The 111,512-nt window shown below is 59.5% G+C and carries 115 protein-coding genes, 2 tRNA genes and 1 pseudogene (2 of these 118 cut by a window edge); 65 read left to right on the top strand and 53 right to left on the bottom strand.

All coding sequences use genetic code 11. The annotated features are described in order from the left end of the window. Positions 1–192, top strand: the final stretch of a protein-coding gene (locus AO353_RS12105; RefSeq protein ID WP_054595161.1) for a S41 family peptidase. The gene continues 1,128 nt to the left of window position 1, outside the view; only the last 192 of its 1,320 coding nucleotides appear in the window; its start codon lies beyond the left edge, outside the window; its stop codon occupies positions 190–192. Position 193: 1 nt separating this feature from the next. Next, entirely contained in the window at positions 194–973 is a 780-nt protein-coding gene (locus AO353_RS12100; RefSeq protein WP_054595160.1) for a divergent polysaccharide deacetylase family protein, read from the top strand. A 164-nt stretch (positions 974–1,137) separates the two neighbouring features. On the opposite strand, the gene AO353_RS12095 is transcribed toward AO353_RS12100, so the two are convergent. The 7 genes from AO353_RS12095 to AO353_RS12065 form a co-directional block, all read right to left on the bottom strand. Next, positions 1,138–1,893 carry a substrate-binding periplasmic protein gene (locus AO353_RS12095; RefSeq protein ID WP_054595159.1) on the bottom strand — a complete coding sequence of 252 codons (756 nt, stop codon included), beginning with the start codon at positions 1,891–1,893 and terminating at the stop codon, positions 1,138–1,140. Positions 1,894–1,959: 66 nt separating this feature from the next. After that, positions 1,960–2,730: an imidazole glycerol phosphate synthase subunit HisF gene (gene hisF, locus AO353_RS12090; protein ID WP_054595158.1), complete on the bottom strand. Its 771-nt coding sequence runs from the start codon at positions 2,728–2,730 to the stop codon at positions 1,960–1,962. A 9-nt stretch (positions 2,731–2,739) separates the two neighbouring features. After that, entirely contained in the window at positions 2,740–3,477 is a 738-nt protein-coding gene (gene hisA, locus AO353_RS12085) for a 1-(5-phosphoribosyl)-5-[(5-phosphoribosylamino)methylideneamino]imidazole-4-carboxamide isomerase (RefSeq protein WP_054595157.1), read from the bottom strand. 42 nt (positions 3,478–3,519) lie between these two features. After that, on the bottom strand, positions 3,520–3,777 hold the full coding sequence (locus AO353_RS12080) for a DUF2164 domain-containing protein (RefSeq protein ID WP_046815284.1): 258 nt from the start codon (positions 3,775–3,777) through the stop codon (positions 3,520–3,522). Next, positions 3,777–4,415 carry an imidazole glycerol phosphate synthase subunit HisH gene (gene hisH / locus AO353_RS12075; protein WP_054595156.1) on the bottom strand — a complete coding sequence of 213 codons (639 nt, stop codon included), beginning with the start codon at positions 4,413–4,415 and terminating at the stop codon, positions 3,777–3,779. Before hisH ends, AO353_RS12080 begins: the two co-directional genes overlap by 1 nt. Next, positions 4,415–5,008, bottom strand: a complete 594-nt coding sequence (hisB, locus tag AO353_RS12070) for an imidazoleglycerol-phosphate dehydratase HisB (RefSeq protein ID WP_019691294.1) — start codon at positions 5,006–5,008, stop codon at positions 4,415–4,417. The genes hisH and hisB overlap by 1 nt, the downstream gene beginning before the upstream one ends. A 238-nt stretch (positions 5,009–5,246) precedes the next feature. Continuing rightward, on the bottom strand, positions 5,247–6,908 hold the full coding sequence (locus AO353_RS12065) for an OFA family MFS transporter (protein WP_054595155.1): 1,662 nt from the start codon (positions 6,906–6,908) through the stop codon (positions 5,247–5,249). Positions 6,909–7,180: 272 nt separating this feature from the next. Here AO353_RS12065 and AO353_RS12060 point away from each other — a divergent pair, with 272 nt between their 5' ends. The 5 genes from AO353_RS12060 to AO353_RS12040 all read left to right on the top strand — a co-directional run bounded on the left by AO353_RS12060 (position 7,181) and on the right by AO353_RS12040 (position 11,405). After that, entirely contained in the window at positions 7,181–7,579 is a 399-nt protein-coding gene (locus AO353_RS12060; RefSeq protein WP_054595154.1) for an acetyl-CoA sensor PanZ family protein, read from the top strand. Positions 7,580–7,661: 82 nt separating this feature from the next. Then, positions 7,662–9,893: an AsmA family protein gene (locus AO353_RS12055; RefSeq protein WP_054595153.1), complete on the top strand. Its 2,232-nt coding sequence runs from the start codon at positions 7,662–7,664 to the stop codon at positions 9,891–9,893. Further along, positions 9,890–10,957: an A/G-specific adenine glycosylase gene (mutY, locus tag AO353_RS12050; protein WP_054595152.1), complete on the top strand. Its 1,068-nt coding sequence runs from the start codon at positions 9,890–9,892 to the stop codon at positions 10,955–10,957. The genes AO353_RS12055 and mutY overlap by 4 nt, the downstream gene beginning before the upstream one ends. Then, a complete protein-coding gene (locus tag AO353_RS12045; protein ID WP_054595151.1) occupies positions 10,954–11,226 on the top strand; it encodes an oxidative damage protection protein in 273 nt (90 codons plus the stop codon). The genes mutY and AO353_RS12045 overlap by 4 nt, the downstream gene beginning before the upstream one ends. A 103-nt stretch (positions 11,227–11,329) precedes the next feature. Beyond that, positions 11,330–11,405, top strand: a tRNA-Phe gene (locus AO353_RS12040). A gap of 109 nt (positions 11,406–11,514) precedes the next feature. Here AO353_RS12040 and AO353_RS12035 read toward each other — a convergent pair. Then, positions 11,515–11,973, bottom strand: coding sequence for a hypothetical protein (locus tag AO353_RS12035; protein WP_054598216.1), 459 nt, complete (start codon positions 11,971–11,973; stop codon positions 11,515–11,517). A gap of 334 nt (positions 11,974–12,307) precedes the next feature. On the opposite strand from AO353_RS12035, the gene AO353_RS12030 reads away from it, so the two are divergent. The 5 genes from AO353_RS12030 to vapC all read left to right on the top strand — a co-directional run bounded on the left by AO353_RS12030 (position 12,308) and on the right by vapC (position 15,166). Continuing rightward, the gene (locus AO353_RS12030) at positions 12,308–12,712 is read left to right on the top strand and encodes a hypothetical protein (protein WP_054595150.1); all 405 of its coding nucleotides are present in this window, start codon (positions 12,308–12,310) and stop codon (positions 12,710–12,712) included. 146 nt (positions 12,713–12,858) lie between these two features. Continuing rightward, complete coding sequence (locus tag AO353_RS12025; protein ID WP_054595149.1) at positions 12,859–13,851, top strand: alpha/beta fold hydrolase; 993 nt, start codon at positions 12,859–12,861, stop codon at positions 13,849–13,851. A gap of 34 nt (positions 13,852–13,885) precedes the next feature. Further along, positions 13,886–14,338: a hypothetical protein gene (locus AO353_RS12020; protein ID WP_054595148.1), complete on the top strand. Its 453-nt coding sequence runs from the start codon at positions 13,886–13,888 to the stop codon at positions 14,336–14,338. Between the two features lie 190 nt (positions 14,339–14,528). Then, on the top strand, positions 14,529–14,759 hold the full coding sequence (vapB, locus tag AO353_RS12015; RefSeq protein ID WP_054595147.1) for a type II toxin-antitoxin system VapB family antitoxin: 231 nt from the start codon (positions 14,529–14,531) through the stop codon (positions 14,757–14,759). Continuing rightward, positions 14,759–15,166 (top strand): type II toxin-antitoxin system tRNA(fMet)-specific endonuclease VapC, encoded by a 408-nt coding sequence (gene vapC, locus AO353_RS12010; RefSeq protein ID WP_054595146.1) that lies wholly within the window; start codon positions 14,759–14,761, stop codon positions 15,164–15,166. The genes vapB and vapC overlap by 1 nt, the downstream gene beginning before the upstream one ends. Before the next feature lie 69 nt (positions 15,167–15,235). Here vapC and gabP read toward each other — a convergent pair whose 3' ends face one another. Continuing rightward, a complete protein-coding gene (gabP, locus tag AO353_RS12005; RefSeq protein ID WP_054595145.1) occupies positions 15,236–16,627 on the bottom strand; it encodes a GABA permease in 1,392 nt (463 codons plus the stop codon). A gap of 555 nt (positions 16,628–17,182) precedes the next feature. On the opposite strand from gabP, the gene AO353_RS12000 reads away from it, so the two are divergent. The 7 genes from AO353_RS12000 (at position 17,183) to AO353_RS11970 (ending at position 22,698) form a co-directional block, all read left to right on the top strand. Next, a complete protein-coding gene (locus AO353_RS12000; protein ID WP_054595144.1) occupies positions 17,183–17,956 on the top strand; it encodes an ABC transporter ATP-binding protein in 774 nt (257 codons plus the stop codon). A gap of 13 nt (positions 17,957–17,969) precedes the next feature. Then, positions 17,970–18,725 carry an ABC transporter substrate-binding protein gene (locus tag AO353_RS11995; RefSeq protein ID WP_054595143.1) on the top strand — a complete coding sequence of 252 codons (756 nt, stop codon included), beginning with the start codon at positions 17,970–17,972 and terminating at the stop codon, positions 18,723–18,725. Positions 18,726–18,803: 78 nt separating this feature from the next. Beyond that, positions 18,804–19,499, top strand: a complete 696-nt coding sequence (locus AO353_RS11990; protein WP_054595142.1) for an ABC transporter permease — start codon at positions 18,804–18,806, stop codon at positions 19,497–19,499. Further along, complete coding sequence (locus AO353_RS11985) at positions 19,496–20,185, top strand: ABC transporter permease (RefSeq protein ID WP_054595141.1); 690 nt, start codon at positions 19,496–19,498, stop codon at positions 20,183–20,185. The genes AO353_RS11990 and AO353_RS11985 overlap by 4 nt, the downstream gene beginning before the upstream one ends. Next, entirely contained in the window at positions 20,166–21,395 is a 1,230-nt protein-coding gene (locus AO353_RS11980) for a methyltransferase (RefSeq protein WP_054595140.1), read from the top strand. The genes AO353_RS11985 and AO353_RS11980 overlap by 20 nt, the downstream gene beginning before the upstream one ends. A gap of 562 nt (positions 21,396–21,957) precedes the next feature. Beyond that, the gene (locus AO353_RS11975; RefSeq protein WP_054595139.1) at positions 21,958–22,485 is read left to right on the top strand and encodes a serine acetyltransferase; all 528 of its coding nucleotides are present in this window, start codon (positions 21,958–21,960) and stop codon (positions 22,483–22,485) included. A gap of 137 nt (positions 22,486–22,622) precedes the next feature. Beyond that, a tRNA-Thr gene (locus AO353_RS11970) sits at positions 22,623–22,698 on the top strand. Between the two features lie 72 nt (positions 22,699–22,770). Here AO353_RS11970 and AO353_RS11965 read toward each other — a convergent pair. The 5 genes from AO353_RS11965 to AO353_RS11945 all read right to left on the bottom strand — a co-directional run bounded on the left by AO353_RS11965 (position 22,771) and on the right by AO353_RS11945 (position 25,326). After that, entirely contained in the window at positions 22,771–23,016 is a 246-nt protein-coding gene (locus AO353_RS11965; RefSeq protein ID WP_054595138.1) for a hypothetical protein, read from the bottom strand. Positions 23,017–23,059: 43 nt separating this feature from the next. Further along, positions 23,060–23,458, bottom strand: a complete 399-nt coding sequence (locus AO353_RS11960) for a carboxymuconolactone decarboxylase family protein (protein ID WP_054595137.1) — start codon at positions 23,456–23,458, stop codon at positions 23,060–23,062. Between the two features lie 247 nt (positions 23,459–23,705). Then, positions 23,706–24,416 (bottom strand): SDR family NAD(P)-dependent oxidoreductase, encoded by a 711-nt coding sequence (locus tag AO353_RS11955; RefSeq protein WP_054595136.1) that lies wholly within the window; start codon positions 24,414–24,416, stop codon positions 23,706–23,708. A 41-nt stretch (positions 24,417–24,457) separates the two neighbouring features. Continuing rightward, positions 24,458–25,114: a DsbA family oxidoreductase gene (locus AO353_RS11950; protein WP_054595135.1), complete on the bottom strand. Its 657-nt coding sequence runs from the start codon at positions 25,112–25,114 to the stop codon at positions 24,458–24,460. Continuing rightward, positions 25,111–25,326: a tautomerase family protein gene (locus tag AO353_RS11945; RefSeq protein WP_019691259.1), complete on the bottom strand. Its 216-nt coding sequence runs from the start codon at positions 25,324–25,326 to the stop codon at positions 25,111–25,113. The genes AO353_RS11950 and AO353_RS11945 overlap by 4 nt, the downstream gene beginning before the upstream one ends. A 350-nt stretch (positions 25,327–25,676) precedes the next feature. On the opposite strand from AO353_RS11945, the gene AO353_RS11940 reads away from it, so the two are divergent. Continuing rightward, positions 25,677–25,925, top strand: a complete 249-nt coding sequence (locus AO353_RS11940) for a DUF3077 domain-containing protein (protein WP_103318197.1) — start codon at positions 25,677–25,679, stop codon at positions 25,923–25,925. 101 nt (positions 25,926–26,026) lie between these two features. Here the strand turns inward: AO353_RS11940 and AO353_RS11935 are convergent, their stop codons facing one another. From AO353_RS11935 to AO353_RS11905, 7 genes are all read right to left on the bottom strand, one after another. Next, the gene (locus AO353_RS11935) at positions 26,027–27,313 is read right to left on the bottom strand and encodes an OprD family porin (RefSeq protein WP_054595133.1); all 1,287 of its coding nucleotides are present in this window, start codon (positions 27,311–27,313) and stop codon (positions 26,027–26,029) included. A 236-nt stretch (positions 27,314–27,549) separates the two neighbouring features. Beyond that, the gene (locus AO353_RS11930) at positions 27,550–27,945 is read right to left on the bottom strand and encodes a nuclear transport factor 2 family protein (RefSeq protein WP_054595132.1); all 396 of its coding nucleotides are present in this window, start codon (positions 27,943–27,945) and stop codon (positions 27,550–27,552) included. Between the two features lie 25 nt (positions 27,946–27,970). Next, positions 27,971–28,666: a DsbA family protein gene (locus tag AO353_RS11925; RefSeq protein ID WP_054595131.1), complete on the bottom strand. Its 696-nt coding sequence runs from the start codon at positions 28,664–28,666 to the stop codon at positions 27,971–27,973. 211 nt (positions 28,667–28,877) lie between these two features. Next, positions 28,878–29,078 (bottom strand): hypothetical protein, encoded by a 201-nt coding sequence (locus tag AO353_RS11920; protein ID WP_054595130.1) that lies wholly within the window; start codon positions 29,076–29,078, stop codon positions 28,878–28,880. 247 nt (positions 29,079–29,325) lie between these two features. Next, positions 29,326–30,432, bottom strand: a complete 1,107-nt coding sequence (aguA, locus tag AO353_RS11915; RefSeq protein WP_054595129.1) for an agmatine deiminase — start codon at positions 30,430–30,432, stop codon at positions 29,326–29,328. A gap of 5 nt (positions 30,433–30,437) precedes the next feature. Next, positions 30,438–31,316, bottom strand: a complete 879-nt coding sequence (gene aguB / locus AO353_RS11910) for an N-carbamoylputrescine amidase (protein ID WP_054595128.1) — start codon at positions 31,314–31,316, stop codon at positions 30,438–30,440. Between the two features lie 212 nt (positions 31,317–31,528). Next, positions 31,529–34,441, bottom strand: a complete 2,913-nt coding sequence (locus AO353_RS11905; RefSeq protein WP_054595127.1) for an aminotransferase — start codon at positions 34,439–34,441, stop codon at positions 31,529–31,531. Positions 34,442–34,657: 216 nt separating this feature from the next. Between AO353_RS11905 and AO353_RS11900 the strand changes: the two genes are divergently transcribed. The 10 genes from AO353_RS11900 to AO353_RS11855 all read left to right on the top strand — a co-directional run bounded on the left by AO353_RS11900 (position 34,658) and on the right by AO353_RS11855 (position 44,051). Next, the gene (locus AO353_RS11900) at positions 34,658–35,791 is read left to right on the top strand and encodes a colicin E3/pyocin S6 family cytotoxin (protein ID WP_054595126.1); all 1,134 of its coding nucleotides are present in this window, start codon (positions 34,658–34,660) and stop codon (positions 35,789–35,791) included. Next, a complete protein-coding gene (locus AO353_RS11895; protein WP_054595125.1) occupies positions 35,788–36,012 on the top strand; it encodes a DUF7683 domain-containing protein in 225 nt (74 codons plus the stop codon). The genes AO353_RS11900 and AO353_RS11895 overlap by 4 nt, the downstream gene beginning before the upstream one ends. Before the next feature lie 69 nt (positions 36,013–36,081). Next, positions 36,082–36,696, top strand: coding sequence for a DUF3916 domain-containing protein (locus AO353_RS11890; protein ID WP_054595124.1), 615 nt, complete (start codon positions 36,082–36,084; stop codon positions 36,694–36,696). A 229-nt stretch (positions 36,697–36,925) separates the two neighbouring features. Next, positions 36,926–38,008, top strand: a complete 1,083-nt coding sequence (rfbB, locus tag AO353_RS11885; RefSeq protein ID WP_054595123.1) for a dTDP-glucose 4,6-dehydratase — start codon at positions 36,926–36,928, stop codon at positions 38,006–38,008. Next, complete coding sequence (gene rfbA / locus AO353_RS11880) at positions 38,005–38,880, top strand: glucose-1-phosphate thymidylyltransferase RfbA (RefSeq protein WP_054595122.1); 876 nt, start codon at positions 38,005–38,007, stop codon at positions 38,878–38,880. Before rfbB ends, rfbA begins: the two co-directional genes overlap by 4 nt. Continuing rightward, complete coding sequence (rfbC, locus tag AO353_RS11875) at positions 38,877–39,422, top strand: dTDP-4-dehydrorhamnose 3,5-epimerase (protein ID WP_054595121.1); 546 nt, start codon at positions 38,877–38,879, stop codon at positions 39,420–39,422. Before rfbA ends, rfbC begins: the two co-directional genes overlap by 4 nt. Continuing rightward, a complete protein-coding gene (gene rfbD / locus AO353_RS11870) occupies positions 39,419–40,300 on the top strand; it encodes a dTDP-4-dehydrorhamnose reductase (RefSeq protein ID WP_054595120.1) in 882 nt (293 codons plus the stop codon). Before rfbC ends, rfbD begins: the two co-directional genes overlap by 4 nt. Positions 40,301–40,336: 36 nt before the next feature. Then, the gene (locus tag AO353_RS11865; protein ID WP_054595119.1) at positions 40,337–42,145 is read left to right on the top strand and encodes a sensor histidine kinase; all 1,809 of its coding nucleotides are present in this window, start codon (positions 40,337–40,339) and stop codon (positions 42,143–42,145) included. Beyond that, a complete protein-coding gene (locus tag AO353_RS11860; RefSeq protein ID WP_054595118.1) occupies positions 42,142–43,545 on the top strand; it encodes a sigma-54-dependent transcriptional regulator in 1,404 nt (467 codons plus the stop codon). The genes AO353_RS11865 and AO353_RS11860 overlap by 4 nt, the downstream gene beginning before the upstream one ends. Positions 43,546–43,595: 50 nt before the next feature. Continuing rightward, positions 43,596–44,051, top strand: a complete 456-nt coding sequence (locus tag AO353_RS11855) for a YiiD C-terminal domain-containing protein (protein WP_054595117.1) — start codon at positions 43,596–43,598, stop codon at positions 44,049–44,051. 150 nt (positions 44,052–44,201) lie between these two features. On the opposite strand, the gene cysQ is transcribed toward AO353_RS11855, so the two are convergent. After that, positions 44,202–45,038 carry a 3'(2'),5'-bisphosphate nucleotidase CysQ gene (cysQ, locus tag AO353_RS11850; protein ID WP_054595116.1) on the bottom strand — a complete coding sequence of 279 codons (837 nt, stop codon included), beginning with the start codon at positions 45,036–45,038 and terminating at the stop codon, positions 44,202–44,204. Next, positions 45,035–45,601: an ADP compounds hydrolase NudE gene (gene nudE, locus AO353_RS11845; RefSeq protein WP_054595115.1), complete on the bottom strand. Its 567-nt coding sequence runs from the start codon at positions 45,599–45,601 to the stop codon at positions 45,035–45,037. Before nudE ends, cysQ begins: the two co-directional genes overlap by 4 nt. 88 nt (positions 45,602–45,689) lie before the next feature. Here nudE and yrfG point away from each other — a divergent pair, with 88 nt between their 5' ends. From yrfG to AO353_RS11820, 5 genes are all read left to right on the top strand, one after another. Beyond that, positions 45,690–46,352: a GMP/IMP nucleotidase gene (gene yrfG / locus AO353_RS11840; RefSeq protein ID WP_054595114.1), complete on the top strand. Its 663-nt coding sequence runs from the start codon at positions 45,690–45,692 to the stop codon at positions 46,350–46,352. Positions 46,353–46,546: 194 nt separating this feature from the next. After that, positions 46,547–47,434 (top strand): LysR family transcriptional regulator, encoded by an 888-nt coding sequence (locus AO353_RS11835; protein WP_054595113.1) that lies wholly within the window; start codon positions 46,547–46,549, stop codon positions 47,432–47,434. A gap of 94 nt (positions 47,435–47,528) precedes the next feature. Further along, the gene (gene fdhD, locus AO353_RS11830; protein ID WP_054595112.1) at positions 47,529–48,368 is read left to right on the top strand and encodes a formate dehydrogenase accessory sulfurtransferase FdhD; all 840 of its coding nucleotides are present in this window, start codon (positions 47,529–47,531) and stop codon (positions 48,366–48,368) included. Then, the gene (locus AO353_RS11825) at positions 48,365–50,713 is read left to right on the top strand and encodes an FdhF/YdeP family oxidoreductase (protein WP_054595111.1); all 2,349 of its coding nucleotides are present in this window, start codon (positions 48,365–48,367) and stop codon (positions 50,711–50,713) included. The genes fdhD and AO353_RS11825 overlap by 4 nt, the downstream gene beginning before the upstream one ends. A gap of 263 nt (positions 50,714–50,976) precedes the next feature. Next, positions 50,977–51,462: a glycine zipper domain-containing protein gene (locus AO353_RS11820; protein WP_054595110.1), complete on the top strand. Its 486-nt coding sequence runs from the start codon at positions 50,977–50,979 to the stop codon at positions 51,460–51,462. Between the two features lie 65 nt (positions 51,463–51,527). Here the strand turns inward: AO353_RS11820 and AO353_RS11815 are convergent, their stop codons facing one another. From AO353_RS11815 to AO353_RS11800, 4 genes are all read right to left on the bottom strand, one after another. Further along, a complete protein-coding gene (locus AO353_RS11815) occupies positions 51,528–51,959 on the bottom strand; it encodes an acyl-CoA thioesterase (protein WP_054595109.1) in 432 nt (143 codons plus the stop codon). A gap of 74 nt (positions 51,960–52,033) precedes the next feature. Then, positions 52,034–53,968 carry a RecQ family ATP-dependent DNA helicase gene (locus tag AO353_RS11810; protein ID WP_054595108.1) on the bottom strand — a complete coding sequence of 645 codons (1,935 nt, stop codon included), beginning with the start codon at positions 53,966–53,968 and terminating at the stop codon, positions 52,034–52,036. Positions 53,969–54,139: 171 nt separating this feature from the next. Next, positions 54,140–55,270: a polysaccharide deacetylase family protein gene (locus AO353_RS11805; RefSeq protein WP_054595107.1), complete on the bottom strand. Its 1,131-nt coding sequence runs from the start codon at positions 55,268–55,270 to the stop codon at positions 54,140–54,142. A 67-nt stretch (positions 55,271–55,337) separates the two neighbouring features. Further along, complete coding sequence (locus AO353_RS11800; RefSeq protein ID WP_054595106.1) at positions 55,338–56,513, bottom strand: tetratricopeptide repeat protein; 1,176 nt, start codon at positions 56,511–56,513, stop codon at positions 55,338–55,340. A gap of 309 nt (positions 56,514–56,822) precedes the next feature. On the opposite strand from AO353_RS11800, the gene AO353_RS11795 reads away from it, so the two are divergent. The 4 genes and pseudogenes from AO353_RS11795 to AO353_RS11780 all read left to right on the top strand — a co-directional run bounded on the left by AO353_RS11795 (position 56,823) and on the right by AO353_RS11780 (position 58,271). Then, entirely contained in the window at positions 56,823–57,104 is a 282-nt protein-coding gene (locus tag AO353_RS11795) for a hypothetical protein (RefSeq protein ID WP_054595105.1), read from the top strand. Positions 57,105–57,310: 206 nt separating this feature from the next. Beyond that, complete coding sequence (locus AO353_RS11790) at positions 57,311–57,607, top strand: hypothetical protein (RefSeq protein ID WP_054595104.1); 297 nt, start codon at positions 57,311–57,313, stop codon at positions 57,605–57,607. An 89-nt stretch (positions 57,608–57,696) separates the two neighbouring features. Further along, positions 57,697–57,819: pseudogene (locus tag AO353_RS11785) on the top strand (transcriptional regulator); the annotation flags it as partial. Positions 57,820–57,908: 89 nt separating this feature from the next. Further along, positions 57,909–58,271 carry a DUF1493 family protein gene (locus tag AO353_RS11780; RefSeq protein ID WP_054595102.1) on the top strand — a complete coding sequence of 121 codons (363 nt, stop codon included), beginning with the start codon at positions 57,909–57,911 and terminating at the stop codon, positions 58,269–58,271. A gap of 133 nt (positions 58,272–58,404) precedes the next feature. Here the strand turns inward: AO353_RS11780 and AO353_RS11775 are convergent, their stop codons facing one another. The 3 genes from AO353_RS11775 to AO353_RS11765 all read right to left on the bottom strand — a co-directional run bounded on the left by AO353_RS11775 (position 58,405) and on the right by AO353_RS11765 (position 61,767). Continuing rightward, a complete protein-coding gene (locus tag AO353_RS11775) occupies positions 58,405–59,946 on the bottom strand; it encodes a phosphoenolpyruvate carboxykinase (protein ID WP_054595101.1) in 1,542 nt (513 codons plus the stop codon). Between the two features lie 179 nt (positions 59,947–60,125). Further along, complete coding sequence (gene hslO / locus AO353_RS11770; RefSeq protein ID WP_054595100.1) at positions 60,126–61,028, bottom strand: Hsp33 family molecular chaperone HslO; 903 nt, start codon at positions 61,026–61,028, stop codon at positions 60,126–60,128. 331 nt (positions 61,029–61,359) lie between these two features. Further along, positions 61,360–61,767, bottom strand: coding sequence for an RNA-binding S4 domain-containing protein (locus tag AO353_RS11765; RefSeq protein ID WP_054595099.1), 408 nt, complete (start codon positions 61,765–61,767; stop codon positions 61,360–61,362). A gap of 219 nt (positions 61,768–61,986) precedes the next feature. Here AO353_RS11765 and AO353_RS11760 point away from each other — a divergent pair, with 219 nt between their 5' ends. Both AO353_RS11760 and rimK read left to right on the top strand, forming a co-directional pair. After that, positions 61,987–62,469, top strand: a complete 483-nt coding sequence (locus AO353_RS11760) for an ATP-dependent zinc protease (protein WP_054595098.1) — start codon at positions 61,987–61,989, stop codon at positions 62,467–62,469. Next, positions 62,466–63,371: a 30S ribosomal protein S6--L-glutamate ligase gene (gene rimK, locus AO353_RS11755; RefSeq protein ID WP_054595097.1), complete on the top strand. Its 906-nt coding sequence runs from the start codon at positions 62,466–62,468 to the stop codon at positions 63,369–63,371. Before AO353_RS11760 ends, rimK begins: the two co-directional genes overlap by 4 nt. Before the next feature lie 167 nt (positions 63,372–63,538). Here the strand turns inward: rimK and AO353_RS11750 are convergent, their stop codons facing one another. Together AO353_RS11750 and ompR are read right to left on the bottom strand one after the other, a co-directional pair. Further along, on the bottom strand, positions 63,539–64,852 hold the full coding sequence (locus AO353_RS11750; protein ID WP_054595096.1) for an ATP-binding protein: 1,314 nt from the start codon (positions 64,850–64,852) through the stop codon (positions 63,539–63,541). A gap of 108 nt (positions 64,853–64,960) precedes the next feature. Next, positions 64,961–65,701 carry a two-component system response regulator OmpR gene (gene ompR / locus AO353_RS11745; protein ID WP_054595095.1) on the bottom strand — a complete coding sequence of 247 codons (741 nt, stop codon included), beginning with the start codon at positions 65,699–65,701 and terminating at the stop codon, positions 64,961–64,963. A gap of 361 nt (positions 65,702–66,062) precedes the next feature. Between ompR and AO353_RS11740 the strand changes: the two genes are divergently transcribed. From AO353_RS11740 to tauD, 7 genes are all read left to right on the top strand, one after another. After that, positions 66,063–68,387 (top strand): Tex family protein, encoded by a 2,325-nt coding sequence (locus AO353_RS11740; RefSeq protein WP_054595094.1) that lies wholly within the window; start codon positions 66,063–66,065, stop codon positions 68,385–68,387. Further along, positions 68,387–68,770: a PaaI family thioesterase gene (locus AO353_RS11735; RefSeq protein WP_054595093.1), complete on the top strand. Its 384-nt coding sequence runs from the start codon at positions 68,387–68,389 to the stop codon at positions 68,768–68,770. The genes AO353_RS11740 and AO353_RS11735 overlap by 1 nt, the downstream gene beginning before the upstream one ends. A gap of 214 nt (positions 68,771–68,984) precedes the next feature. Beyond that, entirely contained in the window at positions 68,985–70,568 is a 1,584-nt protein-coding gene (gene gshA, locus AO353_RS11730) for a glutamate--cysteine ligase (protein ID WP_054595092.1), read from the top strand. Between the two features lie 275 nt (positions 70,569–70,843). Further along, complete coding sequence (gene tauA, locus AO353_RS11725) at positions 70,844–71,821, top strand: taurine ABC transporter substrate-binding protein (RefSeq protein WP_054598215.1); 978 nt, start codon at positions 70,844–70,846, stop codon at positions 71,819–71,821. Positions 71,822–71,837: 16 nt separating this feature from the next. Further along, positions 71,838–72,632, top strand: coding sequence for a taurine ABC transporter ATP-binding subunit (gene tauB / locus AO353_RS11720; protein ID WP_054595091.1), 795 nt, complete (start codon positions 71,838–71,840; stop codon positions 72,630–72,632). After that, positions 72,629–73,468, top strand: a complete 840-nt coding sequence (tauC, locus tag AO353_RS11715) for a taurine ABC transporter permease TauC (protein ID WP_054595090.1) — start codon at positions 72,629–72,631, stop codon at positions 73,466–73,468. Before tauB ends, tauC begins: the two co-directional genes overlap by 4 nt. A gap of 59 nt (positions 73,469–73,527) precedes the next feature. Continuing rightward, positions 73,528–74,370: a taurine dioxygenase gene (tauD, locus tag AO353_RS11710; protein ID WP_054595089.1), complete on the top strand. Its 843-nt coding sequence runs from the start codon at positions 73,528–73,530 to the stop codon at positions 74,368–74,370. A 43-nt stretch (positions 74,371–74,413) separates the two neighbouring features. Here tauD and mgrA read toward each other — a convergent pair whose 3' ends face one another. The 3 genes from mgrA to AO353_RS31535 all read right to left on the bottom strand — a co-directional run bounded on the left by mgrA (position 74,414) and on the right by AO353_RS31535 (position 76,112). Beyond that, entirely contained in the window at positions 74,414–75,451 is a 1,038-nt protein-coding gene (gene mgrA, locus AO353_RS11705) for an L-glyceraldehyde 3-phosphate reductase (protein WP_054595088.1), read from the bottom strand. Positions 75,452–75,575: 124 nt separating this feature from the next. Next, a complete protein-coding gene (locus tag AO353_RS11700; RefSeq protein ID WP_237142979.1) occupies positions 75,576–75,929 on the bottom strand; it encodes a type II toxin-antitoxin system HicB family antitoxin in 354 nt (117 codons plus the stop codon). 3 nt (positions 75,930–75,932) lie between these two features. Further along, on the bottom strand, positions 75,933–76,112 hold the full coding sequence (locus AO353_RS31535) for a hypothetical protein (RefSeq protein ID WP_237142978.1): 180 nt from the start codon (positions 76,110–76,112) through the stop codon (positions 75,933–75,935). Positions 76,113–76,316: 204 nt separating this feature from the next. Between AO353_RS31535 and AO353_RS11695 the strand changes: the two genes are divergently transcribed. Continuing rightward, positions 76,317–76,574: a hypothetical protein gene (locus AO353_RS11695; RefSeq protein WP_054595087.1), complete on the top strand. Its 258-nt coding sequence runs from the start codon at positions 76,317–76,319 to the stop codon at positions 76,572–76,574. A gap of 16 nt (positions 76,575–76,590) precedes the next feature. Here the strand turns inward: AO353_RS11695 and betT are convergent, their stop codons facing one another. Both betT and epsC read right to left on the bottom strand, forming a co-directional pair. Next, positions 76,591–78,555 carry a choline transporter BetT gene (betT, locus tag AO353_RS11690; RefSeq protein WP_162491283.1) on the bottom strand — a complete coding sequence of 655 codons (1,965 nt, stop codon included), beginning with the start codon at positions 78,553–78,555 and terminating at the stop codon, positions 76,591–76,593. 381 nt (positions 78,556–78,936) lie between these two features. Continuing rightward, a complete protein-coding gene (epsC, locus tag AO353_RS11685) occupies positions 78,937–79,863 on the bottom strand; it encodes a serine O-acetyltransferase EpsC (protein WP_054595085.1) in 927 nt (308 codons plus the stop codon). 194 nt (positions 79,864–80,057) lie between these two features. Between epsC and AO353_RS11680 the strand changes: the two genes are divergently transcribed. The 13 genes from AO353_RS11680 (at position 80,058) to AO353_RS11620 (ending at position 93,759) form a co-directional block, all read left to right on the top strand. Further along, complete coding sequence (locus AO353_RS11680) at positions 80,058–81,050, top strand: D-cysteine desulfhydrase (protein ID WP_054595084.1); 993 nt, start codon at positions 80,058–80,060, stop codon at positions 81,048–81,050. Positions 81,051–81,314: 264 nt separating this feature from the next. Next, positions 81,315–82,115: a cystine ABC transporter substrate-binding protein gene (gene tcyJ, locus AO353_RS11675; protein ID WP_054595083.1), complete on the top strand. Its 801-nt coding sequence runs from the start codon at positions 81,315–81,317 to the stop codon at positions 82,113–82,115. Beyond that, entirely contained in the window at positions 82,115–82,780 is a 666-nt protein-coding gene (tcyL, locus tag AO353_RS11670) for a cystine ABC transporter permease (protein WP_054595082.1), read from the top strand. The genes tcyJ and tcyL overlap by 1 nt, the downstream gene beginning before the upstream one ends. 4 nt (positions 82,781–82,784) lie before the next feature. After that, positions 82,785–83,537, top strand: a complete 753-nt coding sequence (gene tcyN / locus AO353_RS11665) for an L-cystine ABC transporter ATP-binding protein TcyN (RefSeq protein ID WP_054595081.1) — start codon at positions 82,785–82,787, stop codon at positions 83,535–83,537. A gap of 473 nt (positions 83,538–84,010) precedes the next feature. After that, positions 84,011–84,748: a hypothetical protein gene (locus AO353_RS11660; RefSeq protein ID WP_054595080.1), complete on the top strand. Its 738-nt coding sequence runs from the start codon at positions 84,011–84,013 to the stop codon at positions 84,746–84,748. Positions 84,749–85,059: 311 nt separating this feature from the next. Next, on the top strand, positions 85,060–86,301 hold the full coding sequence (locus AO353_RS11655) for an SfnB family sulfur acquisition oxidoreductase (protein WP_054595079.1): 1,242 nt from the start codon (positions 85,060–85,062) through the stop codon (positions 86,299–86,301). Positions 86,302–86,340: 39 nt separating this feature from the next. Further along, on the top strand, positions 86,341–87,534 hold the full coding sequence (locus AO353_RS11650; RefSeq protein WP_054595078.1) for an SfnB family sulfur acquisition oxidoreductase: 1,194 nt from the start codon (positions 86,341–86,343) through the stop codon (positions 87,532–87,534). After that, positions 87,534–88,901: an LLM class flavin-dependent oxidoreductase gene (locus AO353_RS11645; protein WP_054595077.1), complete on the top strand. Its 1,368-nt coding sequence runs from the start codon at positions 87,534–87,536 to the stop codon at positions 88,899–88,901. The genes AO353_RS11650 and AO353_RS11645 overlap by 1 nt, the downstream gene beginning before the upstream one ends. Before the next feature lie 177 nt (positions 88,902–89,078). After that, on the top strand, positions 89,079–89,888 hold the full coding sequence (locus AO353_RS11640; protein WP_054595076.1) for a MetQ/NlpA family ABC transporter substrate-binding protein: 810 nt from the start codon (positions 89,079–89,081) through the stop codon (positions 89,886–89,888). Positions 89,889–89,890: 2 nt separating this feature from the next. Beyond that, the gene (locus tag AO353_RS11635) at positions 89,891–91,015 is read left to right on the top strand and encodes a methionine ABC transporter ATP-binding protein (protein WP_054595075.1); all 1,125 of its coding nucleotides are present in this window, start codon (positions 89,891–89,893) and stop codon (positions 91,013–91,015) included. Continuing rightward, the gene (locus tag AO353_RS11630; protein WP_054595074.1) at positions 91,005–91,649 is read left to right on the top strand and encodes a methionine ABC transporter permease; all 645 of its coding nucleotides are present in this window, start codon (positions 91,005–91,007) and stop codon (positions 91,647–91,649) included. The genes AO353_RS11635 and AO353_RS11630 overlap by 11 nt, the downstream gene beginning before the upstream one ends. Before the next feature lie 74 nt (positions 91,650–91,723). After that, positions 91,724–92,353, top strand: coding sequence for a class I SAM-dependent methyltransferase (locus tag AO353_RS11625; protein ID WP_054595073.1), 630 nt, complete (start codon positions 91,724–91,726; stop codon positions 92,351–92,353). Positions 92,354–92,598: 245 nt separating this feature from the next. Then, on the top strand, positions 92,599–93,759 hold the full coding sequence (locus AO353_RS11620; RefSeq protein ID WP_054595072.1) for an AAA family ATPase: 1,161 nt from the start codon (positions 92,599–92,601) through the stop codon (positions 93,757–93,759). Positions 93,760–93,817: 58 nt separating this feature from the next. On the opposite strand, the gene AO353_RS11615 is transcribed toward AO353_RS11620, so the two are convergent. The 8 genes from AO353_RS11615 to AO353_RS11580 form a co-directional block, all read right to left on the bottom strand. Further along, positions 93,818–94,702 (bottom strand): transporter substrate-binding domain-containing protein, encoded by an 885-nt coding sequence (locus AO353_RS11615; RefSeq protein ID WP_054595071.1) that lies wholly within the window; start codon positions 94,700–94,702, stop codon positions 93,818–93,820. After that, positions 94,699–95,481: an amino acid ABC transporter ATP-binding protein gene (locus AO353_RS11610; RefSeq protein ID WP_054595070.1), complete on the bottom strand. Its 783-nt coding sequence runs from the start codon at positions 95,479–95,481 to the stop codon at positions 94,699–94,701. The genes AO353_RS11615 and AO353_RS11610 overlap by 4 nt, the downstream gene beginning before the upstream one ends. Next, positions 95,478–96,137: an amino acid ABC transporter permease gene (locus AO353_RS11605; RefSeq protein WP_054595069.1), complete on the bottom strand. Its 660-nt coding sequence runs from the start codon at positions 96,135–96,137 to the stop codon at positions 95,478–95,480. Before AO353_RS11605 ends, AO353_RS11610 begins: the two co-directional genes overlap by 4 nt. Further along, positions 96,118–96,783 (bottom strand): amino acid ABC transporter permease, encoded by a 666-nt coding sequence (locus AO353_RS11600; protein WP_054595068.1) that lies wholly within the window; start codon positions 96,781–96,783, stop codon positions 96,118–96,120. The genes AO353_RS11605 and AO353_RS11600 overlap by 20 nt, the downstream gene beginning before the upstream one ends. 603 nt (positions 96,784–97,386) lie before the next feature. Beyond that, the gene (locus tag AO353_RS11595; protein WP_054595067.1) at positions 97,387–98,169 is read right to left on the bottom strand and encodes a MetQ/NlpA family ABC transporter substrate-binding protein; all 783 of its coding nucleotides are present in this window, start codon (positions 98,167–98,169) and stop codon (positions 97,387–97,389) included. A gap of 202 nt (positions 98,170–98,371) precedes the next feature. Further along, the gene (locus AO353_RS11590; protein ID WP_054595066.1) at positions 98,372–99,307 is read right to left on the bottom strand and encodes a sigma 54-interacting transcriptional regulator; all 936 of its coding nucleotides are present in this window, start codon (positions 99,305–99,307) and stop codon (positions 98,372–98,374) included. Positions 99,308–99,363: 56 nt separating this feature from the next. Next, positions 99,364–99,945, bottom strand: coding sequence for an alpha/beta hydrolase (locus AO353_RS11585; RefSeq protein ID WP_054595065.1), 582 nt, complete (start codon positions 99,943–99,945; stop codon positions 99,364–99,366). 459 nt (positions 99,946–100,404) lie between these two features. Then, a complete protein-coding gene (locus AO353_RS11580) occupies positions 100,405–101,478 on the bottom strand; it encodes a fatty acid desaturase (protein ID WP_054595064.1) in 1,074 nt (357 codons plus the stop codon). Between the two features lie 100 nt (positions 101,479–101,578). Here AO353_RS11580 and AO353_RS11575 point away from each other — a divergent pair, with 100 nt between their 5' ends. Continuing rightward, entirely contained in the window at positions 101,579–102,583 is a 1,005-nt protein-coding gene (locus AO353_RS11575) for an AraC family transcriptional regulator (protein WP_054595063.1), read from the top strand. A gap of 147 nt (positions 102,584–102,730) precedes the next feature. Here AO353_RS11575 and AO353_RS11570 read toward each other — a convergent pair whose 3' ends face one another. Together AO353_RS11570 and AO353_RS11565 are read right to left on the bottom strand one after the other, a co-directional pair. Further along, positions 102,731–103,096 (bottom strand): response regulator, encoded by a 366-nt coding sequence (locus tag AO353_RS11570; RefSeq protein ID WP_054595062.1) that lies wholly within the window; start codon positions 103,094–103,096, stop codon positions 102,731–102,733. Between the two features lie 88 nt (positions 103,097–103,184). Beyond that, positions 103,185–103,871, bottom strand: coding sequence for a Crp/Fnr family transcriptional regulator (locus tag AO353_RS11565; RefSeq protein ID WP_054595061.1), 687 nt, complete (start codon positions 103,869–103,871; stop codon positions 103,185–103,187). An 85-nt stretch (positions 103,872–103,956) separates the two neighbouring features. Between AO353_RS11565 and AO353_RS11560 the strand changes: the two genes are divergently transcribed. Then, positions 103,957–104,481, top strand: coding sequence for a DUF962 domain-containing protein (locus AO353_RS11560; RefSeq protein ID WP_054595060.1), 525 nt, complete (start codon positions 103,957–103,959; stop codon positions 104,479–104,481). 93 nt (positions 104,482–104,574) lie between these two features. Here the strand turns inward: AO353_RS11560 and AO353_RS11555 are convergent, their stop codons facing one another. From AO353_RS11555 to dibA, 6 genes are all read right to left on the bottom strand, one after another. Beyond that, positions 104,575–105,564 carry a sulfate/molybdate ABC transporter ATP-binding protein gene (locus AO353_RS11555; protein WP_054595059.1) on the bottom strand — a complete coding sequence of 330 codons (990 nt, stop codon included), beginning with the start codon at positions 105,562–105,564 and terminating at the stop codon, positions 104,575–104,577. A gap of 3 nt (positions 105,565–105,567) precedes the next feature. Continuing rightward, entirely contained in the window at positions 105,568–106,440 is an 873-nt protein-coding gene (cysW, locus tag AO353_RS11550; protein WP_054595058.1) for a sulfate ABC transporter permease subunit CysW, read from the bottom strand. A 13-nt stretch (positions 106,441–106,453) separates the two neighbouring features. Then, complete coding sequence (cysT, locus tag AO353_RS11545) at positions 106,454–107,272, bottom strand: sulfate ABC transporter permease subunit CysT (protein WP_054595057.1); 819 nt, start codon at positions 107,270–107,272, stop codon at positions 106,454–106,456. A 71-nt stretch (positions 107,273–107,343) separates the two neighbouring features. Further along, entirely contained in the window at positions 107,344–108,357 is a 1,014-nt protein-coding gene (locus AO353_RS11540) for a sulfate ABC transporter substrate-binding protein (RefSeq protein ID WP_054595056.1), read from the bottom strand. A gap of 75 nt (positions 108,358–108,432) precedes the next feature. After that, complete coding sequence (gene oscA / locus AO353_RS11535; protein WP_007941032.1) at positions 108,433–108,615, bottom strand: sulfur starvation response protein OscA; 183 nt, start codon at positions 108,613–108,615, stop codon at positions 108,433–108,435. 313 nt (positions 108,616–108,928) lie between these two features. Continuing rightward, positions 108,929–110,848, bottom strand: coding sequence for a phosphodiesterase DibA (gene dibA, locus AO353_RS11530; protein ID WP_054595055.1), 1,920 nt, complete (start codon positions 110,846–110,848; stop codon positions 108,929–108,931). 148 nt (positions 110,849–110,996) lie between these two features. Between dibA and desA the strand changes: the two genes are divergently transcribed. Beyond that, a protein-coding gene (gene desA / locus AO353_RS11525; RefSeq protein WP_054595054.1) for a delta-9 fatty acid desaturase DesA crosses the window boundary here: on the top strand, positions 110,997–111,512 show its start. It continues 663 nt past the right edge of the window; 516 of the gene's 1,179 nt are visible here — the first part of the coding sequence; the start codon lies at positions 110,997–110,999; its stop codon lies beyond the right edge, outside the window.

The following is a 111,512-nucleotide window of genomic DNA, read 5'->3' as shown; positions in this document are numbered from 1 at the left end:
ATCACCAACGAGCAGGACGGCGAATACTTCAAGGAAGCCGATCTGCAAGGTCACCTGGGCAATGGCAACGGCGGCGCCGACAAGCCAACCAAATCCAGCGGCAAAGCCAAACCGATGCCACAGGACGACGACTACCAATTGGCCCAGGCCCTGAGCCTGCTCAAAGGCCTGAGCATCACCCGCGGCCACTGAGATGCGCTTGCGGGTCATCCTCAGCCTGCTGTGCTGTCTGGCGGGTGCTGCTCACGCGGCGCCTGCCGAGACGGCGGCGCCACACAAGGCCTACCTGAGCCTGATCATCGATGACCTCGGGCAAAACCTGCCGCGCGACCGCCGTGTGCTGGCGCTGCCCGGACCGGTGACCACGGCAATCATGCCCGACACTCCCCACGCTGCCGAATTTGCCCGCGAGGCCCACCACGCCGGCAAGATCGTCATACTGCACATGCCCATGGACCCGGCCACCGGCCCGTTCGCCTGGCATCCCGAACTCCCCATCGAAGAGCTGGAAAAACGCCTGAGTGCGGCGTTCAACGCCGTGCCCTATACCAGCGGCATCAACAACCACATGGGCAGCCGCATGACCGCCCAGCAACCGGCCATGACCTGGCTGATGGCCGAGCTGCAACGTCGGCACAAGTTCTTTGTAGACAGCCGTACCAGCGCCCAGACCGTCGCCGCCGCCGAGGCGCAGAAGATCGGTTTGGCGAGTGTTTCGCGAGATGTGTTTCTCGATGACGAGCGCACCGAGGGCGCAATCTTCACTCAGCTACAGACCGCCATCAGCCTGGCCCACAAGCAAGGCTCTGCGGTGATGATCGGCCACCCCTATCCACAAACCCTGGCGGTGCTTGAGCGCGAACTGCCCAAGCTCAAGGCCCAGGGCATCGACTGGATCGATATCAAGTTGATGATCAGCGTGCGCAGCAACAAGGCGATGGTTGGGCACGGGAAGGACGGGGTTTACCGCTGAAAAGGATTCGCTCTTGTGGCGAGGGGGCTTGCCCACGTCGGCCAGTCCGCGCTCGGGCGAAGCAGTCGTAAAAGATACCCACTCGTTCTGTCTGAATCACTGCGGTGCTTGGTTTTAGGGCCGCTTTGCGCCCAAACGGGGGCAAGCCCCCTCACCACAGGACCTTACAGATACCGCGCCATGATGTCGTCCACCACGCCTTCCTGGCGCAACTGATCCAGCGCGGCCTGAAGCCTGGCGACGATTTCGTCGGACACGTCTTTGTTCAGCGCCAGATAAAGCTGGGCACTGTTGAAACGCAGCACGGTCTTGAGGCCCGTCACGCCATCCTGCCGAGCGAGGTAACGGCCAGCAGGATCTCCCGTCGCCCAAAGGTCGATCTGGCCATTGACCAGCTTCTTCGCGTTGTCCTGATCGCGCAGCACCACGATCGGTTTCAGACCCTGCTTGGCCAACGTTTCGGCGATCGCATCACCTTTGTAGGCGCCGATCTTGTATTTGCGCGCCTGCGCCAGCGACTCGAGGGTGATCTTGCTGTCAGCCTTGGCCAGCATGATCCAGTCGTCCGGACCAATCGGGCCGACCCATTTGAAGAGTTTCTCGCGGTCCGGCAGTCGCGCCATGACGAACACGCCATACCCGGATTTCTCCAGGGCGAGTTTGTAGATCCGCTCCCAAGGGAAACGCAGTGTCAGGCTGTAAGTGATTTCGGCGCGCTTGAACATCTCGCGGACGATGTCCACGGCGATGCCATCGATGTTGTCTTCCTGAGCGAAGTTCTTGCCGTTCTTCGCCATGTTGTACGGCGGGAAGTTTTCCGTCAGCAGCACCAGATCGGGGCCGGTTTTTTCTGCAGCACGTGCAGCGCCAGCCAGTAGTAACGAGGCGCTGGCGAGTACCAGGAGAAGACGTTTGAGCATGACGGTTTACCGGAATCCATGGCGTGCCCAAGCTTGCCCTGAGCCCGCCATGCTGTCCACTGGCCTTTATCGGACGCAGATACCGCGTTGCGCCATGTAGGCCTTGGCTTCCGGTACGGTGTATTCGCCGAAGTGGAAAATACTCGCTGCCAGCACCGCACTGGCGTGGCCTTCAAGAATGCCGTCAGCCAGATGCTGCAAATTGCCGACGCCGCCCGAAGCGATCACCGGAATCCCCAGTGCATCGCTGATGGCACGCGTGACGCCCAGGTCGAAGCCGTTTTTCATGCCGTCCTGGTCCATGCTGGTCAGCAGGATTTCGCCGGCACCCAGACCTTCCATCTTCTTCGCCCACTCCACCGCGTCCAGCCCGGTAGGTTTGCGACCGCCGTGGGTGAAGATCTCCCAGCGCGGGGTTTCGCCCGGCAGTGAAACCTTCTTGGCGTCGATGGCGACAACGATGCACTGCGAGCCGAAATGCTGCGCCGCTTCGCCGACAAACTCTGGATTGAACACCGCCGCGGTGTTGATCGAGACCTTGTCTGCGCCGGCATTGAGCAGGTTGCGGATGTCTTGCACGGTGCGCACGCCACCGCCGACGGTCAGCGGGATGAACACCTGGCTGGCCATGCGCTCGACGGTATGCAACGTGGTATCGCGGCCATCGACGCTGGCGGTGATGTCGAGAAAAGTAATCTCGTCGGCACCCTGCTCGTCGTAGCGACGGGCGATTTCCACCGGATCGCCGGCGTCACGGATGTTCTCGAACTTCACACCTTTGACGACCCGGCCGTTATCCACGTCCAGGCAAGGAATGATGCGTTTGGCCAGCGCCATGGTAAGTCCTCAGCCTTTGTACGAATCGCAGAAAGCTTGCGCTTCAGCGACGTCGAGGGTGCCTTCGTAAATCGCCCGGCCGGTGATGGCGCCGATGATCCCCGGCGCCTTGGCGTCGAGCAGCGACTTGATGTCACCCAGGTTGTGAATACCGCCGGACGCAATCACCGGAATCCGCGTGGCGGCGGCCAGTGCTGCGGTGTACGACACATTGCAGCCTTGCATCATGCCGTCTTTGGCGATGTCGGTATAAACGATCGCAGACACGCCGTCGGCTTCAAACTGCTTCGCCAGGTCGATAACCTGCACAGTGCTGATTTCAGCCCAGCCATCGGTGGCGACAAAACCGTCCTTCGCATCCAGACCAACGATAACTTTGCCCGGGAAGGCGCGGCAGGCTTCGGCGACGAAGGCCGGGTCTTTAACGGCTTTGGTGCCGATGATCACGTAGCTCACGCCCGCTTTCACGTAGTGTTCAATGGTTTCCAGCGAGCGGATACCACCACCGATCTGAATAGGCAGGTTCGGGTAGCGCTTGGCGATCGCAGTGACCACTTCGCCGTTGACTGGCTGGCCTTCGAAGGCGCCGTTCAGGTCGACCAGATGCAGACGACGGCAACCGCCCTCCACCCACTTGGCAGCCATGCTCACCGGGTCATCGGAGAACACTGTGGAATCTTCCATGCGGCCCTGGCGCAGGCGTACGCAGGCACCGTCTTTAAGATCGATAGCGGGAATAATCAGCATCTGGCAAACCTTTAAATTCGATTTTTCAGCGTTGCTCGGAAATCAGTTTTTCTCGAGCGCCCACAGGTCGCTTTCGATGCTTTCGAACCTCTCCTTGAGGTGCGCCTGCACATCGAAAATCGCCCTGTTGTAATAGTGCGGAGCAATTTCGCGGGTAAACAGCTCAAGAATTTCAGCTGCCTCGAACGAGCCAAGGTCAAGTTCGAAGCGGTCTTCCATGAAACGCTTGATCTTGCTGTTGGCCTCGTTCTCTTGCTCGGGTGTGAGCGTGAGGATCGGCGGCTTTTTCTTGACGGCCATTACCAGCGACCGTCCCACGCAGCGAAGTTCTGCAGCAATTGCAGGCCATGGGTATGGCTCTTCTCCGGGTGGAACTGCACAGCGAAACGCGAACCTTCGGCCAGCGCTGCGGCGAAGTCGACGCCGTAGTGACCACTACCCACGACCTGACGCGGATTGCCGGCGGCGATGTAGTAGCTGTGCACGAAGTAGAAACGCGCGAGGTCCGGAATGTTGTGCCACAGCGGGTGATCCACCGTCTGCTTCACTTCGTTCCAGCCCATGTGCGGGACTTTCAGGTGTTCGCCGTCTTCATGCAGACCTTTGCCGAAGAACTTCACCTGGCCGGGAAACAGGCCGATGCAGTCGACGCCGTCGTTTTCTTCACTGCGCTCGAGCAAGGCTTGCATGCCCACGCAGATGCCGAGGAACGGACGGTCCTGGCTGACTTCACGCACCAGCGAGTCGAAGCCCAGGCGACGGATCTCCGCCATGCAATCGCGAATCGCGCCCACACCGGGGAACACCACTCGGTCGGCTTCGCGAATCACGCTGGCATCGCTGGTGATCAGCACCTTGCCGGCACCGACGTGCTCGAGGGCCTTGGCCACCGAGTGCAGGTTGCCCATGCCGTAATCGATAACCGCGACCGTCTGCATTACAGAACACCCTTGGTCGAAGGCATTTGCCCGGCCATGCGCTCATCCAGCTCGACGGCCATGCGCAATGCGCGACCGAAGGCCTTGAACACGGTTTCGATCTGGTGGTGGGTGTTGTGCCCACGCAGATTGTCGATGTGCAAGCTGACGTTGGCGTGATTGACGAAGCCCTGGAAAAACTCCTGGAACAGGTCGACATCGAAGCCGCCGACAGTGGCGCGGGTATACGGTACATGCATCTGCAGGCCAGGACGACCAGAGAAGTCGATGACCACGCGCGACAGCGCTTCATCGAGCGGCACATAGGCGTGACCGTAACGACGGATGCCTTTTTTGTCGCCGATGGCTTTGGTGAAAGCCTGACCCAGCGTGATACCGACGTCTTCCACCGTGTGGTGGTCGTCGATATGCAGGTCACCCTTGCACTCGATATCCAGGTCGATCAGCCCGTGACGGGCGATCTGGTCCAGCATGTGCTCAAGGAAGGGAACACCGATATTGAATCGGGCCTTTCCGGTGCCATCCAGGTTGATCGAGGCTTTGATCTGGGTTTCCAGAGTGTCGCGCTCGACTGACGCCTTACGTTCGGCCATCACCAGCTCCGCAAAATCATTGGGCGAAAAAGGCAACCATTATAGGGGCGCGGACGCCAAACAGAAACACGCGAGGTGATATCCCTGACGGGCTGAACCCAATGCCGCCGAGGGCATACCTGTCATGACATGTAGGAGCGGGGGGACGCCGAGTCCTTGCCCGCGATGACAGTACGCCTGACACACCGCGTTATCGTTCATCGCGAGCAAGCTTTGCTCCTACAAGGGAGTCACGTGTTTAGTGGAACAGGACGGCTGTCTTCTGCAACGTCACCCAAACGCCCCACGCCAGCGGAATGCCCACCACCAGCCATGCGGCAATGGCCAACGGCACGCTGCCCGAGGAAGCTTTCCACTCCAGCACGGTGGTGCTGTCCGCGCCTTTGTCGTGACCCAGCGCCTGTTCGACGGCCAGCTCGGCATCGCTCATGAAGTATTTATCCGCCACCGGACGCACCAGCAGGTTGCAGAGGAAACCCAGCACCAGCAGGCCCGCAAGGATGTACAAGGTGATGTCATACGCAGCCGCGCGCTCGACGCCGATGCTCAACTGATACTCACGCAGGTAGTTCACCAACACCGGACCGAGCACGCCGGCAGCAGCCCAGGCAGTCAGCAGGCGACCATGGATCGCACCGACCATCTGCGTACCGAACAGGTCCGCCAGGTACGCCGGAACCGTCGCAAAACCACCGCCGTACATCGACAGGATGATGCAGAACGCCGCCACGAACAGCGCGATGTTGCCCAGATGGCCGAGGTTCGGGATCAACGCATACAGGGCAAACCCCAGGGCGAAAAACACGAAGTAGGTGTTTTTGCGGCCCAGGTAGTCGGAGAACGACGCCCAGAAGAACCGCCCACCGATATTGAACAGACTCAGCAAGCCAGTGAAACCTGCAGCGATTGCCGCGATCGACGCCAATTGCGAAGCGTCCAGCTGACCAAAGGTCAGATCGTTGCCGAGCAATTTACCGGCGAATACTTCCTGCAACAGCGGCGACGCCATGCCGAGGATGCCGATACCCGCCGACACGTTCAGGCACAGCACCAGCCATACCAGACGGAACTGCGGGGTTTTCCACGCGACGTTAACGTGCACATGGCGGTGAGTGATCATCGCGTTCGCGGCTTTTTTCGCCGGGGCGGTCCAGCCCTCAGGCTTCCAGCCAGTCGGCGGAACGCGGTACGACAGCGCACCGCCGATCATGAACACAAAGTAGATCGCAGCCATCACCAGGAAGCTCTGCCACACGCCGACGCCAGCCGGCGAAGCGAAATGGCCCATCAGCGCAGCCGCCAGCGGAGCACCAACCATCGCACCACCGCCGAAGCCCATGATCGCCATGCCGGTCGCCATGCCGCGCTTGTCCGGGAACCACTTGATCAAGGTCGAAACCGGCGAGATATAACCCAACCCCAGGCCTATCCCCCCGATAACGCCGGAGCCGATCCACATCAGCCAGATCTGGTGGGTATACACCCCCAACGCGGAAATCAGCAGACCGCCGCACCAGCACAACGCCGAAACGACACCGGCCTTACGTGGCCCGGCATGTTCCAGCCAGCCACCCCAGATCGCTGCCGAGCAGCCGAGGAAGATGAAGAACAAGGTGTAGATCCAGCCGAGCATCGAAATCGGCCAATCACACTGGGACGAAAAAATCTGTGCAATGAAGCTCATGTCGGGTGCGCAGGCCACCGGCGCGGTCACGCCGAGGGCTTTGGACAACGGCAGCCAAAACACTGAAAAACCATAGGCCATGCCGATGCACAGGTGAATGGCCAACGCGGCCGGTGGAACCAGCCAACGGTTGAAACCGGGCTTGGCGATGATCCGCTCCTTGGACAGGAACGCTGACTGGGCGGGAATAATCCCCGCCTCGGTACTCGTGCTCATTTGTGTTTCCCCCAATTATTAGTATGGTTCGCCAGACACTCTTCACTCTCGGCCTTGTTGCACGCAGGCATGACCGTTTTATCGAGTAGAGCTCCGCTCGGCGCGACGACAGGTCGCAGAAGGACCGACGAACGGCAAAGATTACCATTTGCCCGTGACAGAAAAACCAAACTGATATCACCTTTTGTGTGACATCTGTTCCGATCACACACTAAAAAACCGTTTCACCCATTGACGGGTATTACCCGGACAACCCTTTCACAGGAAACCCTATGCCCATCGTCGTCGAATCGCTGAACGAACCCAGCTATCAGGATCAGCAGGATCTGCAGAAGATCTACCACGATGCTCCGCGCTGGCTGATTGCTCCGTTCAACGATGAACTGCAATTGATTGAACACAGCCTGCGCGACGGCTCGCTGATCGCTGGACGCTTCAATGACCGACTGCTTGGCGCGGCACGCCTGCACCGACAGCAGGACATCTGGCAGCTATCCCATTTGTGCGTGCGAAAAATCACCCGGCGCCGTGGCGTGGCTGAACGCCTGGTCAGCGAAGCGCAAAAAATGGCCGAGCTCGCGGGGGCCAAATTGCACTTGCAGGCCCCGGCCGGGCACCTCGAAGCCCAGGCACTGGCTGCCAAGCTCAAACTGCCGCTGGACCAGCTCTAGAGCGATCACTGACCAGTCGTCGGTTTCGGGGCGCTATACTCCCTGGCTAAATTCGACATTGACTCATTACAAGGACTCGCCCATGAAAGCGTTCGGCAAAATCCTGGGTTTGGTACTTCTCGGGTTGTTGCTGATCATTGTGGCGCTGGGCTTTGCCCTGACCCACTTCTTCGATCCCAACGACTACAAAGACGAGATCCGCCAAATTGCCCGCGACAAGGCCCACATCGAGCTGACGCTCAATGGCGATATCGGCTGGAGCCTGTTCCCCTGGCTCGGCCTTGAACTGCACGATGCCGGCGTCGCGACCCTGGCCAACCCGACCCAGCCGTTTGCCGACCTGCAAATGCTTGGCCTGTCTGTGCGGGTGCTGCCGTTGCTGCGCCGTGAAGTGCAGATGAGCGATGTCCGCGTCGAAGGCCTGAACCTGCGCCTCAACCGTGACAAGAATGGCCACGGTAACTGGGAAGACATCGGCAAGGTCCCGCCCGTCGCCGCCAAGGCGGATGCGCCAGCTACCGGCAGCACCAGCGAACCGGTTGCCGAAGTACCCGCCACTGCGGAAAAACCGGCCCAACCGATTCGTCTCGACATCGACAGCCTGACCGTGAACAACGCCCGGGTTGAATACAACGATGAGCAAACCGGCAAGCAATTCAGCGCCGAAAGCATCCAGCTGAGCACCGGCCCGGTGCACGACGCGACCAACATTCAGGTCAAGCTGACCGCGTTCCTGGCCAGCAACCAGCCGGACGTACGGGTGCGCACTGAACTCAATGGCGAGTTGCGTTTCGAACGCGCCCTCCAGCGCTACCAGTTCGAAGACATGAAACTGGCAGGCGAAATCTCCGGCGAACCGCTGCAAGGCAAGATCGTGACCTATGCCGCTCAAGGTCAACTGTTGCTGGATAGAGCAGCGAACGTCGCCGAATGGACCGGCATCAAGATCTCTGCCAACCAGTTGCGTGCGCTTGGCGAGCTGAAAGTCAACAACCTGGACAAAACCCCGCAAATCAGCGGCGGAGTGTCGATTGCGCAATTCGACCTGGCGAAGTTTGTCGACAGCATCGGCCAGAAACTCCCGGCCATGGCCGAGGGCAGCCTGAGCAAAGTCGAACTGGTCAGTCGTCTCGCGGGCACCCCGAGCAGTGTGGTGCTGGACGATCTCAACCTGAAAGTCGACGACAGCAGCTTCAGCGGGCGTATCGCCGTCGAGGATTTCGCCAAGCAATCATTGCGCGTGCAGCTCAAGGGCGACACCTTCAACGCTGATCGCTACCTGCCGCCAAAATCCGCCGAAGCCAACAGCGCTGCAGTGGCTCGTCAGTCGGAAGTCAGCAGCACCGAGACCAACGCGCTGGCCGGCGCTGGCAGCACACCACTGCCGAACGCCCCGACCAAAGGCGCCTGGAGCAGCGACAAACTGATTCCATCGGAACGCCTGAGCAAGCTTGATCTGGACGCCGACCTGACCTTCGGCCAACTGACCCTCGACAAGCTGTCGATCCAGAACGCCGCGCTGAAAGCCACTGGCCAGGGCGGCCTGCTGACTCTGGAAAACCTGCGTGGCGATCTCTACAACGGCAACTTCGCTGCCAAGGGCACGCTCGATGTTCGTCAGCCCGTGCCGTTGCTGAGCCTGCAAACGCAGATCAGCAAGGTCCCGGTGGAGAACATTCTCGAAAGCCAAGGGAAAAAACCGCCAGTCAAAGGCCTGGTCACGCTCAACAGCAACCTGACCGCCAGCGGCAACAGCCAGAAAGCACTGATCGACAGCCTCAACGGCACGGCCAGTTTCGTGCTCAATAACGGCGTGCTGCTCAACGCCAACCTCGAGCAACAGCTGTGCAAAGGCATCGCCACCCTGAACCACAAAACCCTCAGCGGCGAACCGCATGGCAAGGACACCCCCTTCCAGGAACTCAAGGGCAACCTGACGTTGCGCAATGGCGTGGCCAGCAATCCAGACCTGAAAGTCCGCATTCCGGGCATGACCGTCAACGGCAACGGTGACGTCGACCTGCGTGTGCTGGGCATGGATTACCGCATCGGCATCATCGTCGAAGGCGACAAGAGCGACATGCCGGACCCGGCCTGCCAGGTCAACGAGCGTTACGCTGGCATCGAGTGGCCATTGCGCTGCCGTGGCCCGCTGGAACTCGGTGCCAAGGCCTGCCGCCTGGATAACGAGCGTCTCGGCCAGGTTGCGGGCAAGTTGGCGGGCGACAAGCTCGGCGAAAAAATCGATGAGAAACTCGGCGACAAAGTCAGCCCGGAACTGAAAAACGCCCTCAAGGGGTTGTTCAAGCGATGAAAGCCGAGCAGTTCTCAACCGCGGTGCTGGACTGGTACGACCGCCACGGCCGCCACGACCTGCCCTGGCAACAGGGCATCACCCCGTATCGGGTGTGGGTCTCGGAAATCATGCTGCAGCAGACCCAGGTCAGCACGGTGCTGAACTACTTCGATCGGTTCATGGCGTCGCTGCCAACGGTCGAAGCCCTGGCCGCCGCGCCGGAAGATGAAGTGCTGCACCTGTGGACCGGGTTGGGTTACTACACCCGTGCGCGCAACCTGCAAAAAACCGCGAAGATCGTCGTTGCCGAGTACGGCGGCGAGTTTCCCCGGGATGTCGAAAAACTCACTGACTTGCCTGGCATTGGCCTGTCCACCGCGGGCGCCATCGCCAGCCTGAGCATGGGCCTGCGCGCGCCGATCCTCGATGGCAACGTCAAACGGGTGCTGGCACGTTTTACCGCGCAAGAGGGCTACCCTGGCGAACCGAAGGTTGCCAAACAGCTGTGGGCCAACGCTGAGCACTTCACGCCTTACGATCGAGTCAACGCCTACACCCAGGCGATGATGGATCTGGGCGCTACGCTCTGCACCCGCAGCAAGCCGAGTTGCCTGCTATGTCCTCTGGAAAAGGGCTGCGAAGCGCACATGCTCGGCCTGGAGACCCGCTACCCGATCCCCAAACCGCGTAAAACCGTGCCACAGAAGCGCACGCTGATGCCGATGCTCGCCAACCGCGATGGCGCCATTCTGCTTTACCGCCGTCCTTCCACGGGCTTGTGGGGCGGTTTGTGGAGCCTGCCGGAACTCGACGACCTCGGCGATCTGGAACATCTGGCACTGCAACACTCGCTGGAACTGGGCAAGCACGTTGAACTGCCGAGCCTGGTCCACACCTTCAGCCATTTCCAACTGGCTATCGAACCCTGGCTGGTCCAGGTCCAGGAGGCTGGCCATCACGTGGCCGAGGCCGACTGGCTCTGGTATAACCTCGCCACCCCGCCGCGCCTGGGCCTTGCCGCCCCGGTGAAAAAACTGCTGAAGCGCGCGGCCGATGTATTGAACGCAGGAGAGTCGTCATGACCCGCACCATCATGTGCCGCAAGTACAAAGAAGAACTGCCAGGCCTGGAGCGCGCCCCGTTCCCGGGCGCCAAAGGTCAGGACATTTTTGACCACGTCTCGGCCAAGGCCTGGGCCGACTGGCAAAAACACCAGACCCTGCTGATCAACGAAAAACGCCTGAACATGATGAACGCCGAAGACCGCAAATATCTTCAGGGCGAGATGGACAAGTACTTCTCCGGCGAGGAATACGCCAAGGCCGAAGGCTACGTTCCACCTGCCGAGTAATCCCGTGAAAATGGGGGTTGGATCGTAAGCGACGGTAATAATTAAATATTTTTTGAAAACTTGCTTGACGACCCCCTGAAAAACCCGTTTAATGCGCCCCGTTGCCCAGATAGCTCAGTCGGTAGAGCAGGGGATTGAAAATCCCCGTGTCGGCGGTTCGATTCCGTCTCTGGGCACCACATTCAGCTTTCATGTGGTGTCAGCATCACGTGAAAGCCCAACAAAAAACCCGCCTCGTGCGGGTTTTTTGTTGTCTGCGTTTTTTGATTGACCTGCAATCCCTGGAGGTCAGCTTGCATCAGCCCAATGGATGTTCAGCGTACGAACTCCACCACCACTGAGGTCAATCGTGTGACGTAATTCGCGGCCATTACGCTCCGTCACGACGACGTACTTACCTGCGGGCAACCGAGTCAAAACAATCGGGCCCGCTTGGTCCAGCGACAGCACTTCACGACCTTTCGGCCCCTGAATGGCTACCTTGACGTCAGGCACGTACTCATTGGCAGGTCCGGTGGAAAAAGTCATGTGCAGGTTATAGCCTCCCATCCGTTGAATGGCGCACGATTCATCCTGACCGATACCACCGAACATGAAGTCAACGCCGTTCTGTTGTTGCTGCTCCAGCTGTACGCCCTGCGGGTCAATCGGGTCACGACAGACCTCCGCCTGAACACTGGAAATAGGCAAGCCAGCGAGCCCGAGCAGAGCAACGCCGGATAGCGTGAGTAAACGCAAGGATCTCATGATGACGACTCCCGGACCCGTTACGGGTCCAACGAATGCGATGCCACCCATGAAGCCGATGCCATAAAACGGTGACACCCAGTGCTATCCCCAACATCACAGCTCAAACCGAAAAACCGGTAAGAATACTGCTTACACTTTTATGACTTCCCGCTCGGATCCTTCGTTTAGATCAATTGGTTGTGAAAGCCGGCGCCGATACGACTCCCGGTTGTCAGCCAATTCACCCACCAAGCCACTATCGCGGACCACCGAGCAATCGCTCCTTGGGAAATTCGCCGACCTGCGCTTCAATAGCACCCTCCCCTTGCGCCTGAACTAAGGATCGAAGCCCATGGCATCGGCGAACAAGCAGCACAAAAGAACCCAACGCGCGAAAGCCAAGGCCAAACAAAATCGCGTGCAGCGCGCGAGTGCTCCGGTCGAACTGGACCCGAACGATGAGCGTATCGACTTTGAGTCAGTAGACCTGACCGAGCTGTTCATAAAAATGCGCGATGCCGAAAAGACCAGCCAACAAGCGCTGTGCACGGCATTCCTGGAAGACCCGCTGCTCGAAATCGTGTTTGAACAGGAAGGCGAAGAAGGCGCCACCGATTTCATCCTCGCGGCACTGATCGAGTATCGCCAGTGGTCGACTGAATCGGACGAAGCCCAAGCCCTGGCCTGGATCGAAAGCCCGCAGTTCCAGGCGGACTACGTGGCCGCCTCCGAGGCGCTGGTGAAATCGCCACGGTAATTTCTGCGAACCGAAAGAACGGCTGCTGTCGGTGATGACAATGGCCGTTTTTTTATGGCGCGCTAGCACCGGGAAATACCAGCAGATTGTTACCCCGCAATATGACGTCTATCGTTGGCAGCAAACCGCGCCCAGGTCTTCATCCAATGACTCTGTCGAACACGCCCTCACTGGCACCGTCGTCACCAGCCCGGATTGAATTGCCGCTGCCAACCACCGGCCCCAGTGAATCATTCAAAGAGCCTGCCGCCGATGGTTTTGTCCTCGGCGGTTTTGCCTGGCGCCACCTCCTTCAAAATACCAATCGCCCGGTGGTGATCATCAACGCGGCAACTTCGGTGCGCTGCCGGCATTACTTTCGTTTCGCCGACTACCTGTTTGCCAACGGTTTCGATGTCATGGTTTACGATTACCGCGGCATCGGTGAATCCCGGCCCGACTCGCTGCGCGGATTCAAGGCGTCCTGGTCGGACTGGGGCGCGCTGGATTTCGAAGCCATGCTGCAACGGGCGACACGGGAATTTCCAGGTCAACCGATCGATGTAGTCGCTCATAGCTTCGGTGGCTGCGCGGCAGGGTTGGCCGCTTCCGCAGAAGTGATCCGGCGCCTGGTCACTGTGGGCGCGCAGTTCGCCTACTGGCGAGACTATGCCTCGGCCAGCCGCTGGCGGATGTTCATCAAGTGGCATCTGTTCATGCCGCTGATGACGAAATTCTACGGTTACTTTCCCGGCAAACGTCTCGGCTGGCTCGAAGATACGCCAGCCGGCGTCGTCCACGACTGGAGCACGCCAGCTGCCCGTTACGAAGAACGGCCCAGCGGTCGCGTGATAGCCGCAAAAGCCCAAGGCCTGCCCTTCGCCACCGTCACCGCACAAACCCTGGCTATCAGCCTTAGCGACGATCCGTACGGGACGATTTCTGCCATCGAGCGCTTGCTCGGCTACTTCAAGGCCAGTTCCAACACGCACCTGCGAATCGCACCAGAAGACATCGGCGAAGTGGAGGTCGGACATTTCGCCTTTTTTCGCAGCCCTTACCAAGCCACACTATGGCCCATTGCGTTGTCCTGGCTACAGAACGGCGAATTGCATCCCGACACGCCAGGACGGTTGGTACCGCGCAGCGTACCCACCTGACTGCGCCCTCCCACACGAATACGGAACGAAGTAGATGGCCGCCACGAACAAGCAACAGAAACGCGCCAAACGCGCCAAGATCAAAGCCAAGCAGATTCGTATCAGCGGCAGAAAACCCATCGCCATGCATGACGACCCGAACGCGCCAGCCGAGCAGATGCCTGAGTACACCCTGGCGATGTTCAGCAAAATGCGTGAGGCCGAGGCCATCAGCCGCAACGACATGCTGCTGACCCTGCTGTCGAACCTCAGCGAAATCATCAACGACCACCCAGAACTGCTGGACATGGAAAACGCCGAGAACGAAGCGATGGCCGCCACTCACCTGGCCGCCGACATGCTGATCGACTACCGCATGTGGACCGATGGCATGGACCGTGAAGCCGCCCAGGCCTGGCTGACAGACCCGCAGTTCATCACCGACTTCGGCAATGCGCTGGACAGCTACCGAGAGTCGCTGGAAGAACCTGAGGCAAAAGCCGAATAACCCGCCCCTGAAGCCTGCGAAAACAAAAACGGCCGCTGTCATTCCTGACAGCGGCCGTTTTTTTTGAAGGTCATCACCCTATCGAAGAGCTGGCACTACCCTTCATCAGCCTCAGCGTATATCCCGTTGACATATCCCCGGCACAGCCTATTCTTGGGCTCTAAGCGCACCAAAAGCGGAGGACACCCCAATGGAACAGACCACCCTTTTCATGAGCAATCGAAGCCAGGCCGTCCGCTTGCCCAAAGCCGTGGCAATGCCTGAAGACGTCAAGCGCGTCAACGTTGTAGCCATTGGCCGCGCTCGCATCATCACGCCGGCCGATGAAGCCTGGGATAGCTGGTTCGATGGCGATAACGTCACTGCCGATTTTATGGCCGACCGCGAGCAACCGGCCGATCAGGAGCGCGAGTCGTTCTGATGATCAAATACATGCTCGATACCAACATCTGCATTTTTACCATCAAGAACAAACCACAGGTCGTACGCGAAGCGTTCAATCGCCATCACGGCCAGCTGTGTATAAGCGCAGTCACGCTGATGGAATTGATTTACGGCGCTGAAAAATCGGCGGCGCCGGAAAAGAACCTGGCCGTAATCGAAGGTTTTGTAGCTCGTCTTGAAGTCCTGCCCTTCGACTACGAAGCCGCTGCCCACACCGGAATGATTCGCTCGGAACTTGCAAAGGCGGGCACACCGATAGGCCCTTACGACCACATGATCGCAGGACACGCGCGCTCACAAGGGTTCATTGTGGTGACGAATAATCTTCGGGAATTTGAGCGTGTTCCCGGATTGCGCGTAGAGGATTGGGTACACCTCGATTGAACTCGGCATCAGAAACAAAAACGGCCGCTGTCATCCCTGACAGCGGCCGTTTTCATTACGCGGGACCAATCAGCTCAACACGACCGCGCCACGCTGTTCCAGCTTGCGACGGCGAGCCACAAACAAACCGGCAGCCACCACCAAAAGACTCAACAGCCCCGTGGCAAGGATTTCCACGCGATGGGCATCCTGAAACAGCATGATGGTCAGGGCCGCCACGATGAATACGATCACCGCGTAGGTCAGGCCCGGGAACAGCCACATGCTGAAGGCGATTTTTTCACCGCGGGCCATGCGCTGTTTGCGCATGCGCAGTTGCGAAATCGCGATCACCAGGTACACCAACAGTGCAATAGCGCCGGAGCTGGCCAGCAGGAATTCGAACACCGCAGCCGGGGCCACGTAGTTGGCGAACACCGCAAGGAACGCCGCACAGGTAGACAACATGACGGCCCAGTACGGCGTGCCGCTCTTGTTGGTGCGCTGGGAAACGGCCGGCGCATCGCCACGTTTGCCCAGGGAGAACATCATGCGGGATGCGGTGTACAGCGCCGAGTTCAGGCAACTGGTCACAGCAACCAGCACCACGAGGTCGACGATCAGCTTGGCATTCGGGATGCCCATGCGCTCAAGCACGGTCTGATAGGAACCGACGCTGGCCAGAACCGGGTCGTTCCATGGCACGAGGGCCACAACGATGAAGATCGATACGAGGTAGAACAAGCCAATCCGCCAGATCACCGAATTGGTAGCCTTGGAGATTTGCTGGCCAGGGTTCTTCGACTCCGCGGCCGCGATGGTCACGATCTCGGTGCCCATGAAGGAAAACATGGTGGTCAGGATCGCGCCCAGTACAGCGCCCATGCCGTTTGGCAAGAAGCCCTGGGTGTCGAACAGGTGCGAAACGCCGCTGACCTGGCTGCCTGGCAGGAAGCCGAAGATCGCCATGACACCGAGGACAATGAAACCGATGATCGCCAGGACTTTGATCAGAGCGAACCAGAATTCGAACTCACCGTAGTTCTTCACGCTGAACAGGTTGGTCACTGTCAGCAGCAACGTGATGATCAGGGTAAATGCCCAGATGGCCACATTAGGGAACCAGGCATGCAGGATAGTCGCGGCAGCGTTGGCCTCCAGCGGGATTACCAGCACCCAGAACCACCAGTAGAGCCAGCCGATGGTGAAACCGGCCCAGTGACCGATGGCACGATCGGCGTAGGTCGAGAAAGAGCCCGTGTCCGGAGAAGCAACGGCCATTTCGCCAAGCATGCGCATGACCAGCACTACCAGCATACCGGCGGCGGCGTAGGCCAACAGCACGGCCGGGCCTGCGGCGGCGATGGCGTGCCCCGAGCCAACGAACAGGCCGGCGCCGATAACACCGGCAATCGACAGCATGGTCACATGGCGCGGTTTGAGCCCCTGTTCGAGGCCATTAGAGCTTTGGATGCTGCTCATTGAAACTACCTTTGTAAGGAAAAGCGATTGCCTCCATCCCGCTTGGCATCCTTCTCGTAAAAAGAAGCCAACGGGGCGTTCTGGATTCTGCACGCAATAATTGCGCCAAAATGTTTCATACGCCTCTATCCCGGCGATCTCGCCTTTACCGGACAGTCATCGCAAGCCATTGAAATTAATGGCACTTCGCCAGAGCGTTACCCTGCCACCCACTTCACAAACGAATTCACGCACCAGAAACACACCAGAAAAACGGCTCACGCACAATAAAAGTGCGGATCGGGAACGTTTGTCCGGTTAGCGCTTCCAACACCCGGCCAAAGCTGGCACCATCGCGCCTTTTTTTACGCGACACCCACACAGACATGGCTTCAAACGTGGGATCGGTTGTTGATGGCGCGACAGTCTGCTGCGCTGAAGCGACAACCGGTCACGCACTGCCCGTCTACGCCCCGTGGGGCTGTTGGCCGCCATTCGACCGCCATGCTAGCTTGGCGCCTCGCCAGGAACGCCCGGCCAACAGCAGGAGCACAACAGACACAATGAGGACCGCACATGGCTGAGGCCACGCCCGCGCTTGAAATCCGCAACTTGCACAAACGCTACGGGAAGCTTGAGGTGCTCAAAGGCGTCTCGCTGACCGCACGCGACGGCGATGTGATCTCGATCCTGGGCTCCTCCGGTTCCGGCAAGTCCACGTTCCTGCGCTGCATCAACCTGCTCGAAAACCCGCACCAGGGCCAGATTCTGGTGGCCGGCGAAGAGCTCAAGCTCAAGCCTGCGAAAAACGGCGAACTGGTCGCCGCCGACGGCAAGCAGATCAATCGACTGCGCAGCGAAATCGGTTTTGTATTTCAAAACTTTAACCTGTGGCCGCACATGAGCGTGCTCGACAACATCATCGAAGCGCCGCGCCGCGTCCTCGGGCAAAGCAAGTCCGAAGCCATCGAAGTGGCAGAAGCCTTGCTGGCCAAGGTCGGCATCGCCGACAAACGTCACGCCTACCCTGCAGAACTTTCCGGTGGCCAGCAGCAACGCGCCGCAATCGCCCGCACCTTGGCAATGCAACCCAAAGTTATTCTGTTTGACGAGCCGACTTCCGCGCTTGACCCGGAAATGGTTCAGGAAGTACTAAACGTGATCCGCGCCCTGGCCGAAGAAGGTCGCACCATGCTGTTGGTCACCCACGAAATGGGCTTCGCCCGTCAGGTGTCCAGTGAAGTGGTGTTCCTTCACCAGGGGCTCATAGAAGAGCAAGGATCGCCCCAGCAGGTGTTCGAAAACCCGCTTTCGGCGCGCTGCAAACAATTCATGTCCAGCAACCGCTAACGGAGCTACCTACATGCAGACTTACAAAAAACTCCTCCTGGCTGCGGCCGCTACACTGGTGTTTTCGGCCAATGCGATGGCTGCCGAAAAACTGAAGATGGGTATCGAAGCGGCTTACCCACCGTTCAACAATAAAGATGCCAGCGGCCAGGTGGTCGGCTTCGACAAAGACATCGGCGACGCCCTGTGCGCCAAGATGCGGGTCGAATGCGAAGTCGTCACCTCTGACTGGGACGGCATCATTCCGGCACTGAACGCCAAGAAATTCGATTTCCTGGTTTCCTCGCTGTCGATCACCGAGGAACGCAAGCAGGCCGTTGATTTCACCGACCCGTACTACTCGAACAAACTGCAATTCATCGCACCGAAGAACGTCGACCTGAAAACCGACAAGGACTCGCTCAAAGGCAAGATCATCGGTACTCAGCGCGCCACCCTGGCCGGCACCTGGCTTGAGGACAATTACGGCAACGACGTCACCATCAAGCTGTATGACACTCAGGAAAACGCCTACCTGGACCTGACCTCCGGTCGCGTCGATGCGATCCTCGCCGACAAATACGCCAACTACGACTGGCTGAAAAGCGACGCCGGCAAAAACTACGAGTTCAAAGGCGAACCGGTGGTAGCCAGCGACAAAATCGGCATCGCCGTGCGCAAGGGTCAGGACGAGCTGCGTAACAAGCTGAATGCCGCATTGAAAGAAATCGTCTCTGACGGCACCTACAAGAAGATCAACGACAAGTACTTCCCGTTCAGCATCTATTGATTCTGACTGGCCTGACCGGCGCCGCTTTCTGACGGTGCCGGTCCTTGGCAATGCCTGCGGCAACTTGAATAGAAATCCATGACTATCGACCTCTACGGATTCGGCCCGGCGCTCGCCGCTGGTGCGCTGATGACCGTCAAACTGGCCCTCTCGGCGTTATGCCTGGGACTGGTGCTCGGCCTGCTCGGCGCCTTGGCCAAGACTTCCCCGTACAAGCCGTTGCAATGGCTTGGCGGCACCTACTCGACCCTGGTTCGCGGTATCCCGGAATTGCTCTGGGTGCTGTTGATCTACTTTGGCACGGTCAACCTGATGCGTGCCCTGGGCGAGTTTTTCGGCAACCCCGATCTCGCGCTCAATGCCTTCGCCGCCGGCGTGATTGCCCTCGGCCTGTGCTTCGGCGCCTATGCCACCGAAGTCTTTCGCGGGGCGATTCTGGCGATCCCCAAGGGTCACCGTGAAGCCGGCGTGGCACTGGGCTTGTCAAAGTTGCGGATTTTCACCCGGCTGATTCTGCCGCAGATGTGGCGCATCGCCCTGCCGGGCCTGGGCAACCTGTTCATGATCCTGATGAAGGACACCGCGCTGGTGTCGGTGATCGGCCTGGAAGAAATCATGCGTCACGCGCAAAACGGCGTGACCATGACCAAGCAGCCGTTCACCTTCTACATGGTCGCAGCCTTCATGTACCTGGGCCTGACAATTCTCGCCATGACCGGCATGCACCTGCTGGAAAAACGCGCCGCTCGCGGCTTCGCGAGGAACACGCAATGAACTGGGAAGTCATCATCAAGTGGCTGCCGAAACTGGCGCAGGGCGCGACCCTGACCCTGGAACTGGTGGCCATCGCCGTCGTCCTCGGCTTGCTGCTGGCGATTCCGCTGGGCATCGCCCGCTCGTCGCGCCTGTGGTACGTGCGCGCACTGCCTTACGCGTACATTTTCTTCTTCCGTGGCACGCCGTTGCTGGTGCAGCTGTTTCTGGTCTATTACGGCCTGGCGCAGTTCGATGCGGTCCGCGCGAGCGCGATGTGGCCGTACCTGCGCGATCCGTTCTGGTGTGCCACCGCCACCATGACCCTGCACACTGCGGCCTACATCGCCGAGATCCTGCGCGGGGCGATCCAGGCCATCCCGAAGGGCGAGATCGAAGCCGCACGGGCACTGGGCATGTCGCGCCCCACGGCGCTGTTCTACATCGTCCTGCCACGTGCCGCGCGCATCGGCCTGCCGGCCTACAGCAACGAAGTGATCCTGATGCTCAAGGCCAGCGCCCTGGCCAGCACCGTGACCTTGCTGGAACTGACAGGCATGGCCCGCACTATCATTGCCCGGACCTACCTGCCCGTGGAGATCTTCTTCGCGGCCGGCATGTTCTACCTGTTGATGGCCTACATTCTGGTGCGTGGCTTCAAGCTGCTGGAGCGCTGGTTGCGCGTCGATGCCTGCCAGGGACGCTGATCGGCCGGTGCTTGCGGGCGAACAGTTGCTCGCCCGCTTCAAAGCGCTGGACGAGTTCCTGAGCGAACACCAGGCACTCTGGCGACCGCGTCCGTTTACCCATCGGCAACTGCCGTGGGAAACGGCCTATCCCGAACTGGCAGATTGGCTACGCCAGCGTTCGCTGGAAGACGCGGAAAACAGCCATAACCATCCTGAGCACCTTCTGGCGCCCGCACCTTTTTCAGGACTGGCCGCGCGGGCCATTGCCCTCAGCGCTGTAGGCAACCTTCCCGTTCATACGACTGAGCCTGCAACCCGACGACTGAATGTCGACGTGCCCGGGCGTAAATGGCAGCAGATCGAAGCCTTCGCCGGTTGCCTGCAATTTGCCGAAAAAACCCGACACTGGCTGGACTGGTGCTCGGGCAAAGGTCATTTGGGCCGACGCCTGCTGCAAGCCGACCAACAACTGACCTGCCTGGAATATGACCCGGCGCTGATCGCCAGCGGTCAGGCGCTGAGTCAACACCATCACCTCGCAGTCAATCATCTTCAACAAGACGTGATGGCCGCCGATGCGACGGCGCGTCTGAGCACCGATCAGACACCGGTCGCCCTGCACGCCTGCGGCGATCTGCATGTACGATTGATGCAACTGGCCAGCGCGGCCGGCTGTAAACAACTGGCCATTGCGCCGTGCTGTTATAACCGCATCAGCGCTCGCCAGTACCAGCCGTTGTCCGACGCAGCTAAAGGTTCCGGCCTACAGCTTTCCCTCGACGATCTGGCCCTGCCGCTGAGTGAAACCGTCACCGCCGGTGCCCGCGTCCGACGTCAACGCGACACGTCCATGGCCCGCCGACTGGCATTCGACCTGCTGCAACGGCAACTGCGCGGTTGTGATGACTACCTGCCCACACCGTCATTGCCCAGCGCCTGGCTGGATAAACCCTTCGCCGATTACTGCCGCGAGCTGGCGGCGCTGAAAGACTTATCCACAGTCCCGGCGCAGGATTGGGTGGCGCTGGAAGCCTCTGGTTGGGAACGCCTGGCCCAGGTGCGTAATCTTGAACTGCTACGCGGCCTGTTCCGACGCCCCCTGGAGCTGTGGCTGGTACTCGACCGAGCGCTGTTTCTCGAAGAACAGGGTTATTCGGTGCGCTTGGGATTGTTCTGCGAAACCCCACTGACACCGCGCAATCTGATGCTGCTTGCCGAGCGTCGATAACCCCCTCCATTTCGATCAACAGCCTGTGGATAAGTCTGTTGATGAAACTTGATAAAAGCCTTTGGATCCATGGCTTATAGGCCATAAAAGCGCTTGGTCATTTTTTGTTCACATTAAAAAACAGGCGAAAAAACAGCCAGTTGCGATTTGTTGAGAACTGCTCCACAAAATAGGCCGTAAACGCAGCGAAACCACCTCCCGCTGTGCATAAGCATTAATCCGAAAGGTCATAACCAACCTCCACATTCTGAACTATCGTTGCCAGGCGCCAGAAATCTCTGGCGCGTACGGCTCGACCATGGAAGGCCCCGTGCCGCAAAGCTACCCGTCGCCCCCTCGACAGGCCTGCCAATCCCTCCCGTATTTGGCTGCTATGCCCACACACTTTCTGATTGAAGATCGCTACACTCCGCCATCTTGCACGCTGCGACAAACAACCCATGCACCGAGGCCGAGCTGCACGCTCTGCGCAACAGCCGCCCGTGGTGGGCAATTCAGACACTCAAGAATGTGCTGGTTCGCACCTGTCGCTTCAGACCTCACATCGGGCGGAAACAACGTTATGACTCTCGACACCTTGATCCTGCACTGGCGCTCAGAAGTCTCGAACAAGAAAAAACCCGGAAGTCGCATCGGGCTGATCAGCAACATCCTCAGACGAATCAGAAAGAACAACACTCTCAGGTATTTATTCTGGTTCAGGTTTGCCCAGTATCTGAATAGCGGAAATGCGTTCGCGCGGCTCTATGCCAAACGCATGGAGAGGAAAATCAACCTCAAGTACGGGGTCGACATCAGCATTGATGCCGAGATAGGGCCAGGTTTTCGCATCGGCCACCTGCCTGGCGTCGTCATCACCGGTTACATCAAAATCGGGCGGAATTTCTTCATTCGCCAAAACACAACGATTGGCATAAAAACCATGGGCCTGGACGAGTACAACCTGGTGATTGGCGACAACGTCAGCGTCGGGGCGAACAGTTGCATCATCGCCGACAGCCTCTCAATCGGTGACAACGTCACAATCGGAGCCATGTCATTCGTCAACAAAAGCATCCCGGCGGACAGCACTTTTTACAATGCACGATAACCACAGGCTGATCGAAACCAGCCCCGGAGCGCTCAAGCACACACAAGGGCGCGAACCTTGTCAGAGTCCTGCTGAAAAATAGTCAGTAATCAGGGGTTTACAGAACCACGCCAATCGCTATAATCGTCGCCCAACACGCCGGTATAGCTCAGTTGGTAGAGCAACTGACTTGTAATCAGTAGGTCCCGGGTTCGACTCCTGGTGCCGGCACCATACAAAACGAAGCCCCTGCAGAAATGCAGGGGCTTCGTTGTTTCCGGGGTTTGGAAAAACCCGCGCTCCCACCTAAGGCCCTTTGCCAAGAAAAGGAGCGGTTTCTACTTCCAGCATCAGCAACACCATTTCCGTCAATTCGGCGTCGGACTTCTGTCCGGCATAGAGGTCATGGAGTGCTTTGGCAAAGGGAATGCGCAGGTCCTGGTTTTCTTCGCGGGCGCTGTCGCTGTATTGCATGAGTTCGCTGATGGCGCGCATCACGGCCGCTTGCCACCGAGCGGTGGTCCTAAGACCATCGCCGGTGATTGCAATCAACTTATCCTCCGTCAGTTGGCGAAGGGCTGGTTCCCGCAACGGCTTAAGCGGCTTTGGGTTGCGAGTGTTCTTTGACATACCGGACGATACTCAGCGTTTCCTGCCGGAACTGCTCGTAGTCGATCTGCTGGGCGTTAATAAAGGTGCTGCCCATCATGGTCAGCGACCCCATAAAGCTGGCTTCGGAAATTTCCTCGTCAGTCGCGCCAAACAAGCGCGCGGCTTCGGTATGGAACAGGGCGCAATACTTACAACGAGTCGCCCCGGACACTGCCAGACCTATCAACTCCTTGTACTTGTTAGGAATCTTGGTTTCTGCCAGCCAGAAATCCTTGGCTACGACCCAGAATCCGTTCGCTGCACCTTCCGGCATCTGCTTGATCCACTCCGGTACCTGACCCAGGGTCTGCTCAATTTCCCGATAGGTATCACGAATGGCCATTTGGCACCTCCTTACCTCTCTGGAGACATCTACACCAGAGGTACAACTTAGTTTAGTTCGCTGGCGGCCATGCCAGAGCCGGCAGCAGGACAACTCCAGCAACGAATTCTTAAATATCGTAGAAACAACAGGATGGATTTAGACTTTTTTGGCGCAATGACGGACCACTAAATGCTTGGAGTTATCAAACAAAGCCCCCGCAGTAATGCGAGGGCTTTGTTGTTTTCGGAGTTTGGAAAAGCAGGTCTTAGTGACCCGCGCTCTGACCGCCATCGACGTGCAGGATTTCGCCGGTGACGAATCCGGCGGAGTCCAGATACACAACGGCCTGGGCGATGTCGCTGATCTCGCCCATGTGCCCGACCGGGTGCAAATTGCCCAGCGCTTCGTGGGTTTCTTCGGCGTGCATTGGCGTTTTGATGATGCCGGGGCTGACCGCGTTCACGCGAATGCCACGCTTGGCGTATTCGATGGCCAGGGATTTGGTTGCGGCGTTGAGGCCACCTTTGGTCAACGACGCCAGTACCGACGGCACGCCGTCGACGGCGTGGTCTGTCAGGCTGGTGGTGATGTTGACGACGTGGCCGCGGCCTTGTTTTTCCATCTGCGCGATGGCGAGTTGGGTGATGTAGAAGAAACCATTCAGGTTCACCGACAGCACAGCAGCGTAGTCTTCGTGGGTATAGGCGGTGAACGGCTTGGCGACGAAGATCCCGGCGTTGTTGACCAGGGTGTCGACACGGCCAAAACGTGCGATCGCTTCACGAATCACGCGCTCGGCAATCGCCGGGTCGCCGATATCGCCCGCCACGGTCAGGATGTCCGGATCGGTGGACGGTTTGATCGAACGCGAAGTGGCAACCACCCGGTAATCGAGATCACGAAAGGCCTTGACCATGCCTGCGCCGAGACCTTGGGATGCGCCGGTAATAACAATGACTTTTTTCGAATTGCTCATGATGAACCTCTACAAAATAATGGAGTTTTAAACGTGATCAATCAGGCTTCAGCGGGGGCCTGCGCCATTTGCCTCAGCATCTGTTCGTAGTACTCGACCGATTGCGAACCGGACACCAGGTGACGACCGTTGAGGATCATGGCCGGTACCGAATTGATGCCGTGATCGCGGTAAAACGCTTCAAGCTCACGCACCTCCGTGGCAAACGCTCCGGACGCCAACACCTCACGCGCACGGGCCGCATTCAGACCCGCTTCAGCCGCCAGGCGGACCAGCGTCTCGCGATCGCTCGGGTTCTGGCCGTCGCTGAAGTAAGCGCGCAGCAAGCCTTTCTTCAGTTCAATCTGCCGCCCTTCCTGCAATGCCCAGAACAACAGGCGGTGAGCATCAAAGGTGTTGTAGAAGTGGCTGCGTTTCTCCAAATCGAACGTGAAACCGATGGCTTGACCACGGGCGATCTGCATCGCTTTGCCGGCCGCGATGTCCTCGGCGCTGCGCCCGTATTTGCGCATCAGGTGCTGGACCGCGTTCTCACCTTCAGCCGGCATGTCCGGGTTCAACTCAAAAGGCTTGAAGGTCAGCTCGACCGGAACTTCCCCAGCCAGATTCTCGATAGCTAGCTCCAGCGCCGTCACACCCAAGGCGCACCACGGGCACACCACATCGGAGATGAAATCGATGGTGACGGGCTGCCTCATGACTGCCCCTCTGCCAGTTGCTTTCGATATTGGGTGGTGGTGATCCCGGCATAGCCCCAGTTATCGGTGTCGACTTCTTCGATCACGATGTGGGTCAGGTCCGGGCGTTTGTTGAGGACCCGCTCCAGGGTTTCAGTGATTTCGGCGATCACCTGAGCTTTCTGCTCCGAGGTAACGCCATCGCGGGTAATGCGTACGCTGACGAAAGGCATGACGACTCTCCAGTGACCTTCCCTTCGGGATGATGGGCAGGTGGTGGAGTCGACTGTATGGCGTTGCCTTGGCGGGATAAAGATGGGTTCAAGCACATCATTAGTGACGTGATGTAATGAATATGGGCAGGATATTGATATGTCTAAACCGGCTTTCCGCCCCTGAAAAACCCTGGAAGAACGCTGGTTTTGAGCGTGTTTATGGGCCATATCCAATGCCCGGTTCACTCGCACTGATAGGGTCGTCGCCAGGTTTTTCGAAATTATGAAAATTATGGCTGGGCAATAATTATTGCCCAGCCATAATTTTCACTAAAACTCCCCCGACCAAAGCTTCCAATTCGCCACGCTTGCGGCCCTTCTCCATCCACTCCGACCAACCCCTCTTCCGCGTCAACAGCGGCGTCCCGATCCGCGAAGCCCTGTCCCACGTTTCCGACTTGCTCCACCTCTCCAAACTGCTGGCCGAAGACGCGGCGATGGAGCGCAATACGGACCGCTATGCCTGGGCGTCGCACTATTTGCAGGAGATGAGTAAGGCGGTGATCGATGACGTGGTGAAGGTGTTGGGCGCGCCAGGTAACAACCGCAGCCAGTAACATCGCTGTCTGAACCTGATCCGCACGCAAGAAAAAGCCCCGAACCAGTCGGGGCTTTCTCATTTCGGCCTTGTATCAGGCCTCAACCACGCATCCGATCATCAGAAGATGTTGATCGGGTAATCCACGAACACACGGACTTCGTTGCCGCTGACGTTGTAGTCGCTGGATTTCTGCGACACGCGCAGGACCGAGCTGCGCACTTTTACGCTCAAGTCTTTGGCCGGGCCGCTTTGGACCACGTACTTGAACTGGTTGAAGATTTCGCGCTCGGTACCGCCGGTGCTGGTGGCGGTGGTGATGTTGTCGCCACGCACGTACGCCACGTTGTAGGTCAGGCCAGGCACACCGAAAGCGCCGAAGTCGAGGCCGTAGCCCAGCTGCCAGCTGCGTTCGTCTTCAGCGTTGAAGTCGGACCAGTAAGAGTTGGCGAGGTAGATGGTGTTGCCACCGTCACCGACACGACCCTGTTCTTTCTGATAGCCGCCGTACGGGTAGCCAAGATTGCTGTCGCCAGTGCTGCGCTGGTGCGCGAGGGTGAACGAGTGCGGGCCGGTGACGAAGGTCGCTGCCAGGCTCCAGATTTTGTTGTCCTGGCCTTCGGTTTTGTTATCAAGGGCGTAGGACTTGTCCAGCTTGGTCTGGTAGCCGTTGAAGTCGAAGGTCAGGGACTGATCGGTGGCCAGCGGGAACACGTAGTTCAGGTTCACGTACTGTTTCTTCAGAACGTCTTCTACGTTGGACGCGTAGAACGCACCTTTGAATTGTTCGGTGAACTGGTAGCGACCGCCCAAGACGTTGATCGACTTCAGGCCACCGCTGTCACGACCTTCGGCGCTCTTGCGCGATTCGGCGGTGAAACGGCCAGCGTTCAGCTCCAGGCCTTTGATCTCCTTGGAGGTGATCAAGGTGCCAGTGTAGCTTTCAGGCAGCAGGCGCGAGTTGTCGTAGTTCAGCACCGGCAGCTCCGGCATCTGGTCGCCATAGGTCAGCACGGTGTTGGACAGGCGGAATTTTACCGCCGCGCCAGCCTTGGCCAAGTCATCGGCAGCTTCGCCGCTGTCGCCTTGCTTGAAGAAGTCGATACCGCCGGCGCCACTACGACCCTTGCCGCCATCGAGGCGCAGGGCGTACAGACCGAAGGCATCAACGCCGACACCCACGGTGCCTTGGGTGAAACCCGAGGAGAAGGTGCCAATGGCAGCTTGGCCCCACTCGGCCTTGTCTTCTTTACCGTTCTTGTAATCACGATTGATGTAGGCGTTGCGCAACAGCACTTTCAGGCTGCTGTCTTCAACAAAACCTTTGGACTCCGCCTGGTCGTTAGCCATGGCTTGAGTGGCGCTAAAAATCCCCAGAGCGATCAGACCGATCCGCTTATTCAACATGTTATTTTCCTTATTACGGGTTGATACGCGCTGTGACCGCTGGCTGAAATGGCTGCTATTGCGCTCTTTTTTCACTCCAAAACAAAAGGCCCACCCACGCAAAAGCGAGGCAGGCCCTTATTATTTTTTGGAGTCGTGGCGGTTGGCCACAGGCGTTGGGACGAATCCTAGCCGCGCCCTTAAGCATGTGTCAATTTCGTGAATCTTCTGTAATTAGGCGAAAATCGTCTAAGAACTTACTGCTCAGCGATCGCCAATTGCACTGTGTGGCTGTCCACAAACTGCTCGAAATGGGTGACTTTACCGTTCGCCAAAGTCCACAAATGCGCGACTCGGGCGTTCATCGGACGACCCGTGGCCTTGTAGATTCCGCTGTAATTTCCATAGGCGAATACCTTGTCGCCCTGCGCGACATAGCTCTCGACCTTGAACTGAAAATTTTCCCATTCAGTGCCCAGTCGCTTGAAGACATTCTCGACGATGGCGTCGAAACCAACGTACGTCCCCGCATACGGAAACCCCGCCGATTCGGTCCACTGTGCATCAGTGGCTAACGCTGCGGCGGTGTTGCGCGCGTTCTCCTGGGAGTTGGCACCTTCATAGGTGCTTTTGATCAGGCTCAGGTTATCCATGGGTCGCTCCGCGTAGTCGATGAGATCAGTGAGCACAACCGTCCAGGCCACAGGCTTGAACCGGGGAAGTGGATTCGTTCGGATGGGCGACGACTGATTGGCTCAACCAGGCCGCAAATGCTTCAGGCTTACCGAGCCATGGACTGATGTCGACCACGGTGAATTGATCGTCCTGCTCCAGCACCAATGTCGGGAAGCCCTGGCCGCCAACCTGCGCCAACAGTGCGCGGCTTTTCTTGATGTGGTCTTGGGTTTCGTTCGCCAGTGCGTCCTTGAACTCGCGCTTGAAGGACTCAGCTTCCAGGCCAATCGATGCGGCGAGTTCCAGCAACACCGCTTCATCGGCAATCCGCCGACCTTCCACGTAGTGCGCGCTCTGCAAACGCCCCAGCAGTTCCAGCCCACGTCCGGCGAGTTGTTCAGCGGCCAGCACGGCAGCAATCGGTGGCGCGGAATCAAACACGGCGGTGTGATCGCGCAACAGGCCTTCGAAATACGCCTCACCAAATGGCTGCCCGGTGTACTCGGTGATGCGTCGGTCGTGAGGCATCACGTAATCACGCAGTTGAGGTGAAACCGTCTGCCGGTTGGCGCCGGTCATCATGCCGCCGCCATGGGCGATCACCGGCAAAACAGCCTGCGCCGCTTGCACCAATGGTTTGGCGCCGTAGCACCAGCCGCACAGTGGGTCGTAGATGTAATGAAGGGTCGCGGTAGACATGGAAAGCTCCAGCAAAGTCGTAGGAATTCGATGCCGGCAGACTATTCCTATGACGGAGAGGGAAAAACGCCGTAATGGCTTTTAGTCTGTTTCGCAGATCGGTCAAATGGTGTGTTTGGGCTACGACAGGCTGGACCAAACCTGAACCCGCTTTTCCAAGGGCAAAAAAAAGCGCTGCCATCCGGGCAGCGCTTTACCAATCCTTTGCTTTCTATCCTTCAATCACATCCCACAAGGCTTCAAGTTCTGCCTCACTGAATAAACCAGCGGGATAACGCTCGATCATCATCCTGCGCGGGTCAGGTTCTCTGACCTGTCGCGTTCCGTTGGATTTCAACCATTGCGCCAGCACCTGAAGCGATTCGCCATTCATTGCCAAGGGATGCGATGTCCGCTCGCTGACCATATTCATTTCCGGCGCTCTCTCCTGGTTCGTGAGCGGCTAACTTATCCAAGGTTTATGACAGAACAACGCGGTTCTACATTCCCGAGAATTGCTCTCAGACAGATACAAGAGCTATGCCAAAGTGCCTGCCAGGCCAGCATGTGGATATAAAAAAACCCGCAGTCCATAGGAGCTGCGGGTTAGATAAGGGGTCACCCACATGAACCGGATAAAACGCGGATCAATCCAGCGCCACCGATTGTTACAACTTCACTCAACCTTTGTGCGGTGCCGGCTGTTGTTGGGTAAGGCAATGGATGTTACCGCCACCCAGTAACAGTTCACGCCCCGGCACCATCACCACTTCGTGCTGCGGGAACAGGTTCTGGAGGATTTCCTTGGCTTGCGCGTCCAGCGGATCGTCAAAGCTCGGCGCAATGATGCCGCCGTTGACGATCAGGAAGTTCACGTAGGAGCCGGCCAGGCGCACAGAAGGGTTACGCTCCTGAGTACCGTCTACCGGGTCGACACCGGCGCACTCTTCCTCGGTCGCGTAAAGCGGCCCCGGAATCGGCATTTTGTGCACCTTAAATGGGCGGCCCTTGGCGTCCTTGGTGCTTTGCAAGACCTTCATTGCAGCCTGGCAACGCGGGTAGTTCGGATCCTGCGGATCGTCGGTCCAGGCTAACAGCACTTCACCGGGACGCACATAGCAGCAGAAGTTATCGACATGACCGTCGGTTTCGTCGTTGAACAAACCGTCCGGCAGCCAGATGATTTTATCCACAGCCAATTGTGCGCTCAGCACCGCTTCGATGTCGGCACGGCTCATGTGCGGATTGCGATTACGATTCAACAGGCATTCTTCAGTGGTGATCAGCGTGCCTTCGCCATCGACGTGGATCGAACCGCCTTCGAGCACGAAACCCTCGGTGCGGTAACGTGGGCTGCGCTCGATCTCGAGGATCTTGCCGGCCACTTGCGAGTCACGATTCCACGGCGAATACAGACCGCCATCAAAGCCGCCCCAGGCGTTGAAGTCCCAGTCGACACCACGGACTTCGCCGCTGTTATTGATGACGAAGGTCGGGCCGGTATCACGGACCCAAGCGTCGTCGCTGGACATCTCGACGAGGCGGATATTCGGCACGTCCAGACGCGCACGGGCGTTTTCGTACTGGGCCGCCGAGACGGCAACGGTCACCGGTTCAAAACGCGCGATGGCCTTGGCCACCGCAACGTGAGCGGCTTGCGCCGGCTTGCCACCCAGGCGCCAGTTGTCCGGGCGCTCCGGCCAGACCATCCAGGTCTGGGTTTGGGTTGCCCACTCGGCGGGCATGTAAAAACCGTCAGCGCGAGGCGTGCTGTGCAAAGTAGTCATAGTGATCAGGACTCCAGGGAACCGTCGAGGGTTTTGATTGCGCCATACAGGTTTGGACGACGGTCACGGAACGAACCCCAGGCGCTGCGGATGTGCTCCAGTTCGTCGAGGTCGAAGCTCTGAACCAGTACGCCTTCTTCGGTTTCGTTGAGCTCCTGGACTTTCTCGCCGAACTGGTTGGCGATGAACGAGGAGCCGTAGAAGGTGATGTCGTAGCCGTCCTGCTCTTCATTGCCGATACGGTTGCTGGCGATCAGCGGCATCAGGTTGGCGCCGGCATGGCCTTGTTGGACGCGCTGCCAGTGGTCGCGGGACGAAATGCTCTTGTCGTGCGGTTCGCTGCCGATGGCGGTTGGGTAGAACAGGATTTCCGCGCCTTGCAACGCCATGCTGCGGGCGCATTCCGGGAACCACTGATCCCAGCAGATGCCCACGCCGATTTTCGCGTAACGGGTGTTCCAGACTTTGAAGCCGGTATCGCCCGGGTTGAAGTAGTACTTTTCATGGTAGCCAGGACCGTCCGGGATGTGGCTTTTACGATAAATCCCGAGGTTGCTGCCATCGGCATCGATGATCGCGATGCTGTTGAAACGTGCGCGACCCGCCAGTTCGAAGAAGCTGATCGGCAGCACGACTTGCAGTTCTTTGGCGACTTTCTGGAAATGCTTGATGGCCACGTTGTCTTCAACTGAAGTGGCCAGCTGCAGGTAATCCGGGTTCGGCTTCTGGCAGAAGTACGGGGTCTCGAACAGTTCCTGGATCAGGATGATCTGTGCGCCTTTGGCTGCGGCCTCACGGACCAGCTTCTCAGCGGTCTCGATGTTGGCTTCAAGGTCCCAGGAACAAGCCATCTGGGTAGCGGCGACGGTAACGATACGGCTCATGAATCATCTCCCGGGCGGGTTCAGAGGGTCGATTGTGGCATCGACCGATGACAGAAATGGGAACGGCCAGGCGCGGTGATCTACGCCGTTGCGTTAGGCGACTTTATAACCGATAAAAATCGGCTTTTAAAGCGATATATAATCGCTGAGTCGAAAATAATCCTTTAAATCCCGATATCAATCGAACTTATCGCAATCCCGTGGGAGTGTGTTTAGAGGCCTTCGTCCAGCACCTTCGACAAGGTATCGACAAAGAAATCCACACTGTGTCGCGTGGTCACCATCGGTGGTTTGATCTTGAGAATGTTCAAGTAATCGCCGGTCGGCTGCATGAAAATGCCCAATTCGCGCAAGCGGTCGCACAACGCCGTGGTTTCTTCCGTGGCCGGTTCCAGGGTTTCGCGGTTGCGAATCAACTCCACGCCCAGATAGAAACCGGAGCCATGCACCGCGCCTACCAAAGGATGACGCTCGATCAACGCCTCAAGCCGCTCCTTGAAATACCCGCCAACGATCCGGGCGTTTTCCCAGAGTTTCTCTTCCTTCATCACATCCAGCACCGCCATGCCGATGCGGCAACTGACCGGGCTGCCGCCTGCCGACGAGAAGAAATAGCCTTCTGCCTCCAGCGCCTCGGCGATTTCGCGACGGGTAATGACCGCGCCCAATGGCTGGCCGTTGCCCATACCTTTGGCCATGGTGATGATGTCCGGCACTACGCCCTGCTCTTCAAAGCCCCAGAAGAACTTGCCCATGCGACCGTAGCCGACCTGCACTTCATCGGCGATGCACACGCCACCTTGGGCACGGACCAGCGCATACACCTGTTTCAGGTAACCCGGTGGCAGAGAGATTCCACCGGCGTTGCCGTACACCGGCTCGCAGATAAAACCGGCCAGTTGTCGCTTCTGCTCGGCAATCTTCGCCAGGTTGTGTTCGACGCTGCGCACGTAATCCGGCGCGCTGTCGAGGCCACGGAACTCGCCACGATAGGTGTTCGGCGCCGTCACCGGGTGCACCCAGTCCGGACGACTGCTGAGAGCCTTGGGGTTATCTGCAATTGAAGTCGACACCGCATCGGCGGCCACCGACCAGCCGTGATACGCCTCAAGCACGCTGAGCATGTCGCGACCGCCGCTGTAGGCCCACGCCAGACGAATCGCCAGGTCATTGGCCTCGGTACCGCTGTTGACCAGAAACACCCGATCCATCGAGTCCGGCGCCAGCGCCAGCAGGCGCTCGGAAAATTCGGCGATGGCCGCGTAGTGGAAACGCGAGTTGGTGTTGAGCAACGACCACTGGCGGCTGGCCTCGGCGGCCATGCGCGGGTGGCCGTGACCGAGCACCGCAACGTTGTTGAGCATGTCCAGGTAGGAGCGGCCCTGCATGTCGATCAGATGATTGCGCCAGCCCCGCTCGATGCGCGGCGGATCGACGTAATAGTGTTTTTGCGAGCGGGCAAAACTCGCATCGCGGCGTTCCAACAAAGTATGCGGATCAAGTTCGGCCTCTGCGTCGCAAGCCAGCCCCAACAACGCCGCGGGCGATGGGCACAACGCCTGCCAGGCAGATGCGCGGGACGGTGAGCAAAACAGTGGTGGATTCAGTTCCGCGCCACGGCTGAGCTGAACCCTCAACGCTCCGCTGACTTCACCCAGCACCTGCCCTTTGAGCACGGCCGCACCGGTGTGCAGCGAGGGATGGACACCCCACAGGCGCACACTCAATTGTGAGCTGTCCAGTTGCACGCGGCCGTCGGCGCTCAGGTGCACGACACCGGCAAAGGGCGCTTCAACCGTTGTGCCCTGTGGCACCTGCAAGTCAACGTGCAGCGGGCACGTGTCCGGCTCGACGGCACTGTCCGGACGCGTCTGCGATAAACGGTATTGCCCGTAACGACTGGCCGCCAAACCATGGGCTGCCGCCGCTTCGACCAACAGACGTTGATCGATGCCGTCCTGCTCCCAGTTGCCCGCTTCGAAATGCGGGCTCAAGACACCGAGGTCGATCAAGGCAAACTCGCGGCCGACCAGGCTCGGCAGCAATGGCGCAAAACCCTGACTGGCAATTGCCGGCAACGACTGGCCGACCGCTATCAGAATCGCCGCTTCCATCAGTTCAAATGGCACTGAAGTCGCAACGCGGAAAATCTCCCACTCGTGGTTCAGATTGTCGCGGCTGTACTGATTCTGCGGATCGATGCTGACCTGTTGCTCACCGCTGAGCACCAGCACCGCTGCACGCGCGACGATCAGCGGCCACAGCGCCAGCAACTCTTCGTGCTTCAGCGGATTGACCGCGTGATAAGCCTGCACCGCCGGCAAAATGCACAGTGGATCGCCATCGGCATGGTGCAGCAGCGCAGCGCAGGTCACCGACAGATCGGTAATACGCCAGGTACGAATCAGATCGCCAAAATCGATGACGCCCTGCAACCGCCAGTGACGCTGCTTATCCCGTTTCCAGACCACATTGTCATCGGTGATGTCCATGTGAATCGCCTGCACCGGCAACTTCCCCATCAGCGGCTGCAAACGCCGCTCGGCCTGTTGCGCGGCCTCGGCGATCAATGTTCGTTGCCGCTCATCGCTGATCACCGGCAGCAGGTGATTGATCAACGCATTGGCGTGCCGGGCATCCCACTGCAAGGCACGCTCAAGCCCCGGATGCTCGAACCCGGCCAGCGCCAGATCCATTTCGCCACAGAGTTGGCCGAGGCCGGCAACCAGTTCATGGCCAAGGTGCTTGAGGTGGGTCAGCGATTGACCTTCGATGTAGTCGAGCAAACGCACATGCAGTGCTTGCCCGGCGAGTTCCAGGGTCAGCAGGTCCTCGCCGTTTTTCGCCGGAATCACCCGTGGCACATGTAAACCCGGCTGCGCGCCCAGGTGTTTGAGAGCCGCATGCTGGGCGTGCAGTTCCAGCGCCGCGTAGTCACCCCGGCAGATTTTCAAGACGAAACGGCCCTGGTCGCTGTCGAGCCGGTAGTTGAGATCCTGCTGGCTGCCCAGCGACTGCAACGTCCCGCTCAGGCCGTAGTGTTCGCGCAACAGCTCCAGCGCTTGCTGCACGGTGACTTGCGGGCTGGGCAGACTGGCACGGTGAATCAACGTGGCGAGCGACATACAACGACCCCTGGAATTTTTATAAGGCGTCTATATCGCCACTGCTGACCGCGATACGCAACCCCCTTATACCGGTCGGTGATGGATAACGGCGGGAGGCTTCAAGCCACGCCACACAGCGGTGAACTTTCCCACGAAACGTGTCGAACCCGAGGAATGTTCGGCGCGTTCTCACGCCCCTAGGCTGCCTCCCATGGACAGGGAAGCCCGCCGCACATGCCAGAACGCTCATACCCGCTGACGTACAAAGAACAGCTGCGCCGCCGTATTTTGCAGCCGCCGCCATCACCCAACCTGTATCCGCCGATTGCCGATTTGCCGGTGAATCGACCCGCTGATCCCGCCCCCAACAAACCGCTGGGCTGCGTTTTCGCCAAATCCTGCAAGTTGCCGGACGGCATCATCAATTACGCCAATCCGTCCGGTTTCGTGCCGCTGGATTCGTTGAAGGATTACGGAAACTTCGCCCTACTGGGCGGGCGAAAGACCGACAGTCCTGGCGCCGTGCAGCTCAAGAAAATCAGTGGCAGTGCATTGCCAATCGGCCTTGGCGGCCTTGCTCTGGGCGGGTCATCGGTCAGTGATATCACAGCAGTCGGTGGCACTGTTGCCGCCCGTTTGCTAACCGGTCTGGTCGCCCTGTTCTGGCCCTCCGAGCTGGGCGACAGCGCCCTCTATAGCGAAGAGCAACTGCGCTCGCTTGAACACGCCAACTCACGGGTGCGCCTGCGCATCGAGCAACAGCCTGACGGCACCCTCAAGGGTTACGGCTTCTACACCGGCAACAACGCCGAATGGCAACGGATCCCGGTCATTCAGTTCCAGACACGCGAAGCCCGACAGGTCGCCGTATTCGGCGAAGGTCTGGAACTGATCTGGACCCCGGCTATCGACCCAGCAGACACCCTCGGCATTCCCGCACTGGAGGCCGCCCCGCAAGCGCCGAACATCTGGGTCTATCCTCCGACCGAGGCGAGCAACAGCATTCTGGTAAACCCGATTTATCCACCGGAGTATCAGGATTTCATCCTGGTGTTTCCTGCGGATTCCGGGGTTAGACCGCTTTATGTGGTGGTGAGTGTTCGGCCTGGAGATCACCAGTACCATCAGAAACCTACATTTCTGCCTGCCTTTCCTGACGCTGTTCGTGCCCCACCGAAAACCCCCATTCGAGGGGGCGGCAGACTTCGACCACGCTGGAAGGAGCCTCATAGCTATATCTACGAGTGGGACTTCGAACGGGGCAAAGTAGAGAAATACACCAAACGTGGAAAACATCTTGGCGAGTTCGACCCGATTACCGGGGAACGCACCAAAGACGCCGATCCAAAAAGATGGATAGAACCATGAAACATTTAATTCTAGTGGTACCGCACGGTAGCGACTCAATTTCGGCAGAGATCGAACTCAACGTGACCGTAGCTGAGCTCCAGCCCGTTATGGGTTGGGAAAATGAGAACGACTACCTGTATGACTACAAACTCACTGCTCAACAAATAAGCGGCATTGAGAGGCTTATCTCACAATCTCTGCCAAGGAATGTTGAGCTCTATCTTTCTTGTGACGCGTAAAGCCCGCTTACCGGGCTTCGGTTGAAACGCTTCGCACCTAATAAACGCTACGCTTGGTAATTACTACTCATGCGCCGAATTGCATTTTCAGACAAAAAAGTCCGCAACATCCCACGCCGCCTTCGCGCTCTTGCTGCCTGGGCGGCCAGCTATGAAGGTTACTTTCCGGACGAGCTTCCCGTGGAACAAGGCTACGCAAACCGAAAAATTCCGGTCCTGGAAACCTTGGTTGAAGGGAAACAAACCACCTTCGCCATTCAAAAGGAATGCGCTCAACAACTCATCTATGCCGCCCATCACCTGCTTCAAGCCAGACCCGAAGACACCATCAACTGTCGGATAGTCGCGTCAATCATCACACCTGACATGTTTTCCAGCGAAATTTGCATTTTCACCGACATGAGCCGTTATCGCGGTCATGTATTGCCATTCGACTACGAACATTTCTGCCAGACCCGCATCACCGACAAAAGCCTCACCACCGATTGGGGTTTAATCGTCCCTGCTGGAATGAATGAAGTGGGGTTTCACTTTGTTCACGAGGATGAAGACGGGCAGAAGTTTGAATCCGAGCATTGGTACTTCGGAGAAGTCGATGAAGCGGATGACGGCTCCGAGAAAGAGCGCTGGAGATACAAAACCTTTAAATCCTTCCGCGCTGAAAACCCTAAACTTTTCGGCTAGGACATTTCATTTTTAGGCGAATGCCAGGCCGCCATCGCGGGCAAGCCTTGCTCCTACGGGAATGCTACAGCGATCGCAGGAACATGGTTTGCCCGCAATCCCTCCTCCCGCAGCTCAACAAAACCTCACAAAAACCAAAATCCGACCAACCCCCCTCTTGTGCCGCCCCCCTCCTGCCGACAAGCTATGATCCATACGCATAATCGTTCGACGGAAAAGGCTACTCCACATGCGCATTCTCATCACCGGCGGTGCCGGCTTCATCGGCTCGGCGCTGGTTCGCCACCTGATCCGCCACACTGAACATGAAGTGCTCAATCTGGACAAGCTGACCTACGCCGGCAACCTCGAGTCGTTGAGCAGCATCGCCACCAACACCCGCTATGAATTCGTGCAGGCCGATATCGTCGACCAGGCCACCGTCAGTGCGGTACTGGCGCGGTTCCAGCCGCACGCGATCATGCACCTGGCCGCAGAGTCCCATGTCGACCGCTCCATCGACGGCCCGTCGGATTTCATCCAGACCAACATTGTCGGTACCTACAGCCTGCTGGAAGCCACTCGCGCCTACTGGAACAGCTTGGCGGAGCCTGAGAAAAGCGCCTTTCGCTTTCACCACATTTCGACCGACGAGGTGTATGGCGACCTGCATGGCGTCGATGACCTGTTCACCGAAACCACACCCTATGCGCCGAGTTCGCCGTACTCCGCCAGCAAGGCGGCGTCCGACCATCTGGTCCGCGCCTGGCAACGCACCTACGGTTTGCCGGTGCTGCTGACCAATTGCTCGAACAATTACGGGCCGTTCCACTTTCCCGAGAAACTCATTCCGCTGGTGATCCTCAACGCCCTCGCCGGTAAGCCACTGCCGGTGTACGGCAACGGTCTGCAAGTGCGTGATTGGCTGTTCGTCGAGGATCATGCCCGTGCACTGCTCACCGTGGTGACCAACGGTGTGGTCGGTGAGACGTACAACATCGGCGGCCACAATGAACAGAAAAACATCGACGTAGTCCGCAGCATCTGCAGCCTGCTGGAGGAGTTGGCGCCGCAAAAACCTGAAGGCGTCGCGCACTTCGCCGACCTGATCACTTTTGTCCAGGATCGCCCCGGCCACGACCAGCGTTACGCCATCGACGCCAGCAAAATCGAACGCGAGCTGGGTTGGGTTCCCGAAGAAACTTTCGCCAGTGGCCTGCGTAAAACCGTGCAGTGGTACCTCGATAACCTAGACTGGTGCCAACGAGTCCAGGATGGCAGCTATCAAGGCCAACGCCTGGGTTTCACTGACTTCAAGGACTTGATCGCATGATGAAGGGAATTGTTCTGGCAGGCGGCTCTGGTACCCGCCTGCACCCGATCACACTCGGGGTGTCCAAACAACTGTTGCCGGTCTACGACAAACCGATGATCTATTACCCGATCTCGGTGCTGATGCTCGCAGGCATCAAAGAAATCCTGGTGATTTCCACCCCTCAGGACCTGCCGCAATACCGCAATCTGTTGGGCGACGGCAGTCAGTTCGGGGTGCATTTCAGCTATGCCGAGCAACCGTCTCCAGACGGCCTGGCCCAGGCGTTCCTGATTGGCGAGGAGTTTATCGGTGACGATTCGGTGTGCCTGATCCTGGGCGACAACATCTTTCACGGACAGCACTTCACCGAAAAGTTGCAACGTGCCGCCGAGCACACCGGAGGCGCCACGGTTTTCGGCTACTGGGTCAAAGACCCGCAGCGTTTTGGTGTGATTGATTTCGACGATCAGGGCAACGCGTTGTCGATCGAAGAGAAACCCCTGCATCCCAAATCGAGTTACGCGGTCACCGGCCTGTATTTCTATGACAATTCGGTGGTGGAGATCGCCAAAGCGGTCAAACCATCGGCTCGTGGCGAGCTGGAAATTACCGACATCAACAATGCGTACCTGCAGCGTGGCGACTTGCGCGTCGAGCGGTTCGGCCGGGGTTTTGCCTGGCTCGATACCGGCACCCACGACAGCCTGCTGGAAGCGTCGCAATACGTGCAGACCATCGAGCATCGCCAAGGCCTGAAAGTCGCCTGCCTAGAAGAAATCGCCTACTACCAGGGCTGGATCGATCGCGATCATTTGCTCAAGCACGCCGAATACTTTGGCAAGACCGGTTACGGCCAGTACCTGTTCAGCCTCGCCGGAACACACCAATGAAGGTCATCGCCACCCAATTGCCCGAGATTCTGATCATCGAGCCGAAAGTGTTTGGTGACGAGCGTGGATTTTTCTACGAAAGCTTCAACGCCAGGGATTTTCAGCAAGCGACGGGGCTGAACACAACGTTCGTTCAGGACAACCACTCACGCTCGCAGAAAGGTGTACTGCGCGGCTTGCATTACCAACTGGAAAATACCCAGGGAAAACTGGTGCGGGTCACTGATGGGGAAGTCCTCGACATCGCCGTCGACATCCGCCGCAGCTCAGCGAATTTTGGACGCTGGGTGGGCGTGCGCTTGTCTGCACAAAACCATCGCCAACTGTGGATTCCCGAAGGTTTTGCCCACGGATTCGTCGTGCTGAGCGACTACGCCGAGTTCCTCTACAAAACCACCGACTACTACACCCCATCGGCCGAACGCTGCATTCGCTGGGACGATCCCGATCTGGCCATCGACTGGCAACTCACGCAAACACCACAGCTGTCAGCCAAGGACCAGGCCGGCAAGCTTCTGCGCGAGGCGCAGGTATTTGCATGAGCACGCCCCTGAAAATCCTCATCAGTGGCCAGCACGGTCAGGTTTCCATCGAGCTGCAACGTCGCCTCAAAGGGCTCGGCGAACTGATCGTGCTGGGGCGCGATCGGCTCGATCTGGCATATCCGGAGCAGATCCGTCTGCAGATTCGCGCTTTACGTCCGAATCTGATCATCAATGCCGCCGCACACACAGCCGTCGATCAAGCGGAAAGTGAACCCGAGTTGGCGTTCGCCATAAACGCCACAGCGCCGGGAGTGCTCGCCGAGCAGGCCCTGGAACTGGGTATCCCGCTGATTCACTACTCAACCGACTACGTGTTCGACGGCTGCAAAGCCTCGCCTTATACCGAGACCGACGAACCCCACCCGCTGGGTGTCTACGGCGCCAGCAAACTGGCCGGCGAGCAGGCCATCCGCGCCGTCAACGGTCAGCACCTGATTCTGCGCACCAGTTGGGTCTACTCGAACCACGGGCGCAACTTCCTGCTGACCATGCAACGGTTGCTGCAAGAGAAACCGCACTTGCGCATCGTCGCCGACCAGATCGGCGCACCGACCTGGGCTGGCACCATCGCCACCAGCACGCGCGCTTTGATCGAGCGCTGGCAATCGGGGCAAGCCGGTGCCTGGGGCACTTACCACCTGACCGCTCAGGGCGAAACGTCATGGTTTGGATTTGCTCAAGCCATCGCCGAACATTTACAGGCGCAGCACAAAACCTGCGCCAGCCTGGAGGCGATCCCCAGCCGCGACTACCCGACACCCGCCACTCGCCCACTGAACTCGCGTCTGGATTGCCGCCTTCTGCAACAGCAATGGCAGGTCAGCCAACCCGACTGGCGCGACGCGTTGCGCGAGTGTCTTGCCGAACAAGCCTAGGCATAATGCGCCTGTACCTTCAGGCGCCCGATGCTTATGACCCCAACACTCCCCCGCAGACCCCGCTGGCGCAGCCTGGCGCTGCTCGCCCTGTGCCTGGCGCCGTTGTTGTGGCCCCTGCAGCACCTGGCCGAGCGTTATTACCGCAGCGAGCTGGTTGGACAAAACCGCCAGACGCTGGACCTCTACGTCGCCAACCTGCTGGGGACCCTGCACCGCTATGAAGTCTTGCCGCAGATCCTCGGTGATCTACCGGCCCTACGTGCCGTTCTCGCCGCGCCATATGAGCCGCAGGCCACCGACAACGCCAATCGCCTGCTCAAGGACATCCGCGCCCAGACTGGCGCCGAAGTCATGTACCTGATGGACACCCACGGCAAGACCCTGGCGGCGTCCAACTGGGACAAACACGATAGTTTTGTCGGGCGTAACTTTGCCTTCCGACCGTATTTCAGCGAAGCCATGCAAGGCCGCCTCGGGCGCTTTTTCGGCCTGGGCACGACGTCGGCCAAACGCGGTTATTTCTTTGCCGGAGCCGTGCGCGATGGCGAGCAGATCATCGGTGTGCTGGTGGTCAAGGTCGACCTCGACCACACCGAAAGCCTTTGGGGTAAAACCCCCGAGCAACTGCTGCTGACCGATCACAACGGAGTGGTCATCATCACCTCACGCCCGGAGTGGCGCTTCAGGGCGACCCGACCGCTGACTGACGAAGAACGCCACGCGATCTCTGCCGTCCAGCCCTACCCGACCCGTGATCCGCAACCGCTGAACCTCAACCCGGACGCTTGGCTGATCCAGACTCAGCAGATCGAAGAAACCGGCTGGAGCGTCAGCATCCTCGCGCCCAGAACCTTGATCGACCGCCCCGTGCGCACGGTAGTGGCCATCGGTGGGGCGACGCTGTTGGTGTTGATGTTGCTGCTGGGACTGATGATGCAACGCCGTCGCCACTACTTGCAGCGCATCGCCTTCGAGGCCAAGACCCGCCGCGAACTGGAAGCGCGCGTCGCCGAAAGAACCAGCGACCTCGAAGGGCTCAACCGCCGTCTCAAGCAGGAAGTGCTGGAGCGCGAACAGGCGCAACAGGAGCTGGTGCGCGCCCAGGACGATCTGGTCCAGGCCGGCAAACTCTCGGCGCTGGGCACCATGTCGGCAAGCATCAGTCACGAGCTCAATCAACCGCTGGCGGCGATTCGCAGCTACGCGGAAAACGCCGAAGTGCTGCTTGACCATCAACGCACCGACGATGCCCGCGGCAACCTGAAACTGATCAGCGAACTGACCGGGCGCATGGCCTCGATCATCGCCCACCTGCGTGCCTTTGCCCGTCGCGACCGTCACGCCCCGGAAAGCGTTGCGCTGCAACCGGCACTGGACGATGCACTGGCGTTGCTGGCCAAGCGCAGGCGGGCAATGGAAGTCGAACTGATCCGTGACCTGCCGGCTGCCACGCTGTGGGTCGAGGCCGGCGAAACCCGTCTGCGCCAAGTACTCGGTAACCTGTTGGCCAACGCCCTCGACGCCCTGACCGAAAAAGGCCCGCCCCGTAAACTCTGGTTGAGTGCCGAATCCACCGCCGACGGCGTCAACCTGTACATTCGCGATAACGGCCCGGGGTTCTGCATGGAGGCCCTCGGTCGCGCCGGTGAACCGTTCTACACCACCAAGACCCGCACTCAGGGCCTTGGGCTGGGATTGGCCATTTGCGACACGTTGATGCGCGCCTTCGGCGGTGAACTGTCGTTCGCCAACCACAAGGAAGGCGGCGCCCTGATCACCCTGCGGCTGCGCGCGGGCGCACCCGGTGTAAGTCTGCAACCGTCCGAGGACCGCAGTGAATGAGTAACCTCATAGACAACCGTATCCAGGTGGTGCTGATCGACGACGATCCGCATCTGCGCCAGGCCCTGAGCCAGACGCTGGATCTCGCCGGTCTGAAAATCCTCCCGTTGGCCGAAGCCAAGGGCCTCGCTTCGCGCCTTGAGCGCGACTGGCCGGGCGTGGTGGTCAGTGACATTCGCATGCCGGGCATGGACGGTCTCGAACTGTTGAATGAATTGCACGCCCAGGACCCGGAACTGCCGGTGTTGCTGATCACCGGCCACGGCGATGTACCGCTCGCGGTGCAGGCGATGCGTGCCGGCGCTTATGACTTTCTCGAAAAACCGTTCGCCAGTGACGCATTGCTCGACAGCGTGCGCCGCGCCCTGGCCCTGCGGCAATTGGTGCTGGACAACCGCAGTCTGCGGTTGGCCTTGAGCGATCGCAACGAGCTGAGCACCCGACTGGTCGGGCAATCGGCGCCGATGCTGCGCCTGCGCGAACAGATCGGCGCATTGGCACCGACCAAGGCCGACGTGCTGATCCTCGGTGAAACCGGTGCCGGCAAGGAAGTCGTGGCCCGTGCCCTGCACGACCTGTCGAATCGCCGCAATGGCCCGTTTGTGGCAATCAATGCCGGAGCACTGGCCGAATCGGTGGTCGAAAGCGAACTCTTCGGCCACGAACCCGGCGCCTTTACTGGCGCGCAAAAACGCCGCATCGGCAAATTCGAATTCGCCAACGGCGGCACGCTGTTCCTCGATGAAATCGAAAGCATGAGCCTGGATGTGCAGGTGAAATTGCTGCGCCTGCTGCAAGAGCGGGTGGTCGAGCGTTTGGGGGGCAATCAGCTGATCCCGCTGGACATCCGGATCATCGCCGCGACCAAGGAAGACCTGCGCCAATCGGCCGATCAAGGGCGTTTTCGCGCGGACTTGTACTACCGCCTGAACGTCGCACCACTGCGCATTCCACCGCTGCGCGAACGGGGCGAAGACGCGCTGATGCTGTTCCAGCATTTCGCCAACGAAGCCAGCGAGCGCCATGGCTTGCCACCCCACGAACTGCAACCCGGACAACGAGCCCTGCTGTTGCGCCATTCCTGGCCCGGCAACGTCCGCGAACTGCAAAACGCCGCCGAGCGATTCGCCCTGGGTCTGGAACTGGCGCTGGACAACAGCGTTCCGGATGGCAGTGCTGCGCCGCACAGTACAGTGCTCGGCGGAAATCTGAGCGAGCAGGTGGAAAGCTTTGAAAAGAACCTGATCGCCGCCGAACTGGCGCGCACTCACAGCTCACTGCGCAGTGTCGCCGAAGCGCTGGGTATTCCACGCAAAACCCTGCATGACAAACTGCGCAAACACGGCTTGAACTTCGCCGATGGCGCTGGCACCAACAGCAATGCCGACGAGCTCGATTGAGCCATGCCGACTAACCTTCACCCAAGCGTCCCACACTGCGAGGCCCGTGCATGAACCGCGACAGCCGTCACCTGGAATCCGTCCTCCATCGCGACATTCCCCTCACACGGGATATGGGCCTCAAGGTACTCGACTGGCACGACCGGCAATTACGCCTGCACTTGCCGCTGGCGGCCAACGTCAATCACAAGAGCACCATGTTTGGCGGTAGTTTGTACTGTGGCGCGGTGTTGGCGGGTTGGGGCTGGCTGCATTTGCGCCTGCGCGAAGAAGGCGTCGAGGGCGGGCACATCGTGATTCAGGAAGGTCAGATCAGCTATCCGCTGCCGGTCACTGGCGATGCCATTGCCATTTGCATGGCGCCAAGTGCGGCGGTGTGGAGGAAGTTTTTGGCGATGTACCAACGCTACGGCCGGGCACGGTTGGCGTTGCATACACGGGTCGTCAACGTCGATAGCGATGAGGATGCGGTGACGTTTACCGGGCAGTATGTGCTGCATCGATAAACCCTGTGGCGAGGGAGCTTGCTCCCGCTCGGCCGCGAAGCGGTCGTAATCCGGTAATCGCGTTCCATCTGAATACTCTCGGTGGCTGATATTAGGGTCGCTTCGCGACCCAGCGGGAGCAAGCTCCCTCGCCACAAGGCTGCGGTGTGCTCAGGAGCGAGCCAGTTCCAGCAGCTTCTCGCGCCACGCGGCTTTGGCCGGCAGCGCCAGGAAAAACGCATTGCGCAACGACTCTCGCGCCGGATAGCTGAACGGCTCACCGCTCAACTCCAGCACCTCGCCACCCGCACCTTCGAGCACGCCTTGTGCGGCAGCCGTATCCCACTGGGAGGTTGGTGCCAAACGCGGGTAACAATCCGCCGCGCCTTCGGCCAGCAGGCAAAACTTCAGCGAACTGCCGATATTGGCCAGTTGCAGCTCACCCAGACTGGCACTCAAGCCAGCGAGCAAGCGCTCCTGCTCAGGGCTTGAATGTCGACGACTGGCGACCACGGTGAACGCTTCGCCAGCAGGCAGTACGTCACGGACCTGAATCGGCAGCGGCGCAGCATCCTTGTCGGCACGCCAGGCCCCAAGTCCGGCGCCACCGAAGTAGCAGCGGCCATTGGTCGGCATCGACACTACGCCAAACACCACACGTCCCTGTTCGATCAGCGCGATGTTGACGGTGAATTCTTCACTGCCGGAAATGAACTCCTTGGTGCCATCCAACGGGTCGACCAGCCACCAGCGCTGCCAACCGGCGCGCACCGATTGCGCAATGTCGGCGTCTTCTTCCGAGAGCACCGGGATGCTCGGATCAAGTGCTGTCAGCCCGACCAGAATCAGATGATGAGCGGCGAGATCAGCGGCGGTGACCGGAGAATCGTCAGCCTTGGTGGTCACGTCCGTGCCTGTGCGCCAGAACGGCAGGATGACCTCGCCGGCCTTCAACGCCAACTCGACCACGGGGGCCAGCAAAGGATGAACCTGGGGGAAATCACTCACGGTTGAAACACTCCACGCTGGGTCAATAAATCACGGGCCAGGTACAACGCCGCCAAGGCGCGGCCTTCGGTGAACTGCGGGTTCTGCGCCAGCGCCGCGAGCTCTCGCAGATTGACCCGGTCCACACGCATCGGCTCTGGCTCATCGCCTTCAAGGCTTTCTTCGTACAAATCAGTCGCCAACACCACCTGAATTTTCTGGCTCATATAACCGGGCGACAGCGACAGCTCGGTCAGATGCTCCAGTTGCCGGGCGCCAAAACCGGCCTCTTCCTTGAGCTCACGCTCGGCCGCTGCCAACACATCCTCGCCAGGTTCGATCAAGCCCTTGGGCAACGACAGTTCATAGGCATCGGTTCCGCCGCAGTATTCTTCAACCAGCACCGCGTGGTCGGAATCGAGCATCGCCACGATCATTACTGCGCCATACCCCGCGCCCTTGCCGACCAATCGCTCATAGGTGCGCTCGACGCCATTGGAAAAGCGCAACTGCACCTCTTCAACGCAGAACAAGCGGGTGGTGGCGACGATCTCGCGGGCTAATACTTCGGGTTTCTGGCGCATGGCGGCTCCTTGGCGTGAACGCGGTACTATAACGCGGCTTTCTTGATTGTTTATGTCGGATATCTTTTTACCGCTGGAGAAGTTTTCAATGCCATCACTGCCCTGGCGCGACATTGATACCGTTCTGCTGGATATGGACGGCACGCTGCTGGACCTGCACTACGACAACCATTTCTGGATGGAACACCTGCCCAAGCGTTATGCCGAGCTGCATGGTGTCAGTCGGGCCATGGCCGAGCTGGAATTGCAGCCGTTGTTCGAGCGCAACGCCGGTCAGTTGCAGTGGTATTGCCTGGACTTCTGGAGCGCTGAGCTGAAGCTGCCGGTGCGCGAGTTGAAACTCGAGACCGCCCATCTGATCGCATTGCGACCGGACGCCGATACCTTTCTGGCAGCGATCAAGCAGGCCGGAAAGCGCGTGATCCTGATCACCAACGCGCACCGTGACTCGTTGTCGCTGAAGCTGGAAAAGGTCGAACTGGCGCCCTACTTCGAGCGGTTGATCAGCTCCCACGATTACGGTTTCGCCAAGGAAAACCCGCAATTCTGGGACGCCTTGCACGCAGACATCGACTTCGACCCACACCGCAGCCTGTTTATCGACGATACGTTGCCGATCCTGCGCAGTGCCCGGGATTTTGGCGTGGCGCATCTGTTGGCCGTGAGCCAGCCGGACAGCCGAAAAGAACCGAAAGACACTGCGGAATTTGCAGCCGTCGGGGATTATCGGGATCTCATTGCAGGCCTCTGAGATCGAGTCGCCTGCATCGCGGGCAAGCCTTGCTCCTACGGACCGTGTGATCGTGTGATCGCGCAATCGTCTGTAGGAGCAAAGCTTGCTCGCGATGGCCATCACACGGCCTAGAAATCCACAGTGCCCGACCAATGACTCAACTTCGGCACAAGCGCTAGAATCGCGCCTTTTGCCTGCGCCACGGAGCGACGATGGACATCAAACAGCTGAAATTCCTCATCGCCCTCGACGAAACCCGACACTTCGGCCAAGCCGCAGCGCGCTGCCACATCACCCAGCCCACCCTGTCGATGCGCTTGCGCAGCCTTGAAGAAGAACTCGATCTGCCGTTGGTCAATCGTGGCCAGCGCTTCGAAGGTTTCACCGCGCCGGGCGAGCGGGTGCTGGCCTGGGCGCGCACCGTACTGGCCGCCTGTGACGGCTTGCAGGCCGAGGCCGCAGCCTGTCGCGGCAACCTGGTCGGCACCTTGCGTCTGGGCGTGGTGCCACTGTCGAGTTTTGATCCGCTGCCGCTGATGCAGCAACTGCATGCCGAACACCCGAACCTGCGTTTCGAACTCTCGGCCTTGAGCTCGGAGCAAATCCTCGAACACTTGGCGAACAATCGCCTGGACCTCGGCGTGTCCTATCTCGAGCGCCTCGACAGCGAGCGCTTCGATTCATTGGCCTTCAGCGAAACCCGCATGGGCCTGCTCTACGACCAGCGCTTTTTCAGCTTCGGTGAAAAGCCCTTGAGCTGGGAGGCTCTGATCGAGCTGCCCTTGGGCATGCTCACCAGCGGCATGCACTTTCGCCAGTCCATCGACCACAACTTCCACAGCCGTGGTCTCAGCCCGCAGCCGTTGTTACAGACCGACGCGGTCCATCAATTGTTGCAAGCTGTGCACGGTGGCCTGTGTTGCGCAGTGATGCCACTGGAAGGTGGGCTCGAAACACTGACCGAGCATTTGCGCCTGCAACCGATTGAAAATGCGCAAACCCTTGGCCGGCTGGGGCTGATCATGCGCCGCGGTACACCGCGCTCGGCATTGGCTGAAGCGTGTTTCGCGCACTATCAGAAATCACTTACGAGCTCTTGATCGACGCCATCTATCGGTAGATCAGTAATAGCGATTAGACGTGACACATTGACGCGCCTAGGCTTAAGGCTGGATAAACCGCCGGTATTGCCCCATGAAAGCCAAGCGTCCGGTTTGCGGGGCGCCCGCCGTCGAAATGCCCACGCCAGCCGCCAGTCAGAACTATCAGTATTGCAACCTCGACCATAGCGAATCAGCCAGCACCGCGCTCGCTGAGGAAGTGGCGTTGGCAATCGCCTACAACGGCATCAGCCAGGCGGTGATGCTGGTGACACCGAGTGACCTGGAAGACTTCATCGTCGGTTTCAGCCTGGGCAGCGGGATCATCAGTGACGTGTCCGACCTCTATGACCTGCAACTCAGCGGGTCCGGTTCGGCGCAGTACGCGCAGGTCAGTATTTCCAGCCGCGCGTTCTGGAACCTCAAGCAGCAACGTCGGCAACTGGCCGGTACCAGCGGTTGTGGACTCTGTGGCGTCGAAGCGGTAGAGCAAGCCTTGCCGCAACTCAACGTATTGCCCGGTGCCCCCTTACCGCCCGCACAATGGCTTGAAGGCCTGCGCCAGCGCATCGGTGAATTCCAGCCATTGGGCCAATACAGCGGCGCAGTCCACGCCGCTGTGTTCATGAACAACCAGGGCGAGTTGCTGCTGGGCCGTGAAGACATCGGCCGGCACAACGCGCTCGACAAGCTGATTGGCGCGCTGATCCGCCAGAACATCCCGATGGCAGGTGGACTGGTGATAGTCACCAGCCGTTGCAGCCTCGAACTGATCCAGAAAGTGCTGCGCGCCGGCATCCAGACACTGGTCAGCCTGTCGTCGCCCACCGGCCTGGCCGTGCAATGGGCACGCCGGCACAACCTCAATCTTATCCACCTGCCGCAAAAAAGTGCGCCGCGGGTCTACAGCCCTGCGACGGAGAACCAAGCGTGAGTCAACATCGTCAAGCCGACCAGAAACCCGTCCCCCGCTACAAACCCTACAAAGGCCCAGCCGGTGGCTGGGGCGCGCTGATCAGCGTCGCCCAGGCCTGGTTGACCAGTGATAACGCGCTGAAAAACCTCCGCATAATGCTCAAGACCAACCAGAACGGCGGCTTCGACTGCCCCGGTTGTGCCTGGGGCGACTCTCCGGAAAAGGGCATGGTGATGTTCTGCGAGAACGGCGCCAAGGCGGTCAACTGGGAAGCCACCAAGCGCCGGGTCGATGCCGCGTTCTTCGCCAAGCACAGCGTCAGCTCGCTGCTGGAACAAAGTGACTACTGGCTCGAATACCAGGGCCGGTTGACCGAGCCGATGAGCTACAACGCCGAAACCGACCGCTACACTCCCATCAGCTGGGAAGCCGCCTTCGCGCTGATCGGTAAACACCTGCAGAACCTGCCGAGTCCGAATCAGGCCGAGTTCTACACGTCGGGCCGCGCCAGCAACGAAGCGGCGTATCTCTATCAGCTGTTCGTCCGCGCTTTCGGCACCAACAACTTCCCTGACTGCTCGAACATGTGCCACGAGGCCAGCGGTGTGGCCATGGCGCAGAGTGTCGGTGTCGGCAAAGGCAGCGTGACCTTCGACGACTTCGAACACGCGGACGCGATTTTCGTCTGGGGCCAGAACCCCGGCACCAACCATCCACGGATGCTCGAACCTCTGCGCGAAGCGGTGAAGCGCGGTGCCCAGGTGGTGTGCATCAACCCGCTCAAAGAGCGTGGCCTGGAGCGTTTCCAGCACCCACAGCACCCGATCGAAATGCTCACCAACGGTGACAAGCCGACCAACACCGCGTACTTCCGCCCAGCGTTGGGCGGCGACATGGCGCTGCTGCGCGGCATGGCCAAGTTCCTGCTGCAATGGGAACGTGAGGCGCAGCAAACCGACGCGCCATCGGTGTTCGACCACGACTTCCTCAACGAACACACCGTCAGCGTGCTCGACTACCTGGGCGAGATCGACGACACCTCATGGGAGCAGATCGTCGAGCAGTCCGGGCTGACTCTGGAGGAGATCGAGCAAGCGGCGCGCATGTACGCCAAAGGCAAGAACGTGATCATGTGTTGGGCCATGGGCATTACCCAGCACCGGCACTCGGTACCGACCATCCAGGAAATCGCCAACCTGATGCTGCTGCGCGGCAATATCGGTCGGCCGGGCGCGGGCCTGTGCCCGGTGCGTGGGCACAGCAACGTGCAAGGCGACCGGACCATGGGCATCAACGAACGCCCACCGGCGTTTTTCCTCGATGCACTGGAGCGCCGCTTCCAGTTCAAGGTGCCGCGTGAAAACGGTCACAACGTGGTCGAGGCCATCCACGCGATGCTCGACGGTCGCTCGAAAGTCTTCATCGGTCTGGGCGGCAACTTTGCCCAAGCCACGCCGGACAGCCCACGGACCTTCCAGGCCCTGAGCAATTGCGACCTCACAGTGCAAATCAGCACCAAGCTCAACCGCAGCCATCTGGCGCACGGTAAAGAGGCGCTGATCCTGCCGTGCCTGGGGCGCACCGACATCGACTTGCAAACCGAAGGGGCGCAAGCGGTGACCGTTGAAGATTCGTTCAGCATGGTTCACGCCTCCAACGGCCAACTGCAGCCGTTGTCGAAACAGATGCGCTCGGAGCCGTCGATCATCGCCGGCATCGCTGCCGCAACCTTGGGCACCACGCCTGTCGACTGGAATTGGCTGGTGGCCGATTACCGCCGTATCCGCGAACTGATTGCCGACACTATTCCGGGCTTCAAGGACTTCAACCAGAAAATCGAGAACCCGGGCGGCTTTTATCTCGGCAACAGCGCACGTGCCCGGCGCTGGCACACGCCGTCGGGCCGCGCCAATTTCCGCCCGAACATCCTGCCAGCTGATCTGGTGCACGAGCGCACCCGCGCCACCGGGCAGTTACCAGACCTGATCATGCAATCAATGCGCTCTCACGATCAGTACAACACCACCATTTACGGTCTCGACGACCGTTATCGTGGGGTCAAAGGCCAGCGTGACGTGCTGTTCGTCAACGAAGCCGACATCATCCGCCTGGGTTTCAAACCGGGGCAGAAAGCCGATATCGTATCGATCTGGGATGACGGCCGTGAGCGCCGCGTCAAAGGCTTCACCTTGCTGGCGTTCGATATTCCCGCCGGACAAGCCGCCGCCTACTACCCGGAAGTGAACCCGTTGGTGCCGCTGGAAAGCATCGGTGATGGTAGCCACACACCGACCTCCAAGTTCGTGGCGATCCGTTTGGAAGCAGCAAGCGAAACCGGGTTGATCATGGCGAAGTCTGCCTGAGACAAAGTCAAACCTCACCACAGGACTATGTTCACCTCACTGACCCGGTGTCAGAACACTTTCCAAACGCCCACAAAAAAGGCCGCTTTTGTATCAAAGCGGCCTGTCGCAAGTAGCTAAAGACCCGCGAAAATCCATTAAGTTCCGTCTATAAAACAATAACTTAGCAAATTGTGCACAAGTCGTGTTACTCGTCGGATTTCTATTGTAACCATCGCGACACAGCCTCAGGATCGCGCCGTCATCCCTTTGAGGCTCCTCTCATGAAGTTCTCCTCGATTCTCTTGTTGTCCCTTGGCCTGATCAGTGGCGCCGCATCTGCCGGTGGCACCGCCGAGGCAGGTGTTGGCGGCGCATTGGGCGGGGTACTTGGCTCAGTGGTTGGTCAATCGCTGGGTGGCAGCACCGGCTCGACCATTGGTGCAGCCCTGGGCGGCGCCGGCGGTAGTGCGGTAGGTGCCAACAGACACAGCCGTGGCGAAGCCGCCATCGGTGGTGCACTCGGCGCAGCCGGCGGTAACGTGGTCGGCCGCAGCATGGGCGGCACCACAGGCAGCCTGATCGGCGCAGCCGCCGGCGGTGGCGTGGGCGGTGCGCTGGGTAACCATATGGGCAACAGCAGCTATGACGAAGACCGTGGCGGTCGTGACCGTGGTGGCCGCCGTTACTACCGCGACTATGATGACCACCCAGGCCGTGGCCATGCCTACGGCCATCGCAAGCATCACCACCGGTACTATCGCGACTGATACTCGAGCAGTGTCACGCAACGGATTCCAAAAAAATCGCAGCCCTCGGGCTGCGATTTTTCGTTTCACACCAGCAACTGCTCCAATGCCTTGCGTAACCCGGCGGGAATCGCCACCGGCTGATTCGAGGCCCGATCCACAAACACATGCACAAAGCGTCCTGCCGCACAGGCGTCCGCTTCCCCGGCCTTGAACACCGCCAATTCGTATTGCACCGAACTGCTGCCCAACTTGCCCACCCGCAAACCGATTTCAATGCGCTCGGGAAAAGCGATCGAGGCGAAGTAATCGCACGCCGAACTCACCACAAACCCCACCACTTCACCGCCGTGAATATCCAGACCACCGACTTCGATCAGATAGGTATTCACCGCCGTGTCGAAGAAACTGTAATAGGTCACGTTATTCACATGCCCATAGACATCGTTGTCGTGCCAGCGGGTGATGATCGGCTGGAAGTGGCGGTAGTCGGAGCGCTGGGGTATCGGGTTGGACATCAGTGTCGGTTCCTGGAATTGAACAGCCAGTCTAAGGCGAAAACCGCCCGGCCCGCTCCTACATGAGTGACAGTTCAGTCAGTCAGATTCGCTTCGGCCCACTCGCGTACCTCGGCATACGGATAATCCTCCAGCGCTGCAAACCCCGGAATCGCTCGCGCCTTGAGCTTGGTAAACAACGGCACGCTGATACCGCACAAGAATCGCGTCAGCCGTTCCGCACCCGGTAGATCTCCGTTGTACGCCTCATGCCTGTGGATAAAGTCGCCACACAGCGACTCGAAGTTTTTATCCACAAGCGCCGGCAGCTCAGGCGGCTCCGGCAGGCGGGCAACCTGCCCATGACACACCGAACAATGCCCGCACTGCTGCGGCGCGTTTTCGTCACCGAAGTACTGCGCCAATCGATAGCCGAGGCAGTGCTCGGTGGCGAACAGATCGAGCATCGCGTGAATCCGGGCGATTTCGGTACGTTCATGTTGCGTGAAATAGCCATGCAACTCGGCACTCAATACCTGAGCATCGAAGTCCGTCAACAGCAGGCTGTAGACCTCGGTCATCTGCTTGCTTTCCAGCTCGACCCAGCCCTTCTCCTGGAAGTAATCCAGCGCCTTGACTACCCGGTTGCGCTCGGCTTGATGCTGTTGGTACAGCGCCTCGAAATTCACCGTGGCCCAGGTTCGCGCACGGCTGGAGGTCTGGATGATCGCCTCGACGAAGTCCCGTCGCTCGCCTTCGAAACGTGCCAACAAGGCTTCAGGCTCCAGCAGGAACTTGAAACGGTATTCGGCAAAGTAGGCGTAACGCGGGGCGATCAAGCCTTTGAGTTCAAGTTGCACCAGCAAGGTCTTGAGCGGCAATTGGCGGATATTGCTCTGGTCAGCCAGCGGTCCCAGTAAAAACTCCCACTGCCCATCTGGCGCGGCCGCTTGCAGTTCGTCGAGCACACAGCGGATGCCGTCCAGCTCCGGCGTGTCGCCGTACACGAAGTTTTCCAACACGTTGAGGCTGTCGCGGTTGGCCAGCACCAGGCAGTCGGAAGGCTGCCCGTCACGCCCGGCACGGCCAATTTCCTGACTGTAGTTTTCGATGGATTTCGGCAGGTCGAAATGCACCACGTTGCGGATATCGCTCTTGTCGATACCCATCCCGAACGCGATGGTGGCGACGATGCAATTGGACTGCCCGCCCATGAACCGACGCTGAATGGCTTCCCGTTGTTCGTGGGGCAAACCGGCGTGATAGGCCTCGGCCTGAAGACCGTTTTGGCTCAGGTGCTGGGCAATCTGTTCGGCGGTTTTCTGCAAGGTCACGTAGACGATGCTCGGCTGCCCGGCACGCTGGCTCATCCACTCCACCAGACGCCGGCGCTTGTCCTGGCCACGCACCGGTTCAACCAGCAAATTCAGGTTGGGCCGATAGAAACCGGTGGTCACCACATCGTTCGCCGCGATAGCGAATTTCGCCTGCATGTCGGCGATCACCTTGGGCGTGGCAGTGGCGGTCAGTAGCAAGGCTTGCGGGATGTTGAACTGGCGCTGGTAGTCCGGCAGTTTCAAATAGTCGGGCCTGAAGTTGTGGCCCCACTCGGAGATACAGTGCGCCTCGTCCACCACCAGCAACGAGATCGGCACCTGCTGCAAAAAGTTGCGAAAGCGCTCGTTCTTCAAGCGCTCCACGGAAATCATCAGGATCTTCAATTCGCCGGAACGCGCCCGAGCCATCACCTCGTTGGCGTCATCGCGGCTCTGCGCCGAATCGATACTCGCCGCGGCAATGCCGTGACGCTGCAAGAACGCCAATTGGTCCTGCATCAACGCCAGCAACGGCGAGACCACCAGTGTCAGGTGCGGCAGCAACAAGGCCGGCAACTGATAGCACAAGGATTTGCCAGACCCGGTCGGGAAAATCGCCGCCGCCGAGCGCCCGGCCAACACCGCACTGACCGCCGCCTCCTGGCCGGGCCGAAACTGTGGATAACCAAAGACCTGTTCAAGGGTGTTGTGCATAAGCTGTCACTCCGTTGACTGCTGCCATGCCGAAAGCCTAGCCGGCCAAAGCAGCGAGTCGAGAAAAGGTCGGGCGCAAAAGAGATACGGGATGATACAGGGAGGGCGTGTCGCAAGAGCATCGATCGTTCCGCGCCGGGCGTGGAACGATCGTAAACGAATGAGTCGAGCCTACATTTGGGCCCGACAGTCGACCCACTTCACGCCGTTGCGCTGATTCGCCGCAATCAACGCGGGAACGGCCTTCGGTGCCTTGTCGTGGATGTCATGGAACAGGATGATCCCGCGGCGCCATAGCAGCATCAGGGTCTGCACACGTTGGGTCGCGGCGTCTGCGTTGATCTGTTTGCTCCAGTCCTGGGAGTCGATGCCCCAAAGCATCACTTTCAGCCCCTGAGCCTTGAAGAACCCGGCGCTATCGCTGCGACGCTGGCCATACGGTGGGCGAAACAACGACTGATAGTCATCCGGAACCGTACCGCGTACCAGCGTCACCGAACGGTTGATCGACGATTGCCACTCGCTCCAGGCGCTGTGGGATTTGTGCTCCCAGCCATGCAGGGCAACGCACTGGCCTCGGTACAACTCGCGCATTTTGTCTGGCGAAGATTTACGCAAGCGTGCCTGAAAGGGCTCGCCGAGCACAAAGAACACGCCGTGCAAATCGTTGGCCCGCAGCACATTGGCCACGGTATCGGTGTGCTTGTCGATGCCACTCGGGCCATCGTCGAACGTCAGCAGAAACTGTCGGTCGGCCAGCTCATCGCCGGTCAGTTCGGCGCTGTCGAAGCGCTCGATCTCGCTGCTGATCCTCGGGAACAACGCGGCCAGACGCAGTTGCTCGTTCAAATACTGCTCGTGAAATACCCGGCTGACCGAAGCCCATGCGGCATAGGCCGGGACGACCTCGCCGGTGAAGCTAGCCGCCTGCTGACGCAAATCGTCGAGACCACGCACCTGTGGACAAAACAGCTCGGCCTCGCAGTTCTGGCTGGCGCTGCGGTAGTTGCTCAATAGCCGGTCCCAGAAACGCTGGCGCACCTGCTCCACGGATTTGAACTCGACTTGCTTCACACCCAAACGCTGCTTCAGGGCGTTTTCGTCCAGTGCTTCGCTGGCCAGCAACGCCTTGCCGAACATCAGCATCTCGGCGCGCGAGGCCGTATCAAAACCCGCCTCACTGGCCAGCGAACCTGGCCAGCCGCCGCGATCAATCGTCGCGAACACCGCCGCACCCACCGCCTGCGCAGTGTTTGCCCACAGGCAACCGAGCAGTAAAAAAGTAAAAGCCCGCAACCGCATACCCAGCTCCTTAAATGCACAACGCGCCGATAGCGGCGCGTTGTGGGGTCAACTCAACGCAAACCGATCAGCGGTTTTGCACGCGCTCGATCGCCTTGTCATACACCGGGTTGGCTTTTTGCTGCTTGGCCAACTGGTAATGACGCAATGCGTCGGGGAACTGATTCGCCGCTTCATAGATACGGGCGATGTTGTAGTAGGAACTGGCGCGAACAGTGGCAGCCGAATTGCCGCTGGCCAGAGCGATAGCCTTGCGGTTGGCCCAGATCGACTCGGCAGTGTTGCCGGCCTTCTGATACGCCAGACCCAGGTTGCTGTAGGCCTGACCGAAACCGTTGTTCAGTTCGATAGCCTGACGATAGAAGTCGATCGCCTGCGGCAGGTCGCCGGCGTGGTAGGCCGCTTCGCCTTTCTGGTTCAGGCTTTTCGCATCCGACAGTGCCGAAGCACTGACCGCCACGGCAGTGACGGCCATGCTGTCATCGAGCAACGGCGAGACTTCGTTCAATACGTTCTTGGCATCGACCTGCGAGCCCGTGAAGTTATTGATGTCCTGGAAATCGCCGCTGCCGGTCATGCGGAATACGGTCCACAGATTGCCACTGCGGTTTTGCGGCACGTAGTAAGTGCGTACCAGCGATTGGCCCATGTACACGAACACTTTGGCCTGGCTGTCGGAGAGCGCACGCGAGCTTGGATTACCGCCGTTACTGAAGTCATGCACGGCGTAAACGTAGCTCTCGCCGTAGTGCTTTTTCTCCAGGGTGATGGTTTCCGGGCCATAGCTGGTGGTGTCATCGACATCCAGATGAGCGTCGGTGCCCTGCTTGCTGCCGAAGTAGATGTTGTTGCCGGGGAAGATCATATGCGAGTCGAGGTCCCGCGGGGTTGCGCCCCAGGTCAGCACCACTCGCAGGCCGTCGAGGTTGGTCATCACCGGGCTGACGGCATAGGTCATGCCCTTGCACGGGCACTTGACCACCAGGTTGGAGTAACCCGGCTTCTTGATGATCAGCAGGTTGCTGGCATCATCGGCAAAATCGGCGGTCAGGTTGACCTGGCCCTGAGCATTGGTACGCCCCACCACGTTCTGCGCGCCGTTGCGTTGCAACAGCACTTCAGCGTCGGCGATCTTCTGATCCTTGACCACCGCACTCAACACCTCGATCGGCAGTTGTTCAGCCTGCGCCGAGCCAAAAGCGGCCCACAGCGACAAAATCGAAGCCATACGATGCAATCGCATACCTAATTCCCTTTAAGTGTTTAAACAGACGTCGAGAAACGCCCTACGGATTCTGGCGCGCACCATACCGAAATTTGCCGCGTTTCGCCTGACAATTGCGTAGGAAAATTGACCTCTAGGGGGTTCGCTGAAAAAAACCTCGGGCGGTGAGTAGTCCCCAGCCTTAAGAGCAAGTAAACCCCCTACAAAACCTGTCCATTCGGGCTGTCTTGCGAGACTTCGGGATCGGGTTCTATAGTTTGCGGCGCGGCTAAACCCCGTGTGTCGGCCTGCAGGAGCGACGCCGCGACTTCCTACAGGACACGTTCAATGAACCCGCACGATCCGTCTAACAACCGCTATCGCCCACTCAAAACCAACTACAGCGAAACCCCGGTTCTGGTCATCGACACCGAGGCCAACCCCCACGCCATCCTGGACGCCGCCCGACAACGCATCCGCGCCTCCAGCGACCTGCTCGAAACGCTTTATTGCCTGTGCTTCAAGCAAGCAGATGTGAAAGACATTCCGAATATCGTCAATGCGCTTTATCTGCTGACTCAGGATGGGAGTGAGTTGCTTGAGGTGGCTCGGCAGCGAATGGCGAGCTAAAAAAACGAGACGTCCTACGTCGGCGGACAGACCGATAGACACGGCCTTACCAATCTTCGTCCCCGTCCTACAACCTCGTGCTCCTTGTCGGCTATCGCCAGCCTGCACACCACACCTATAGTCGTTAGCGTCGCTGCAAAATCAGCGACCGGGCTTGGTCACCCGGACGAGAGGCACACATTTCCCTTAAATAGAGGCGCTCCTCAATGACCACATTAAATCCGTTTGTAGACCGCTACCGCCCACTTCAAACCAACCTCACTGACACCTCGCCCCTGATCATCGACACAGAGGCCGACCCGCAAGACATCCTCGAAGCCGCGCTACAACGCATCCGCGCTTCCAGCGACCTGCTCGAAACCTTGCACTGCCAATGCTTCAAACACGGCGACGTCAAAGATATTCCCCACATCACCCACGCCCTGTACCTGCTGACTCAGGACGGCCGCGACCTGCTCCAGGTCGCCCAACAACGCATGCTGAACTGGAAAGCGCCGGCCTGAAGCTCGAGTGAACAGATCGTTCCCACGTTCTGCGTGAGAACGATCGAACGCAAAGCGTTGAAAGCCGTCATCGAACACTGGAGACAACCATGAGCACGTTCTTTGATGAGCTGATGGAAAGCGTGCAACAGATGGACGAGATCGTACGAGGTGAACGTCTACCTGCTCGCGAACTCCATGTTGACGCGTTGCAAGTCAAAGAAATTCGTAAGCGTGGGAGCGATCAACCGCGTAGCAAGGACCTTCCACCCAAACCCTGCGCCCCATAACATTCCCACATGCCTCAACCGGACTGTTAACCATGAACCTCGCCCCCAACTTCCCCGACGACCACGCCATGCACCTGCTCATGCAACTGCTGCACGAAGAACTCGGCCTGCCCGAACGCAAAACCATCAGCCTCAGCACCTCGATCAATTTCGACCTCGGCTGCGATGGCTCGGATGCACGACACCTGATGGAAGCCCTGGAAGAACAGTTCGCTATCGACTTCGTCGACTACGACGCCTATCGCTACTTTCAGCCCGAAGGCTTTGACGTGTTTCTCAAACGACGGGCCAAGGGACGCGGCGACAAAGTCCCGCTGACCATTGGCATGCTCTACCAGGCCATCAAGGCGCAACGCTGGGATACACAGGAACTGGAAGGCAAGCCGAACACATAAGTGCCATTATTCTGGCCGTTTAGTGCCTTTTCAGCTGGAATATTGGTAGTTCTACCTCCGCTGGCCTGAATTGCGCCCGCAAAAAAGCCGCCCCTAAGGGCGGCTTTCTCTTACCTCAAACCACTACCGATAATTACAACTTCGGCCCAGCAGCCTTGATCGCGTCGCTCACTTCGAACTTCTTGAAGTTCTCGATGAACAGACCGGCCAGCGCCTTGGCAGCTTCATCGTAAGCAGCCTTGTCAGCCCAGGTGTTGCGTGGGTTCAACAGGCCGGTTTCAACGCCTGGCACAGCCAATGGCACGTCGAGGTTGATGGTGTCGAGGTGTTCGGTGGCTGCACCGATCAACGCGCCGCTCTGGATCGCTGCGATCACCGCGCGGGTGGTCGGGATGTTGAAGCGTTTGCCGACGCCGTAGCCGCCGCCGGTCCAGCCGGTGTTGACCAGGTAGACCTTGGAGCCGAAGCCGCGGATGCGCTTGATCAGCAGTTCTGCGTATTCGCCAGCCGGACGCGGGAAGAACGGTGCGCCGAAGCAGGTGGAGAAAGTCGACTTGATGCCGCTGCCCGAACCCATTTCGGTCGAGCCCACCAGTGCGGTGTAGCCGGACAGGAAGTGGTAGGCCGCTTGTTCTTCATTGAGGATCGACACTGGCGGCAGCACGCCGGTCAGGTCGCAGGTCAGGAAGATCACTGCGTTTGGCTCGCCGCCCAGGTTCTTCTCGGAACGCTTGGCAACGTGCTCCAGCGGGTAGGCGGCGCGGCTGTTCTGGGTCAGGCTGACATCGGTGTAGTCGGCGTGCTTGGCGTCGTCGATCACGACGTTTTCCAGGACGGCGCCGTGCTTGATGGCTTTCCAGATGACCGGCTCGTTCTTCTCGGACAGGTCGATGCACTTGGCATAGCAGCCGCCTTCGATGTTGAACACCACGCCCTCGCCCCAGCCGTGTTCGTCGTCACCGATCAGGTAACGGCTTTCGTCGGCGGACAGGGTGGTCTTGCCGGTGCCGGACAGACCGAAGAACAGGGTCACGTCGCCCTCTTCGCCGATGTTGGCGGCGCAGTGCATTGGCAGCACGTCGGCGGCCGGCAGCAGGAAGTTCTGCACCGAGAACATGGCTTTCTTCATTTCACCGGCGTAGCGCATGCCGGCGAGCAGCACTTTCTTCTGCGCGAAGTTGATGATCACGCAGCCGTCGGAGTTGGTGCCGTCACGCTCTGGCACGCACTCGAAGTTGGCGACGTTCAGAACTTGCCACTCTTCACGACCGGCCGGGTTGTACTGGGCCGGGTTGATGAACAGGCAACGACCGAACAGGTTCTGCCAGGCAGTCTGGGTGGTCATTTTCACGGCCAGGTAATGCTCTTCAGCCGAACCTACGTGCACGTGGGAAACGAAATGCTCTTGCGCGTTGTTGAACGCCTCAACACGAGCCCACAGGGCATCGAACTTGTCGGCCGGGAACTTGCGGTTGATCGGGCCCCAGGCGATGGCGGCCTGAGTGGTTGGCTCTTCAACAATGAAACGGTCGACTGGCGAACGACCGGTACGGTGACCGGTGCGAACCACCAGCGCGCCGGTATCGGCAAGCTCGCCCTCACCGCGACTCAGGGCTTCTTTAACCAGATCATCAACACTCAGATCGGTGTACACAGCATTATTGGCTTGCGTCATGAGGTTCCCCGTCGGCCAGTGGCCGAGTGCTCCAAACGTTTTGTAGTAGAAAGTCGCGCACTACTACCGCTAAAAAAGTGGGCCGGATTATGCCAGAAAAGCCCAAAAATAGTAGGGCCCTCCCGTCAGGACGGCGTTATTCCGGCGTTTACCAGTGAATTTACCTGCGCTGAAGCGTTTTAGTGACGGGTATCTGACGGCGTATCGACACCCGCTCCGGCGAACAATTGGGTGATATCGGCCGCATCGAACAGGTAGCGCTGGTTGCAGAACTGGCAGTCGATTTCGATGTGGCCACCGTGCTCGACGACCAGTGCCTGAGCATCTTCCTGACCCAGGCTGGACAGCGCGTTTGCAGAACGCTCACGCGAGCAACTGCAATGGAAGCGTAGTTTCTGCACATCAAACAGGCGCACCTGCTCTTCGTGGTAGAGACGATGCAAGATGGTTTCGTTGTCCAGGCTCAGCAATTCATCGGCGGTCAGGGTGCTGCCCAGCGCGGTGATGTGCTGCCAGCTGGCGGCACGTTCTTCTTCGTCTTTCAGGCGGTCGGCCGGCAGCTGTTGCAGCAGCAGACCACGGGCGCGACGGCCATCGGCGTGCAGCCAGAAGCGCGTGCCGACTTGCTGCGACATGACGAAATAGTTGGTGAAGCAGTCGGCCAGGGTCGCGCCGTCGAGGTCGACGATGCCCTGGTAACGCTGGCCCTGGGTCGGGTCGACGGTGAGCGCCAGCACGCCGTCGGGCATCATGTCGGCCAGAGTCGCGTCAGCGGCGATCAGGTCTGCGTCGTAACGGGCCAGACCACGGATTTCACGCTCGCTGGAGCACTCGATCATCAACAGCGACACCGGGCCTTCGGAACGCGCCTGCAGGATCAGCAAGCCATCGAACTTCAAGGTGCCGACCAGCAGCGCCGCAGCCGCCATCAGTTCGCCAAGCAGTTGCGCGACCGGCTCCGGATAGGGATGTTTGGCGAGGACTTCGGCATAGCTACGCTCCAACGCCACCAGCTCGCCGCGGGTGTCGCTGTCATCGAAGATGAAGCGTTGGGTGAAGTCGGTATCCGGTAGATCAGTCATAGGTCTGGGTATCTGAAGTGAAGACTAAAGGATGACAAGGGCTGAAAGCCGCGCCTTGCGCACCGTTTCGGTGCATTAATATTGGCCATGGCAGGCATTTTATGAACAATCCGGGTTTGTTCCAAGCAAGCTCGAACCGCGACGTAACGATGCTCGCTAGTTTAGCCCCGTTAGCCTGTGGCGAGGGAGCTTGCTCCCGCTGGAGGCCGAAGGACTCCCAGACCCGGCCAACGCGGTGAGGTCAGGTACTACCCGGAAGCTGGGTTTACGGCTGCTTCGCCCGAGCGCGGACAGGCCGGCGGGAGCAAGCTCCCTCGCCACACAAGCGCGATTACTCGCCTGCGTTCCCGCCATGAAACTTGAACAGGTCCCGGCGCTGTTTCTTGCTCGGTTTGCCGTCGGTGCTGACGCCCAGGGCGCCGGCCTTGCGCTGGGCTGCGGCGTTTTCGCGTTTGGCGATACTGGCTTCGGTCTCAACGTACAACGTCTGGGCCTCAGGGGCGCCACGGCGGACGATCGAGAGTGCCTGGACCACCACGGTGCGCTCATCGAAACCGGCGCGGATCTGAAACTCGTCACCAATCCTCGGTTCTTTGCCCGGCTTGCAGCGCTCCCCCCGGCAATGCACCTTGCCGCTTTCGATCGCTGCTTTGGCCAACGCACGGGTTTTGTAGAAGCGCGCCGCCCACAACCACTTATCGAGACGGACTTTGTCGTCCTCTTCGTTTTTTTGTGCCATGGGTTTTCCTCATTCTGAAATATTTCTGAACTGTACTACCGTTTCTGTCGTGCCATGAATTTCGCCGGTTCAGCATACAATGCGCGACGCTTTCGAGCCTCGCTCGGCAGCCGAGAATCCGGGCCGTAGATATCTGTCGCCTTTTAACCTTTATTCTGCGTGAATACCGCAAATTCGGCCGCTTTGCGGTGCGAACGGTTCCTCACCGGTTGAGCACATTTGAAGACATTTGACCATTTGACCGTTGTGGGTCTGCGCGAGTGGGTGGCGCTCCCTGATTTGGGAGTTGCGGGCCTGCGGGCGAAGATCGACACCGGCGCCAGCACCTCCAGCCTGCATGCCACCGAAATCGAGCCGTTCGAGCGCGACGGGGAAACGTGGGTGCGTTTCAACGCGCACCTGGGCACGGTGGTGCAGTTGCGTCACCGCCGCTGCGAAGCGCCGCTGGTGACGATGAAGACCATTAAAAGCTCCAACGGCCAAGCACAGGTGCGTTACGTGATCAGTACCACCCTGGCGCTCGGCGATCGGGTTTGGCGAGTGGAGTTCACCCTCGCCTGCCGCAAGTCCATGCGTTATCGCCTGCTGCTCGGTTCCAAAGCCCTGATCGACGGCCAATTGGTGGTCAATCCAGGCATTAAATACGTTCAAGACAAGCCGGTGTTCCCGGTGTCCACTACCTCTTCCACAGGTGTTGCATGAAGATCGCTGTGCTGTCGCGGAACCCGCGTCTGTATTCCACTCGTCGTTTGGTTGAAGCCGGCACCGAACGCGGCCATGAGATGGTGGTGATCGATACCCTGCGTGCCTATATGAACATCGCCAGTCATAAGCCGCAGATCCACTACCGCGGCAAGCCGCTGGAAGGCTTTGACGCTGTGATCCCGCGGATCGGCGCCTCGGTAACTTTTTACGGCTGCGCGGTGTTGCGCCAGTTCGAAATGATGGGCGTGTTCCCGCTCAACGAGTCGGTGGCCATCGCCCGCTCGCGGGACAAACTGCGCTCGCTGCAATTGCTTTCTCGTCGCGGTATCGGTTTGCCGGTCACCGGTTTTGCTCACTCGCCGGACGACATTCCCGACCTGATCGAAATGGTCAACGGCGCACCGTTGGTGATCAAGGTGCTGGAAGGCACTCAGGGCATCGGCGTGGTGATGTGTGAAACGGCGACGGCGGCGGAGTCGGTGATCGAGGCGTTCATGGGCCTCAAGCAGAACATCATGGTTCAGGAATACATCAAGGAAGCCGGCGGCGCGGACATTCGCTGCTTCGTGGTCGGCGACAAGGTGATCGCCGCGATGAAGCGTCAAGCCAAGCCCGGCGAGTTCCGTTCCAACCTGCACCGTGGCGGTAGCGCCAGCCTGATCAAGATCACCCCCGAAGAGCGCATGACCGCGCTGCGTGCGGCCAAGGTCATGGGTTTGAGCGTGGCGGGTGTGGATATCCTGCGTTCCAACCATGGGCCACTGGTGATGGAAGTGAACTCGTCGCCAGGGCTGGAAGGGATCGAAACCACCACCAGCAAAGACGTGGCGGGGATCATCATTCAGCACATCGAGAAGAACGGCGGGCCGAATATGACGCGGACCAAAGGAAAAGGCTAGCGCTCGGCCAGTCCCATGGTGGCGAGGGAGCTTGCTCCCGCTGGAGGCCGAAGGACTCCCAAATGCAGCGGTTGTGCTGGATCAGGTTAAACACAATCGCTGGTTTTGCGGTTGCTGCACAACCGAGCGGGAGCAAGCTCCCTCGCCACAAGGATCGCGACCTGCCGTTAGACAGCATCCCTCGGCAACATCAGCCCAAGCGGCAACCGCACTCGCGCTTCCAGGCCGCCACCGGAGCGGTTGCGCAGTTCAACGTTGCCGCCATGCATCGACGCAATCCGCTTGACGATGGCCAGCCCTAGCCCGGTGCCCTTGCCGCCCCGCGCGCGGTCGCCACGGGTGAACGGGTTGAAGATCGCTTCCAGCTCTGACGGATCGATCCCGGCGCCACGGTCCATGACGCTCAGCACCACGTAAGGTGCGCTGACGTCGCCCGAAACATACGCCGCCACCTCAACGCCGCTGCCAGCGTGATGCAAGGCGTTGCCGATCAGGTTGTTCAAGAGACGTTTCATCGAGACCCGGCGCAACGGGAACGGCTGGATCGGCTCCAGACGCAAGCGCACCCGCTCCTCGTTCTGGTTGTAAGGCGCCGCCACTTCGCGCACCAGATCACTCAGGTCGACTTCCTCGACCGACTCGTCCCGACCATCGCGAATGAATGCCAGGAACTGGTCGAGAATCGCGTCCATGTCTTCGATGTCACGCACCATGTCGTCGCTCAGGTCGCTGTGATTACCCATCAGCTCCAGCGACAGACGCAAGCGGGTCAACGGTGTGCGCAGGTCGTGTGATACCCCGGCGAGCATCAATTCACGTTCGCGGCCGGCCTGTTCAACGTCTTCCGCCATCTGGTTGAACGCCCGATAGACCTCGGTCATTTCGCTCGGTGTGTCGCTGATCGGCAGGCGCACGCTACGCCCCTGGCCCAGTTGCCGGGCGGCATCGACCAGCCGCTTGAGCGGTTGGTTGAGCTGGCTGACGAAAATCCACGCCGACGCGGTGGATAACAAGCCGATGGCGAGAAACCAGCCGAGTACGTTCCAGATTTTCTGGCCACGCAACGGATGCGGGTACAGCGGCACTTTCAACCAGCCGTCACCCAGGCTCGGGGCCCGAACCCAAAGCGCCGGCGGTGCGTGCATGCGCAATCGCACTTCGGTGTCGGCACCCAGTTCGGCCTGCATCTGTCGTTGGTAGATTTCGCTATAGGGCCAATGCTGTTCACCCTCGGGAACACCGGCGCCCACCACACGAATCAGTGTTGCGGCATCGGCAATCTTTGCCCGGTTTTCTTCGTCCGCAGCCCAGTAGGCACGCAAGGTCAGCGCGACACCGTGACTGTATTGGCGATCCACCAGCACGTCCTCGTTCATCAACAGATAAACCAGGGTCAGCGCCTTGGAAAACAGCACGACGATCAGCACCAGCCAGAGGGTGCGAGAGAAGAAACTTTGGGGGAACCACACGGGGGTTTTCATAGACAACCGCTACATACTTTGCAGGAGCGAGCGAAGCTCGCAGAGTTGCGGATCGCGAATCAACCGGGTGACACGTTACCCGGCTGACCCGCTCCTACAAATCACCGATCACTTGGTCGCGGTGCCGTCCGGAACGAACACGTAACCCACGCCCCAGACCGTTTGAATGTAGCGTGGTTTCGATGGATCAGGCTCGATCATCCGGCGCAGGCGGGAGATCTGGACGTCGATGGAACGCTCCAGTGCATCCCATTCGCGGCCACGGGCCAGATTCATCAACTTGTCGCGGGTCAGTGGTTGACGCGCATTCATCACCAACGCCTTGAGCACCGCGAATTCACCGGTGGTGAGCATGTGTACTTCGTCGCCGCGCTTGAGTTCGCGAGTCGCCAGCGACAATTCGTAATCACCGAAGGTCACGCTTTCGTCTTCGCTGCCTGGTGCGCCCGGTACGGGAGCCGACTGGCGACGCAGGACCGCTTTGACACGCGCCATCAGCTCGTCCGGGTTGAACGGCTTGGCCAGGTAATCGTCGGCACCCAGTTCCAGGCCCTTGATACGGCTCAGCTCATCGCCCTTGGCGGTCAGCATGATGATCGGAATCTGATTGTTTGCGCCACGCAAACGACGGCACGCAGTCAGGCCGTCTTCGCCGGGCAACATCAGGTCGAGGACGACCAGGTTGAACACTTCACGCGCCAGCAAACGATCCATTTGCTCGGTATTCGGTACGGCGCGGGCACGATAGCCCTTGCTGACGAAAAAACGTTCCAGCAGGCTGCTGAGCCCCGGATCGTCGTCAACGATAAGAATTTTTTCGCCTTCAGCAGTTTGTGCAGTGCTGCTCATTGGATGCTCCTTTGATCTCGGTGCGCATTATGGCGTAGCTGCCGTTATACGCACCGTGTGCATTGTTAGCAGATTTTTCCTCTACCGCCAGCGACATGGCCTTTATGCCTACAGCCTGCGATGCCCCCATCGGGCAGAACGGCGGTTATAATGCGCGGCCTTTTGTGTCGGGCAACGTCTGATCGTTACTGCCGGTGGCGGCTTTTTATTTTTCATCGCCCGGCAGTAATTGTTCGATTCCACGGGTCAATGGGATGCCTTTTGATCCAGGTAGCGGCGCTGGCCAGGCCGCTCAACCAGACTCGCCGGGCCTTATTCCCTGCGCCCGCGAGCCTGCTTTCACAATTTGTCAGGTGGTTTTATGGACAGCATCAACAGCCGCATCGCCGAGGAACTCGGTGTACGCCCACAACAGGTCGAAGCGGCCGTCGCGCTACTCGATGAAGGCTCCACGGTGCCCTTCATCGCCCGCTACCGGAAAGAAGTGACCGGCAGCCTCGATGACACGCAATTGCGGCATCTGGAAGAGCGTCTGCGCTACCTGCGAGAACTCGACGAACGGCGCATCAGCATCCTTGCCAGCATCGAAGAGCAAGGCAAGCTGACCCCGCAACTCGAGCGCGATATCAAACTCGCCGACACCAAGACCCGCCTCGAAGACTTGTACCTGCCGTACAAGCAAAAACGCCGCACCAAGGGCCAGATCGCCCTGGAAGCCGGCCTTGGCGAACTGGCCGACGGCCTGTTCAACGACCCGAACCTGACGCCAGACACCGAAGCCGCACGCTTCGTCAACGCCGAAAAAGGCGTGGCGGATGTGAAGGCGGCCCTCGAAGGCGCCAAGTACATCCTCATGGAACGCTTCGCCGAAGACGCCAACCTGCTCGACAAGTTGCGCAATTACCTGAAGCAGGAAGCCACGCTCAGTGCCCGCGTGATCGCCGGCAAGGAAGAAGAAGGCGCCAAGTTCCGCGACTATTTCGAACACGACGAACCGCTGAAAAGCATGCCATCGCACCGCGCCCTGGCGATTTTCCGTGGCCGCAACGAAGGCATTCTCAGCTCCGCACTGAAAGTCGGTGACGAGCTGCCGGGCACCATGCACCCGTGCGAGGGCATGATCGGTCAGCAATTCGGCATCGCCAACCAGAACCGCCCAGCCGACAAATGGCTCGGTGAAGTGGTGCGCTGGACCTGGAAGGTCAAGCTCTACACCCACCTGGAAACCGACCTGCTCGGCGAGCTGCGCGACGGCGCCGAGACCGAGGCGATCAACGTGTTCGCGCACAACCTGCACGACTTGCTGCTGGCCGCTCCCGCCGGCCCACGTGCCACGCTGGGCCTGGACCCGGGCCTGCGCACCGGTTGCAAGGTGGCGGTGGTCGACGCCACCGGCAAGCTGCTGGATCACGCCACGGTTTACCCGCACGTGCCGCACAACAAGTGGGACCAGACCATCGCCGTGCTCGCCGCCCTGTGCGCCAAGCACTCGGTGGACCTGATCGCCATCGGCAACGGCACTGCCAGCCGTGAAACCGACAAGCTCGCCGCGGACCTGATCAAAAAATACCCGGCGATGAAAATGACCAAGGTCATGGTCTCCGAAGCCGGCGCTTCGGTGTACTCGGCCTCGGAACTGGCCTCCAAGGAATTCCCGGACCTCGACGTGTCGATCCGTGGCGCGGTGTCGATTGCCCGTCGCTTGCAAGACCCGCTGGCCGAGCTGGTGAAAATCGACCCGAAATCCATCGGTGTCGGCCAGTACCAGCACGACGTGTCGCAGTTGAAACTGGCGCGCGGCCTGGACGCGGTGGTCGAGGACTGCGTGAACGCCGTTGGCGTCGACGTGAACACCGCCTCCGTTGCGCTGCTGGCCCGCATTTCCGGCCTCAACGCGACCCTGGCGCAGAACATCGTGACCCACCGCGATGAAAACGGTGCGTTCAAAACCCGTGCTGCCTTGAAGAAAGTCGCCCGTCTCGGCGAAAAGACCTTCGAACAGGCCGCCGGCTTCCTGCGCGTGATGAACGGTGACAACCCGCTGGACTCCTCCGCGGTTCACCCGGAAGCCTACCCGCTGGTGCAGCGCATCGCCGCTGAAACCGACCGTGACATCCGCTCGCTGATCGGCGACGCCGCTTTCCTCAAGCGTCTCGATCCGAAGAAGTACACCGACGAAACCTTCGGTCTGCCAACGGTCACCGACATCCTGCAAGAACTGGAAAAGCCGGGCCGCGACCCGCGTCCAGAGTTCAAGACTGCCGAGTTCCAGGAAGGCGTCGAAGACCTCAAGGACTTGCAGCTGGGGATGATCCTCGAAGGCGTGGTGACCAACGTGACCAACTTCGGCGCCTTCGTCGATATCGGCGTGCATCAGGACGGTTTGGTGCATATCTCCGCGCTTTCGGAGAAATTCATCAAGGATCCGCGTGAAGCGGTGAAAGCCGGTGACGTGGTCAAGGTCAAGGTCATGGAAGTCGACATCCCGCGTAAACGTGTGGGTCTGTCGATGCGCATGAGCGACACCCCGGGTGAGAAGATCGACGGCGCTCGTGGCGCGCGTCCAGGTTCGGCGCCGCGTCAGTCTTCGAACCCTGCACCGCGTAAAGAAACCACGGCAGCCGCTCCAGGCAACAATGCCATGGCGTCGCTGTTCGCCAATGCCAAGCAGCTGAAGAAACGCTGATGGAAATCCCTGCGGGGTTGACCGAAAGCGCTTTTTTCAAGCTGCTGGGTTGCCGTTTGCACAGTCTTGAGGTCGGGGTGGCACAAGTCGCCCTGGCGCTTGAGCCGCAGCTGCGTAATCGCGGCGGCAAGCTGCATGGCGGGGCGTTGTTCAGTCTGGTGGACATTGCCATGGGGCTGGCTTGTTCCAGTTCCCATGGTTTTGACCAGCAGAGCGCGACCATCGAGTGCAAGATCAACTACATCCGCGCCGTGGCTGAAGGCGAGGTGATGTGCACGGCGCGGGTGATTCACCCGGGCCGGCGCACGCTGGTGGTCGAAGCCGATGTGATGCAAGGCGACAAACTGGTCGCAAAAGCACAAGGCACGTTCGCTGTCCTGTAGATGCGCATCATCAATTTGAGTTAATTTCGGCGCTGCGAAAGCTGCGCCGACGTTTCTTCGTGCGCGATAGCCAGTTTCAGGGATGGAGTATTGGCCTTTGCGAGTGGGTCATTGCAGCTCGATAATGAGGCGAAAACGCCAGTTTTAACTTCACCCTTGTAGACCGTCCTGCCCACCCCCATATTGGGGCGACTGACGCGTGAAGGAATCCAACTTGAGCGAACTTCTCAACCGCCGCCTGGCTCTGCTCGGCGAGCGCGCTAACCTCTCTCTGCTCGAACAGTGTCTTCACGGCATCGAACGTGAATGCCTGCGCGTGACGGGCGAAGGTCGCCTGGCGCAAACGCCGCACCCTGAAAGCCTGGGTTCCGCGCTGACCAACGAACAGATCACCACCGACTATTCCGAGTCGCTGCTGGAGTTCATCACGCCTGCCCTGCCGGACCCTGCGGACACGCTGGCGAGCCTGGACAAGATTCACCGTTTTGCCTACAGCAAGCTCGGCAACGAGTACCTGTGGAGTCCGTCGATGCCGTGCCCGCTGCCGGCCGAGGAAGATATCCCGATCGCCTACTACGGCACCTCCAACATCGGTCAGCTCAAGTACGTCTACCGCAAAGGCCTGGCCCTGCGTTACGGCAAGACCATGCAATGCATCGCCGGGATTCACTACAACTTTTCCCTGCCGGAAAAGCTCTGGCCGCTGCTCAAAGAGGCTGAAGGCTTTGTCGGCACCGACCGCGACTATCAGTCGGCGGCCTATATCGCGCTGATCCGCAACTTCCGCCGCTACAGCTGGCTGCTGATGTACCTGTTCGGCTCTTCGCCAGCGCTGGACGCCGGCTTCCTGCGCGGTCGCTCCCATCAGCTGGAGCAATTTGACGCCGAGACGCTGTACCTGCCGTACGCCACCAGCCTGCGCATGAGCGACCTGGGTTACCAGAGCAACGCGCAAGCCGGACTGACACCGTGCTACAACGACCTGAACAGCTACACCGACAGCCTGCGCAAAGCAGTGGCCACGCCGTACCCGCCGTACGTCGAAATCGGCACGCACCAGGACGGTGAGTGGGTTCAGCTCAACACCAACATCCTGCAGATCGAAAACGAGTACTACTCCAACATCCGCCCGAAACGCGTGACCTACACCGGCGAACGGCCGATCCAGGCGCTGATGGCCCGTGGCATTCAGTACGTTGAAGTGCGCCTGTTGGACATCAACCCGTTCATGCCGATGGGTATCGACTTGCCAGAGGCACGTTTCCTCGACGCATTCCTGCTGTATTGCGCGCTGAACGACAGCCCGCTGCTGACCGCCACCACCTGCGGCAACGCCACCTCGAACTTCCTCAGCGTGGTCAAGGAAGGTCGTCGTCCGGGCCTGCAATTGCAACGCGATGGTCAGTCGGTGGACATGAAAGAGTGGGCCTTGGAGCTGCTGGAAAAAATCGCCCCGCTGGCCGCGCTGCTCGATCAGAGCCACGGCGGCGACGCCCACAGCAAAGCCCTCGACGCACAACTGGCGAAAATCCAGAACCCTTCCCTGACCCCTTCCGCGCAAGTACTGGCAGCGATGACCGAGCACAAGGAAAGCTTCGCCCAGTTCTCCCTGCGCCAGAGTCAGGCCCACGCCGAGTTCTTCCGCAGCGAGCCGCTGCCTGCCGAAGAGCAGGCGCGCTTTGAAGAGCTGGCGCGCTCGTCGCTGGCCCAGCAAACTGAGCTTGAGCAGAACGAAGTCGGCGATTTCGACGTGTTTGTCGGGTCGTACCAGGCGAGCATTCTGGCGATCAGTAACTAGATATACACCTCTGTGGCGAGGGAGCTTGCTCCCGCTGGAGTCCGAAGGACTCCCAATTCCAGCGATAGTGTTTTACCTGATAAAACCCGTCGCTGATTTTGCGTCTGCTTCGCAGACGAGCGGGAGCAAGCTCCCTCGCCACAATGCTATACACAGGTCGCTGTCAGGTTTTTCCGCTCATAAGCTCATTCGAAAAAGTTATTTATTTTCGAATTCTTAGATCATTTAGTCTCATCACTCGCCGAAACCCCGGCCGCCAGATGAGGACTTTCATGATGAAACTGCACTTCCCCCTACGCCTCCTGGCGGCCGCTTCCCTGGCTGCAGCGAGCTTTTTCGCCCAAGCGGCTGATGTCACCGTCGCCTACCAGACCACCGTCGACCCAGCCAAAGTCGCCCAGGCTGACGGCAGTTACGAAACAGCCACCCACGCCAAAATCGACTGGCGCAAGTTCGACAACGGTGCCGACATCATCGCTGCCATCGCCTCGGGCGACGTGCAGATCGGCTACCTTGGCTCCAGCCCGCTGACGGCTGCAATCACCCGCAAGGTTCCGGTCGAAACCTTCCTCATCGCCACCCAGATCGGCGCCGCCGAAGCACTGGTGGCCCGTGACGGTTCCGGGATCAAGACCCCGCAGGACCTGATCGGCAAGAAAATCGCCGTGCCATTCGTTTCCACCGGTCACTACAGCCTGCTGGCCGCGCTCAAGCACTGGAACATCGACCCGTCGAAAGTCCAGATCCTCAACCTCGCGCCGCCGGCAATCATTGCCGCGTGGAAACGCGGCGACATCGACGCGACCTACGTGTGGGACCCGGCGCTGGGTGTTGCCAAGGAAAACGGCAACGTGCTGATCACTTCCGGCGAACTGGCCAAGTTCGGCGCGCCGACCTTCGATGCGTGGATCGTGCGCAAGGATTTCGCCGAGAAGCACCCGGAAATCGTCAGTGCCTTCGCCAAAGTCACCCTCGACGCCTACGCCCGCTACCGCAAAGACCCGCAAGCCTGGCTGGCGGATAAGGGCAATGTCGACAAACTGGTGAAACTCTCCGGTGCCAAGGCCAGCGACATTCCGTTGCTGCTGCAAGGCAACGTCTACCCGCTGGCGGCTGATCAGGTGATCACCCTCGGCGCGCCGACCACCAAGGCCATCACCGACACCGCGGCGTTCCTCAAGGAACAAGGCAAGGTCGAGGCCGTGCTGCCGGACTACGCCCCTTACGTCAGCGCCAAGTACATCACTAACTGATCGGGAGTTGACCGCGATGGCCTTGCTTCAGCTGGAGCGCATCAGCGCACAGTACCCCGGCACTGCCGAACCGGTGCTGGCGGACATTTCCTTAAGCCTTGGGCCCCAGCAATTGCTGGTCGCCCTCGGCCCGTCCGGCAGTGGCAAGACCTCACTGTTGAACCTGATTGCCGGGTTTGTCGAACCCAGCGCCGGACGCATCACCCTTGACGGCGTGCCGGTCAAAGGTCCGAGCGCCGAGCGTGGCGTGGTGTTCCAGGACGACGCGCTGCTGCCCTGGCAGGACGTGTTGGCCAATGTCGGTTTCGGTCTGGAACTGGCCGGTGTACCGCGTGATAAACGCGAAGTCCGTGCCCGGGAAATGCTCGCGCTGGTCGACCTCGCAGGCTTTGATGCGCGCCGCATCTGGCAGCTCTCAGGCGGTCAGAAACAACGTGTCGGCCTGGCCCGCGCACTCGCTGCCGACCCACGCGTGCTGCTGATGGACGAACCCTTCGGCGCCCTCGACGCGTTCACCCGCGAACAGATGCAGGAACTGTTGCTGCAAGTCTGGCGACGCACCGCCAAACCGGTGTTCCTGATTACCCATGACATTGAAGAAGCAGTATTCCTGGCCACGGATCTGATTCTGTTGGCGCCCAACCCTGGGCAAATCGTCGAGCGCCTGCTGCTGGATTTCGGTCAGCGTTACGCCGCTGGCGAATCGGCTCGGGCGATCAAATCCGACCCACGCTTTATCGAAACCCGCGAACACGTACTCGCCCGTGTGTTCTCCCAACGCAACGCCGCCCAGCGGCAGGAGCGCGCATGAGCAGTTATGAAATCCCGGCCACGACGGCCAGCCCCACCAGCCCATCGACGCTGATTCCGCTGCGTCGCAGCCTCGGCACACGCTGGATCAGCGTACTGACGCTGATCGCTTTGCTCGCGGTTTGGTGGGCTGTTACCGCCAGTGGTCTGATCGAGCCGTTGTTCCTGCCACCGCCGGCGGCTGTCCTGCAAAAAGGCTGGTTGCTGGCGACCACGGGCTATATGGACTCGACCCTCTGGCAACATCTGGGCGTAAGCCTCAGCCGGATTGGTCTGGGCCTGGGCTTTGCAGTCCTGACCGCCGTGCCGGTCGGTATCGCCATTGGTCACAACCGCATCGCACGCGGCGTTCTCGACCCGCTGATCGAGTTCTACCGGCCGATACCACCGTTGGCCTATCTGCCGTTGATCGTGATCTGGTGCGGCATTGGTGAGCTGTCCAAGGTGTTGCTGATCTATCTGGCGATCTTCGCCCCGATCGCCATCGCCACCGCGACCGGTGTGCGCACCGTCGACCCGGCCAAGTTGCGCGCGGCGCAGTCGTTAGGCGCGACCCGGGCCCAGCTGATTCGCCATGTGATTTTGCCGAGCGCGTTGCCGGACATTCTGACCGGCGTGCGTATTGGCTTGGGCGTGGGTTGGTCGACGCTGGTGGCTGCCGAGTTGATCGCCGCCACCAGCGGCCTGGGCTTCATGGTGCAGTCGGCCGCGCAATTTCTGGTCACCGATGTGGTGGTGCTGGGGATTCTGGTGATCGCGCTGATCGCCTTCGCCATGGAAATGGGCCTGCGAGCGCTGCAACGCAAACTGGTGCCGTGGCATGGCCAGGCGCATTGAGACGTTTTTTTAAGCACTGACTACGCCGACAGTTCGGCGCCCGAATTGAAGAGAAAGCCATGAGCAGCCTGACCGTCACCCCACTCAGCACCGCCCTCGGCGCGCAGATCAGCGGCGTCGATATCTCCCAGCCGCTGAACCTCGAACAGCGCGATGCGATCGAGCAGGCACTGCTCAAGCACCAAGTGCTGTTCTTCCGCGAGCAGCCGATCAACCCGCAACAGCAGGCACGCTTCGCGACGAACTTCGGCGACCTGCATATTCACCCGATCTACCCGAATGTACCGGAACAGCCAGAAGTGTTGATCCTCGACACCACTCATACCGATGTGCGTGACAACGCCGTGTGGCACACCGACGTGACCTTCCTGCCGACCCCGGCCCTTGGCGCGGTGCTCAGCGCCAAGCTGTTGCCGGAGTTTGGGGGCGACACCTTGTGGGCCAGCGGTATTGCGGCGTACGAAGCCCTGTCGACGCCTCTGCAAAACCTGCTGCAAGGCCTGACCGCGACCCACGATTTCGTCAAATCCTTCCCGCTGGAGCGCTTTGGCACCACGCCTGAAGCCTTGGTTCAGTGGGAGGCCGCCCGCAAGAAAAATCCGCCGCTGTCGCATCCGGTGATCCGCACGCACCCGGTGAGCGGGCGCAAGTCGTTGTTCGTCAATGAAGGCTTCACGACGAAGATCAATGAGCTCTCGGAAACCGAAAGCGAGGCGATTCTGAAGCTGCTGTTCGCCCATGCTACCCGGCCGGAATTTACCATTCGCTGGCGTTGGCAGGAGAACGACGTGGCGTTCTGGGATAACCGCGTGACCCAGCATTTTGCGGTGGACGATTACCGGCCGGCACGGCGAGTGATGCACCGGGCGACAGTGTTGGGGGATGTGCCGTTTTTCCGCTGAGATGATCATTCCCACGCGGGGCGTGGGAATGATCATTACGGGGTTATTCCGCCGTCGAAGGCTTCTCCCACAAATTGATCCCGCCCTCCTGGGCAAAGCGGTCAATTTCTTCCAGTTCCTCAACGCTGAAGCTCAAGTTTTTCAACGCCCCGACGTTCTCGATAATCTGCTCTGGTCGGCTCGCGCCGATCAGTGCCGAGGTCACACGCGGGTCGCGCAGTGTCCAGGCCAGGGCCATTTGCGCCAAACTCTGGCCACGGCGCTTGGCGATTTCGTTGAGGGCGCGCACCAGGGCGATGTTGGCATCGGACAGGTGCGAGGCTTGCAACGAGTCACCGCCCGGACGATTGACCCGTGCATCTTTGGGTACGCCGTTGAGGTACTTGTCGGTCAACAACCCTTGAGCCAACGGCGTGAAGGCAATCACACCCGCGCCGAGTTCATCGGTGGCGTCCAGCAGATCCTTTTCCACCCAACGGTTGAGCAGGTTATAGGCCGGCTGGTGGATCAACAGCGGGACTTTCCATTCTTTCAGCAGTGCAGCCATTTCGCGGGTTTTCGCCCCGGAATACGACGAGATACCGATGTACAGCGCCTTGCCCTGCTGCACGGCGGTGGCCAGCGCACTAGCGGTTTCTTCCAGCGGAGTGTCCGGGTCGAAACGGTGGGAGTAGAAAATATCCACATAGTCGACGCCCAAGCGTTGCAGGCTCTGGTCGAGGCTGGCCAGCACGTATTTGCGCGAGCCGCCGCCCTGGCCGTAAGGGCCCGGCCACATGTCCCAACCGGCCTTGCTGGAGATGATCAGCTCGTCGCGGTACTGCTTGAAGTCTTCGCGCAGCAAACGGCCGAAATTGATCTCGGCACTGCCGTACGGCGGGCCGTAGTTGTTGGCCAGGTCGAAGTGATTGATACCCAGGTCGAAGGCAGTACGCAGCAAGGATCGCTGGGTATCGATCGGCGTGCTGTCGCCGAAGTTGTGCCACAAGCCCAGCGACAGTGCCGGCAGCACCAGCCCGCTGCGACCGACGCGGCGGTAAGGAATGGAGTCGTAACGATCAGCAGCAGCGGTGTAAGTCATCGAGCCCTCTCTTGTTATGAGCGACGAAGTCGTCAGCGTTGCCCAGCATACGCTCAGGCAACGCATTCAAAACGGGGAGTTCGACTAAATGCTGAAACGTTTCATACAGTTCTTGATTTTGTCCTTACGCCGACAGTTCGCGCAGGGCCGCTGCTGCCAGAAACCCGGATCTTGAGTTGTACCGTTGATCGCGTCTGACCGTCTGATCAATGCGCTCCAGCAACTGCTCTGGCAACGTTGCATTGAAACGCACGGACTTGCCGAAATACGGCGTCACATCAAACTCGACCACTGCCCAAACACCTCCCGCGTAATCCGGGTTTTCGAAGTGCTCGTCGATCTCGCGCACCTGCGGCAACGGATCGCCATCAGCGACCAGTCCTTCGTAATGCAACGCCAGCGCTTCTTTAACGTTTTCGAGCGCCTGCGCCACCGTTCCACCTGCTGAGAAACAACCCGCAACGTCGGGGATGATCACGCCTTAATCTGAGTCGGCATCCTTGTGCAGTACGACTGGGAATTTCATGGGAATAGGCCCTTCCAATCCGCCCCCATCGGGGCGTTGATCGATATTCTCCAGGCTCATTTCAAGCCCGCCTGTTTCAAAATGCTGTTGATTGTTCCCCTTGTCGTCAGCATCTGCTGCGACTTTACCCGGCAAAGGGACACCCCAATACACACCATACACACTCGGTTAAATATTAGCCCATCGCAAACACCCGAACTCGTGGCGACATGTGTCGGTTGTGCGGGCAGAACATCGACACCGGCATTGGAGGTGCCCGCCAGTGGGTTGGTTTAAGCGCCATTGTGCTAAACGGCGCCTATGCTCGGTATGACAAATACCGACTCAGGAGCACACTTCATGCACACCACGATCATCATCACCTTCGGCCTGGTCTTGCTGGCGCTGATGCTGTTCATCGGTGAAAAGCTCGGCTTCAGCCGCCAGACCCTGACCTACAGTTTCGTCGTCCTGTGGCTGGCGCTGACGGTGATCAACGGCGCTATCGGCATGATCACCGCCGGGCAACCGCTAATCTCCGAATTGATGGTGGGCTTCATGGTGTTCAGCGTACCGGTGGCCGCTCTGGTGTTGTTCATGACCTTGAACATCGCCTGAGCAGCACCGGCCTCGATCAGCGCACCAGATGCAGGAACTGCATGTGTCGCTCGTACTGATCGAGGATGTCGTTGATGATTTGCTCCTTGGTGTAGCCCACCAGATCGTAATCCTGACTGCCTTCGCTCAGGTGCACTTCAGCCCGGTAGTAGCGACGGTTGTTGAGCTCTTTGGAGCCCATCCCGCCACGGGCGAAGGACGGTGTGAAGTAACCGCGCATTTGCGCCTGGTAGATGAACGGATGCTGCTCACCGTGACCAATTTCCAGGCTGACACTGTCGTTGGCCGGGTCCGGTTGGGTGACTACGTTCAAGCCTTTTTCAGCGAACACCGCCGTCACTTCTTCAATCGCCGGACGCACCGTCGTGTCGAGAAAACGGTACACCTCGTCACGCGACGGAAAGTGCACAGCCTGACTCAGACGCTGACGCCAGCCACCCTTACCGCGCCGTGACGACGCCGAGACCGGCGCCAACGAATGCAACTGGGCGATCTGCTTTTGCGATTCGAGGTAGAACGCCTTGTGCAGCCCCCACATCATCAGCAACAGAATCAGCGAGAACGGCAACGAGGTCAGTACCACCGCTGACTTCAACGAGTCGATGCTGCCGGCAAACAACAATGCACTGGTGACCAGCGCGGTCATCGCGCCCCAGAACACCCGCAACCATTTCGGCCCGTCTTCATCGGCGTTACCGCCCTTGGCCGACAGCGTCGAGAGCACCACGGTGCCGGAGTCGGCCGAGGTGACGAAGAACACGAAGCTGATGAACACCGTAACGGCGATCACCGTTTTACTCCATGGGTAGGTTTCCAGCAGCAAGTAGAGGGTCATCGACGGGTTCTCGATGGCCGACAGGCCAAGGGCACTCATGCCGTGGTTGAGTACCTGGTCGATGGCGCTGTTACCGAAGATCGACATCCACGCCAGGGTGAAGCCGAGCGGAATCAACAGCACACCGAAGACGAATTCACGGATGGTCCGACCACGGGAAATACGTGCGATGAACAGGCCCACGAACGGCGACCACGCGATCCACCAGGCCCAGTAGAACACCGTCCAGCCGCCCAGCCAGTCGCTGGGTTTGTCATAGGCATAAAGGTCGAAACTCTTCATCGGCAAGGCGCCGAGGTAATCGCCGAGGTTCTGGATCAGAGTATTGAGCAGGTGCTGGGTAGGGCCGGCGAACAACACGAACAGCAACAACGCACAGGCCAGCAGCATGTTGATGTCGGACATCACCCGCACGCCTTTATCGACGCCGGCGACGGCGACGATGATCGCCGCGCCCATCATCAGCGTGATCAGGCCGACCTGAATCCACTGGGTATGGGCAATGCCGAACAAGTAGTCGAGGCCGGAGTTGAGGTGCAACACGCCGAAGCCCATGTCAGCGCCCAGACCGAACACCGTGGCGATGATGCCGAAGCCATCCACCGCGTAACCGATCGGGCCGTTGATGCGTTTGCCGATCAGCGGATAAAGCGCCGAGCGCAGGGCCAGCGGCAGGTTATGCCGATAGGCGAAATAGGCCAGCGCCATGCCGACAAACGCGAACACGCCCCAGCCGTGGAGGCCCCAATGCAGAAACAGCACCTGCATCGCCTGGCGTGCCGCATCGGCCGTGCCGGCCTCGCCCTGCGGCGGTTGCAGCATATGCGTCAGCGGTTCAGACACGCAGAAGAAGAACAGCGTGATGCTGATCCCGGCGGCAAACAGCATGCCGGCCCAGGACAGGTAACTGAATTCGGGCTCGTCGTGGTCGGCACCGAGCTTGATCTTGCCGTAGCCGGACAAGGCGGTGACCACCACGAAGACCAGATACAGGGTCATCGCCAGCATGTAGTACCAGCCGACCGTGTTGGCCGCCCAGTTTTGCGCCGCCAGCAACCAGGCGCCAGACTCTTGCGGGAAGGCGATGACCACCAGGCCGAACAGTAAAATGAAGGTCGCCGCGAAGTAGAACACCGGCGGATTCATGCGGATCTGGCCGCTTGGAGGGGTGAACGATGCACTCATGAAACGTGCACCTCGAGGGGGTAAAACGTGGCTGTCAATAACGGACTCAGCAAAGGCTAGCCTCCTGTTGTGAGCGGGCAGCGAACCACCGGTTTAACTTGAATGAACGTTCAAGTTAAACATGGATAGGCTGTGAGGACTAATCGCGAGGTTCGGCGGTACGTCTGTGGCGAGGGAGCTTGCTCCCGCTGGGACGCGCAGCGGCCCTAAAAACATAGAAGCTGACGACTGCTTCGCCCGAACGCGGACCGGCCGACGGGAGCAAGCTCCCTCGCCACAAAAATGAGTGCCTTCACGCCAGCTCAAGGAGGGAATGGCTGGAACTATCATCAGCCTCAGGGCTTACTTCTGCGTCCCGTCATCATGCTGCAAGTTCGCCTGGGTCAAATTGCATCCGGCCGGTACGCTGCGAGTCAGCCAGACGTTGCCGCCGATGGTCGAGCCCTTGCCGATGGTGATCCGCCCGAGGATGGTCGCACCGGCATAGATCACCACATCGTCTTCGACGATCGGATGGCGCGGATGGCCTTTCTGCAACTGGCCGTCTTCATCGGCCGGGAAGCGTTTGGCGCCGAGGGTCACGGCCTGGTAAATGCGTACCCGCTCGCCGATGATCGCGGTTTCGCCGATCACCACGCCCGTGCCGTGGTCGATGAAGAAGCTACGGCCGATCTGCGCGCCCGGGTGAATGTCGATGCCGGTGGCCGAGTGCGCGATTTCCGCACTGATCCGCGCCAGCAATGGCAGCCCGGCGCGGTACAAATGGTGGGCCAGACGATGGTGAATCACCGCCAGAATCCCCGGATAGCACAGCAGCACTTCATCGACACTGCGTGCTGCCGGGTCACCGTGATACGCCGCCAGTACATCGGAATCCAACAGGCTGCGCAGACCTGGCAAGGCCAGGGCGAAATCCTGGATCAGGCTGATCGCCCGCGCCTCGACTTCGGTATCGACCTGGGCGCTTTGCCGTGCGACGTAGCGCAACTCCAGCCGCGCCTGAGCCAGCAGCGCATTCAGCGCCACATCCAGCGTATGCCCGACGTAGAAGTCTTCACTCTCCTCGCGCAGATCCACCGGGCCCAGGCGCATCGGGAACAGCGCACCGCACAATGCTTCGAGAATCTCCGCCATCGCCGCACGCGATGGCAGCTCACGCCCGCCCTGCTCGCCGCTGATGCGACCGTTCTGCGCACGCCACTGGTCGCGGGCGGTGCGCAGTTGGCTGACGATGGTCTGTAATTGCCAATGGCTGGAACGCTGGCTCACGGTAAAACTCCTCACGTGCGGCGGCCGGACAGTAAGGCCGCCTGAACGGCATTCACTTTACGGTATGCGCTCAAAACGGAATTAAGAACGAATTGTGCTGTTCTCAGCACTTTTTGGCATAAGCGACATTGTCGGTTGCCCGAGCAAATCGGCCTGCCTATAGTCCAGTCATCTCCCACAACCCGTGCGGCCCCATGATCAAACAACAGCTGGCTCGTTTTAATCGTCTGGACCTTCTTGCCAATGCTACCGCGCTGGAAAAACTCGAACGCTTGTCGACCTGGCTAGGGCGTGATGTCTACGTCAAACGTGACGACCTGACACCGTTGGCCATGGGCGGCAACAAGCTGCGCAAACTCGAATACCTCGCCGCCGACGCGCTCGCGCAAGGTGCCGATACGCTGATCACCGCTGGCGCCATCCAGTCCAACCATGTGCGTCAGACGGCAGCGCTTGCCGCCAAACTGGGCCTGGGCTGCGTCGCCTTGCTGGAGAATCCGATCGGCACTGATGACAGTAATTACCTGGGCAACGGCAATCGCCTGCTGCTGGACTTGTTCGATGCCAAGGTCGAGCTGGTAGAGAACCTCGATAACGCCGACCAACAGTTACAAGCCCTGGCCGAGCGTCTGCGCAGTAACGGCAAAAAACCTTATCTGGTGCCGATTGGCGGCTCCAACGCCTTGGGCGCGCTGGGCTATGTACGAGCCGGACTGGAGCTGGCCGGGCAAATCGAGGACAGCGGCCTGGAGTTCGCCGCCGTGGTGCTGGCTTCGGGCAGCGCCGGGACTCACAGCGGTCTGGCGTTGGCGCTGAGCGAAGTACTGCCGGACTTGCCGGTGATCGGCGTCACCGTTTCGCGCAGCGACGAAGACCAGCGACCGAAAGTCCAGGGCCTGGCCGAGCGCACTGCCGAACTGCTGGGCGTGAACCTGCCGGCGAGTTTCAAGGTGCAATTGTGGGACGAGTATTTCGCTCCGCGTTACGGCGAGCCGAACGCTGGAACCCTCGCTGCCGTCAAGTTGCTGGCCAGCCAGGAAGGGCTGTTGCTCGACCCGGTCTACACCGGCAAGGCCATGGCCGGCTTGCTCGACGGTATCGGCCGGCAGCGCTTCAATGACGGCCCGATCATCTTCCTGCACACCGGAGGTGCGCCGGCGTTGTTTGCCTATAGCTCGGCGTTTTGAGCCAGCCGGAAAAAGATCTTCTGTGGTGAGGGAGCAAGCTCCCTCACCATAGGAATTACACGAAGCATTTATATTCCAATAAAGAATAACAAGCTGAATTTATATTATTTTCACATCTAAAAGCCTCGTCATATAGTCGCGCCGCAGGCGCAATTGCCGCGAGACGCATACGCTGCTTTTAGGGCACGATGTTGCAGCCGTTCAATTCTCGGTTTTGCCTGCTTCTCCAAAAAACGTCTTCATAAAAAAACACAGGGGCTTGTCATGAATTTTTCCGCATTTCGTCGAAATCTGCTGGTGGGCTCGCTGGGCCTGGTACTCGGTGCTGGCCTGTTGGGGCAAGCAGTGGCCGGTGAGCAGCTGCAAAAAATCAAGGAAGCTGGCGTGATCAACGTCGGCCTGGAAGGCACTTATCCACCGTTCAGTTTCGTCGATGCCAACGGCAAACTGGCCGGCTTCGAAGTGGAGTTCTCCGAAGCCCTGGCCAAAGAGCTGGGCGTGAAGGTCAAACTGCAACCGACCAAATGGGACGGCATCCTCGCGGCGCTGGAGTCCAAGCGCCTGGACGCAGTGATCAACCAGGTGACCATCTCCGAAGAGCGCAAGAAGAAGTATGACTTCTCCGAGCCTTACACCGTTTCCGGGATTCAGGCGCTGGTGCTGACGAAGAAGGTTGCGGAGCTGAACATCAAGACCGCCGCCGACCTGACCGGCAAGAAAGTCGGCGTAGGCCTGGGCACCAACTATGAGCAGTGGGTAAAGGCCAATGTGCCGGGTGCTGAAGTCCGCACCTACGAAGATGATCCGACCAAGTTCCAGGACCTGCGCGTTGGCCGCACCGACGTCATTCTGATCGACCGCCTCGCCGCGCTGGAATACGCCAAGAAGGCCAAGGACACCACCGCCGCTGGCGAAGCGTTCTCCCGTCAGGAAGCCGGCATTGCCCTGCGCAAAGGCGAGCCTGAGCTGCTGGCTGCGGTGAACAAGGCCATCGACAAGCTGCGTGCCGACGGTACGCTGAAAAAGCTTTCGGAAAAATACTTCAGCGCTGACGTCACCCAATAATGGAAGAAGCTTTCCAACTCGCACTGGACTCCGCGCCCTTTTTGCTCAAGGGCGCGTATTTCACGGTCATCCTCAGCCTGGGCGGGATGTTCTTTGGTCTGTTGCTGGGGTTTAGCCTGGCCTTGATGCGCTTGTCGCGCTTCAAGCTGGTGAGCTGGATCGCCCGCATCTATGTGTCGTTCTTTCGCGGCACGCCGTTGCTGGTGCAACTGTTCGTGATCTATTACGGCTTGCCGCAATTGGGTATCGAACTTGATCCGCTGCCAGCGGCCTTGATCGGCTTCTCGCTGAACATGGCTGCCTACGCCTGCGAAATCCTCCGTGCCGCGATCAGTTCCATCGAACGCGGCCAGTGGGAAGCCGCTGCCAGTATCGGCATGACCCGCGCGCAAACCCTGCGCCGGGCCATCCTGCCGCAAGCTGCGCGAACGGCGTTGCCGCCACTGGGCAACAGCTTCATTTCGCTGGTCAAGGACACCGCGCTGGCGGCGACCATTCAGGTGCCGGAACTGTTCCGTCAGGCACAGCTGATCACCGCCCGTACCTTCGAAATTTTTACCATGTATCTTGCCGCCGCACTGATCTACTGGGTGCTTGCAACGGTGCTCTCGCACCTGCAAAACCAGTTGGAAGAGCGGGTCAATCGGCACGACCAGGAGTCCTGACCCCATGATTGTCGTGGAAAAACTGACAAAGCAGTTCAAGGGTCAAGTGGTGCTCAATGGCATCGATCTGAAGGTTGAAGAAGGCGAGGTGGTGGCAATCATCGGCCCTAGCGGCTCGGGCAAGACCACCTTCCTGCGTTGCCTGAACTTTCTTGAAGAACCCACCAGCGGCCGGATCAAGGTCGGCGACATCGAGATCGATGGCAGCCGCCCGCTGAACCAGCAGCAGAGCCTGGTGCGCCGGTTGCGCCAGCATGTCGGTTTCGTGTTTCAGAACTTCAATCTGTTCCCTCATCGCACGGCCCTGGAAAACGTCATCGAAGGCCCTTTGGTGGTGAAGAAAATGCCAAAGGACCAAGCATTGGCGCTGGGTCGAAAACTGCTGGCCAAGGTCGGCCTGGCAGGCAAGGAAGACGCCTATCCGCGCAGGCTGTCCGGTGGGCAGCAACAGCGCGTGGCAATCGCCCGGGCGCTGGCCATGGAGCCGGAAGTGATTCTCTTCGACGAACCAACCTCGGCGCTCGATCCGGAACTGGTCGGCGAAGTGCTGGCGGCCATTCGCAGTCTGGCCGAAGAAAAACGCACGATGGTCATCGTTACCCACGAAATGAGTTTTGCTCGTGATGTGGCGAACCGGGTGGTGTTTTTCGACAAGGGCGTCATTGTCGAACAAGGTGAAGCAAAGGCATTGTTTGCCAATCCAAAAGAAGAACGAACCCGACAATTCCTCAACAAGTTCCTCAACTCCCGAAGTTAACAATCACCATCAAAAATAGAGTAAGCACTGTCAACTTCCACGGAAGGAAGTGACATTTATCACACCACTTGACTCGTCTCACCCGCCTCCCGCCGATTTCCGTAATTAATTAATCACCCCAGTCGAAAGCGGTATATAGATACCTCCTGCAACATCCTCCCGCCACGTAACCTCCAACACACTCAGACTGATTCAATGCCGAAAAACACTGGAAACACTGGCTCACAAATCGAGCGCACCCAGGAAAAAGCCGAACAGCATGTCCATCGATCGCTAATTAGAGGTAGGAAATATCTGAATAGCCTGGCATTCCCACGTTCTCAACTTGCGTCTATTGACACCCCGTCGACCACTCCCTTATCTAGGCGCTAACAGGCATTTCACAGTACTTGAATATAGTTAATCGCCTACTACCCTAACGCCTTCGACACTTCCGAAATGGACTTCGCTGCGATGTTTCAAGGAGAACACACATGACTTGTATGTCGAACAAAGTTGAACTGGCGGCTCCCGGCCTGACGCAGTCGCCCGGCTCTGCCATCAACATCACTTCCGCTGCTTACCTGCTGATCGAAATACCACCTTATGCCGGTATGGACGAAGGTGATCTGATCGAACTGTTCTGGGATAACTGCTATGTGGCCTCAAAGGTGCTCAACCGCGCAGATGTCGGTCAGCCACTCAATCTGCGGGTTCCCGAGAGTTTTATCCGCAATGGCAGCTCGCGTATCCACTACCGGCTCATGCAAGTCGGGCAAGGCCCGGCGCTGTCCGCGGCGAAACAGGTCCAGGTCAAACTCGACTGCCCGGGTGGTCAGCCACACACCCTGTGTGCAGATGAAAACCAGCACCTGGAGCCATTGGGTATTCCCGAGATGATTCGCCGTCACGGGGTCAATCCGAACCAGATCAAACGTGGCGTGCCACTGATCATCGAACCTTATCTGAACATGGCGGCTGATGATGAAATCACCCTGCGCTGGGGCGATGTGCGCATGGACCTGCCCAAGATCAAACCCGGCGAAGTCGGCCACCCGATCAACGTCTGGGTGCCGCCCTCAGTGATTCTTGAAGCCGGTGAAGATAACCGGCTGGAAGTCACCTACTGCATCCTCGATCGCGTCGGTAACAACTCGCGCTGGGCGCCGGCACGCACCTTGAAAGTCGGCTGCGCCAATACCTACCTGAAAGTACCGGCCAGGAAGTGCTGAAGGCCCCTGCCCCCTGCGACCGATGAGATCCCTGTAGCAGCTGGCGCAGCCAGCTGCTACAGGGTTGCGTTACATCCGCCCATGCGAACAACCACAGGGCTGATGACACCCTTCTATGCATATTCCTAAAAGTTAGTTCATTAATTTTTTATACGCGTTTAGGGTATATGAACCGGACCACCGGACTTTCTTGATTTTGATTTCGCCGCACGCTGCGGCTTATCCATGAGAAGTGAGGTAGGTATGGTCAGGAACATAATCACCCCGGTGCAAATCGCCAGGGCATTGCGTGCAGCCAAGGAGCGGCGCTGATGTCTAATCTGGCAGATGCAAACGTTCAGAGTGATCTGGACATTCCCCCGCTGTTGTTGCCCGCGCACGTTTTGCGCAATGACGCACAAGCCCTCGAAGCAGCCCGTGAACTCGCTCAGGTCGCCCGCTTGCAAGCCGCGCGACGCGATCAACAGCGCAAGTTGCCCTGGGCGGAAATCGAACAATTCACCCGCAGTGGCCTGGGCAGTATTGCCATTGGCAAAGCGTTCGGCGGCCCCGAGGTTTCATTCGTCACCATCGCCGAAGTCTTCGCGATCATTTCCGCGGCCGACCCGGCACTCGGGCAAATCCCGCAGAACCACTTCGGGATTCTCAACCTGCTCCAGCACACCGCCAACGAACGACAGAAAAAGCAGCTGTTCCAGAGCGTGCTCGACGGTTGGCGAATCGGCAACGCGGGCCCGGAACGCGGCACCAAAAACACCCTGGAGCTCAAGGCCCGCATCACCGCCGACGGTGATGGCTACGTCATCAATGGTCAGAAGTTTTACTCCACAGGCGCGCTGTTCGCGCACTGGGTCGCGGTCAAGGCCCTCAACGACGACGACAAGCAAGTCATCGCTTTCGTCCGTCGCGGCACTCCGGGGCTGCGCATCGTCGACGACTGGTCGGGCTTCGGCCAGCGCACCACGGCCAGTGGCACCGTGCTGCTGAACAATGTGCGGGTCGATGCTGATCTGGTGGTGGAAAACTGGCGGATCAACGACAGCCCGAACATTCAGGGCGCCGTGTCACAGCTGATTCAAGCCGCCATCGACGCCGGCATTGCCCGCGGCGCCATCGATGACGCCATCAGCTTCGTTCGCGAACGCGCACGGCCGTGGATCGACGCCAACGTCGAACGCGCCAGCGATGACCTCTACGTGATTGCCGACATCGGCAAACTGAAAATCGAACTGCACGCCGCCGAAGCGCTGCTGCGCAAAGCCGGAAAAGTGCTCGATCAAGTCAGCGCCGCGCCGGTCACCGCCGAATCCGCCGCACGCGCCTCGATTGCCGTCGCCGAAGCCAAGGTGCTGACCACCGAGATCTCGCTGCTGGCCAGCGAAAAGCTCTTCGAACTGGCCGGCAGCCGCGCCACCCTCGCCGAGTTCAACCTCGACCGCCACTGGCGCAACGCACGCGTGCACACCCTTCACGATCCGGTGCGCTGGAAATACCACGCCGTGGGCACTTATCACCTGAACGGCACAAAACCAGCCCGCCATTCCTGGATCTGAACGACCAGAACACTTTTGACCAGATCTCTGGAGAAACACATGACTCTTTCTCACCCCGTCGCGGTCATCACCAGCGATGAACAAGCCCTTGTCGTCGCCAGCGATCTGGCCGAAGACTTCAAACGCGACAGCGCCCTGCGCGACCGTGAGCGACGCCTGCCCTACCCCGAACTGGAAGTCTTTTCGCGCTCCGGCCTGTGGGGCATCAGCGTGCCCAGGGAATACGGCGGTGCGGGGGTTTCCAACGTCACCCTGGCCAAAGTCATCGCACTGATCGCCCAGGCCGACGGTTCGCTGGGGCAGATCCCGCAGAACCACTTTTATGCCCTCGAAGTGCTGCGCGTAAACGGTACATCCGAGCAGAAAAAACGCCTGTACGCCGAAGTCCTCGCCGGTCAGCGCTTCGGCAATGCACTGGCCGAACTCGGGACCAAAACCGCTCTCCACCGGGTCACCAGCCTGACTCCCGATGGCAACGGTTTTCGCATCAACGGCCGCAAGTTCTACTCCACCGGGGCGATCTACGCACAACGGATTCCGACCACGGTGGTCGATGAAAACGGCGTCCAGCAACTGGCCTTCGTCCCGCGTCACAGCCAGGGCCTGACGGTCATCGATGACTGGAGCGGCTTCGGCCAGCGCACCACCGGCAGCGGCTCGGTGGTGTTCGAAGACGTCTACGTCTCGGCAGATGACGTGATCCCGTTTCAAAGCGCCTTCGAACGTCCGACCCCGGTCGGCCCGCTGGCGCAGATTCTTCATGCGGCCATCGACACCGGCATTGCTCGCGCAGCCTATGAAGACGCGCTGCATTTCGTGCGAAGCAAAACCCGCCCGTGGATCGACTCCGGCAATGACAACGCCACCGAAGACCCGCTGACGATCAAAAGCTTTGGCCACCTGAGTATTCGCCTGCACGCGACGGAAGCACTGCTTGAACGTGCAGGAGAATTCCTCGACCGCGCCCAGGCCGACACCAACGCCGAAACGATCGCGGCGGCCTCGATTGCCGTGGCCGAAGCGCGTGCCATCAGCACCGAGATCTCCCTGGCGGCCGGCAGCACGCTGTTCGAATTGTCCGGCAGCCAGGCCACCCTCGCCGAGCACGGGCTGGATCGTCACTGGCGCAACGCCCGCGTGCACACCCTGCACGACCCGGTGCGCTGGAAGTACCACGCAATTGGCAACTACTACCTCAACGATGAAAACCCGCCACTGCGAGGGACTATTTGATGCCCTCGCCTCTGACAAAGAAAAAAAAGATCCTGCTCAATGCCTTCAACATGAACTGCATCGGGCACATCAACCACGGCCTGTGGACTCATCCACGGGACAACTCGACCCAGTACAAGACGGTCGAGTACTGGACCGAACTCGCGCAGTTGCTGGAGCGGGGCTTGTTCGACGGGCTGTTCATCGCCGACATCGTCGGGGTGTATGACGTCTATCAGCACTCGGTCGATGTGCCGCTCAAGGAGTCGATCCAGTTGCCGGTCAACGACCCGCTGCTGCTGGTGTCGGCCATGGCCGCGGTGACCAGGAACCTCGGCTTTGGCCTGACCGCCAACCTGACGTATGAGCCGCCGTACCTGTTCGCCCGGCGCCTGTCGACCCTCGATCACCTGAGCCGTGGCCGGGTCGGCTGGAACATCGTCACCGGCTACCTCGACAGTGCCGCCAAGGCCATGGGCCATCGCTCCCAGGTCGAACATGACCGACGTTACGACCAGGCCGATGAGTACCTTGAGGTGCTGTACAAACTCTGGGAAGGCAGTTGGGAAAACGATGCGGTGATCAACGACCGCGAGCAGCGGGTCTACGCCCAACCGAGCAAAGTGCACAAGGTCGAACACCACGGCGAGTTTTATCAGGTCGAGGGTTATCACCTCTGCGAGCCCTCACCGCAGCGCACGCCAGTGCTGTTTCAGGCCGGCAGTTCGGATCGCGGCCTGGTGTTCGCCGGGCAACACGCCGAGTGCGTATTCATCAGCGGCCAGAACAAGGCCACGACCAAGGTGCAGGTGGACAAGGTCCGCGCCAGCGCCACCGCTGCCGGGCGCAACCCCGAGGACATCAAGGTCTTCATGGGGCTGAACGTAATCGTCGGTGCGACCGAGGAGCTGGCCTGGGCCAAGCACGCTGAATACCTGAGCTACGCCAGCGCCGAAGCCGGGGTGGCGCATTTCTCGGCGTCCACCGGGATCGACTTTTCCGAATACGAACTCGATGAACCGATCCAGTACGTGAAAAGCAACGCCATCCAGTCCGCCACAAAAAACCTGCAAAACAACGACTGGACCCGACGCAAGTTGCTGGAGCAACACGCCTTGGGCGGCCGCTACATCACCGTGGTCGGCTCGCCTGAACAGGTCGCCGATGAGCTGGAATCCTGGATCGCGGAAACCGGTCTGGACGGCTTCAACCTGACCCGCATCGTCACCCCGGAAAGCTACGTCGATTTCATCGACCTGGTGATTCCCGAGTTGCAACGCCGCGGGTCGTACAAGACCGCTTATGACGAAGGCACCTTGCGCGAAAAGCTGTTTCACGCGCAGGCGTATTTGCCCGAGCAACACACAGGATCCACCTACCGACACTAACCGTTGTGGCGAGGGAGCTTGCTCCCGCTCGACTGCGCAGCAGTCGCGCAACCTCCTGCCGAGTTTTAACAGGCACGCCTCATTGAATGGTTTTGGGACCGCTGCGCGGCCCAGCGGGAGCAAGCTCCCTCGCCACAAATATGAGTCACACATTCAATAATTGACTGGAAACCCACCATGAAAAACAACCTGCTCACCCTCCCAGTCAAAGCACTGGCACTGGCCTTCGGCCTCTTCAGCTCCATGACTTTCGCCACCGACGCACCGCTGAAAATCGGCACCACCGCAGCCTTCGCCATCCCATTGGAAGCAGCGGTCGAAGAGGCCGGCAAACAAGGCCTGAAGGTCGAGCTGGTGGAGTTCAGCGACTGGATTGCACCGAACGTCAGCCTGGCCTCGGGCGACATCGATGTGAACTACTTCCAGCACATTCCGTTTCTGGAAAACGCCAAGGCCGCTGCCGGGTTTGATCTGGTGCCGTTTGCGCCGGGCATCATCAACAACGTCGGCCTGTACTCGAAGAAATACAAAAGCTTCGACGAGCTTCCCGAGGGCGCCAGCGTGGCCATCGCCAACGACCCGATCAACAGCGGTCGCGGCTTGCAACTGCTGGCCAAGGCCGGGTTGATCACCCTCAAATCGGGTGTGGGCTACAAGGCGACCGAAGACGACATCGTCGCCAATCCGAAAAAACTGAAAATCCTTCAGGTCGAAGCCGTGCAACTGGTACGTGCGTATGACGACGCCGATCTGGTGCAGGGCTACCCGGCCTACATTCGCCTGGCCAAGACCTTCGATGCCGGCTCAGCGCTGCTGTTCGACGGCCTCGACCACAAGGAATACGTGATCCAGTTCGTGATCCAGCCAAAAAGCAAAACCGACCCGCGCCTGATCAAGTTCGTCGACATCTACCAGCATTCGCCGGTGGTTCGCGCAGCCCTGGACAAGGCCCACGGCAAGCTCTACCAAGCTGGCTGGGAAGGCTGACCATGAATGCCGCCAACGCCCAGCTTCAACTAGAAATCCCGCCGTCTCGCAGCGCTGAACAAACTGAGCTGCACCCCGAGCTCAACCGCGCCCATGTGCGCTTTATCGGTGTGGGTAAAACCTACAACGGCCAGCAAGGCCCGGTCGCTGCGCTGCACGGCATCGACCTGGCGATCCAGCGCGGTGAAGTGTTCGGCATCATCGGCCGCAGCGGTGCCGGCAAGTCCTCGCTGATCCGCACCATCAACCGCCTCGAACAACCGAGCACCGGTCGGGTGCTGATCGATCAGGTGGACATCGGCGAGTTCAATGAAGACCGTCTGGTGGCGCTGCGGCGACGGATCGGCATGATCTTCCAGCACTTCAACCTGATGTCGGCGAAAACCGTGTGGCAGAACGTCGAGCTGCCGCTCAAGGTCGCCGGCGTGCCGAAAGCCGAGCGTGAACAGAAGGTCCGTGAACTGCTGGAACTGGTCGGTCTGCAAGGCAAACACCAGGCCTATCCGGCGCAGCTCTCGGGTGGGCAAAAACAGCGTGTCGGCATCGCCCGGGCGCTGGTGCACGACCCGGCGATTCTGCTTTGCGATGAGGCCACCTCGGCGCTTGACCCAGAGACCACGCAATCAATCCTCGGCCTGCTGCGCGAGATCAATCAGCGCCTCGGGCTGACGATCATTCTGATCACCCACGAAATGGCGGTGATCCGCGATATCTGTGATCGGGTGGTGGTACTCGAACACGGGCGGATTGTCGAGCAAGGACCGGTCTGGGAAGTGTTTGGCAACCCGCAGCACGATGTCAGTAAAACCCTGCTGGCGCCTCTGCAACATGGCTTGCCGGAGGAACTGCAAAGCCGCTTGCAGGCGCAAGCGCAATCGTCGGAATCGGCGGTAGTGCTGCGCTTGCAGTTCACCGGCAACAGCACTGATGAGCCTGATCTGGCGGCGTTGTTCAGTGCGCTCGGCGGTCGCGTGCGCTTGCTGCAAGGCGGCGTCGAACGGATTCAGGGGCACGCCCTAGGGCAATTGTTATTGGCGGTAACCGGTTCGTCCTTGGGCGCCGAAGAGTTGCGCCAGCGCGCCAGTCACTGGGCACAACAGGTGGAGGTGCTGGGTTATGTGGTTTGATCGATTGCTGCAGGGCGTTATCGACACGTTTCTGATGGTCGGCGTGTCATCGCTGATCGCGCTGTTGGCGGGTATTCCGCTGGCGGTGATTCTGGTCACCAGTTCCAAGGGCGGCATCTATGAAGCGCCTGCGCTGAACCGTGCGCTGGGGGCCTTCGTCAACCTGTTCCGCTCGATCCCGTTCCTGATCCTGATGGTCGCGCTGATCCCCTTTACCCGCTTGATCGTCGGCACCACCTACGGTGTCTGGGCCGCCGTGGTGCCGCTGACCATCGCCGCCACGCCATTCTTTGCGCGCATCGCCGAGGTCAGCTTGCGCGAGGTCGACCACGGCCTGATCGAAGCCGCCCAGGCCATGGGCTGCCGACGCTGGCATATCGTCTGGCATGTGTTGTTGCCCGAGGCGCTGCCGGGAATCGTCGGTGGTTTCACCATTACTTTGGTCACGATGATCAACTCCTCGGCCATGGCCGGCGCCATTGGTGCTGGTGGACTGGGCGACATTGCGTACCGCTACGGGTATCAGCGCTTTGATAGCCAGATCATGCTGACGGTGATTGTGTTGCTGGTGATTCTGGTGGCGGTGATTCAGCTGGGTGGGGATCGGTTGGCTCGAGGATTGAACAAGCGCTGAACGATCATCGGCATGGGAACGATCTTCCTCAAGGGGTATATTCGGCGAACTCACCCTTTGCCTGCGCAGCCGCCATGAAACACACCCCCGACGACCTCAAACAGATCACCGCGACCACTCTGGGCCATTATGATCAGGTGGCCGAGAGTTTCCGTGAAGGCACACGCGACCACGATGTCAGCCAGAACATCGACGCGCTGTTGCGGCACATACAGGGCTCGGCGCCGTTCACCCTGCTCGATTTCGGCTGTGGCCCCGGCCGCGACCTGCAAACCTTCACCCGCATGGGCCATATCGCCATTGGCCTCGACGGCTCCGAACGTTTCGCCCAGATGGCCCGCGAGGACAGCGGCTGTGAGGTCTGGCAGCAAGACTTTTTGAAACTCGATCTGCCGGCCGAACGCTTCGACGGGATCTTCGCCAACGCGGTGCTGTTTCATGTTCCGGTTCAGGAGTTGCCTCGGGTGCTGAAACAGTTGCACGGGACGTTGAAGCCGGGCGGTGTGTTGTTCAGTTCGAATCCACGCGGGGATAACCGCGAAGGCTGGAATGGCCCGCGCTTTGGCGCGTATCACGACCTGGCGGCGTGGCAAAAGCTGCTGACTGAGGCGGGGTTTGTCGAGCTGGAGCATTACTACCGGCCAGCTGGGCTGCCGCGGGATCAGCAGCCTTGGTTGGCGAGTGTCTGGCGTAAAGCCTCTTAGGCATAATCGTTCCCGCGCTCCATTCAGGTCGACAAGGAATTCCGGCGCAGCTCGGCCGTCAGCTCGTCTATGCGCGGGTGCAGCGCCTTGCCGAAGGCCTCGCAGCCAGCAGGGCAAAGAAACTCAGGCCAACGACGAACTTCCGTCCGGGACCGGCGTTGCACAGCAACAACCGCACACTTTTGAGGATCATCGTTCTGCCGACAATAAGGCACACTGCCGGGCAACACAGCAGGAGCTCGCGGATGCTCAAAACCCTCGCGGTGGCCAATTACCGCTCGATCAATAAATTGGTGATCCCGCTCGGGCGCCTGAATCTCATCACCGGGCCCAATGGAAGCGGCAAATCCAACCTTTATCGCGCTCTGCGGCTGTTGGCCGAAACCGCTCAGGGCGGCGTGGTCAACGCACTCGCGCGCGAAGGTGGGCTGGATTCGACCTTCTGGGCCGGCCCGGAAAACATCAGCCGGCGCATGCGCAACGGTGAGGTGGCGGTCGAAGCCAGCGTGCGCCGGTCGCCCAAGCGCTTGCGCCTGGGCTTTGCCGGTGAGGATTTCAGTTACGCAATCGCCCTGGGCCTGCCGGAACCGTCGCGCTCAGAATTTTCCCTGGACCCGGAAATCAAGCGTGAATGCATCTGGTCGGGGCCGCTGTACCGCCCGGCGAGTCTGCTGGTGAATCGTGCAGGGGCGGTGATTCGCTCGCGGGTCGAGCGCGATTGGGAGGTGCTGGCCCAGCACACACCGGCATTCGACAGCCTGTTCGATCAGGTCGGCAGCCTGCACGCCTCGCCAGAGGTATTGCAGCTGCGTGAGTTCATTCGCCGTTGGCGCTTTTACGATCACTTTCGCAGCGACGCCGAGGCGCCGGTTCGTCAACCACAACTGGGCACGCGCACGCCGGTATTGCATCACGATGGCCGCGACCTGGCGGCAGCGTTGCAAACCATCATAGAAATCGGTGATCCCGAGGCGCTGCACGCGGCGATCAGCGATGCATTCCCCGGCGCCCGGCTGAACATCCAGCCGCTGCAAGGCGCGCGGTTTGCCATCGAGTTTTATCAGGAAGGATTATTGCGACCACTGTCCGCCGCCGAGCTGTCGGACGGGACCTTGCGTTACTTGCTGCTGATCGCCGCCCTGCTGACGCCAAGGCCGCCGACGCTGATGGTGCTCAACGAACCGGAAACCAGCCTGCACCCGGACCTGCTGCCGGCATTGGCGCGACTGATCATCCGCGCCTCGGAGCAGTGCCAGGTGTGGGTGGTGTCCCACGCCAGCCGCTTGATCGCAGCATTGCAGCAAGCCCCCGAATGCAACGCCATCGTGCTGGAGAAAAGTTTCGGCCAGACGGGGATCGTCGGCCAGGGGATGCTGGACGAACCTGCGTGGAACTGGCCGGACTGAGCCTACACAGATCGCTCCCATGCTCCCTCGCCACAAGAGCATGGGAACGCTCAAACAATCAGCCCTGCCACTTCCCGCCTTCGACAATCACGCTTTCAGGGTGGGTGTCATCGCTCAGTTCTTTACGCACGTACTGGTCGTAAAGCTTGAGCAGGTATTTGTCTTCACCCAGCTTCGCCAGCTCGGCGTTGACCCAGTCACGCAGTTCGATGTTGCCCTTCTTTACCGCAGGCGCAATCGGTGCCTCGGCACCGAGGGTTTCGGTCAGCACGCGGTAGCCCGGGTTCTGTTTGGCCCAGCTGAACAGCACCAGGTTGTCTTGCGCATACGCATCACCGCGACCAGTGGCCAAGGCTTGCAGGGACTCGGAATTTTTCTCGAACTTCAGCAGCTTCCAGTCCGGGTGGTTCCTGGTCAGCCATATATCGGCAGTGGTGCCAGTGGTCACGATAGTGGTGCGGGTCGCCAGGTCATCGAGGTTTTTGACCGAACTTGCCTGCGGCACCAGCGCCTGAACCGCAACCTTGAGGTTCGGGTTGGTGAACTCCACCGCTTCCTTACGCTCCGGGGTGACGGTCATGTTGGCGAGGATCAGATCGACCTTGTCGCTTTGCAGGAACGGAATCCGGCTCGCCGGCTCGACCGCGACGAACTCGACCTTGTTCTCGTCGCCCAGCAGGTCCTTGGCAAATTGACGGCCAATGTCGGTGTCAAACCCCACGTAGCGTCCGGCTTCATCGACGAAGCCGAACGGCGGTTTGTCGGTGAATACACCAACGATCAGCTTGTCCCGCGCCTTGATTTTCTCCAGGTAGCTGGCCGCCGGTGCCGCGCTGGCGGTAGAGGCCGCAGGTTTGGCAGGCGCTTCGGATTTATTGCACCCGGCCAACAGCGCGAGGCCGAACAATGGGAGTAGCAGCAGTGAAGACTTGGCAGTTTTCATGAGGGTTCCAGTTCCTTTGCAAGTGTCTTTTTGGGCAGTGCTTCGACGTAGGAGAACTTCTCCAGGAACTGCTGCGCTCGTGCGGTTTGCGGGTTCGTAAAGAAAATCTCGGGAGGGTTTTGTTCGAGGATGCGCCCGGCGTCCATGAACACAATGCGGTCCGCCACCGCGCGGGCGAAAGCCATCTCGTGGGTCACGATCAACAGCGTCATGCCGTCGCGGGCCAGGCCCTGAATCACTTCCAGCACTTCCTTGACCATCTCGGGATCAAGGGCCGCGGTGACTTCATCGAACAGCATCACCTGCGGGTTCATGCACAGTGAGCGGATGATGGCGATGCGTTGCTGCTGACCACCGGAAAGCTGGCGCGGGAATGCCTCGCGCTTGTCCGCCAGACCGACCCGTTCCAGCAGCGCCAAGGCCTGTTCGCGAGCTTCACGCGCTGGGCGTTTTTGTACCTTGAGCGGGCCGAGCAGGAGATTGTCGAGCACGCTCATGTGCGGGAACAGGTGATAACTCTGGAACACCATGCCGATCTGCTGGCGCACTTCGCGCCAATCGGTGGTTTTGCTCAGCAACTCGCGCCCGGCGAAACGCAACTCGCCGCTGTGGGCGACTTCCAGACCGTTGAGGCAACGCAGCAAGGTGCTTTTGCCGCAGCCGCTGGGGCCGAGGATGACGATCACTTCGCCGGTTTTGACGCTTAAGTCGATCCCGCTGAGGACCTGATGCTCACCGAAGAACTTGTTGAAACCCTTGAATTCGATCAATGCACTCATGCTTGCGTCCAGCGCCGTTCCAGCACGCGGGAAGCGGCCGAAAGCGGGTAGCAGATAAAGAAGAAAAACAGGAATAACGCGCCGTAGATCAACACCGACTCGTAGGTACGCTCGATGATCTGCTGGCCGACCTTGATCACGTCGACCACACCGATCAACACCGCCAGCGAGCTGGTCTTGATGATCCGCGTGTAGACGTTGATGGTCGGTGGCGTCATGCGTTTCAGTGCCTGGGGCAGCAACACGTAACCGAACAGCTGGGGGCCGGACAGCCCGATCGACAGCCCCGCTTCACGCTGGCCACGAGGCAAGGAATGCAGGGCGCCGCGCACCACTTCACCGACTTCACTGGCGCCCCACAACGACAGCACCAGCACCGCACACCAGAAACTCGGCAGGCTCAGGCCGAAAAAAATCGGCAGGCCGAAGAACAGCAAATACAGCCAGACCAGCACCGGGATTGCCCGGAACAGCTCCAGATAGACTCGCAGCAACGCGTTCAACCACTTCGAATTCAGACTGCACAGCACGCCGTAGAGCACTCCGCCCACCGTGCTGATGGCGATACTCAAAAACGAAATCGACAAGGTTTGCGCAGCGCCTTTGCCTAACTGCGGCAAAGACACCCAAAGCAGCTCAAGACCCGAACTGGCCATGCTGGAGCCTCCTTTCCAGACGGCTGAGCAGCAGCGACAACGGCAAGAACAGCAACACGCAGATCAGCGTCAGCACGGCGAGCATTTCGTAGGTTTTGTAATACAGCGCGATGTAGCTCTTGGTGGTGTAGAGAATCTCCGGCACCGCCACCGCCGAGACCACGGTGGTTTCCTTGAGCAGGAAAATGAAGTTGGCGAACAGCGATGGCAGGCTGAGGATCCCCGCTTGCGGCAGGATCACGTAACGCAGCAATTGCCAGTGCGACAAACCGATCGAGCGCCCCGACTCCAGTTGCGCCGCAGGCACCGCTTCAACGCCGGCCCGCAACACTTCAGTGAGGTAGGCGCCGCCAAGAAAGGTCATGGTGATGATCGCCGCGGCAAAACCGGAAACCTTCACCCCAAGCGCTGGCAATGCAAAGTAGACGAAGAACAGTTGAATCAGCAGCGGCGTGTTGCGCGCCAACTCCACGTACAACGCCACCAGGCGCTGCAAGTACGGCGTGCGGAACACCAGGAGCGTCGCGTTGATCAGGGCGACCAGCAACGAAGTGCCGATGGCGATCAGACCGACCTGCAGCGTCACGCCTACAGCGCGCAGAAACGCTGGCAGGGTGCTGAGGATGAAAGCGTAATCGAACGTCATTGAAGATCCTGAACGCCGCAGGGTAAGCGACGGTGGCGCAGTCCATTGGGCTGTGGATAACAACCCGGCAGGCACTAACCTTAAAGGTATAAAAAGAAACATTTAAATACCGATAAAGCATATTGATATCACGCAAAAAACTATTCGCTGGATTGGCGGCAGCAGCAGGAGACAGCTATTTCCCTTTGCGCTGTAGGAAGGATCTTTTTTTCAGATTGCCCCTCCAAGGACGAGCAGCGTGCGGCCACACTCCCCGGCCAAACCATCACAAGGACGATAAAAATGGCAGACGTGAAAACACCCCAGCGGCTGGATCCGCAGGACATCGTGAAGTTATTGACGGCGTTACGCCGGGCGTTGAAGGCCAGAGTGACCTGATTGATCTTGTGATCTTGTGGCGAGGGAGCTTGCTCCCGCTGGGGCGCGAAGCGGCCCCTATAGGGCCGAGCATGTCGTAACAGACGTATGTGATGAAGGGCAATTACGGTGGCTTCGCCGCCGAGCGGGAGCAAGCTCCCTCGCCACAGGAAATACGACCACGCAAAAACGCCGACGCTATCGAAAGCCGTCGGCGTTGAAACCTCGAAGGGGTTTACCGCTCAATCAGAACGCTGGCAGTACCGCGCCGTTGTACTTCTTGGCAATGAATGCCTTCACTTCAGGGCTGGTCAGGGCCTTGGCCAGTTTCTGCATCGCTACGCTGTCCTTGTTGTCTGGACGCGCGACCAGGAAGTTCACGTAGGGCGAATCCGCACCTTCGATCACCAGTGCATCTTTAGCCGGGTTCAGACCCGCTTCCAGCGCGTAGTTGGTGTTGATCATGTCCAGGTCGACCTGATCCAGCACACGCGGCAGCATCGCCGATTCCAGTTCCTTGAACTTGAAGTTGTGCGGGTTCTTGGCGATGTCTTTCGGGGTAGCCAGGGCGTTTTTCGGGTCTTTCAATTCGATCAGGCCGGCTTTCTGCAACAGGATCAGCGCACGGCCGCTGTTGCTGCCTTCGTTCGGGATAGCGATGGTCGCGCCGTCTTTCAGCTCAGCCAGGGTTTTAACCTTTTTCGAGTAGCCGCCGAACGGTTCGACGTGGACGCCGATCACAGTCACCAGGTGAGTGCCTTTGCCTTCGTTGAAGCTTTGCAGGTACGGCAGGGTCTGGAAGTAGTTGGCGTCCAGACGCTTCTGATCGACCTGCACGTTCGGTTGTACGTAGTCGGTGAAGACCTTGATTTCCAGATCCACGCCTTCTTTGGCAAGGGTCGGTTTGATCAGTTCGAGGATCTCGGCGTGCGGCACCGGCGTTGCGGCAACCACCAGTTTTTCGCCAGCCTGGGCCAGGCCCGCAGTCAGGGCAGCCGCCAATGCGGTGAACAACAGAACCTTTTTCATGCAGTGTCCTTATTTGTCGTTGTCGACAACGGCTAAAAAATGAAATGCCAGTGACGTGCTATCGCTGGTGTGGTGCGGACGATACCGAGATTTTTTATTCCCGAACAATATCTTTTATTCACTTTCATATTCCATTTTGTTCATACACAAAAAAGACACCTAACTCCTGTGGCGAGGGAGCAAGCTCCCTCGCCACAGGGGGTTAAAAGGTTTGCGTCAGGTTTTCGAGCAAACGTTTAAGTGCTGCGCGCTCGCCGGCAGAACCGGAGGTGATGAGCTGCGTTGCCTCTCGCTCGATCAACTCCAATGGCGCAACCACCTGGGGCAAATTCAAATGCTCCGGCAGAATTTCCTCGCCACTGCTCACCAGCAACGCAAAGTGAATGACGTTTTCCAGCTCGCGGGTATTACCCGGCCAGCTGTGTCGTTCCAGAACTTGCTGGGCCGCATCGCTGATAAACGGCACCGGCAGGTCGAGGCGCTGGCTGTAGATACCGAGGAAATACTCGGCTAATGACTGAATGTCACCGACTCGCTCACGCAAGGCCGGCAATTCGAGCTGACCTTCACTGAGGTAGTGGTAGAGCCGCTCATGAAATTTACCGGCCGCCACGGCTTGCGCCAGATCGATGCTGGTCGCCGCCACCAGGCGCACATCCACCGGGCTCGGTTGCTGCGCACCGACGCGGGTGACTTCGTGATTCTCCAGCGCGGCGAGCAGTTTGATCTGAATCGGCAACGGCAAATCGCCGATTTCATCCAGGTACAAGGTCCCGCCATTGGCCGAACCAAACCAGCCGGCGCGACTGCTGGCCGAACCACTGAAACTGCCGCCGGCATAACCGAACAACTCGGCATCGGCATAGGTTGGACTGATGGCGCCGCAGTTGACCGATACGAACAAACCACCGCGATCACTGGCGCGGTGAATGTGCCGTGCCAACAGCTCTTTGCCGCTGCCGGTTTCACCGCGAATCAACACCGAGATCGAGCGCGGCGCCAGTTGCTCCAGCTCCTGGCGCAGCTGTCGCGAACGCGGGTCAACAAATACCAGCGCCTTGGCGCGAATGCTCAACGGGCTTTTTTCAGCGTCGGGAAAGGTCAGCAAAGGCTGACCGAAAGACTCATGCAAACTCATGGCAGACTCCCGCCCCAAACCGCCGGGAGACGGGGGCGTTTAAATAAAAAAGAGGTTCAAGCGCGGCGCAGGGCGTGATGTTCCATGCGGTTTTGCAGGCGATACAGGTAGGCAAAACCCTGCTCCCAACGATTGTGACCAGACTTCACATTGATGTGCCCGGCACCTGCCAGAATCCCCGCTTCGGCGCCCCAGTTTCGTGCCAACTCAAGCGCCCGTGGAGCGCTGACCGCGCCGTCGTTGTCGGAACTCACCACCTGGCTCGGGAACGGCAGCAGGTGCGTCGGAATCGGTGCAAAGTTACGCAACGCAGGCACACAGGCCGGGCGCTCGACGTCGGCAGGCGCCACCAGCAAGGCCCCGCGAACCTGACGCAACGCCTGCATCGGCGCAGTAGCCGCCCAATGGGCAACGGTGATGCAACCCAGGCTGTGGGCGATCAGGATCACCGGCGTGCTGTCGGCATCAATCGCTTCGGCCAGCGCCGCGACCCAATCCTCCCGGCGCGGCGTCAGCCAGTCGGCCTGCTCTACCCGTGCGCTGTTCGGCAGGCTGTTCTGCCAATGGCTTTGCCAATGATCCTCTGGCGATCCTTGCCAGCCCGGCACAATCAGGTAGCGAATTGACTCGTTGCGCATGGGGAGCTCTCCTGTGCGTGTCTGTTCCTGGTCGAGTATAGGGAGAGGATTTATATTCGCTAAGGAATAAGAAGCTATTTATTAAGACGAATATCGAATATGCGATAGATACCTGATACCGGAGACCAGATGTAGGAGCCTGCGCTTTGTCGAAAAAAAAAGGGGCCGCACCCTGCCAAGGAGACGGCCCCGGAAATCACTATTTTGTACCGCGCGGTCATCACCGACAGCTCGGTAGTCCTCAAATGTTTAACACGGATAAGTTGCGGTTCGATGAATCGATCTGCCTGCGCCTGACACCCCCACGCGATCGCTTCGATGGATGAATCATTGCCTTAATGACTTATTTCTTAAAGGAATGTTTCATGATTTATATAGACCTGTACGGAATAATAGAATCAACACTTCCTGCCAGCTCCCGAAATCAAAAAGCTGTCGAGGAACACGTTTTGGAACGATCTACGCTTGAGCTTCCCGCACCGTTTCGGTTGTCTGCTGTGCCTTGCGCACAAACCGGTTCGCCCGCCCAAATGTGCCGAAATCATTGAAGCGCACCCCCATCTCGCGCATCACCTTGTGCGCCACCGGGACGGTCAGCTGGCGGATATAAAACGGTTCCTTCACCACAAAATGATGGATGCCATGGCTGCTGCCGAAGTTGAAGCAGAACGCTTGCAACGGCCACATCCACCAGGGGTTCAGCACCTGGGTCTGCTGGATCACGTTGCCCGGCTCGATATCGCCGTAGTAGTGCATGTTCGAGCTGACGAAGTGCAGGCAAAAGGTGCGCAGCACGTTCGGGCCGATGATCACCACGGCGGCGATATCGATCACCTGCATCACCGACAGCGTGGTCGCCGACCACTCCACCGAGGAGCCCAGCAAAGACGCAATGCCGTTGGCCGCGTGGAAACCGAGAAACAGGTACCACGCGCTCCAGTGCACCAGCGCCAGTGGCGCGTAAACTTTCAAAGAGCGCTTGATGATGCTGAATTTATGCGCCCAGGTCTTGGCCCGCAGCATGCGGATAAACGCCGACATCACGTTGTCGCCGACCATCAGCAAACGCGCGATGCCCCACGGCTCGCCGTTGGTGATCGCACGCTCTTCCATGTCGGCTTCGCTGCCGGACACCTTGTGGTGGTTGAGGTGCAGATGACGGCGGATCCACGGGTTGATGGTGCTTGGCCGCGCCAGCCAGACCAAGCCCATCATCAGGTTGTGCGGCAGGCGTTGCTTGCGGAAATACATGCTGTGGATCAGGTCGTGTTCCAACTCATGGGTCAGCGAGGCGAAAAACGCATTCAGCAGCAAACACGCCCACCAGGCCATATGCCCGGTCAAGTAGAGCGCCGCCGAGCCAATCATCCCGGCCAGGGCGAAGGCCAGAATGCCCACGCCCAAGGCGTCCTGATGATCGAGAATCGGGTAACGCTTACGCAGTTCGACACCGCGGGCGAGCACCACTTCACGAATGTGTGCAGATCGTTGTTGTGCATTCAGGCGTTGAGGACTTGCAGAAGTACCGTACATGCTTCCATCCTTTAGTTATTGATGTTCACATCCTGCCCTGTGCGATTGCTTCGGGCGTTAGCTGTGAACGCCAACCTGTTGACCGGAAGCGCCAATCATCATGATTGAACCCACCTCCCTCGCCAGCTGGACCCGCGCTTTGCGCAAGCAACTCGACGCCCTCGGCCTCGACAGCAACGCGCTGTGCCTGCAAGCCGGGCTCGACCCGCAACTGATGGACGACCCGAACGCCCGCTATCCGTTATCGGCCACGACCCGACTGTGGGAGCTGGCGGTCGAAGTCAGCGGCGATCCGGCGATTGGTTTGCGGGTGTCGCGATTTGTCAGCCCGACCACCTTCCACGCGTTGGGTTATGCGTTGGTGGCCAGCGGCAGTCTGCGTGAGGTGTTCGAGCGCATCGTGCGGTATCACCAGGTGATCAGCGACGCCTTGGACCTCGAACTGACCCGTGGCGAAGATCGTTATTGCTTCACCCTCAAGGTGCCCGAAGGCAGCCCGGCGCCAGCACGGGAAGCAATCGACGCCTTCGCCGCGATCTACGTGCGCACCTGTCGCAACCGTCTGGGCCGGGACTACGCGCCGCTGGCGGTGTACCTGCGTCGCCCGGAACCGGCCGACCCGAAACAATGGCACGCGGTGTTCCGCGCGCCGATCTTCTTTGCTGCTGATGAAGACCGGCTGGAGTTTTCCATCGAAGACTTCGAAAGCCATCTGGATGACGCCAACCCGGAGCTCGCCGAACACAACGAAACCGTACTCAAGCGCGCCCTGACGCAACTGCGCCTGCTGACCTGGGAGCGCAAGGTGCTCGATGCCATCGAAGCACAGCTGCCGGAAGGCGAACCCAGCGCCGAACGTATCGCCGAGACCTTGCACTTGAGTTTGCGCAGCCTGCAACGGCACCTGGCGGACGAAGGTTGCCGGTTCGATACGTTGCTCAATGAGTGTCGTGAGAATCTGGCGTTGCTGCACTTGCGAGACCCCCAATGTTCGCTGAGCGAAATCAGCTACCTGCTCGGATTCGCCGATTCCAGCAGCTTCAGCCGCGCCTTCAAACGCTGGACCGGGATGACGCCGGGGCAGTTTCGCGATGGGTTGCGGTAAAGCGTCGGGATTTGGCCGCTTTTGCCGGCCTCATCGCGGGCAAGCCTTGCTCCTACGGATTCGCGTCGATCCAGCGTTGTGCTTCACCACAAATCCGTAGGAGCAAAGCTTGCTCGCGATAGCAATTTCCCAGACACCACAGAAGGCTCAGCGCCCCCGATCACGGCGCAGCAACTTGCGCACCCGCGCCACCAGCTCGCTCACGGCGAACGGCTTGAGCAGATAGTCATCCTCATGCAGCTCCAACCCGCGCAGCCGGTCTTCAATGCCATCCGTAGTGGTCAGGAACAGCACCGGCGTTGCACCGAGCTGGCGGATCTGTTGCAACAGCTGCCAGCCGTTGAGGCCGGGCAACATCACATCAAGAATGATCAGATCATACTCACCCGCTTCGATGAAGCGTCGCCCGGCCATGCCGTTGTCCGCTACATCCACCGCATAACTGGCTTCGCTCAGGCCTTGGGCCAGAAGCTTCGCGGTCTCGGGTTCGTCTTCCACTAACAGCAAACGCATGGCACACCTCGAATAATCATCACCACAGGCTAGGCGCCTTGGTGCACAAAGCCCATCACTAACGGTTATTTCGGATGAGGCGGCCGACTCAGACGCTCGCCATCGCCCGCAACCGACCTGCATCGAGGATCTCTATCTCGCCATAACTCAGGTTGAGAATGCCCTGGCTCTCCAGTTCCTTGAGGATCTGGTTGGTGGTCTGCCGCGACAGCGAAAGCAGCAACGCCAACTGCTCCTGCGGCAGCTGCAAGGTGCGCCGTGCCGGCTCGATCTCACCGTAGCCGTCGGCAATCATCAGCAAGCGATGCGCCACGCGGGCCGGGGCCGGCAGCAAGGTCAGCTGTTCGAGATTGATGAACGTCAGGCGCAATTTATGGCTCATCAGCAAGGCCAGCTGTCGCCAGTAGTGCGGTTGTTCTTCGAGCAAGGTGAGCAGCGCTGCCTGCGGTATGTGCAACAGAATGCAGTGGCCCACGCCATAGGCGTCGTGGGTGCGCGGCTGGCCATCGAACAGACTGATTTCACCGAACCAGTGCGGCGGTTCGATCAGGCTTAACAACGCCTCCTTGCCCTGCTCACTCACGGCGCCCACGCGTATCGCTCCTTCGAGCACCGCGTACAGACCACACGGTGGATCGCCGCGCTTGAACAGCCGTTGCCCCGGCGACAACCGCCGCACGCGGGCCAGGGACAGCAGACTATCCTGTAACGAGGGCGGCAAATGGCTGAACCATTGGCCACTCATCAGGCGCGACCGCCAGACCTGCATATCCATGAAAACTCCAAGATGATTGTCGTCTGGCTGACAGAGCAACGACGGACCGCAGGGCATGATCGAGATCCCTACAGGAGGAATAACAATGAAAAGCCTCGTTGACCACCTCAGTCAATACGCCGCGTACCACCGTGACCCGCGCAACATCGCCAGCCACTTCATTGGCATTCCACTGATCGTGGTCGCCGTCGCGGTGTTGCTGTCACGGCCAGGATGGCCGGTGGCCGGGCTCTGGCTGTCTCCGGCGGTGCTATTGGCGCTGGCGTCGGCGTGGTTCTATTTGCGCCTGGAAGTACGCCTTGGCGGGGTGATGACGGTGCTGCTGGGCCTGTCCGTTTGGCTAGGCCAGATTCTCGCGGCGCACAGTACCTTGCTCTGGTTGAGCAGCGGCATTGCGATGTTTGTGGTCGGCTGGGCGATCCAGTTTGTCGGCCATCACTACGAAGGACGCAAACCGGCGTTTGTCGATGATGTGACGGGGTTGATCGTCGGGCCGTTGTTTGTGGTGGCGGAATTGGCGTTTTTGCTGGGGTTGCGGCATGAGCTCAAAGAGCAGATCGAGGCGCGGGCGGGTGGGGTGCGGATCAATCAGAGATGTACTGCGGCGTAGGACGCCATCGCGAGCAAGCTTTGCTCCTACAGGGTTGTCATCACCCTCGTGAACGACATAACTCTGTAGGAGCAAAGCTTGCTCGCGATGCTTTTAGAGGTTGGCGACTTTCTGCCAGACCTTGGGTTTGAAAAACAGCGTCTCGCCCTTGGCCAACCCGGTCAGGCTGTCGTGATCCTTCACTACTTCAGCTTCGATCAGTTCGCTCTGGCCCTCGACCTTCAAGGTGATGCGGGTGGTCGCACCCAGCGGGCGGATATCACGTACTTGCGCCGCGTGGTGATCCGCAAGCTCGGTGCGCGACAGCGACACTTCATGAGGGCGGAACAGCACGTGATTGTCGTCGCCCAGGTGCAGGCGGTTCGAATCGCCGAGGAAGTGGTAGACGAAATCGCTGGCCGGGTTTTCGTAGACGTCACCCGGTGAACCGATCTGCTCGATCACGCCCTTGTTCATCACCACGATGCGGTCGGCCACCTCCATCGCCTCTTCCTGGTCGTGGGTCACGAACACCGAGGTCAGGTTGATATCTTCGTGCAGCCGCGCCAACCAGCGCCGCAGCTCTTTACGAACCTTGGCATCCAGCGCGCCGAACGGTTCGTCGAGCAGCAAGACTTTCGGCTCAACCGCCAAGGCACGGGCCAAGGCGATGCGCTGACGCTGACCACCAGAGAGTTGTTCCGGGTAGCGATCCGACAGCCAATCCAGTTGCACCATGTTCAGCAGCTCATGGACTTTGACCGCGATCTGGCTTTCGCTCGGACGCTGGTTTTTCGGCTTCATGCGCAGGCCAAACGCGACGTTATCGAACACGGTCATGTGGCGGAACAAGGCGTAGTGCTGGAATACAAAGCCGACGTTGCGATCACGCACGTCGTGGCCGGAGACGTCTTCACCATGGAACACAATGCTGCCGGCGTCCGGGGTTTCCAGGCCGGCGATGATCCGCAGCAAAGTGGTTTTGCCGCAGCCGGACGGACCGAGCAACGCCACCAGCTCGCCGCTCTGGATGTCCAGGTTGATGCTGTTCAGCGCCTTGAACGCGTTGAAGTTCTTGCTGACATTACGGACTTCGATCGACATGACTTATTCCTCCGCGGCGCTGGCGCGCAGGCGGTTAATACGGTTTTCGCTCCACTGCTTGAGCAGCAGGATGAAGAGCGCCAGGATCAGCAACAGGCTCGCAACGGCAAACGCGGCAACGTGGTTGTATTCGTTGTAGAGGATCTCGACGTGCAGCGGCAGGGTGTTGGTCACCCCGCGAATGTGCCCGGACACCACCGACACCGCACCGAACTCACCCATCGCCCGCGCGGTACACAGCACCACGCCGTAGATCAGGCCCCACTTGATGTTCGGCACCGTCACGTGCCAGAACATCTGCCAGCCGTTGGCACCCAGCAGCCGTGCGGCTTCCTCTTCTTGCGTGCCCTGCTCCTGCATCAGCGGGATCAACTCACGCGCTACAAACGGCACGGTGACGAAAATCGTCGCCAGCACGATGCCCGGCAAGGCGAAGACGATCTGGATGTCGTGATCCTGCAGCCACGGGCCAAAAATCCCCTGGGCACCGAACATCAGCACGTAGACCAGACCGGCGATCACCGGCGACACCGAGAACGGCAAGTCGATCAGGGTCACCAGCATGCTCTTGCCACGGAACGAGTATTTGCTCACGCACCAGGCCGCGCTGACGCCGAACACCAGGTTCAACGGCACCGAAATCAACACCGCTATGACGGTCAGCTTCAGAGCCGACAAGGCGTCGGGCTCAAAGATCGCGGTAAAAAATGCGCCGAGGCCCAGCTTCAAGCCTTGGGACACCACGATGAACAGCGGCAGCAGCAGGAACAGCGCAAAAATCAGCCAGCCAAGGCCGATCAGAATTCGCCGAGAAACAGCGCTGCCACGACGGGCGGCGTTGGCCGAAGACGCGGCGGCAATAGACGATTGGGACATTTTTCGCGCCTCCTTATGGGGTTTCGATGCGCCGCTGCAACAAGTTGATCAGCAGCAACAGGACGAAGGAAACCACCAGCATCAGCACGCCAATGGAGGTAGCGCCGGTGTAGTCGTATTGGTCGAGCTTGACCATGATCAGCAGCGGCAGGATTTCGGTTTTCATCGGCATGTTGCCGGCGATGAAAATCACCGAGCCGTACTCACCGACGCCACGGGCAAACGCCAGGGCAAAACCGGTCAGCCACGCCGGCAGCAACGCCGGCATCAGAATGTAACGGAACACCTGCAACGGCTTGGCGCCCAGGCACGCGGCGGCCTCTTCGATCTCTCGCGGGATGTCGGCCAGCACTGGCTGCACCGTACGCACCACGAATGGCAGCGTGACGAAGGTCAGCGCAAGCGTGATGCCGAGCGGCGTGTAGGCGATCTTGAACCCCAGGTCCGCGGCGAACTGCCCGACCAGACCGGTCGGCGTGTACAGCGCCGTCAGCGCAATACCGGCCACGGCCGTCGGCAATGCGAACGGCAGATCGATCATCGCGTCGATGATCTTGCGTCCGGGGAAGGTGTAACGCACCAGCACCCAGGCCAGCAACGTGCCGATGATGCCGTTGATGATCGCGGCGTACAGCGCGGTGCCGAAACTGAGCTTCAATGCCGCCAGCACCCGTGGCGCCGAGATGATTGCCCAGAACTGATCCCAGGTGAGTTGAGCGGCATGCACGAACATCGCCGCCAGTGGTATGAGCACAATCAGACTGAGGTACACCAAGGTGTAGCCCAGCGTCAGCCCGAAGCCGGGTATGACGGGGGAGATACGACGCGACATAAAAGTCCTTGGTTGAGAATGCATAAAGCCCCGACGGTGAATTCGGGGCTCATTTGCCGATCTATTTCAGGTTACTGCGCCTGATAGATCTGGTCGAACACGCCACCGTCATTGAAGAATTTCGGCTGGGCGGATTTCCAGCCACCAAAATCCTTGTCGATGGTCACCAGCTCCAGGGTCGGGAACTGTTTGGCGTACTTGGCGGCCACGTCCTTGTCACGCGGGCGGTAGAAGTTTTTCGCAGCAATTTCCTGACCAGCCGGGCTGTACAGGTGCTTGAGGTAGGCTTCGGCGATCTGCTCGTTGCCCTTCTTCTCGGCGTTCTTGTCGACGACCGCTACGGGCGGTTCGGCGAGAATCGACAGCGAAGGCACGACGATGTCGAACTTGTCAGCGCCGCCCTGTTCTTTCAGCGCCAGGAAGGCTTCGTTTTCCCAGGCCAGCAACACGTCACCCTGACCATTGTTGACGAAGGTAATGGTCGAACCGCGAGCGCCTGTGTCGAGTACCGGGACATGCTTGAACAGCGTTTGCACGTACTCTTTGGCCTTGGCTTCGTTACCGCCGTTGGCTTTCAGGCCATAGGCCCAGGCCGCGAGGAAGTTCCAGCGCGCACCGCCAGACGTTTTCGGGTTCGGGGTGATGACTTCAACACCGTTTTTGGTCAGGTCGCCCCAGTCCTTGATGCCTTTGGGGTTGCCCTTGCGCACCAGGAACACGATGGTCGAGGTGTACGGCGTGCTGGCGTCCGGCAGGCGCTTTTGCCAGTCGGCCGGCAGGGTTTTGCCGAGTTTGGCGATTTCGTCGATGTCACCGGCCAGGGCCAGGGTCACCACGTCGGCCCGCAGGCCATCAATCACTGCCCGGCCCTGTTTGCCCGAACCACCATGGGATTGCTGGATCTTCACGTTGTCGCCAGCGTGCTCTTTCTTCCAGAAGTTGATGAACTCGGCGTTGTAGTCCTGATACAGCTCGCGGGTCGGGTCGTACGACACGTTGAGCAGCTCGTAATCCTTGGCAACCGCGGAACCGGCAAAAATGGCGCTGGCCAGAGCGGCCAAAGCGTAACGGCGAATCGACGACATGGTGCAGCTCCTGAATTCTTTTGTGTTGGCTGTTCTTATGGTTTTCCGGAATCGGGTTGCCCGTTGAGTAGTGCTTCAGCTCGGCTTGTTGCCTGGGTTCTGCAAACGGAATTTCTCTTTGCGTTCGATCTGAACCACCTGGGCGTTGTGCACGGTGATTTCTACTGCCCCAAAGCGCAGATCGCGCAGTGCGCTCTGGATCTCACGCAAAATGGTTGCTTCGTCCTGGCCGTCAACGCTACGTAGAGATGCGCTCATGGTGCTGCTCCTTCAATGAGATGTGCCTGGCAGTGGCGGCACTGCTTACGGCGTGAGGGCAATAGTAGATAGGCGCAGATATTCTTAAAAATACTATTTAAGAATGTTTATATAACTGAAAGACATTAACTGACAGGACAAGGATTTGCAGATTTTGAAAATTTCGCAGCCTCTGTGGCGAGGGGGCTTGCCCCCGTTCGGGTGCGAAGCAGCCGTAAAATCGGAACACGCGATATGTCTGAAAGAACCGGGCTGCTGATATCGGGACTGCTGCGCAGCCCAACGGGGGCAAGCCCCCTCGCCACAAGAGCCTTCAGCGAATCACCGGCGCTCGCGTCCAGTCCAGCTCATGAGCCGGCATCGGTCGGCCAAACCAGTAACCCTGGCCCAGATCGCACCCCTGATCGAGCAAAAACGCCGCCTGCTCGACCTGCTCGATGCCTTCGGCGTGCACCTGCATGCCCATGCTTTGCGCGAGGGCGATGATCACTCGAACGATCGCCGCATCGTCCTCATCCAACGGCAGGCCAGCGACAAAGCCCTGATCGATCTTGAGTTTCTGCACTGGCAGACGCTTAAGTCGCAGCAACGATGAATAACCGGTACCAAAGTCATCGATGGCCAGCCGTACGCCCAGTTCGCGTAAGCGGTGCATTTGTTCCAGCGCGACTTCCGGATCGTCCATCACTGCGCTTTCGGTCACTTCCAGCTCCAGGCACGCCGGGTCCAGTCCCGTGTCGTGCAGCACTTGGGCAACCCGCTCAAACAGTTCGCGCCGGGCAAACAGGCGGGTGGAAACGTTCACCGCAACAAATGACAACACCACCCCGGCGTTCTGCCAGGCACACATCTGCTGACAGGCCTGTTGCATCACCCAGGCATCAATCTCGGCGATCAACCCGGTGCGTTCGGCAATCGGAATGAACTCACCCGGCGGCACCAGCCCCCGCTGTGGATGCTGCCAGCGAACCAGCGCTTCAACGCCGATCAAACGGCGGGTCGTGAGGTCATGCACCGGCTGGTAGTACACCCGCAACTCCTGCTGCTCCAGCGCTCGGCGCAATTCGAAGGCCATCTCGACCCGGTGCTGGGCGTGGGCAGTCAACTCCTCGGTGTACAAGGCATAACCGTCGCGCCCCGAATTCTTGGCCTTGAACAACGCCGAATCGGCATTGCGCAGCAATTGTTCGGCGCTCAGCGCGTCGCTGGGGAACAGGCTGATACCGACACTGGCATTGATGAACAACGGGTGAGCCACGATGAAAAACGGCTCTTTCAGGCCCTCAATGATCCGCTGCGCCAACGCGGCAGCCTGCACCACTTGCGGACAGTTCTCGGCCAACACGGCAAACTCGTCGCCACCCAAACGCGCCAGCGTAACACCGGGGCCAAACAGGCCTTGCAGACGCGCCGCCGTCGCTTTGAGCAGTTGATCGCCAACGTTATGCCCAAGGCTGTCGTTGATCATCTTGAAGTGGTCCAGATCAATCATCAGCAACGCACACCCACGCTTGTGGATCTGCGCCGACGCCAGTGCCTGCTCGACGCGATCACTGAACAGCAAACGATTGGGCAGGTCGGTCAGCGGGTCGTGGTGCGCCAGATGCGCGAGTTCGTGCTCGGAATTCTTGATCGCGCTGATGTCGGAAAACACCGCCACATAGTGGCTGAGCTGGCCGTGGTCATCGTGAATGACCCGGATGGTCTGCCATTGCGGATAAATTTCACCACTTTTGCGCCGGTTCCAGATCTCGCCGCTCCATTCGCGGGTGCGTTTCAGGCTCTCGAACATTGCTTGATAGAAATCCGGCGGATGATGGCCGGACTTGAACAGGCTGGGACTCTGGCCCAACACCTCTTCGGCCTGATAACCGGTGATGTCCATAAAGGCCCGATTGACATGGACGATCACCCTCTGGCGATCAGTGACCAACACCCCTTCACGGGTGCAATCGAACACCGCCTGCGCCTGGCGCAATCGAGTGCGATCTTCGTTACGGTGGCGCAATTTGGCGCCGACGCCAAGAAAACACAGCAAACGAGCCCGGGCGGTGAAGATAAACCCAGCGCTAAGCACCACCCAGACATAACCGTTGATCAGTTGCCATTGCTGAAGATCAGCGGATTCATCGAATAAGTTGGTTAATAAATAACCAGTGAATTTCAGCCAAACGACAGAAAACACCAGGTAGAGCAGCGCTGCACGCAAGGCATCGCGATAAGAAGCAGACATTCGGTCGTCCATGGCCTTACAAAAAAGGTTGGAATTATAGATTAAAGAAACATCCAGCCACTCTTATCTGAAAGGGCGACTGGTTTTATCTGTGTGCTGAGTGATAATGCGCCAGCTGTTTTTTTCTTTATCGAGGGCCATACAGCCTATGTGGTACGAAGGTTTACTCGGCTTGTCGCCCTGGCAACTGGTGGCAGTCACCCTGTTAATGACCCACATCACCATCGTGGGCGTCACGGTTTATCTGCATCGTTATTCAGCCCATCGCTCCCTTGAGCTCAATGCCGGCCTGAAACACTTTTTCCGCTTCTGGCTGTGGCTGACCACGGCGCAGAACACCCGCGAGTGGACTGCCATCCACCGCAAGCATCACGCCAAATGCGAAACCGTCGACGACCCGCACAGCCCGGTGATCAAAGGCCTGTCCACGGTCTTGCGCAAAGGTGCCGAGCTGTACCGCGCCGAAGCGGAGAACCCCGAAACCCTGCGCATTTACGGCAAGAACTGCCCTGAAGACTGGATCGAACGCAACCTCTACAGCCGTTATCCGCTGCTGGGTGTGGCGATCATGGCCGTCATCGACCTGCTGCTGTTCGGCACTATCGGCATCACCGTCTGGGCGATCCAGATGATGTGGATCCCGGTCTGGGCCGCCGGCGTGGTC

It is taken from the genome of Pseudomonas fluorescens (genome assembly GCF_001307155.1).
Lineage (GTDB): Bacteria > Pseudomonadota > Gammaproteobacteria > Pseudomonadales > Pseudomonadaceae > Aquipseudomonas > Aquipseudomonas helvetica.
Note: the sequence above shows the minus strand (reverse complement) of the source record. Positions and strands in the feature narration are given on the sequence as shown.

What these genes read in the sequence shown, in the direction of transcription:
- AO353_RS11590 (WP_054595066.1), bottom strand. Translation starts at nt 99,307, where the DNA reads ATGAGTTTGCATGAGTCTTTCGGTCAGCCTTTGCTGACCTTTCCCGAC.
- fdhD (WP_054595112.1), top strand. Translation starts at nt 47,529, where the DNA reads ATGAAAGCCAAGCGTCCGGTTTGCGGGGCGCCCGCCGTCGAAATGCCC.
- AO353_RS11555 (WP_054595059.1), bottom strand. Translation starts at nt 105,564, where the DNA reads ATGTCGATCGAAGTCCGTAATGTCAGCAAGAACTTCAACGCGTTCAAG.
- hisF (WP_054595158.1), bottom strand. Translation starts at nt 2,730, where the DNA reads ATGGCGCTGGCCAAACGCATCATTCCTTGCCTGGACGTGGATAACGGC.
- AO353_RS11930 (WP_054595132.1), bottom strand. Translation starts at nt 27,945, where the DNA reads ATGGATAACCTGAGCCTGATCAAAAGCACCTATGAAGGTGCCAACTCC.
- AO353_RS12025 (WP_054595149.1), top strand. Translation starts at nt 12,859, where the DNA reads ATGACTCTGTCGAACACGCCCTCACTGGCACCGTCGTCACCAGCCCGG.
- tcyN (WP_054595081.1), top strand. Translation starts at nt 82,785, where the DNA reads ATGATTGTCGTGGAAAAACTGACAAAGCAGTTCAAGGGTCAAGTGGTG.
- rfbA (WP_054595122.1), top strand. Translation starts at nt 38,005, where the DNA reads ATGATGAAGGGAATTGTTCTGGCAGGCGGCTCTGGTACCCGCCTGCAC.
- AO353_RS12100 (WP_054595160.1), top strand. Translation starts at nt 194, where the DNA reads ATGCGCTTGCGGGTCATCCTCAGCCTGCTGTGCTGTCTGGCGGGTGCT.
- AO353_RS11750 (WP_054595096.1), bottom strand. Translation starts at nt 64,852, where the DNA reads ATGAAAACCCCCGTGTGGTTCCCCCAAAGTTTCTTCTCTCGCACCCTC.
- oscA (WP_007941032.1), bottom strand. Translation starts at nt 108,615, where the DNA reads ATGAGCGCATCTCTACGTAGCGTTGACGGCCAGGACGAAGCAACCATT.
- gabP (WP_054595145.1), bottom strand. Translation starts at nt 16,627, where the DNA reads ATGAGCAGCATCCAAAGCTCTAATGGCCTCGAACAGGGGCTCAAACCG.
- cysT (WP_054595057.1), bottom strand. Translation starts at nt 107,272, where the DNA reads ATGTCGCGTCGTATCTCCCCCGTCATACCCGGCTTCGGGCTGACGCTG.
- mgrA (WP_054595088.1), bottom strand. Translation starts at nt 75,451, where the DNA reads ATGACTTACACCGCTGCTGCTGATCGTTACGACTCCATTCCTTACCGC.
- AO353_RS12000 (WP_054595144.1), top strand. Translation starts at nt 17,183, where the DNA reads ATGGCTGAGGCCACGCCCGCGCTTGAAATCCGCAACTTGCACAAACGC.
- AO353_RS11585 (WP_054595065.1), bottom strand. Translation starts at nt 99,945, where the DNA reads ATGCGCAACGAGTCAATTCGCTACCTGATTGTGCCGGGCTGGCAAGGA.
- dibA (WP_054595055.1), bottom strand. Translation starts at nt 110,848, where the DNA reads ATGTCTGCTTCTTATCGCGATGCCTTGCGTGCAGCGCTGCTCTACCTG.
- tauB (WP_054595091.1), top strand. Translation starts at nt 71,838, where the DNA reads ATGGCCTTGCTTCAGCTGGAGCGCATCAGCGCACAGTACCCCGGCACT.
- AO353_RS11805 (WP_054595107.1), bottom strand. Translation starts at nt 55,270, where the DNA reads ATGCGGTTGCGGGCTTTTACTTTTTTACTGCTCGGTTGCCTGTGGGCA.
- rfbB (WP_054595123.1), top strand. Translation starts at nt 36,926, where the DNA reads ATGCGCATTCTCATCACCGGCGGTGCCGGCTTCATCGGCTCGGCGCTG.
- AO353_RS11775 (WP_054595101.1), bottom strand. Translation starts at nt 59,946, where the DNA reads ATGACGCAAGCCAATAATGCTGTGTACACCGATCTGAGTGTTGATGAT.
- AO353_RS11810 (WP_054595108.1), bottom strand. Translation starts at nt 53,968, where the DNA reads ATGCACAACACCCTTGAACAGGTCTTTGGTTATCCACAGTTTCGGCCC.
- AO353_RS11620 (WP_054595072.1), top strand. Translation starts at nt 92,599, where the DNA reads ATGCTCAAAACCCTCGCGGTGGCCAATTACCGCTCGATCAATAAATTG.
- AO353_RS11565 (WP_054595061.1), bottom strand. Translation starts at nt 103,871, where the DNA reads ATGGATATGCAGGTCTGGCGGTCGCGCCTGATGAGTGGCCAATGGTTC.
- AO353_RS11765 (WP_054595099.1), bottom strand. Translation starts at nt 61,767, where the DNA reads ATGGCACAAAAAAACGAAGAGGACGACAAAGTCCGTCTCGATAAGTGG.
- hisH (WP_054595156.1), bottom strand. Translation starts at nt 4,415, where the DNA reads ATGCAGACGGTCGCGGTTATCGATTACGGCATGGGCAACCTGCACTCG.
- AO353_RS11925 (WP_054595131.1), bottom strand. Translation starts at nt 28,666, where the DNA reads ATGTCTACCGCGACCCTTCATTACATCTACGACCCACTGTGCGGCTGG.
- AO353_RS11625 (WP_054595073.1), top strand. Translation starts at nt 91,724, where the DNA reads ATGAAACACACCCCCGACGACCTCAAACAGATCACCGCGACCACTCTG.
- AO353_RS12095 (WP_054595159.1), bottom strand. Translation starts at nt 1,893, where the DNA reads ATGCTCAAACGTCTTCTCCTGGTACTCGCCAGCGCCTCGTTACTACTG.
- tcyJ (WP_054595083.1), top strand. Translation starts at nt 81,315, where the DNA reads ATGAATTTTTCCGCATTTCGTCGAAATCTGCTGGTGGGCTCGCTGGGC.
- AO353_RS11780 (WP_054595102.1), top strand. Translation starts at nt 57,909, where the DNA reads ATGAACCTCGCCCCCAACTTCCCCGACGACCACGCCATGCACCTGCTC.
- AO353_RS11610 (WP_054595070.1), bottom strand. Translation starts at nt 95,481, where the DNA reads ATGAGTGCATTGATCGAATTCAAGGGTTTCAACAAGTTCTTCGGTGAG.
- AO353_RS11600 (WP_054595068.1), bottom strand. Translation starts at nt 96,783, where the DNA reads ATGACGTTCGATTACGCTTTCATCCTCAGCACCCTGCCAGCGTTTCTG.
- AO353_RS11735 (WP_054595093.1), top strand. Translation starts at nt 68,387, where the DNA reads ATGGAAATCCCTGCGGGGTTGACCGAAAGCGCTTTTTTCAAGCTGCTG.
- AO353_RS11835 (WP_054595113.1), top strand. Translation starts at nt 46,547, where the DNA reads ATGGACATCAAACAGCTGAAATTCCTCATCGCCCTCGACGAAACCCGA.
- AO353_RS11945 (WP_019691259.1), bottom strand. Translation starts at nt 25,326, where the DNA reads ATGCCTTTCGTCAGCGTACGCATTACCCGCGATGGCGTTACCTCGGAG.
- AO353_RS11960 (WP_054595137.1), bottom strand. Translation starts at nt 23,458, where the DNA reads ATGGCCATTCGTGATACCTATCGGGAAATTGAGCAGACCCTGGGTCAG.
- rfbD (WP_054595120.1), top strand. Translation starts at nt 39,419, where the DNA reads ATGAGCACGCCCCTGAAAATCCTCATCAGTGGCCAGCACGGTCAGGTT.
- AO353_RS11560 (WP_054595060.1), top strand. Translation starts at nt 103,957, where the DNA reads ATGAAAAGCCTCGTTGACCACCTCAGTCAATACGCCGCGTACCACCGT.
- AO353_RS11790 (WP_054595104.1), top strand. Translation starts at nt 57,311, where the DNA reads ATGACCACATTAAATCCGTTTGTAGACCGCTACCGCCCACTTCAAACC.
- aguB (WP_054595128.1), bottom strand. Translation starts at nt 31,316, where the DNA reads ATGAGCCGTATCGTTACCGTCGCCGCTACCCAGATGGCTTGTTCCTGG.
- AO353_RS11795 (WP_054595105.1), top strand. Translation starts at nt 56,823, where the DNA reads ATGAACCCGCACGATCCGTCTAACAACCGCTATCGCCCACTCAAAACC.
- AO353_RS11865 (WP_054595119.1), top strand. Translation starts at nt 40,337, where the DNA reads ATGACCCCAACACTCCCCCGCAGACCCCGCTGGCGCAGCCTGGCGCTG.
- hslO (WP_054595100.1), bottom strand. Translation starts at nt 61,028, where the DNA reads ATGACTGATCTACCGGATACCGACTTCACCCAACGCTTCATCTTCGAT.
- AO353_RS12080 (WP_046815284.1), bottom strand. Translation starts at nt 3,777, where the DNA reads ATGGCCGTCAAGAAAAAGCCGCCGATCCTCACGCTCACACCCGAGCAA.
- AO353_RS11575 (WP_054595063.1), top strand. Translation starts at nt 101,579, where the DNA reads ATGATTGAACCCACCTCCCTCGCCAGCTGGACCCGCGCTTTGCGCAAG.
- AO353_RS11615 (WP_054595071.1), bottom strand. Translation starts at nt 94,702, where the DNA reads ATGAAAACTGCCAAGTCTTCACTGCTGCTACTCCCATTGTTCGGCCTC.
- hisB (WP_019691294.1), bottom strand. Translation starts at nt 5,008, where the DNA reads ATGGCCGAACGTAAGGCGTCAGTCGAGCGCGACACTCTGGAAACCCAG.
- AO353_RS11595 (WP_054595067.1), bottom strand. Translation starts at nt 98,169, where the DNA reads ATGAAAAAGGTTCTGTTGTTCACCGCATTGGCGGCTGCCCTGACTGCG.
- AO353_RS11695 (WP_054595087.1), top strand. Translation starts at nt 76,317, where the DNA reads ATGCACACCACGATCATCATCACCTTCGGCCTGGTCTTGCTGGCGCTG.
- tauC (WP_054595090.1), top strand. Translation starts at nt 72,629, where the DNA reads ATGAGCAGTTATGAAATCCCGGCCACGACGGCCAGCCCCACCAGCCCA.
- AO353_RS11635 (WP_054595075.1), top strand. Translation starts at nt 89,891, where the DNA reads ATGAATGCCGCCAACGCCCAGCTTCAACTAGAAATCCCGCCGTCTCGC.
- AO353_RS11895 (WP_054595125.1), top strand. Translation starts at nt 35,788, where the DNA reads ATGAAACATTTAATTCTAGTGGTACCGCACGGTAGCGACTCAATTTCG.
- rfbC (WP_054595121.1), top strand. Translation starts at nt 38,877, where the DNA reads ATGAAGGTCATCGCCACCCAATTGCCCGAGATTCTGATCATCGAGCCG.
- AO353_RS12065 (WP_054595155.1), bottom strand. Translation starts at nt 6,908, where the DNA reads ATGAGCACGAGTACCGAGGCGGGGATTATTCCCGCCCAGTCAGCGTTC.
- yrfG (WP_054595114.1), top strand. Translation starts at nt 45,690, where the DNA reads ATGCCATCACTGCCCTGGCGCGACATTGATACCGTTCTGCTGGATATG.
- AO353_RS11935 (WP_054595133.1), bottom strand. Translation starts at nt 27,313, where the DNA reads ATGTTGAATAAGCGGATCGGTCTGATCGCTCTGGGGATTTTTAGCGCC.
- vapC (WP_054595146.1), top strand. Translation starts at nt 14,759, where the DNA reads ATGATCAAATACATGCTCGATACCAACATCTGCATTTTTACCATCAAG.
- cysW (WP_054595058.1), bottom strand. Translation starts at nt 106,440, where the DNA reads ATGTCCCAATCGTCTATTGCCGCCGCGTCTTCGGCCAACGCCGCCCGT.
- AO353_RS11740 (WP_054595094.1), top strand. Translation starts at nt 66,063, where the DNA reads ATGGACAGCATCAACAGCCGCATCGCCGAGGAACTCGGTGTACGCCCA.
- AO353_RS11820 (WP_054595110.1), top strand. Translation starts at nt 50,977, where the DNA reads ATGAAGTTCTCCTCGATTCTCTTGTTGTCCCTTGGCCTGATCAGTGGC.
- AO353_RS11540 (WP_054595056.1), bottom strand. Translation starts at nt 108,357, where the DNA reads ATGTCGTCGATTCGCCGTTACGCTTTGGCCGCTCTGGCCAGCGCCATT.
- AO353_RS11985 (WP_054595141.1), top strand. Translation starts at nt 19,496, where the DNA reads ATGAACTGGGAAGTCATCATCAAGTGGCTGCCGAAACTGGCGCAGGGC.
- AO353_RS11640 (WP_054595076.1), top strand. Translation starts at nt 89,079, where the DNA reads ATGAAAAACAACCTGCTCACCCTCCCAGTCAAAGCACTGGCACTGGCC.
- AO353_RS11630 (WP_054595074.1), top strand. Translation starts at nt 91,005, where the DNA reads ATGTGGTTTGATCGATTGCTGCAGGGCGTTATCGACACGTTTCTGATG.
- AO353_RS11605 (WP_054595069.1), bottom strand. Translation starts at nt 96,137, where the DNA reads ATGGCCAGTTCGGGTCTTGAGCTGCTTTGGGTGTCTTTGCCGCAGTTA.
- hisA (WP_054595157.1), bottom strand. Translation starts at nt 3,477, where the DNA reads ATGCTGATTATTCCCGCTATCGATCTTAAAGACGGTGCCTGCGTACGC.
- mutY (WP_054595152.1), top strand. Translation starts at nt 9,890, where the DNA reads ATGAAAGCCGAGCAGTTCTCAACCGCGGTGCTGGACTGGTACGACCGC.
- AO353_RS11905 (WP_054595127.1), bottom strand. Translation starts at nt 34,441, where the DNA reads ATGTCGCTCGCCACGTTGATTCACCGTGCCAGTCTGCCCAGCCCGCAA.
- tauA (WP_054598215.1), top strand. Translation starts at nt 70,844, where the DNA reads ATGAAACTGCACTTCCCCCTACGCCTCCTGGCGGCCGCTTCCCTGGCT.
- AO353_RS11990 (WP_054595142.1), top strand. Translation starts at nt 18,804, where the DNA reads ATGACTATCGACCTCTACGGATTCGGCCCGGCGCTCGCCGCTGGTGCG.
- betT (WP_162491283.1), bottom strand. Translation starts at nt 78,555, where the DNA reads ATGAATCCGCCGGTGTTCTACTTCGCGGCGACCTTCATTTTACTGTTC.
- AO353_RS11655 (WP_054595079.1), top strand. Translation starts at nt 85,060, where the DNA reads ATGTCTAATCTGGCAGATGCAAACGTTCAGAGTGATCTGGACATTCCC.
- AO353_RS11800 (WP_054595106.1), bottom strand. Translation starts at nt 56,513, where the DNA reads ATGCGATTGCATCGTATGGCTTCGATTTTGTCGCTGTGGGCCGCTTTT.
- AO353_RS11950 (WP_054595135.1), bottom strand. Translation starts at nt 25,114, where the DNA reads ATGAGGCAGCCCGTCACCATCGATTTCATCTCCGATGTGGTGTGCCCG.
- aguA (WP_054595129.1), bottom strand. Translation starts at nt 30,432, where the DNA reads ATGACTACTTTGCACAGCACGCCTCGCGCTGACGGTTTTTACATGCCC.
- AO353_RS12060 (WP_054595154.1), top strand. Translation starts at nt 7,181, where the DNA reads ATGCCCATCGTCGTCGAATCGCTGAACGAACCCAGCTATCAGGATCAG.
- ompR (WP_054595095.1), bottom strand. Translation starts at nt 65,701, where the DNA reads ATGAGCAGCACTGCACAAACTGCTGAAGGCGAAAAAATTCTTATCGTT.
- AO353_RS11580 (WP_054595064.1), bottom strand. Translation starts at nt 101,478, where the DNA reads ATGTACGGTACTTCTGCAAGTCCTCAACGCCTGAATGCACAACAACGA.
- AO353_RS11900 (WP_054595126.1), top strand. Translation starts at nt 34,658, where the DNA reads ATGCCAGAACGCTCATACCCGCTGACGTACAAAGAACAGCTGCGCCGC.
- AO353_RS11645 (WP_054595077.1), top strand. Translation starts at nt 87,534, where the DNA reads ATGCCCTCGCCTCTGACAAAGAAAAAAAAGATCCTGCTCAATGCCTTC.
- AO353_RS11860 (WP_054595118.1), top strand. Translation starts at nt 42,142, where the DNA reads ATGAGTAACCTCATAGACAACCGTATCCAGGTGGTGCTGATCGACGAC.
- AO353_RS12035 (WP_054598216.1), bottom strand. Translation starts at nt 11,973, where the DNA reads ATGAGATCCTTGCGTTTACTCACGCTATCCGGCGTTGCTCTGCTCGGG.
- AO353_RS11995 (WP_054595143.1), top strand. Translation starts at nt 17,970, where the DNA reads ATGCAGACTTACAAAAAACTCCTCCTGGCTGCGGCCGCTACACTGGTG.
- AO353_RS11855 (WP_054595117.1), top strand. Translation starts at nt 43,596, where the DNA reads ATGAACCGCGACAGCCGTCACCTGGAATCCGTCCTCCATCGCGACATT.
- AO353_RS11680 (WP_054595084.1), top strand. Translation starts at nt 80,058, where the DNA reads ATGATCAAACAACAGCTGGCTCGTTTTAATCGTCTGGACCTTCTTGCC.
- tcyL (WP_054595082.1), top strand. Translation starts at nt 82,115, where the DNA reads ATGGAAGAAGCTTTCCAACTCGCACTGGACTCCGCGCCCTTTTTGCTC.
- AO353_RS11920 (WP_054595130.1), bottom strand. Translation starts at nt 29,078, where the DNA reads ATGAATATGGTCAGCGAGCGGACATCGCATCCCTTGGCAATGAATGGC.
- AO353_RS12055 (WP_054595153.1), top strand. Translation starts at nt 7,662, where the DNA reads ATGAAAGCGTTCGGCAAAATCCTGGGTTTGGTACTTCTCGGGTTGTTG.
- AO353_RS11815 (WP_054595109.1), bottom strand. Translation starts at nt 51,959, where the DNA reads ATGTCCAACCCGATACCCCAGCGCTCCGACTACCGCCACTTCCAGCCG.
- AO353_RS12020 (WP_054595148.1), top strand. Translation starts at nt 13,886, where the DNA reads ATGGCCGCCACGAACAAGCAACAGAAACGCGCCAAACGCGCCAAGATC.
- AO353_RS12030 (WP_054595150.1), top strand. Translation starts at nt 12,308, where the DNA reads ATGGCATCGGCGAACAAGCAGCACAAAAGAACCCAACGCGCGAAAGCC.
- tauD (WP_054595089.1), top strand. Translation starts at nt 73,528, where the DNA reads ATGAGCAGCCTGACCGTCACCCCACTCAGCACCGCCCTCGGCGCGCAG.
- AO353_RS11570 (WP_054595062.1), bottom strand. Translation starts at nt 103,096, where the DNA reads ATGCGTTTGCTGTTAGTGGAAGACGAACCCGAGACCGCGAAGCTTCTG.
- vapB (WP_054595147.1), top strand. Translation starts at nt 14,529, where the DNA reads ATGGAACAGACCACCCTTTTCATGAGCAATCGAAGCCAGGCCGTCCGC.
- AO353_RS11980 (WP_054595140.1), top strand. Translation starts at nt 20,166, where the DNA reads ATGCCTGCCAGGGACGCTGATCGGCCGGTGCTTGCGGGCGAACAGTTG.
- AO353_RS12045 (WP_054595151.1), top strand. Translation starts at nt 10,954, where the DNA reads ATGACCCGCACCATCATGTGCCGCAAGTACAAAGAAGAACTGCCAGGC.
- rimK (WP_054595097.1), top strand. Translation starts at nt 62,466, where the DNA reads ATGAAGATCGCTGTGCTGTCGCGGAACCCGCGTCTGTATTCCACTCGT.
- AO353_RS11650 (WP_054595078.1), top strand. Translation starts at nt 86,341, where the DNA reads ATGACTCTTTCTCACCCCGTCGCGGTCATCACCAGCGATGAACAAGCC.
- AO353_RS11660 (WP_054595080.1), top strand. Translation starts at nt 84,011, where the DNA reads ATGACTTGTATGTCGAACAAAGTTGAACTGGCGGCTCCCGGCCTGACG.
- nudE (WP_054595115.1), bottom strand. Translation starts at nt 45,601, where the DNA reads ATGCGCCAGAAACCCGAAGTATTAGCCCGCGAGATCGTCGCCACCACC.
- AO353_RS11890 (WP_054595124.1), top strand. Translation starts at nt 36,082, where the DNA reads ATGCGCCGAATTGCATTTTCAGACAAAAAAGTCCGCAACATCCCACGC.
- AO353_RS11955 (WP_054595136.1), bottom strand. Translation starts at nt 24,416, where the DNA reads ATGAGCAATTCGAAAAAAGTCATTGTTATTACCGGCGCATCCCAAGGT.
- AO353_RS11975 (WP_054595139.1), top strand. Translation starts at nt 21,958, where the DNA reads ATGACTCTCGACACCTTGATCCTGCACTGGCGCTCAGAAGTCTCGAAC.